Here is a 113,715-nt window from a genome sequence, read left to right on the forward strand (position 1 = left end):
GGTGAAGGAGTCGGGCTATGGGCGCGAGGGATCGACCCATGGGCTGGCGGATTACCTGCACACCCAGTATTTGTGCCAAGGTGGGTTGGACTGAACAACGAAGGAGAAACACCGAATGCCCGCAAACAACCCTTTCAAACAGGCCATCGCTGCATGCCAACCCCAAGTGGGCCTATGGCTTTCAATGGCTGACCCTTACCTGGCAGAGGTGTCGGCGACCGCCGGATTCGACTGGGTGCTCGTCGATGGAGAGCATGCGCCCAACGATCTTCGGACCACGCTGGCCACCCTGCAAACGGTAGCCGCGCATGCTGCACACCCCGTGGTACGTGTCGTGCACGGCGATACCGCTCTCATCAAGCAAATGCTTGACATCGGCGTCAAACCTTGCTGGTGCCGATGGTGGAACGCCCGAGCAGGCTAGGCACATCGTGGCAGCAACGCGGTGTGCCCCGCTGGGCATTCGCGGCGTCGGTAGCGCGGTAGGCAGAGCTTCACGCTGGAGCGCCCGGCAGGACTATCTGGATATCGCTGACGAAGAGGTTTGCGTACTGGTCCAGGCAGAGACTGTGGAGGCGTTAAGCCATCTGCCCGAGATATGCCAAGTGGATGGTGTGCATGGCGTGTTCATCGGCCCGGAGGACTTGGCCGCATCGATGGGTCACCGAGGGCGCCCGGGTCATCCTGCCGTACAGGCCGCCATCGAACAGGCGATGAAGACCATCATCGCCAGCGGCAAGGCCGCGCGGGAGCACTGACCTCGGACCCCGTGCTGGCTCAACGCTATCTGGACCTGGGATGTACCTTTGTCGCGGTAGGGGTGGATGTGCCGCTCTTCGCACATGCCGCGCGACGCCTGCGTTCGCAGTTTCCGGGGGCCAGTGCAGTGGAAGTGTCTGGCAAAGCCGCAGGCGCTGCGTATTGAGCGCCGGGAGATCTACATGCCATTCCGCTGGCGCGAATTCCACGGCCCATAGCCGGCGTCTAAACGGCCAAGGGTTTCAACGCGCTCAGCGAGTGGTTTGTGCACCTACAGGTTGGGCCAGAACCGCCATATCACCACCCGACGTTGCGGTATCGATGCCCGCCAATCCCGCTGGCTGCACCATCTGCTGTATCCACGCCGGTGCATTGCCAAACAAAGTGGTTCGAACATCCTGACCGTTCAACTTGAATGCCACTACCGCGACGACCGCCAGTACCGCGACCGCCGCCGCGATCCAAAATACCCGGACATCGCCCATCCCTTCACCATCGCCGCTGGCGCCGACGCCGGCGGAATAATCTGAACTCAAAGCTGCAGCGATATGTTGCATGGTGGCCTCCTGATACATCTGTGTCTTGATGTGGAGTAAGTTACCCGGCACATCTTCCGGAGCCTGTCAGACACCGCCCCATCACTTCGACACCGCGATACGGGTTTAGCGCCAGCCTCTGGCGAAATGAGGGGGAAATGACGGGGTATTGCGCAGTTGTCCTACGCCGCCGTCACATTTGAGACCTAGAAACTTCATCTCGTCGATACCCCTCGACACCTCCCTCTCTTGCGAATCAGCAAGTTGACCCGTCCTCCGCGACGGGTTTCTTTTTTTGTGGTTCGCAGGGTCGCGGCGCCTCTGAAAAAGCGCGTTAGAGGCGTGGAAACGGGTGGAAGGGGTTCGGCACGCCCACCGTCCCTCCGTTGCCCCACTAGCAGAAAGGCCTCCCATGCGTCCACCCGTCGCCGTCCGTTTGTATTGCGCTGCCGCAGTTCTGATGCTGGTGGGCTGTGGCGACAGAAATACGACCAGTGCAGTGCAAGCGCCGGGCAAAGCACCCAGTCCGGGCACCCAGGTTCTGGAGGCTGGAGCGGCAGCTCTGCAAGGCAAGCCGCCGATAGACGCCATCAACGCCTACCTGGACGGATTTCACTTCTACAGCGGCCGTCCGGACGCGCAGATGGAAGCGCATCACTACTGCACGATCCTCAACGAGGAGGTCATCCAATGCGTGATCTACGACGGCAACTTGAAGGACGCGAAGTTGATGGGGGTCGAATACATCATCAGCGGCGCGCTGTTCGAGACCCTGCCGGAATCAGAAAAGGCGCTGTGGCACAGCCATGTGCATGAAGTGAAATCAGGCCAGTTGGTCGCCCCGGGCATTCCCGAGATAGCGGAACATGCTCTGATGAAAAAATTGGTTGGGACGTACGGAAAGACTTGGCACACATGGCACACCGACCAGAACAAACCGCTGCCGCTGGGCGTGCCGCAGTTGATGATGGGGTTCACGGCTGAGGGCCAGAGCCGAGCTGACATGGTGGCACAGCGGGATCAACGAATGGGCATCGATAGCGCAGCCAAACGCCGCAGCCGCGAAGACATTCCTGCCCCACCCATTGCGCGAGGAGCCGATGCCTGGCAACACGGCCCCGCCTACCAGATTGCGGACCCTACGGAAGCGCATGCAGACCACGGTGCCAGCAAGCGACAAGAGTGAACTCCACATTGGAAACATCGCACCCCACTCAACCGCCGCACTCAGGCGTTCATCCTCGCAAAGCCATTGCTGTTTCCGCTCGCAACTGCGCCTGGATCAACATTGCGAAGGCGATATGGCCTCCTTCATTGGCCCACGTGGAAAAGCGGCGGGAAGCGCTTTTCAGCACCTCCTACACCGCTGCACAGCGATCACAAGCGTGAGGGGCCACGCCGCCCACGGGAGCGGTACCGACCTATCGACCCAGCCTGCTCCTATCGGCTACCCGCTCCGCCCGCGCCGGAGCTCCCGGAACCGCTGCTACCACCATTGCCGGTGTTGCTTCCGTTCGTGTTGCTGCCGGTGCCGCCGCCGCTGCTGCTGGTCCCGCTTCCGCTGCTGCCTGCACCGCTCGACTGTGGGCGCTTGCCACCGTGGGATCCACTGGCTTTATCACGGTTGGAGCCGCTCCCGGTGGACGAGCTTGGCGCTGTCCCCATCGACCCGCCTTGCGACGAGCCCGAGCCGGAAGCGTCGCTAGCACCACTGGAAGTGCCAGAGCCGCTCGTTCCAGAACTGCCTCCCTGGCCCGACATTGAGTCACCGGTTCGGGTCGATGAGCCGCCCGAGCCGGTCATCCCGCCCGAACTGCCTCCTGATCCGCTACCTGAACTGCCGCCGGTGGCACTGCTGCCCGACCCGCCGGCAGCGCCTGTACCTCCGCCGGTCTGCCCGATGGCTGGAACACACAACAAAGCGCTAGACGCGCACAACGCTACTACCAAACGACGATCGATCATGTGAAATCTCCTTGGGTTGAGAACTCAATAGTTATGACCCTCGACGGCCTGCTTATGTGGGTCCGCCTGTCCGGGATGTGTAGGAATGCTCCTGTCGAGCACACCCCTGATCGAAGCGGGAGGCCGGGCGCATGAACAACGCGTGCCCCATTTGGTCGTGCAACTTACAGGCGTTAGTTTGCCCGGTCACCTGGGGCAGGAGGCACTGGAATGGCGGGCGCCTGTGCACCGGTCGCCGCGCGGCTCTCTGGCACATATGGGTCCTCATCCGCCGTGAACACACCCATCACCCCTCCCATCAAGACGGCTGCGGCGACAACGGCAACGATGATCCATGCGGCTCTGCGACGATCCTGGCCTGGCGGTGCACGGCGCGTATAGGCCGGCATGTCAGGACGGCCTGTTTCTCGATCTTTGGTGGTATCCACAGCGCATCTCCTTGAAAGTTGGGTCAGACAAACCTCCAGCCCGGCATTCCATGCCGGCGTAAGACAGCGGGGGCTTCCACTGCAGGCCAAATACCGATTGATTCGCCGCCTATCACCGCAGGAGCGGCACTGGCGTCTCTGCTGGGGTTTGTGACGGCGCGGTCTCGATCGTTTGCGCGGGGGTCTGCGCTTCGAGCAGCGAACGGGTCTGTGCGGGCGTTTGCGATGCACCAGCCGGCCGGGTTTGTGCCGGGGTCTGCGCGCTCAGGGTCCGCGTCTGCGCAGGCGTCGCGGCAGAAGGGCCTGGCGCTGTCTGAGATGGGCTGAGCGCTGGCGCTGGCGTGGGGGTTTGGGCAGGTGTCTTCACGGCAGCAGACTCGCCGGGCCCATCGGCAGAGCTTGGCCACACCGCTGGTTGCGAAGGACGAAGGCCCTGCACCTGCGCCGGCGTGTTGACACCTTGCGCCAGGGCGGGTGCAGCGGTCACGACCACCACCCAAGCCACCGCACTCATCACGATTTTGGACTCCATGCCCTGCTCCTTAAAAAAAACGTCAAGTATGGGACACGTCCGGAACCCGCGAAGTCGGGCACTGCCGCAACGCCGGGTCAGCACCTTGCAGCGCACAAGACTGCATCACCGGGGGTGTAGGAATCGCCTCTCACACCTCTGGAGATCAGTCTCACAGCGGCACTGAGACTCGGGACCGACGCTGCAGTTTTCACTTTGGAGAATCTCATGAAGACATCCCACTTCATCGCAGCGGCATTGATAGGTCTAGCCGTCGTAGCGCATGCCGACGTTTCCAAGAAAGACCAGGAATTCGTCACCAAGGCGGCGGCTGGCGGCATGTATGAGGTCGAGGCCGGCAAGCTTGCACAGTCCAAAGGCACTTCCGAAGCCATCAAGTCGTACGGAGAGATGCTGGTGAAAGACCACAGCGCCGCAAACGAGGAACTGAAGGCCATCGCCACCCGCAAGGGCGCAACCCTGCCTACCGGGCTGCCTGCCGACAAGCAAAAGAAATTAGAGAAGGTTTCAACCGCCAAGGATTTCGACAAGAACTTCATCGATCAAGTGGGCCAGGACGACCACAAAGCCGATATCGCGCTTTTCGAGAAGGCCAGCAAGAACGCGGATGACGCCGAACTGAAAGCATTCGCCGCCAAGACGCTTCCCACACTCAAGGCCCACAAGGAACACGCAGATGGCCTGAAAAAATCCCAGAAGCAGCAGCGTTGAGAAAGGACGCCGGCTATGACCGGCGAACGGCCGGGCAACAACCGAACGGTAATGCGCTGCCGGCGTCACTGTTCCGACACTTTGAAAGACTACGATGATCGACCAAAAATCCAGTCCTACCCATGGCCCCGCTGGAGTCGCTATGCCCGATACCGCAACAGAATCGGCCAACCCAACTGCGTGGCCAGACGGACCGAACGTGGGCCCCAGCCCACAAGAGCACTTGGCAGCGATAGGCAAAATCACTTCACCAGATCGCTCGACGCCGCAGCATGCAAGCACGGAGGACAAAGTGACCGTTCAGAAGCGGTGAGACGTAGGCACAGCAGGCGCGCTCAAGTGCCCGGACATTGCATGCATAGGAAGCGTAGTTGCGAGAACACGCGGTCTGCAAATTCGCATCTTGCAGAAGCCCCAACGAGAAAGCCGCTCTGCAAGAGCGGCTTTGTCTGAAAAAAAGAACTTCTAAGTTCCCCAAGATTTCCCGTAAAACTCTGAAGCCTGGTTGACTTCAGAAGGAAACTTGGTAGGCGCGATTGGACTCGAACCAACGACCCCCACCATGTCAAGGTGGTGCTCTAACCAGCTGAGCTACGCGCCTGTGTTTATTCGAGACCGCAATTGTAGCAGTAAAAAACTGCCCTGCTGTCAAACCACATCATGGCAAATCTGAGCAGAAGTGCCTCATCGCCGACGGGCCGCTCGCACGCCCTGCACCATGGCGACGATGCCCAGTACCTTGCTCAGCCGACCCGAATCCGACACCTCCACGGTGAACGTCATCCAGGCCGTGCCCTTGACCGACTGGGTCTGCACGCCAATCACATTGGTTTTCTCGCGTGCAAAAACTTCCGAGATGTCACGTAACAGGCCCTGGCGATCAGACGCCTCCACCGCGACGTCCACGGGGTATACCGCCGCTGTGGCCGCAGTCGCGGCCGACTTCGGGGCACCCCACTCGACCTCGATCACGCGCTCTGCAGTGCGTGCAGCCAGTTCGCGAAAGTTGCTGCAGTCGGCCCGGTGCACGCTGACGCCTTTGCCACGGGTCACAAAGCCTCGAATGGCGTCAGGCGGCGCAGGTTTGCAGCATTTAGCCAGTTGGGTCATCAGCGAGTCGATACCCACGACCAGCACACCGCCCTTGCCACTGGCATCTGGCGCTCTAGCCTTCCTGATCGGCAAATGATCGTCGGGTTGTGCCACGGGCGCCGGCGGGCGCAACAGGATTTCGATGGTGCGCAGCGAAAACTCGTCCTTGCCCACCACTTCGAACAACGCATCAGCCGTCTTGAAACCCAGTTGCACGGCCAGGTCGTCCAGCTTCATGGCCGTGCGGCCTTCGCGCTGCAGCAGCTTTTCGACCGCTTCCCGCCCACGCGCCACCGTTTCATGGGTGGCCTGTGCGTTGAACCACGCACGCACTTTCGCCTTCGCGCGATGGCTGGTGAGATAGCCCAGCTCTGAATTCAGCCAGTCGCGCGAGGGGCGCCCCTCTTTGACGGTCGTGATCTCCACCGTTTGGCCATTCTGCAGCGGCGTGTTCAACGGCACCATGGCACCGTCCACGCGAGCACCCCGGCACCTGTGGCCCACGCTCGTATGCACCGTGTAGGCGAAGTCGACGGGCGTGGCCCCTTGCGGCAACTCGACCACGGCTGCGTCGGGCGTGAGCACATAAATGCGGTCTTCGAACAGCCCGCTGTGCCGGGCCGAGCCCGCCAGATCGCGCTCCCACGCCAGCAGCTGCCGCAGCACGGCGATCTTGGCGTCGTATTCGCCGCTGGCTGACACCCCCACGTAGCCCTTCGTCCCTGCTTCCTTGTAGGCCCAGTGGGCTGCCACGCCGTGCTCAGCATGGTCGTGCATCGCCTGGGTGCGGATTTGAATCTCGATCGGCTTGCCGGCGTCGTCGCGTACCACCGTGTGGAGCGACTGGTAGCCATTGGGCTTGGGGCGCGCGATGTAGTCGTCGAATTCAGCCTCAATGGGCCGGAACTGCTGGTGCACCCATGACAAGGCGGCGTAGCAGTCCTTTACCGACGGCACCACCACGCGCAACGCACGAATGTCGAATACATGATCAAAGTCGAGCGCCTTGCCACGCATCTTCTTGACGATGCTGTAGATGTGCTTGGGGCGCCCCTGCACGCTGGCGCTGATGCTGCGCGCGCGCAGTTCGGACTCGACCCGGCCTCGCAACTGCTCCATATACAGCTCGCGTTCGGCCCGCTTTTCGTCCAGCAGCTTCGCGACCTGCTTGTAGGTTTCGGGCTCCAGAAATCGGAACGAGAGGTCTTCCAGTTCCCACTTCATCTGCCAGATGCCCAGCCGGTTGGCGAGCGGCGCGAACACCTGCAGCGCTTCGCGCGCGATCCCGGGCGACACCGGCCGCTTCGATGCAGCGTAGAAACGCAAGGTCTGCAGGCGCGACGCCAGCCTCAGCATCACCACGCGCAGATCGCGTGAGAACGCGAGCAGCATCTTGCGCACGTTCTCGGTCTGCGTGGCGGGGTCGTCCACCTGCACGCCCGACAGCTGCGCCTCGCGGGCATGTTGCTGCACGCGCATGAGCTTAGTGGTCTCCACTGCCAAAGCAGCGAAATGTTCGCCGAACGCTTTGCTGATGACTTCTTCCGGCTTGTTCAGATGCGATGAGGCGTGCACCAGATAGCTTGCCGCCTGCATGGCCTCCGAGCCCCCGATGCCTTTCAAGATGGCGGCTACGGCATCCGCGTGTGCCAGGGTGTTCTCGCCGGTTTCCAGCGTTTCGCCCGTCAGCAGCGGCTCGGCAAAAATGCGCGCACGGGCGAGCGCGTCCGCTTGTTCGGGTAACGCCTGCGCGGTCGCGGCGATCAGTTGCGGCATCCCTTCCGCCCGATAGCCTGCGTGCAACGTGCCCGGCAGTGCCTGCCCCACGGCGCTGCTCTTCATTCGCGCGCTCCGTGCGTTGGCAAGCCCAGGAATCGCGCGACGGCGTCCACCTGATGTTCGGCCACCAGCGTCGGCGCATGGCCCACGCCAGCAAATTCGACCAGCTCAGAGCGCGGGCCGCGCTGGGCCATGGCGGCGGCCGTAGCGCGCGACAACAAATCGGACTCGGCGCCCCGCAAAAGCAGGACCTGCGCGGTGATCTGGTCATAAAGCTGCCATAGCTGCGCCTGTCCTGCGTGCGCGCCCTCCTCGGTCACCGCCCGAAACGGCAATGCGATCGCCGGGTCATAGTGCAGGGTGAAACCGCCCTGTCCGGCGGGCCGCAGCATGGCGCGCGTCAGCGCCAGCCACTGCTGGGGCGTGTGGGGGCCAAAGCTGCTCGAAATCGACCAGAGCGCGTCCGCCGCTTGCTGTTCCGAATCGAAGCGCACCGGCTGGCCGAGGTAGGCACCGATACGGCGAAGGGCATCCCACTCGATCACCGGTCCGACGTCGTTGAGCACGAGGCGTCGAACGGCGGCGGGCAGCGGCAACCCGGGTTGCCCACACACGGCCATGCCGATGAGTCCGCCCATGCTGGTGCCTACCCAATCCAGCGTGCTGATGGGGCCCTGGGCATGGACATGCGCCAGCAGCGCCAGCATGTCACTCGCGTACACGGGCACCTGGTAGCCGGCGGGGTCGGCCAGCCAGTCACTGTGGCCGCGGCCCACCACATCGGGACAGACCACTCGGGCGTGTTGACTCAACCGTTGGGCCAGCACATCGAAATCACGCCCCTGCCTGGACAGGCCATGCACGCAGACCACCACATGCGGATGCTGCGCATCTCCCGTGCCGTTCCACTCCCAGTACGCCATCCGGTGACCTGCGTTCGGGACAGTGGGCTGGGAGTCGGCAACCACGGCAGACAACCCGGGGCAATGGACGTGGTTCAGCGAAGGTTCGGTCATGAAAACAGCGGAGGTCGCAGGTGCTTGATATGCTGGCGGCCATCGTAATTCATCCGAAAGAGACGCACATGCTCCAAGGCAAGACCGCCCTTGTTACCGGCTCCACCAGCGGCATCGGGCTGGGTGTCGCCAAAGCTCTGGCGCGGCAAGGCGCCAACGTGGTGCTGAACGGATTTGGCGATGTGGACGGGCCTCGCGCCGAGGTGCTGGCTGCCGCAGAGGCCGCAGGCGCGCGCGTGGCCTACCACGGTGCCGACATGGGCCGGGCCGCAGACATCGAGGACATGATGAAGTACAGCGCGAGCCAGTTCGGCCGCGTCGACATCCTGGTGAACAACGCCGGCATCCAGCATGTCGCCAGCGTGCAGGACTTCCCAGTGGACAAATGGGACGCCATCATCGCCATCAACCTGACAAGCGCTTTCCACACATCGCGGCTGGCCCTGCCGGCGATGCGCGCCGCTCAGTGGGGCCGGATCATCAACGTTGCATCGGTACACGGCCTGGTGGGCTCGGCGCAGAAGTCGGCGTATGTGGCGGCCAAGCACGGGCTGGTGGGACTGACGAAAGTGACGGCCCTGGAAAACGCCACCACGGGCGTGACCTGCAATGCGATCTGCCCGGGCTGGGTGCTGACGCCGCTGGTTCAAAAGCAGGTCGACGCCAAAGCGGCCGAACATGGCATATCGAACGAGGAGGCGAAAAAGCTTCTTCTGGGCGAGAAAGAGCCCTCGATGCAGTTCACCACGCCGGACGAGTTGGGAGAACTTGCCGTGTTCTTTTGCTCACCTGCAGCGGGCAACGTACGCGGCGTGGCCTGGAACATGGACGGGGGCTGGGCTGCACAGTAAAGCGCCGCAAGTGTCGGCGGTTTTGCTTCTATTTCGATAGCGCATCACGCTTATCCATCAAGCGCTAGAGCCCAAAAACACCTCGAATCCGCATATTCGATGGCCAGGGGCCGCAGCCCCGGCTTGCTCCATCAGCGTAGTTGCACGGACCCCGATACGTTCACCACCACTTGCGCCTTGCCGGCTTCCACCGGCACGGGCGCATCGGCGCTCATCGACGCGGCCTTGGCTTCCATTGCCATCATGCGCGGACGAGGCCCGGGCATCATTTCATTGCTGTTCACAGCGACTTCCCGCAGGGTGTAGCCGCTGAAACCGAAGCCTCGCGCCAGCTCGGTCGCGCGATTCTTGAACTCGTCGATCGCGCGGGTTTGCGCCTCGCCTTCCACCTTGGCACGCGCCTCGCGCGACAGGTCGAAGGCCACCTGCGTGATGGCCAGCGTCTGAATACGCCCGGCCGTGGTGGTGATACGCGTGAAATCACGCCCTTCCAGCACCAGCTCCGCACGGCCCTGCCACGCCGTGATCTTGCCGTCCTTGCCATAGCGGGGAAACAGGCCAAAGCTACCGGTGCGCACATCCAGCTGCTGGGGCTGAGCGTTGCGCTTGGCTTCTGTCAATGCCGAATCAATAGCCTGCTTGAGCTGTGTCTGCACGGTGGCCGCGTCCGCGCCCTCCTTGGTGGTGCCCAAAGTCACGACCAGCACATCCTGCTGCACCTCTACGGTGCCTGTGGCCGACAGCTGCAGCACATTCTGTGGCACCGGTCCCGCGTTTTGCGCAAACGCGACGCCAGCACAAGCCAGCAAAGCGCTGGCAGCTATCCATTTGGGAGTATTTCTCATGGCTCTTCTTTCGCTTTCTTGAAGTTTCCTGGGCTCCACCCGAACCCGTGCAGAACACCTTAACGGTGTTTGCACCTCACCTCCGTGAACGTTCTGCGGTGCCGATGCACGATAGGGCAAGACTTGTAACAGTTGGTCAAACCGTGGGCAAAAAGCCGAACTTACGGCCGCAACGTGGTCAGAATCGGCTCTGTTACAAATAGGACGTGGGAAAGAAATGGCCTCAACAACCAACCGTACCGACAAAGTTCTCGTGGTGGACGACGATGCCCGCATCCGCGACCTGCTGCGACGCTACCTGACGCAGGAGGGCTTCGAGGTAATGGTGGCCGAAGACGGCAAGGCGCTGAACCGCATCTTGCTGCGTGAAACGGTAGACCTGATCGTGCTCGACTTGATGATGCCGGGCGAAGATGGCTTGTCCATTTGCCGCCGCCTGCGTGCCGCAAACGACCGCACGCCCATCATCATGCTGACCGCCAAGGGCGAAGACGTCGACCGCATCGTCGGCCTCGAAGTGGGTGCCGACGACTACCTGGGCAAGCCGTTCAACCCCCGCGAATTGCTGGCGCGCATCCACGCCGTGCTGCGCCGCCGGCCACCGCAAGAAGCGCCAGGCGCCCCGTCGGGCGAAAACGAGATGGTCACCTTCGGGCCCTTCACGTTCGACTTGGGCACGCGGGCGCTGCAACGCAACGGCGAAGAGCTGCCGCTGACCACGGGCGAATTCGCCATGCTCAAAGCACTGGTGCGCCACCCACGGCAGCCGCTGTCGCGTGAAAAGCTGGCCCTGCTGGCGCGTGGCCGTGAGTTCGAGCCGTTCGACCGCAGCCTGGATGTCCAGGTGTCCCGCCTTCGCAAGCTGGTGGAAGTCGATGCAGCGGCGCCACGCTATATCCAGACCGTGTGGGGCGTGGGATACGTGTTCGTGCCGGACGGAACCAACTAAAAACCAAGGTGTGCGAAGCGCGCATGTGCTCACCGCTGGCCATGACAGCGGAGCGCGCAGCACCCGCCCCTTCATCTGCATGACATGAGCGCCCCCTACGAAGCATCTCCCGATGCCACCAGCCCCGCACCGCTGGAGAGTCCCTCCATCCAGCGGGCGCCCCGCGGTCGCGTGGGCTTGAATCTTTTCTGGCGCACCTTCTTTCTGCTTGCGTTGCTGTTGGTCGGCAGCATCCTGGCGTGGTTGCAGACATTGCGCGCGCTCGAATTCGAGCCGCGTACCCTGCAGACGGCCCAGCAGATTGCATCGCTCGTCAACCTGAGCCGTGCCGCGCTGGTGCATGCGGACGCCATTGCCCGCGTCTCGCTCATCAAGACCATGGCCGACCAGGAAGGCGTGCGAATCCTCCCTCGCGAGCCTGGAGACAAATTCGAACTGCTGGACCCGACCGCCTTGGGCGCGCGCCTGACCGAAGAGCTGACGCTGCGCTTGGGGCCCGGCACCATCGTGGCCAGCAACGTGAATGGCGAAAGCGGTCTGTGGGTGGGCTTCACCATCAACGGCGACCCCAACTGGCTGCTGATGGATCGATCGCGCCTGAGCGCAGCCGGCGGCAAGACCTGGCTGATCTGGCTCATCACCGCAGGCGCCTTGTCGCTGGCGGGCGCCGCGGCCATTGCACGGCTGATCAACCGGCCGCTCAAGCAGCTGTCGTATGCCGCCAACCGCGTGCGCGACGGCGACTTCGCGGCCAGCCAGCTCGATGAGGAAGTGGTCACCAGCGAGATCCGCGAGGTGAACATCGGCTTCAACCGGATGGCGCAAAAGCTCGCCAAGCTCGAGCAAGACCGCGCTGTGATGCTGGCCGGCATTTCGCACGACCTGCGCACGCCGCTGGCCCGGCTCCGGCTGGAAACCGAGATGAGCGTGAACGACGACGTGGCGCGCGAACACATGGTGGCCGACATCGTTCAGCTCGACGCCACCATCGACAAATTCCTCGATTACGCCCGCCCCGAGCATGTGACCCTGACGCCCGTGAACCTGCACGGCGTGGTGTCGTCCTGCGTGTATGCCGTGCAAGACCATCGCGAGCTGCAGATCACCATGAACGTGCCGGAAGACTTGAACGTGTTGGCAGACGAGGTGGAGCTGGCCCGCGTGATCTCCAACCTGCTGGAAAACGCTCGGCGCTACGGCAAGGCGGCAGACACGGGCACCACCACGGTGGACATCGCGGCCAAGGGCCGCGACAAGTGGGTGCTGATCAAGATGCGCGACCATGGCAGCGGCGTGCCGCCCGAACAGCTGGCCAGCCTGACCAAGCCGTTCTTCCGAGGCGACACCGCGCGCACAGCGGCAGCGGGCGCCGGGCTGGGCCTGTCCATCGTCGACAAGACGGTGCAGCGCATGGGCGGCATCTTCGCGTTGGCCAATTCCGCTTCGGGCGGGCTGGTCGCACACATCCAGCTGCAAAAAGCCGAGGTGCCTGACGGCAAGGACCCCAAGCAACGCTTGCAGCGCCCGCAGATCAAGCGCCACCTGCCACCGCGCGATACCGAGCCAGGTAAGCTGACCTGAAGGCGCAGAGAGCCCGCCTGGGTTCTCTCAGCCTGCAGGCCGGCGCGACAGCAGCGTGGCAGCCCGCGCTTCGATGGCCAGCCCCTGCCCCACCGGGCCCAGCCGCTCGGCCGTCTTGGCCTTCACGTTCACCTGGTCTTCTTCCAGCCCCAGCGCGGCGCTGATGCGCGCGCGCATGCTCGGAATGTGCGGCGCCAGCCGCGGCGCCTGGGCGATCACGGTGCTGTCGATGTTGCCGATCTCGTAGCCACGCGCGCGCACGCGACGGGCGGCCTCCACCAGCAGCGCCACCGAATCGGCTCCCTTGAATTCGGGGTCAGTATCCGGAAAGTGGCTGCCGATGTCGCCCAGCGCCGCAGCGCCCAGCAACGCGTCGGTGATGGCGTGCAGCAGCACGTCGGCGTCGGAATGGCCCAGCAGGCCCATGGTGTGCGGAATCTCCACGCCGCCAATGATGAGCTTGCGCCCGGGCACCAGCGCGTGCACGTCCCAACCTTCTCCAATTCGCAGATTCATGTGCTCTCTAGTCCTGTGTGTGGTCGACGGGATGGTGCGGCCCCAAGCGAGGCCTTGCGCCCGATGCCAATTAGAAAATGGTGCGCGCCGGCGTGGCCGATACCTCGCCGCGATGGCCGCCGAAGCGCTCCAGCGTCGCGCCATGCATGCGCTGGGCCAGCACGGCGGCGGCCAGCGCGAAGTCATCCGGATAGGTCACCTTGAAATTCTGCGCACTGCCGGGCACCAGGCGCGGGTGCAGGCCCATGGCCTCCATGGCGCTGGCTTCGTCGGTGGCCTGCGCGCCCACGTGTTCCAGCGCCTGCAGCAAAGGGCCCAGCCGGAACATCTGCGGCGTCTGCGCCAGCCATTTGTCGCTGCGGTCCACCGTGGAGGCCACGCGCACGCCGCCCAGCCCCTCGGTGGCGGTCTTCAGCGTGTCGGCCAGCTTGTGCGCCAGCAGCCCGCCCACCGCGTCGCCCGCACAGGCGTCGATCAAGGTGTCGATCTGCGCCGTGGTGACCAGGCAGCGGGCGGCGTCGTGCACCAGCACCCAGTCGTCATCACCTGCGCCCCGTTCGCGCAAGGCATGCAGTCCGCCACGCACCGTGTCGGCCCGCGTCGCGCCGCCGCAGGGCAGTACAAAGAAAGTGGACAGCGCTTGGGCATGGCTGTCGAAGAATGTATCGCCCGGCGCCACCGCCACCAGCGTGCCCAAAAGCCGGCTTACGCCAGCGAAGGCCGCCAGGGTGTGCATGACCATCGGGTGACCCGCGACCGGCTGGTATTGCTTGGGAACCGGCCCGCCCGCGGCCTGCAAGGCGGTGGCAATCGCCCGCGCGCCGACCCCTGCACAAGGCACGATCGCCCAAAAGCGCCCCGTAGCGCCCAGAGGAGCGGGTGAAGTCGGGGTGAGCAAGGTGTCGATGGTCATGGGTGGCGGATTTTAAGAGCCGCCGCGCCATTGCAGACCGGTCACATCGCACACATATGCTCCTTCATCTCTGGCCCCCTAGAATCTTGCGATGACCGGCGCCGCCCGCACGCGCACTCTCGCGCTCCGGCGTGGCCCGGCGTCGAGACCCCCGCCCCGCATGGACCTGCCCAAACTCTCCCCCGGAAAAAGATTCACGCTGCCCCGCCCCGTGGGCAGCGCCGACGCCCTGCTGCTGGCCCGACTGGGCGAGCGCGAAAAGGCGCAGCGCCGCACGGTGGCCATCGTCACCGCCGACGCTACCGATGCGCAGCGTCTCATCGACGAGATGGCGTTCTTCGCGCCCGGCCTGCGCTGCGCCGTGTTTCCCGACTGGGAAACCCTGCCCTACGACACCTTCTCGCCGCACCAGGACCTGATCAGCGAACGCCTGGCCACGCTCTGGCGCATCAGCCAGAAAGACAAGGACACCGGTGCCGACGTGGTGCTGGTGCCGGCCACCACCGCGCTCTACCGGCTGGCGCCGCCCTCCTTTCTGGCGGGCTATACCTTCCACTTCAAGGTCAAGCAAAAACTCGACGAGGGCAAGTTCCGCGCGCAGCTCACGCTGGCGGGCTACAGCCATGTGTCGCAGGTCGTCAGCCCTGGCGAATATGCCGTGCGGGGCGGGTTGATCGACCTCTTTCCCATGGGCTCGCCCGTGCCGTACCGGGTGGACCTGTTCGACGACGAGATCGATTCCATCCGCACGTTCGATCCGGACACGCAGCGCAGCCTGTACCCGGTGCCCGAAGTGCGCCTGCTGCCGGGCCGCGAATTTCCCATGGACGACGCCGCTCGTGCCAAATTCCGCAGCCGCTGGCGCGAGTTGCTGGAGGGCGACCCGACCAAGAGCCGCATCTACAAGGACATGGGCAACGGCGTGGCCACCGCCGGCATCGAGTACTACCTGCCGCTTTTCTTCGAAGAAACCGCCACGGTGTTCGACTATCTGGGCGCGGAAGCCACGGTGGTGATGCATGGCGACCTCGAACCCGCCTTCCAGCGGTTCTGGCAAGACACGAAGGATCGCTTTCGGTTGGTGCAGGGCGACCCGGACCGCCCGGCGTTGCCGCCCGAAGCGCTGTTCCTGAGCACTGAACAGTTCTATACCCGCGCCAACGCACACGCCCAGCTGTCGCTGCGCCCGGGCGTGGAAGACATCGCCGACAACCCGCACTTTCAGAAGCTGGGCGAATTGGCCGTCGTGCGCGGCGCCGAGGACCCGCTGGCCAAGCTGCACGCGCACATCCGAAACACCCAGCACCGGGTGCTGCTGCTGGCCGAAAGCGCCGGACGGCGTGAGAGCCTGCTCGATTTTCTGCGCGCCTCGCAGCTGAGCCCACCGGCCTTCGATTCGCTGGCCGAGTTCCAGAGCCAGAGCGAAGAGAAGGTGGGCATTGCCACCGCCGCGCTGCACACGGGTTTTGCGTGGATCGAAGAAGGCATCGACTTCGTCACCGAGACCGAACTCTTCGCGGCCGGCACCACCACGCGACGGCGCAAGAAGCAGGAACAGGTCAGCGACGTCGAAGCGCTGATCAAGGACCTGTCCGAGCTGAACGTGGGCGACCCCGTGGTGCACAGCGCGCACGGCATCGGCCGCTACCGGGGCCTGATCCACATGGACGTGGGCCAAAAAGACGCCGACGGCACGCCTGCGATGCAGGAATTCCTGCACCTGGAATACGCCGACAAGGCCGTGCTGTACGTGCCCGTCAGCCAGCTGCAGCTGATCAGCCGCTACACCGGCGTTTCTGCCGACGAGGCGCCGCTGCACAAGCTGGGCAGCGGCCAGTGGGAGAAGGCCAAGCGCAAGGCCGCCGAGCAGGTGCGCGACTCTGCCGCAGAGCTGCTGAACATCTACGCCCGCCGTGCCGCACGCGAAGGCCATGCCTTCCGCTACAGCCCGCAGGACTACGAGACCTTCGCCAACGACTTCGGTTTTGAAGAAACGGCCGACCAGAACGCCGCCATTCACGCCGTCATCCAGGACATGATCTCGCCCCGCCCCATGGACCGCCTGGTCTGCGGCGACGTGGGCTTCGGCAAGACCGAAGTCGCCCTGCGCGCGGCTTTCGTGGCTGTCACGGGCGGCAAGCAGGTGGCGTTTCTGGCACCCACCACGCTGCTGGCCGAGCAGCACTTTCAAACGCTGGTCGACCGCTTCGGCAAGTGGCCGGTCAAGGTGGCCGAGGTGTCGCGCTTTCGCTCGGGCAAGGAGATCACCTCGGCCATCAAAGGCATCGGCGACGGCACGGTGGATATCGTGGTCGGCACGCACAAGCTGCTCAGCGAATCGACCAAGTTCCACAACCTGGGGCTCCTCATCATCGACGAAGAGCACCGCTTTGGCGTGCGCCACAAGGAGCAGATGAAGGCCCTGCGCGCCGAGGTGGACGTGCTCACGCTCACCGCCACGCCCATCCCGCGCACGCTGGGCATGGCGCTGGAAGGCCTGCGCGACCTCAGCGTGATTGCCACCGCACCCCAACGCCGCCTGGCGATCAAGACCTTTGTGCGTAACGAAGGCACGGGTGTGATCCGCGAGGCCGTGCTGCGTGAATTGAAGCGCGGTGGGCAGTGCTACTTCCTGCACAACGAAGTGGAGACCATTGAGAACCGGCGCCAGAAGCTGGAAGAGATCCTGCCCGAAGCCCGCATCGCCGTGGCCCACGGCCAGATGCCCGAGCGCGAGTTGGAGCGCGTGATGCGCGACTTCGTGGCGCAGCGCTACAACATCCTCTTGTGCTCGACCATCATCGAGACCGGCATCGACGTGCCCACGGCCAACACCATCCTGATGAGCCGCGCCGACAAGTTCGGCCTGGCGCAGCTGCACCAGTTGCGCGGGCGCGTGGGCCGCAGCCACCACCAGGCGTATGCCTATCTGATGGTGCCGGACGTCGATGGCCTGACCAAGCACGCGGCGCAGCGGCTTGATGCCATCCAGCAGATGGAAGAGCTGGGCAGCGGTTTCTACCTGGCCATGCATGACCTGGAGATCCGCGGCGCGGGCGAAGTGCTGGGCGAGAACCAGAGCGGCAACATGCTGGAAGTGGGCTTTCAGCTCTACAACGAGATGCTGTCGGAAGCCGTGCGATCGCTCAAAGCTGGCAAGGAGCCCGATCTGCTCAGCCCCCTGTCGGTCACCACCGATATCAACCTGCACGCCCCCGCCCTGCTGCCCAACGACTATTGCGGTGACGTGCACCTGCGCCTGTCGTTCTACAAGAAGCTGGCCACCGCGAAGCACACCGACCAGATCGACGCGCTGCTCGAAGAGATCGTGGATCGATTCGGCAAGCTGCCGCCCCAGGCGCAGACGCTCATCGACGTGCACCGCCTGCGTGTCTTGAGCCAGCCCTATGGTGTGGTGAAGGTGGACGCGGCACCGGGCGTCATCACCATCACCTTCAAGCCCCAGCCGCCGGTGGACCCGATGGCCATCATCCAACTCATCCAGAAGAACAAGCACATCAAGCTGGCCGGCAACGAGAAACTGCGCATCGAACGCGAGCTGCCCGAAGCGAAAGACCGCGCGCAGCTGGTGCGCGATGTGCTGCGCAGCCTGGGCCAACCGCTGGCGCAGGGCGTGCCGGCCTAGTCGGCCGGATTTCAAGCCAAATCGGGCTCTAGCGCTTGATGGTCAAGCGTGAAGTGCTATTTAATCAATAGCACTTGCTGGGACAGGTGCGAGAATTGCTTTGACGTTGTGATCCGCCTGCGGGCGATTCAAGGAGCCTCCCATGCCTGTTCTGCGCACCCTTTGCGCCTTCACCTGTTGCCTGGGCAGCCTGCTGGGCGCCAACCTGGCGCAGGCCCAGGCCCCCACGTACCCCGACCGGCCCGTGAAAGTGATCGTGGCGCTGCCCGCCGGCGGCAGCGCCGACATGATTGCCCGCCTGGTCAGCACCAAGATGGCCGCCGAGCTGGGCCAGCCCTTCGTGGTGGACAACAAGGCGGGCGCGTCTGGGCAGATCGGCACGCCGCTGGTCGCGCGCGCAGCGCCTGACGGCTACACGCTGATGGTGTCGCCAGCATCGTTCCTCACCACCAACAAAAGCATCTTCAAGACCCTGCCCTACGACCCGCAAGCGGACTTCGTGCCCATCACCAAGCTGGTGAACCAACCCATGGTGCTGGTCGTCAAGGATGGGCAGAAGTTCCCCGACGTCGCTGCCGTGCTGGCCGCAGCCAGGACGGCACCGGGGCAGCTTACGTACGCCTCGTCCGGCGACGGCAGCCCGCAGCATCTGGCGGCGTTGATGTTCGGCACGCGCACCCAATCGACCATGCTGCACGTGCCCTACAAAGGCGGCGCGCCCGCCATCAACGACACGCTGGCCGGCAACGTCGACATGATGTTCGCCGTGCTGCCCGAGGCCCTGCCGCACATCCAGGCGGGCAAGCTGCGCGCACTGGCGTTGATGAGTCCGCAGCGCTCTCCCGTGCTGCCACAGGTGCCCACCATGGCCGAGAGCGGCTTGCAGTCACTGGAGCTGTCGGCCTGGGTCGGCCTGCTGGCCCCCGCCAAGACCCCGCAGCCCGTCATCGACCGGCTGCAGCGCGCCGCCCATGCGGCCCTGGCCGGCGATACGCTGGCCAAGCTGCAGGCGAGCGGCATGGAAGCAGCGCCCGGCACGTCCCAGCAGCTCAGGGACAGCATTGCGCAGGAAATGAAACTGCATGCCGACCTGGTGAAGGCAGCCGGGCTGGTGCCGCAGTAGCGGGGACCGCGGGACCGCGCGTCCCCGGGCGGCGGCAGGGATAATCGGCGGCGTGCCCTCGCCTTACCGCGCAGCGGCTGGAACGCCGATTCTTCCCACCACTTTTCACGCCCCTTTTCCATCATGAGCGCCGCCACCGAATTCGCCCCAGGTCTTCTCGTACAGGGCATCACCGCCCCGCAGCAGCTGTCGCACTACAAGCTCATCGCCTTCGACATGGACTCCACGCTGATCAACATCGAATGCGTGGACGAGATCGCCGACGCCGCAGGCCGCAAGGCCGAAGTGGCAGCCATCACCGAAGCGGCCATGCAGGGCCTGATCACCGACTACAAGGAGAGCCTGCGCCAGCGCGTGGCGCTGCTCAAGGGCGTGACGGTGCAGCACATGGAACAGGTGTTCACCGAGCGCCTGCGCTTCAACCCCGGCGCCAATGAACTGGTCGCCGCCGCCAAGGCTGCGGGCCTGACCACGCTGCTGGTGTCGGGCGGCTTCACCTTTTTCGCCGATCGCGTGCAGGCGGGCCTGGGGATCGACCTGGCCCGATCCAACCAGTTGGAGGTGGAGAACGGCCTGCTCACCGGGCGCATGGTGGACCAGCCGTGGGGCGACATCTGCGACGGCGCCGAAAAGCGCCGCACTCTGCTGGAAGTGACGTCGCTGATGGGCATAGACCCGTCGCAGGCCATTGCCGTGGGCGATGGCGCCAACGACCTGCCCATGATGGGTGCGGCGGGCCTGTCGGTGGCCTTCCACGCCAAGCCGGCCGTGCGTGCGCAAGCCAACGTGGCCATCAACGACGGCGGGCTGGACCGCCTGCTGGAAGTGCTGCGCTGAACACAGCACCAGCCCTGCGGCCGCGCCCGTATGGTGCGCAGAGCTGACAGCTATTAAATTTATAGCTGTCAGCGCTTGTTGTACAAGCGCTGGAGCCCGATTTCACCACCAATCCGAAAGCAGGCGCGGGCCACATAACGACCACACTTTTTATATCGTTATGAAGCTAAAGGAGAGCAGGCACCGTTTTGGGGATTTACACTCACGACCGCTCCGGCACGGCCAACGGCAGGTTCGATCCTCCACCGCCCATGCCGCCCTCCGTCTTCGTGTTCCGCCTCAGAAAGTGATCCGCATGCTCAAGAAAGCGCTCTCCGTCCTCGCAATCGCCACTCTGGCTCTCGGCGCGCACGCCGCCGACGCCGTGCTGAAGGTTGCCGCGTCGGCCGTTCCCCACGCCGAGATCCTGAACTTCGTCAAACCGCAGCTCAAGGCCCAGGGCGTGGATCTGCAAGTGCGCGAATTCAGCGACTACATCCAGCCCAATGCCGCTGTCGAAGACAAGCAGCTCGACGCCAACTTCTTCCAGCACCAGCCGTACCTCGACAGCTACAACAAGGACCGCAAGAGCAGTCTCGTCGCGGTGCCGAACGGCAAGGTGCATGTGGAGCCGTTCGGCGCCTATTCCAGGAAGGTGAAGGCCGTGGCCGAACTGAAGGACGGCGCGGTGATCGCCATTCCGAACGACCCGTCCAACGCCGGCCGCGCGCTGATCCTGCTGCAAAAACAAGGGCTGATCGCGCTGAAAAACCCGGCGAGCATCACGGCCACGCCGCTCGACATCGTCAAGAACCCGAAGAAGCTCAAGTTCCGTGAACTGGAAGCGGCCTTGCTGCCCCGCGCGCTGCAGGACGTCGACCTGGCCCTGATCAACACCAACTACGCCATCGAGGCCAAGCTCAATCCGACGAAGGACGCCCTGTTCATCGAAGGTGCCGACTCGCCGTACGCGAACCTGATCGCCGCCCGTGCGGATCGGGCCAATGACCCGAGCATCCAGAAGCTAATGAAGGCCCTGCACGCGCCCGAAGTGAAGAAGTTCATCCAGGACAAGTACCAGGGCGCCATCGTTCCGGCGTTCTGAAGGCCGCGGCCGGCGCGGGCCGGCCACCTAGACCGTCGGCACCGTCCCGCCGTCGATCACATGCTCGGAGCCCGAGATGGCGCCAGCCCGTGGTGACGCCAGGAACACGATCAGATCGGCCACCTCTTGCGGCGTGGCAGGGCGGCCCAGCGGAATGCCGCCCAGTTGCTGCATGACGATTTGCCGGCCGCCGGCCGGGTCCGTGCCGGCCTGCGCCGCGATTCTTTCGATCAGCGCCTTCGCCGCATCGGTCTACACCCAGCCGGGCGCCACGCTCACCACGCGAATGCCCTGCGGCGTCACCTCCTTCGACAGCGCCTTGCTGTAGGTGGACAACGCCGCCTTGGCCGCCGCGTAGGCGGCGGTGGCTGCGGCAGTGGCAGCCGCCGCTGGATCGAACTGACGTGCACCGCCACGCCCGCTCCCGCAGCCAGCATGGCTGGCAGGAGCGCACGGTCCAGCCGCACCGCCGGCATGAGGTTCAGGTTCAGTTCGTTGAACCAGTGCGCATCGTCCAGCGCGGCGAAGCCTCCGCCGGGTGCGCTGGATCCACCCAGCACGTTGAGCAGAATGTCCACCGGGCCCCACCGGGACGCCACCGAGCCGGCCACCTGCGCTGCGCCCTCGGGCGTCGTCAGGTCGGCCGTCAGGTACACCACCCCGTCGGCCGGGTGCTCGGGCAGCGACCGAGCGGCGGCCATCGCCTCGACCCCCCGCCTGCTGCAGCGCCTGCACCACCGCCGCCCCGACGCCCTGGGTGCCGCCCGTGACCAGCGCACGCCGGCCCGCCAACTGAAGATCGAACGTCATGCGGTGATCTCCAGCGAAGCGATCAGCGCGCCGTCCAGGCAAAAGCGGTAGCGCAGATCGACGGGGCTGCCGGGAAAGTCGCCCGCCACGTGGCTCTCGACGATCTGGCATCCGCTGTCTTCGTGCAGCGCGAAGGGCTCCGTGCGGTAGGTATATCGGGCAACGGCGCCGGCCTTCCAGGCTTCGATGGCCGCGCAACCGGTGTGAGTGCGGCCTTCGACCGTCACGCTGCCATCGGGTGCGAATCAGCAGGCGGCCGCTGCGGGATGGGCCGAATCGGCGGCGAAGTAGGCCGCGATGGGAGGCGGCAGGCTCAATGCAGTCATGGTGACAACTTCAGAAAAAAGGCCCGTCGCCCGCGCTGACCGCTGTCATCGACAGCCTGCTGGATCGCCACCCGAATGCGGAAGGCTCCGCAGCAGCGCCCCTGGCGGGCTGAGACGAAGCGCTGCGGGCCCCTTGAGATGACGGCGGAGTCCGCATGCCTGCGCGCCGGGTTCCGGCCGGGCCATCAATCCACGGCCAGGCCGCGCGCCACCCACCAGGCCAGGGCGAACATCGTGGCGCCCGTCACCGTGTCCAGCACCCGCCAGGCGAGCGGATGGGCGAACACGTTCTGCAACCGCCGTCCCGCAAAGGCCAGCAGCAGGAACCACAGCAGGCTGGCGCAGGCGGCCCCCACCACGAAGACCCACTTCAGGCCGCCGTCCTGCCGGGCACCAATGGAGCCAATCAGCACTACGGTATCCAGGTAGACGTGCGGGTTCAGCAGCGTGATGACCGCCAGTGCCCCGAGCACGCCCAGCACGCCGCGTTCGGCCCGCCCCGTCACGGCCAGTCCGCCCTGCGGCGCAAAGAAAGCCCGGTGCCACGCCAGGCTGCCATAGCCGACGAGGAAGACTACGCCGCCCAGCGTCAGGTAATACGCCAGCGCTGGTGAGCGGCCCAGCAGCTGCGCCATGCCCGCCACACCCACCGCCACCAGCAGAGCGTCGCTCGCCACGCACCAGGCAACACAGGCGCGCACATGGCGGCCCTGAACTGCCTGGCGCAGCACGTAGAGGTTCTGAGCGCCGATGGAGACGATCAGCGTGAGGCACACCGTGAAACCGGCAAGCCACGAAGCCGATGCCGATGCGGCCGAAAAAGGAAATTGGTCAACAGTCCACATGGCGCCATTGTCCAAACGGCGGCGGTTTAAGTAAACTTAAACTCCCTAACCTGTGTGAAGCAAAACTAATGCTGGACTATGCTGGACTGGAGGCCTTGGCCGCCGTGGTGCGCGAAGGCAGTTTCGAGCGCGCTGCTCACAAGCTACACGTCACGCCCTCTGCTATCTCGCAGCGCGTCAAGCAGCTGGAAGAGCGCGTGGGCCAGGTGCTGGTACTGCGCGGCACACCCTGCACCGGCACCGACGCGGGCCGGCGCCTGTGCCTGCATGTGGAACAGGTGGCGCTGCTGGAAAACGAATTGCGCCGCGCCAACCCCGCCCTGATGCCCGACACGCAGGCGCCGGCACCGGCCGTGAAGCTGGCTGTGAACGCCGACTCGCTCTCGACCTGGTTCATGGACGCCATGACCGCCTTCACCGCTGGCGGCAACGAAGTGCTCGACATCCGCATCGACGATCAGGAGCACACCGCGCAACGGCTGCGCGAAGGCGAGGTGCTGGCCGCCGTCACCGCTACTGGCACGCCCATCGCCGGCTGCAACACCTGGCCGCTGGGCACCATGCGCTACGTGGCCGCCGCCAGCCCCGGTTTTGTCGCACGCCATTTCTCGGGCGGCCTTGCGCCTCAGGCCTTGGCCCAGGCGCTGTCGAACGCACCCCTGATGGCCTTCGACCGCAAAGACCGGCTGCAGGACCAATGGATGCAGATGCACGGCCTGACCACATCGCGAAGGCACCCGCCGCGCCACTTCCTGCCGAGCAATTTCGCCTACGTGCGCGCCTGCGAAAACGGCATGGGCTGGGGCATGCACCCCACCGTGCTGATCGAAACGCAACTGGCCCACGGCGTTCTGGTGGATTTCGCTCCCGGTATGACGATGGACGTGCCCATGTACTGGGCACACCCTCGCAGTGCGCAGGCGGGTCTGGAACGGCTCACTGGCTGCGTCGTGGCTGCGGCGCGCCGCTGGCTGCAGGGCGACACCTGACGCCGCCCTTTGCTATCTCTTATATAGCTGCCATCGCTTATCCAACAAGCGCTAGAGGCCATTTTCATCATGAACTGGCGGCATCTGGCAGACCGGGATGCCATCGCACGGGCTGCTCAGCGCCGCCTGCAGTGCGCACTGCGACCGGCGCCACCAGGTCAGCCAGCGTCACCGCGTCCAGCGCGGCAAGGTAGCGCTGCGTCGCCTCGGCCAACACGCCCTGCAGGCGGCAATGGCGCGTCAGGCGGCACTGGTTCACGGCAGGGTCGAAGCACTCCACCATGTCGAAATCGGTTTCCGTGGCGCGCACCACGGCGCCCAGATAGATGTCGCTGGCCGGCTTCATCAGGCGCATGCCGCCACCGCGCCCGCGTGTGGTCTCCAGCAGGCCGCTGGCAGCTAGCTCCTGCACGATCTTGGTCAGGTGGCTGCGCGAGATGCCGTGCTGCTCGGCTACTTCGCTGATGGTTACCGGCAAGGCCCGGCCTTGCGTGGCAGCGCAATACATCAGCACGCGCAGGGTGTAGTCGGTCCACTGGGTCAGGCGCATGGTTTGTCTTGGATCAAAGGAACGGTTGCCCGCGTTTAAAGATTCATTCTTAGTGAATCTTAAAGAATAGACTGCTCACGTCACCACAGAATCTTTCAGGAGCCATGCCATGAACGCTCGCTTGCCCGCTGCCGCCAACTCCACCCTCCTTGCCATCGACGCAGAGCAGCAAATTGGCCAGATCGCCGTTCAACTGCCCGGCTCCACCGCCGTCTTTCGCCGCCTGAAGCTGGACTTTTGCTGTGGCGGTCAGATCAGCCTGCGCCAAGCCACTGCCGACAAGGGGCTGGATCTGCAGGCGGTGCTGGACGAACTGGCCGCGCTGCAACGCCCATCGACGCTGCCGGACGCCGGCACGCCCACCGAGTTGATCGACCACATCCTCACCCGCTATCACGACGTGCATCGCGCGCAGTTGCCCGAGCTGATCCGCATGGCGCGCCGCGTGGAGGCCGTGCACCGCGACCACCCCGACGTGCCCGCAGGGCTGGCCGATGCGCTGGACGCGATGCACGCAGAACTGCTATCACACATGCGCAAGGAAGAGTTGATGCTGTTTCCACTGCTCAAGGCCGGGGGCCACCCCCTGGCGGGCCAGCCCATCGGCGTGATGCGCGAAGAGCACACCGACCACGGCGAAGCCCTGGACCGCCTGGCCGCACTGACCCACGACGCCACGCCTCCGCAGGGCGCCTGCAACACCTGGCGCGCGCTGTATGCCGGCATTGCCCAGCTGAGCGACGACCTTATCAACCACATCCACCTGGAAAACAACGTGCTGTTCCCACAGTTCGAGACGGCGGCAGACGCCGCCCAGGGTTGCGGCTCTAGCGGCTGCGCCTGCGGTTGACGCGCCGGCGTTCTCAGCGGCGCTTCGCAGCGCCCGCCGAGGGCTGCGTGCGGCCCGCGCTGTGCGCCGCGCGCAGCGGCACCAGCAGATCCGACAGCCCGTTGTGGTCGATCTCTTGCATCAGCGCCAGCAGGCGGCCGATGTCGCCGGGCGGAAAGCCCTCGCGCGCAAACCAGTTCAGGTAGTTGCCCGGCAGGTCGGCAATCGCCGTGCCCTTGTGCTTGCCGAACGGCATGACGACGGTGACCAGGCGTTCGAGCTGTTCCGTGTTCATCAGCGGGCCACCTGCCGTCAGCCGCCCGACCGCTTGACCGTGTGGCCCAGCGACTTCAGCGACTGCATTACGCGCTCCACATGGTCGCCCTGCACCTCGATCACGCCGTCCTTGACGGTGCCGCCCGTGCCGCAAGCGGCCTTCAGCTGCTTGCCCAGCTGAGCCAGTTCTGCCGCCGGCAGCGCCGCGCCCTTGACCAGCGTCACCGCCTTGCCGCCCCGGCCCTTGGTTTCACGCGACACCCGCACGATGCCGTCGCCGGCCAGCAGCGCCGCCGCCGCGCGGTCTGCGGCGCAGCTGCACTGGGCAGCCGGCTTGCGGCAGTCGGGGCACATGCGCCCGGCGTCGGTGGAATAGACCAGCCTGCCCAGATCGCTCAAAGGCATGGCGGGCTCCGGTGGAAGATGGCGGCAAGGGTCTGCATGGGGCGCGGTGACGGGGTTGCGGGAATGGCTCGATTATCCCGGCGCCCGGTGCGTGCCGCACAATCGCGCCTTTGCTTTTGCCACCGCGCCGCGCGCGCCAACCGCTTTCCGCCATGCCCTTTGCCGCCCTCGGCCTCTCGCCCGCCCTCGTTCACGCCGCCAACGCCCTGGGCTTCACCACGCCCACGCCGATCCAGACCGCGGCCATTCCAGCCGTGCTGGAGGGCCGCGACTTGCTGGGTTGCGCGCAGACGGGCTCCGGCAAGACGGCGGCCTTCGGCCTGCCGCTGCTGCAGCAGATCCTGCCCCACGCGCAGGTGGCCGGCCCCGGCGATGGCCCCCGCCGCGCTCGCGCCCTGGTGCTGGTGCCCACGCGCGAATTGGCCGTGCAGGTGGGTGAGGTGCTGCGCGACCTGGCCCGCCATCTGCAGGCCGAACGGCTGAAAGTGGCCGTCGCCTTCGGCGGTGTATCGATCAACCCGCAGATGATGGCGCTGCGTGGCGGTGCCGACGTCATCGTCGCCACGCCCGGGCGGCTGCTGGATCTGGTGGACCACAACGCACTCTCGCTGGCGCAGGTGCAGACGCTGGTGCTGGACGAAGCCGACCGGCTGCTGGACCTAGGCTTCGCGGAAGAACTGGCCCGCGTGCTGGCCCTGCTGCCTACCAAACGCCAGAACCTGCTTTTCTCCGCCACCTTCCCCCAGGAGGTGGAGCACCTGGCCGAAGGCCTGCTGCAAGACCCACTGCGCGTCGAAGTGCCGCACGAGGCCGGCACCACGCCCGACATCGCCCAGCGCGCCATTGCGGTCGAAGACAAGCGCCGCACGCAGTTGCTCAAGCATCTGGTGAAAGAAGCCGGCTGGAGCCGGGTGCTGGTGTTCGTGGCCACGCAGTACGCAGCCGAACATGTGGCCGAAAAGCTCTACAAGGCCGGCGTTTTCGCTTCGCCCTTCCACGGCGGCCTGAGCCAGGGCGCGCGCCGCCAGGTGCTGCAGGAGTTCAAGGACGAGCGCTGGCAAGTGGTGGTGACCACCGATCTGGCCTCGCGCGGTATCGACATCGCCGACTTGCCTGCCGTGGTGAACTACGACCTGCCCCGCGCCGCAGCCGACTACGTGCACCGCATCGGCCGCACCGGCCGGGCCGGCGCCAGCGGGGCGGCGGTGACCTTCATCACGCCCGAGGCGCACGCGCACTGGCAACTGATCGCGCGGCGGCAAGGCTTGTCGTTGCCCATCGAGCAGATCGCCGGTTTTGAAACCGTGCTGCCTGCATTGCAGGCGGCTGCTCCGGTTGCGTCGGCTGATGGAGAAACCCCACCGGACACCGCAGCCGTGGTGCCGCAGCGGCCTGGCAAGAACCCACCTGGCACTGGCGGCATCAAGGGATCGCGGCCGAGCAAGAAGGACAAGCTGCGGGCGGCTGCTGCCGCGGCGCAGGCGCGAGCCGAAGACGGCCCGGCTGATGGATCAGGAAGCTGACAGCTGACGGCGGAGAGCGCAGCTCAGTCGCCGTCGCCACTGTCGCCACCCTCACCCCCCGCGGCTCCGTCACCATCGCTGTCGTCTTCTTCGTGTTGCGCGCCGCCTGAAGACGCGCGCTTGCGGGGCTCGCCTTCACCCGGTTTGGCGACGATCTCGACATAGAACTGCGCAGCGCCCGATTCAGCAACGCCGTCGATCAAGCCCTTGATGTCTTCTTCGTACACGCTGGTGGCGTCGTCTTGCGTGGTGCCGAAGCGGCAGTCGAAGTCCCAGAAACGGGCGCCTTCGGGCAGGCTGCGGCGGCGTTCGCGGCGCAGGTAGCGGTGGATGTCATGGCGTGCCGCGTCCAGAAGCCGGTCGCGGTTCTTGCCTTCGATGTGGAGCTGAAAAGTCTTTCGCATGCCGGATCGTAACCCGGCACGCACCACTCGATACTATTATTTTTATAGCATTTAGCGCTTGATCAGCGGGCGCTGGAGGGCATTTTCATGCCCAAAACCGGTCTGACCGCTGCCCCACGCACCGCTACACGCGTGCCGGCGCCGGGTAGGCCGGGTCGGTGTAGCCCGGGGTGGACGGGTGGCCGGGCGCCACCAGCGAATCCACCAGTGCCTCGTCTTCCGGCGTGACGGTGTAGCCCAGCGCGGGGGCGTAGTCCTGCCACTGCTGCAGCGTGCGCGGGCCGGCGATGACCGAGCTGACCGCACGGTGCGCCAGCACCCAGGCGGTGGCGAATTGCGCCAGCGTCACGCCGCGTGCTTCGGCATGCTGCTTGAGCTGCTGGGCCAGCACCAGTGATTCATTGCGGAATTCCGTTTCCGCCATGCGCTTGTCGCCGCGTCCGGCGCGCGTGCCTTCCTGCGGCGCCTGGCCCGGCAGGTACTTGCCGGTGAGCACGCCGCGCGCAACGGGGCTGTATGGCGTCACGCCAATGCCGTAGTGCTGGCAGGCGGGGAGGATCTCGACCTCGGGCATGCGGTTGAGCAGGTTGTAGTACGGCTGGCACACCACCGGGCCGGGCATGCCCAGCTGGCGTGCGCCGTGCACCAGCTCGGCGATGCGCCAGGCGCGAAAGTTGGACACGCCCCAGTAGCGGATCTTGCCGGCGCGTAGCAGCGCCTCGAGCGCGAACAGCGCCTCCTGCAGGTCCATGCCGGGGTAGTCCCGGTGCAGATACAGCACGTCGACATGATCTGTGCGCAGGCGCTCCAGGCTGCAGTCCACCTCGCGCAGCATCCAGCTGCGCGAGTAATGGCCTTCATTCACCGCGTCGGACATGCGGTTGCCCAACTTGGTGGCCAGCACCCATTCGTGGCGCTGGCCCTGCAGCAGCTGGCCCACCATGGTCTCCGACGCGCCCTTGGTGTACACGTCGGCCGTGTCGATGTAGTTGATGCCCCGGTGCCGCGCGTCGGACACGATGGCTGTGGCATCTGCACGGCTGGTCTGGTCACCGAACATCATGGTGCCCAAGCACAGGGCCGACACCTTCAAGTTGCTTTTGCCCAAATGGCGGTACTGCATGGAATCCAAGCCTTTCAACGCGCGCTGAAGCGCCAAGTTCAGTTCAGTTCAGTTCAGTAGTGCGGGGGCAACTCGTCGCGCAGGTTGCGCGCGTCAGCGCCGCCGCCCGCTTCGGGCATCTGCTGGCGCAGCAGCGCCACGGTGCGCGCCAGCGCATCGATCTCCTGCTGCTGGCGGTAGATGGTGAGATTGAGTTGGTCGAGCAGATCTTCGGTGTAGCTGGCCTTGATCTCCAGATCATCCAGGCGCTGCTCGGTGGGGTGAGGTGCGGACATGGGCGTATTGGAACGCATCCGGGCGCCCCTGCTCCAGGGCGGGAGGAAAGCAAAAGCAAAAGGGCGCCCGTGGCGCCCTTGAATTGCTCACCCCAACGGGTGGGGGGCCGTCAGCCCACGACTGCCTGGCCCAGCCGCGCCACGCCGTCGCGGATTTTCTGCACGTCGGCCGTGGCAAACGACAGGCGCAGCGTGGCGTGGTCGGGCTGCGCGCAGAAGAACGGTGTGCCGGGCACGAAGGCCACGCCCTTGTCGATGGCTCGCTTTGCCAGCACGTTGCCGTCGGCAACCTTGCCGCCGGCACCCGTCAGCCGCGCCCAGAAGAACAGGCCGCCGCGTGGCTGCACGAAGGTGATGGCGTCGCCCAGTTCGGTGCGCAGCGCATCGCCCATAGCCTGCGCGCGCTCGGCATACACACCGCGCACCTGTTCCAGCGTGGCCGGCATGCGGCCGGCCTTCAGGTACTGCGCGGCGGTGGCCTGCGCAAAGGTGCTGGTGTGCGCGTCGCTGAACTGCTTGCACATGGTGGCCTTGGCCAGCAGTTCGGGCGGCGCAATCATCCAGCCCACCCGCAGGCCGGGCGACAGCACCTTGCTCAAAGACCCGCAGTGCACCAACAGGTCGCGGCTGCCCGGCACGCTGGCCGACAGGTTCAGCAGGCTGGCAGGCGGCGCTTCGCCAAAGTACAGGTCGCCGTACGGGTCGTCTTCCACCACCAGCGTCTGGTGGCGCACGGCCATCTCCAGCACCTGGCGGCGGCGCTCCAGGCTCAGCGTGGCACCGCTGGGGTTGCCGAAGGTGGGAATGAGGTAGACGAACTTCGGCTGGTGCTCGGCAATCAGCCGCTCCAGCTCGTCCGTCTTCACGCCATCGGCATCGATGGGCGCGCTGATGAGCTCGGCGCCGTACAGGCGAAAGCACTGGATGGTGGCGAGGAAGGTGGGCCCTTCCACGATCACCTTGTCGCCGGGGCTGATGAGCGTCTTGCCCAGCAGATCCAGCGCCTGCTGGCTGCCGGTGGTGACGATGAGGTTTTCGGGCGCCACATCCGTCGCGCCCTTGGCGGCCATCAGCGCGGCCAGTTGTTCGCGCAGCGGGTTGTAGCCTTCGGTGGCGCCGTACTGCAGGGCCGCTCCAGGCTCCTCGTCCAACGCCTTGGCGCTGGCGGCGCGCAGGCCTTCCACGTCGAACATGGCGCTGTCTGGAAAGCCGCCCGCAAAGCTGATGATGCCGGGCTTGCCCAGCAGCTTGAAGAGTTCGCGGATGGCGGAGGTTTCTACGTTGTTGAGGCGGTCGGCGAATTGCATGACAAGGAACGCGCAGCGGTCAGTGGAAAGCGCCATTGTCGCGCCATCCGGGAGCATTGCCGTCCGAGCACCGGGCGCTCAAAACCTGCGGGGCGCCGACTGCGTAACGGCGCAGGAAGTCCATCAAGTGGCCGTTGAACTCGTCGGCCTTCTCGAAATACGCGGAATGGCCGGCCTGGTCGATCACGCGCACCTCGCTGTGCGCAATGTGCCGGGCGAATTCATGCACCACGTCCACGGGCACCAGCGGGTCCTCGCTGCCGACGATCAGCAGCGTGGGGCAGGCCACGTCGCGCAGCCGGTCCATGGGCAGCAGGTTGTGCGGTGCCATCAGGCCTGACACGGCAGCGCCCCAGCCCTCGCTGGTGAAGGCGTAGGCACTGGGGTTGAAGTGGTTGATCTGCGCGTAGAGCGCCGCGCGTTCGGGGTGGTTCTGCAGAAACCAGCGGCCCAGCGACCGCTCCTCCACCGTCAGCGCCTGCGCGGCTACCGCACGCCGTGCCATCGCGTCGATCAGCGCGGGATGGTCCACCGCCAGCGACGTGTCGCAGGCCACGAAGGTCGACACGCGCCCGGGGTGCTGCAGCGCCATGCGCAGGCCGATCATGCCGCCCAGCGACTGCCCCACCAGCGCCACGCGGTCGATGCGTTCGGCGTCCAGAACGGCCAGTACATCGTCCACGAACAGCGCCAGGTCGAACTCTTCCAGCGGTGCGACGGATCGCCCGAAGCAGCGCGTGTCGATGGTGATGCAGGTGAATTCGCGGGAGACGGTTGGCAGCTGCTGCCACCAGGTCGCTGCATTGGAGCCGGCGCCATGGCAGAACAGCACGGCCGGGCCCTGTCCGTGGCGTTCGTAGTAGATGTCGCGGCCGTGCGATGGAGCGAAGGGCATGACTTGTTCAGAAAAAAGTGGGGAAGAAGAAAGAACCTTCAGTTCGCCTTCAGCTTGAGGCTGCGGGTGAGCTGGCCCCACCGGTCCACGTCCTGGCGCACCAGATCGCTGAACTGCACCGGTGTCATGGTCATCGGCGTCATGCCGTCGGATTCGAGCCGATTGCGCAGCGCGGCGTTCGACAGGCTGGTGCTCAAGGCGGCATTGAGCTTTTGCACGATGGCGTCGGGTGTGCCCCGCGGAGCCGACAGGCCCACCCACGAGCTGACGGTCATTTGCGGGTAGCCCAGCTCCTCGAACGTGGGCACGTCGGGGTAGCTGGCGTTGCGGCTGCGGGTAGAGATGGCCAGCAGCTTCAGCTTGCCGGCCTTCACATGCGGAATGGCCGTGTTGGGCGGCACCACGATGACCGAGACCACGCCGCTCAGCACGTCCTGCAGCGCGGGTGCGCCGCCCTTGTACGGCACGTGGGTCAGGGTGATGTTGGCGCTGCGCTGCAAAAGCTCGACCAGCAGGTGCCCGGTGCTGCCGGCGCCCGAGCTGGCGTAATCGATGCGGCCGGGCTCGCGCCGGGCCTTGGCGATGAGGTCGGGCACGGACGCGATACCCGAATCGCTGCGCACCACCAGCCACTGCGCGGCCGCGCCGATGGTGCCGATGTGGGCGAAGTCCGTGGCGATGTCGACGGGAACGTTGTCGAACAGGCCGGCCGAAATGGTGTTGACCATGCCGGTCATCGTGAGCGTGTAGCCATCCGGCGCGGCCTTGGCGCCCGCCTGCGCGCCGACGATGTTGCCGGCGCTGGGCTTGTTCTCGATCACCACGGGCTGCTTGAGCACCAGGGACAGCTCCTGCGCCAGCGGGCGCATCGTCGCGTCATAGGCGCCGCCCGGTGGCGCGGGCACGATCACGCGGATGGGCCTGTCGGGCCAGTCCGCAGGCTGCGCAGCCACAGGCCCGGCCATGGCGGCCCATGCGGCCAGCGCCGTGCAGGCAATCGCCCGGCTGGCCGTGCGTCGGTCAAGGAATGTCATGGCTTGTCTCCGTTCAGATTTTTATGGTGCCGCTGCGTTGGGCAAGCGGTCGGCGCCCAGGGGTCAGCCGGTGCGCTGAGTGCATCTTCGTTGCTGCACCGGCAGGTCAGGAAATTACATTTGAGGGCACGTCATTAGAAGGACTAATAGCATGACCCTCACCGCCACTACGCTGCTCAATCGCCTGCTGGCCCGGGGCAAGTTCCGGCACCTGCAGATCCTGCTGCGGCTGGCCGAAGTGGGCAGCGTGCAGCGCACGGCCGACGCCATCGGCGTGACGCAGTCATCCGTCACCCAGACGCTGGCCTATCTGGAGGCACTGCTGGAAACGCCGCTGTTCCATCGCCATGCCAAGGGCGTGCACCCCACCGATGCCTGCCGCGACCTGCTGCCGCTGGCGCGGCAGGTGCTGCTGGGCATTCAGGACACGGCCCAGGCTGTGGAGGCGCGCCATCGCCAGGGCGAAGGCCAGGTGCGGCTGCTGGCGTCAATCTCTGCCACCCACGGGCTGCTGATCGACCACCTGGCGGAGTTTCATCAGCGCTGGCCCGGCATTCAGGTGCACTTGCGCGAAGCCGAGGGTGACGAGCAGCTGCTGGCGCTGGCGCGTGGCGAGGTCGATCTGATCGCCTGCCGGCAACCGGCGGTGACACCCGAGCGATGGACTTTCCACCCGCTGCTGGCCGATCGCTTTGCCATCGTCTGCCGTCGGCAGCACCCGCTGGCGCCCGCCGGCAGTGCCAACGCCGCAGACCTGCAGGGCGCGCAATGGATGGCGTTGCCCACGGGGTCCGCGGCCCGCGAGCGGCTGGACGACATCGCCGCGCGATGCACCGCACCGCTGAAGCTGCACCCGCTCATCACCCGCACGCCCACCATGATGTGGTGGCTGCTGCTGGAACACGACCTGCTGGCCGTGCTGCCGCTGACCCTGGTGTCGCCGTTGATGAAGACGGGGCAGGTGGTGGAGCTGCGCGTGGCGGGCGAATACCCCATGCAGCCGCTGGGCCTGCTGCAGCCCGCATCGCACGCGGCGCCTGCGGCCCAGCAGCTCAGCGACTTCCTGCGCGGGCAGTTCGCACCGCTGGCTTGAGCGCCTTCGCCAGCGTGCGGGACAATGCCGCACCCGGGCCCCACGACACCCGCCGTTGACTGCAGCCGAATCACTTTTCCCCGATGAAAACCGCGCACATCGAACCCTTTTTCGCCGCCCTGAAGGCCGCCAACCCGATGCCCAACACCGAGCTGGAATACACCACCGTGTTCGAGCTGCTGGCCGCCGTGCTGCTGTCGGCCCAGGCCACCGACGTGGGCGTGAACAAGGCCACGCGGCGGCTGTTTCCGGTGGCGAACACGCCGCAGGCGATCCTGGACTTGGGGCTGGAAGGGTTGGAGGGCTACATCAAGACGATTGGCCTCTTTCGCAGCAAGGCGCGCCATCTGATGGAAGCCTGCCGCCTGCTGGTGGAGCACCACGGCGGCGTGGTGCCGCGCACGCGTGAAGAACTGGAGGCGCTACCCGGCGTGGGCCGCAAGACGGCCAACGTGGTGCTGAACGTGGCCTTCGGGCAGCCCACCATGGCGGTGGACACGCACATCTTTCGCGTCAGCAACCGCACGGGCCTGGCGCCCGGCAAGACGCCGTTGGCGGTTGAATTGCAATTGCTCAAACGCGTGCCGGCTGCCTATGCAGTGGACTCGCACCACTGGCTGATCTTGCTGGGCCGCTACGTCTGCCAGGCGCGCAAGCCGCGCTGCTGGGAATGCGTGGTGGCGCCCTGGTGCGACTACCGGCCCAAGACGCCTGCGCCCTGACAGCGCTGTGCAGGGCCGGCCTGCAAGGTGAACTTCAAGCCTTTTAGGCCTCTAGCGCTTGATGGATAAGCGCAAGCAGCTATTAAAATAATAGCAACTAGCGCAATGACTGCCTCAGGCCCGCAGCTCGCGCATCAGCTTGCCCAGATCCAGGCCCTTGGCCTTGTCCTGGATCTGCGGCGCATAGCGTTGCTGCAGGCCCTTGGCTTCGTCCACCGTGCGCGAGAACGACGACTTCAGCGCATCGCCGCTCAGCGTACGCCCGCCCGCGTAGTACCGCTGCGCCACCTTACCCAGCGCATACGTGCTGGCGAACGAAAACGCCGAGCCCGTGGCAGCGCTGCCCACCGCACGGCCCATGCCACCCATCACCTTGCCCAGCAGCCCGCCGACGAGCTTGCGGCCGAACTGCTCGACGTACTGCGACGTCAGGCCCACGCCGACCGTGGCCAGAAAGTCGGTGATGTGGCGCTTGTCTAGCTCGTAGCCGTAGACCTTGCCGACGCGGTAGACCAGCCGCGTCTGCAGCGGAATGATGGCCATGGAGGCCAGCGATTGCGGCAGCAGCTCCAGCGCCCCGTTGAGGATGGACGCGTTGAGGATCATCGAATCGATCTCGGCGTCGCTGACCGATGCGGCGTTGATGGTCGGCGCGCCCGCGGCAGCTGGGGCGGCGGCGACCGCTGTCACTGCGGCCGCGGCCCCAGCGGCGGCTGCGGCAGGCGCCCTGCCCCACGCCTCGGCCTCGACCGGCTCGGCGCGCAGCGGCGCACTGGCCAGCGCATCGGCCTGGCTGACCACCTCGCGCGCCTGGTCGGCAGGCACCTGCAAGGCCGTTGCCAGCTTCTGCAAGAACGCCTTTTCCGTGTCGTTACACACGCCGTCGGCATCGCACACGCCCACGGCCATCTCGTAGGCCAGCTGACGCAGCTCGGCGGTGTCCAGCGCGGCGGTGGCGTCCTCCAGGCGCACGCGCTTGAGCAGCACGTCCTGGTAGAGCTTCATCAGATCCAGGCCGCTGCCGGCGCTGAGCGACTCGGCCATCTCGCGCAGGTGGTCGCGCTCGCGCTCGTCCTTGTGTTCGTCGGCAAAGGCGGCCATCAGGCTGATGGCCATGACGGCGCGGGTATGTTCTGGCTGCATGTGCAAAGGCTCTCGTAGTAGGAAGGGAGGCCGCAGGACGCGAATGCGCCCACGGCAGAACCCTGCGCTTTAAGCGTTGTTATGCAGGGGCGACGAACCCGGCCGACCGCGCTGGAGCCACAGGTAATGGACGCGCGCGGCAGCCGTGAAGGCTTGCAGATGAGCGCTGGTCGCGGTTTTTCAACCGGCTGCGCGCTGGCCGGACGATTTCAAGAGATACGACAACCGGCAGCCCGAATGCGGGCCGCTTGCGAATCAGGCCTTGGGCGGGGCAAGCGTCGGTGCGGCGGGCGACACGGGTGGCAATTCGTCAGGCAGCAGGCAGGCCTCGGCCACCTGCAGATTGTTGTCCCGCGCAAAGTTGATGACGAAGTCCCAGGCCATGGGTTCGTGGCCCTGCAGGTCGCGGTGCACGACCACGCACTTGACGCCGTCGAGGGTGGTGGGCACGCACCAGGGCGAATAGCTGAGGTGGCTGCCAGGCCGCGCGCCGCCGGGGCGGAACTGGCTCATGACCCCTGCCAGACGCTCCGCCCAATCGCTGGGACGAAAGGTCTTCCCGTCTTGGGTGACGCCTTGTATGAAGACTTCTTTGGAGGAGGGAGAAACCATCGGGGTCGGAGTCGTTGGGGGCTCACGGCATAGGGTTGCCGACAATCCGGCATTCTAACTCTTATATAAGAGCTAACCCTTAAAAGCCCCTCATCGTTCACGCTTGGCACGCGGCCAGCGCGCATGGCAGTGATGCGCAATCGTCAACATCCTGCCATGTGTCACACCCTAGAATCGTGATTCGTTTTTTGCATTTGTCTGGAGATTTCCGCATGACCGCTCTTGTCCCGGCCGCCTCGCCCCACGTGATGAACACTTATGGCCGCCTGCCCATTGCCCTGGAGCGCGGCGACGGCGTGCGTGTGTGGGACGTGAACGGCAAGCAGTACATCGACGCGCTGGGCGGCATCGCGGTAAACACGGTAGGCCACAACCACCCCAAGCTGGTGCCTGCACTGCAAGACCAGATCGCCAAGCTGATCCACAGCTCCAATTACTACCACGTGCCGCTGCAGGAAGAGCTGGCGTCGATGCTGGTCGAGCGCTCGGGCCTGACCAACGTGTTCTTCTGCAATTCGGGCCTGGAAGCCAACGAAGCCGCATTGAAGCTGGCGCGCAAGTTCGGCCACGACAAGGGCATCGACATGCCAGTGGTGGTGGTCTATGAGAAGGCCTTCCACGGCCGCTCGATCGCCACGCTGTCGGCCACGGGCAACCCCAAGGTGCAGGCCGGGTTCGGCCCGCTGGTCGAAGGCTTCATCCGCGTGCCGATGAACGACATCGAGGCCATCAAGCAGGCCACTGAAGGCAACCCCAATGTGGTGGCGGTGTTCTTCGAGACCATCCAGGGCGAAGGCGGCGTGAACCCGATGCGCATCGATTACCTGCAGCAGCTGCGCAAGCTGTGCGACGAGCGCGACTGGCTGATGATGATCGACGAAGTGCAGTGCGGCATGGGCCGCACCGGCAAGTGGTTTGCGCACCAGTGGGCGGGCATCCTGCCGGACGTGATGCCGCTGGCCAAGGGCCTGGCCTCGGGCGTACCCGTCGGCGCGGTGGTGGCCGGCCCCAAGGCCGCGCACATCTTTGGCCCCGGCAACCACGGCACCACCTTCGGCGGCAACCCGCTGGCCATGCGGGCCGGCGTGGAAACCATCCGCATCATGGAAGAAGACGGCCTGCTGCAGAACGCGGCCGACGTGGGCGCCTACCTGAAGGCCGCGCTGGAGCGCGAACTCGGCGGCCTGCCCGGCGTGAAAGAGATTCGCGGCCAGGGCCTGATGATCGGCGTGGAGCTGACCCAACCTTGCGGCGCGCTGGTGGGCCAGGCGGCCGAAGCGGGCCTGCTGCTCAGCGTGACGGCAGACACCGTCATCCGCATGGTGCCCTCGCTCATCCTCACGCGGGCAGAGGCCGACGAAATCGTGAGCCTGCTGGCCCCCCTGGTCAAGACGCTGCTGGCCGAATGAACCTTTCGGAATGAACCCTCCGTTATGAAGCACTACCTGCAATTCAACGATCTTTCCGCTGACGAATACGCCTACCTGTTCGGCCGTGCCGCGCTCATCAAGGGCAAGTTCAAGAGCTACGAAAAGTACCACCCGCTGGCCGACCGCACGATGGCCATGATCTTTGAAAAAGCCAGCACCCGCACCCGCGTGAGCTTCGAGGCCGGCATGTACCAACTGGGCGGCAGCGTGGTGCACCTGACCACGGGCGACAGCCAGTTGGGCCGCGCCGAGCCCATCGAAGACAGCGCCCGCGTCATCAGCCGCATGACCGACCTGGTGATGATCCGCACCTACGAGCAGGCAAAAATCGCCCGCTTTGCCGAGCACTCGCGCGTGCCGGTCATCAACGGGCTGACGAACGAATTCCACCCGTGCCAGATCCTGGCGGACATCTTCACCTTCATCGAACACCGGGGCTCCATTCAGGGCAAGGTGGTGGCCTGGGTGGGCGATGGCAACAACATGGCCAACACCTGGCTGCAGGCGGCCGACCTGCTGGGCTTCACCGTGCACGTCAGCACGCCCGGCGGCTACGAGATCGACGAGAAGCTCGCCTTTGGCGACCGCACGCCGCGCACCGGCTGCTACAAAGTCTTCAAGGACCCGATGGATGCCTGCCGCGGCGCCGACCTGGTCACCACCGACGTGTGGACCAGCATGGGCTACGAGGCCGAGAACGAAGCGCGCAAGCAGGCGTTTGCCGACTGGTGCGTGGACACCGAGATGATGGGCGTCGCCCAGCCGAACGCCCTCTTCATGCACTGCCTGCCAGCCCACCGGGGCGAAGAGGTGGAAGCCGACGTGATCGACGGCCCGCAGTCGGTGGTGTGGGATGAGGCGGAAAACAGAATGCACGCGCAAAAGGCACTCATGGAGTACTTGTTGCTTGGTCGCATCGACTGAACTTACTGCTGGTCGTTCCCTTGCCCCTGATTGACCAGCATCTACCAACGCATGACTTCGCCGAGCGGCACACGCTGCGGGTGCGGGCACGGCCAGGTGCGTTGCTGGACTGCGCGGCAGACCCGGCGATAGGCGACGACCCCTTCATCGAACGCTGCATTGCGCTGCGCGAGGCGCCGGCCCGCCTGCTGGCACGCCTGGGCCGCCCCACGGCGCTGCCGGCGCGGGTGTTTGGATTGGCGGACTTCACGCCGCTGGGGCGCGATGGCGACCGTGAACTGGCTTTCGGCCTGGCGGGCCGCTTCTGGCAAGCGGACTACGGCCTGGTGCCCTGGCATGCGCCCGCATCGGCAGATGCGCCCGGGTTCGCCCGGCTGGTGATGAACGTCACCGCCACCCCGCTGCCCGATGGCGCCACGCTGCTGGCCACGGAAACACGGGTGCACTGCCCCGATGCGCTGAGCCGGCGGCGCTTTGCGCCCTACTGGTGGTTGATTCGGCCCGTGGGCGGGCTGATCCGCAGGCGGCTGCTGCAACGCATCGCCAAGGCAGCCAGCACGGCAGCGGTGGCGCCGGCCACCTGAAATTCAAGCCAAAACAGCCTCTAGCGCTTGATACACAAGCGCGAGCAGCTATATTTTTAATAGCGATCAGACATCAATCGCCAGCGCCGTGCCGGTGCGAAGGCGGCATCGCCACCGGCTTTTCCACAGGCGCCTTGGCTCCCTGATCGCCTGCCGCAGCGCCCGCGCTGCCGCACGACCCGCAAGTGGCGCAGCCTCCGCCGTCGCTGCTGCTGCCGCAGCCCGGCGCCTGGCCCAGGCTGGAATGCACCCGCCCCAGCCGGCCGCGCCAGCGCTGGGGCATGTAGCGCCACAGCACATACAGCGCAGCCAACGCCACGATCAGTCCAACGACCAGGTTCTGCGCCATGCTGCTCATCACCCGGCTCCCATCGCCACGGCGATGCGGTAGGTGATGAAGCTGGCGATGTAGGCCAGCGCGAACAGGTAGCCCGCCATCACCAGCGGCCAGCGCCAGCTGTTGGTTTCGCGGCGCACGGCGGCGATGGTGGAGATGCATTGCGGCGCGAAGATGAACCACACCAGCAGCGACAGCGCGGTGGCCAGCGACCAGCTCTGCGCGATCAGCGGCCCCAGTTGCGCAGCGGTTTCGTCGCCGGTGGCGGACAGCGCATACACGGTGCCCAGCGCGCCCACCGCCACCTCGCGCGCGGCCATGCCGGGCACCAGGGCGATGGAGATCTGCCAGTTGAAGCCGATGGGCGCGAAGATCACCTCCAGCATGCTGCCGATGCGCCCGGCGAAGCTGTATTCGATGGCCGGGCCGGTGGCGCCCGCGGGCGCGCCCGGGAACGACGACAGGAACCACAGCAGCACGGTGACGGCCAGGATGATGCCGCCCACGCGGCGCAGGAAGATCAGCGCCCGTTCCCACAGGCCGATGGCCAGCCCGCGCAGGCTGGGCCAGCGGTAGGTGGGCAGCTCCATCAGCAGCGGGGTGGCTGCGGCGCCGCTGCGCAGCAGCTTGGCGACCCAGGCCACGGCCATGGCGCTGACGATGCCGCCCACGTACAGCGCGAACAGCACCAGGCCCTGCAGGTTGAAGAGCCCGGCCACGGTGCGCTCCGGAATGAACGCGGCGATCAGCAGCGCATACACCGGCAGGCGGGCCGAGCAGGTCATCAGCGGCGCGATCATGATGGTGACCAGCCGGTCGCGCCAGTGCGGAATCGAGCGCGTGGCCATGATGCCGGGAATGGCGCAGGCAAAGCTCGACAGCAGCGGAATGAACGAGCGGCCCGACAGCCCCACCGTGCCCATGACGCGGTCGAGCAGGAAGGCTGCGCGCGGCAGGTAGCCGGAATCTTCCAGCACCAGGATGAAGAAGAACAGGATCAGGATCTGCGGCAGAAACACGATGACGCCGCCCGCGCCCGCAATGATGCCGTCGGTCAGCAGGCTGCGCAGCGCGCCCTCGCCCATGTGCGCATTCACCCCGGCGCCTGCGGCGGCCGTGGTGGCCTCGATCCAGCCCATGGGCGCTTCGGCCCAGCTGAAGACGGCCTGGAACATCAGAAACAGCGTGGCCGCCAGCAGCAGCAGGCCCCACACGGGGTGCAGCACCACGGCGTCGATGCGGTCGTCGCGGCGCAGGCTCACCAGCGGCTCGCGCACGGCCACCTCCATCACGCGGCGCACTTCCTGGTGCAGTTGCAGCACCTGCTGCTGCGGGTCAGCCATGGCCGCCGGCGCAGCAGCGGCATGGGCCGCCAGGGCGCCCAGCGCCGCCGGCTGCACTGCGTCGAGCCAGCGCACCAGGTCCTGCGCGCCGCCGCTGCGCACGCCCACGGTGGCGATCACCGGCATGCCCAGCTCGCGCTCAAGCGCCTCACGGTCAATCACGATGCCCTGGCGCTCGGCCATGTCGCTCATGTTCAGCACCAGCACCATGGGCAGGCCCAGAGCGCGCGCCTCCAGCACCAGGCGCAGGTTCAGCCGCAGATGGGTGGCGTCGGTCACGCACACCAACACGTCGGGCGCAGGCTCGCCCGCGCGCTTGCCCGTCACGATGTCGCGCGTGACGGCTTCGTCCATGCTCTGCGCATGCAGGCTGTAGGCGCCGGGCAAGTCCAGCACGCGCACGCGCCGGCCACTGGCGGTGACCAGCGAGCCTTCCTTGCGCTCGACGGTCACGCCGGCGTAGTTGGCGACCTTCTGGCGCGCGCCGGTCAGCAGGTTGAAGAGCGCGGTCTTGCCGCAGTTGGGGTTGCCCAGCAGGGCGATGCGCAGCGGCTGGCCGGCCGTCGACGGGATGGATGCCGTGGTGGTGGTGCTCATGCGGCGGCACCTTCGGTGTGGACCTGTACCTGCACCAGAGCGGCTTCATGGCGGCGCAGCGCGAAGGTGGCTTGCCCCACGCGCACGGCGATGGGGTCTCCGCCCGGCAGTCCGCTGGCCACCACGCGCACAGGTTCGCCCGGCAGAAAGCCGATTTCCATCAGCCGCAGCACCACGTCGCGCTGTGCGGCGTCGCTGGCGGGCAGCAGGCCGGTGACGGTGGCGGGAACATGGCGCGCCAGCGTGTCGAGTCCGACGGACGGCGCGCATGCGGCAGCTGGCGCCAGGGGGGCCGTGGAGCCGTCCTGGAAGGATTTCATGGGAACCTGTTTGAAATGATATTAATTCTCATTTTACGAGCCGGCAGTAGTGCAGCGTTGACGTGGGTCATAACCACCCGGCCGCTGGCTTATGCTGCACGCCCCCAATGACCGTCGCCTGCCACCGTGCGCGCAGGCGGTTTCAGCTGCCGCCGCTGGAAGACGGCGCGGCCTGAACCCAGGCCGGCTGCCATGGGGTCAGGCCACCGGCAAACCGCCCACCTGGCCCTTGAATTCCTGCAGCGAAAAATAGGTATGCGCATGCCGCACGCCCGGCAGGCGGTGCAGCTTGCTTTGCAGCAGATCGGAATACGCATCCAGGTCGCGCGCCACCACCACCAGCAAAAAGTCTGCGGGGCCGGAGATGCCGTGGAACATCACCACCTCCGGAATGGCGCAGACCGCTTCTTCGAATGCGCGTGAGGCGATCTCGTTCTGGTGGTCGATGCCCACCATGACGAACGCCATCACGCCCCAGCCCAGCGCGCGGCGGTTCAGTGCGGCGTGGTAACCGCTGATGACGCCGTCGTCTTCCAGCTTTTTCACGCGCCGCCAGCAGGGCGACTGCGACAGGTGAGCCATCTGGGCGAGCTCGCCCGATGTGAGGCGGGCGTTGGCCTGCAGTGCGCCGAGCAGCTGAAGGTCGATGCGATCGATCTGGTTTTGCATAAACATTCCGGAGCAGCGACTTAGAAGGTTGAATTATCCAATTTTTAACAGCAAACCAAATAGACCAGTGACTTTTACCCTCTTGTGCGACTAGCATTACCCGAAACGCACCGGCAACCACCCATGCCGGTTGGTGAGACCCGCTCGCCCTGAGCCTGTCGAAGGGCTTTCGCGTATGCGACCTGGCTTCGACAGGCTCAGCCCGAACGGATTTTTCTTCACTGATTGGCAGTGCCCATGACCACCGCTTTTTCAACACCCGCCATGCCCACACCTTTGCGACTCTGGGACATCTCAGCCCCTGTGCATGCCGCCAGCCCGGTCTTTCCCGGCGACACGGCCTATACGCAGCAGTGGTGCGCCACCATCGGCCCGGGCTGCCCGGTGAACGTCAGCGCCATCACCCTGTCGCCGCACGTGGGCACGCACGCCGACGCGCCGCTGCATTACGACGCGGCGGGCGACAGCATCGGCCACGTCGCGCTCGATGCGTTCATCGGCCCGTGCCGCGTGATCCACGCCATCGGCTGCGGCCCGCTCATCACCTGGGATCACATCGCCCATGCGGTGGGCACGCAGAGCGGGACGGATGCCGCCCTGCCCGCCCGCGTGCTGGTGCGCACCTACCAACGCATGCCGGTGGACTGCTGGGATGGGCAGCTGACCGCCTATGCGCCGGACACCATCGAGCGCCTGGCCGACCGCGGCGTGGTGCTGGTGGGTATCGACACCGCCAGCATCGACCCGGCCGACAGCAAGGCGCTGGACAGCCACCAGGTGATCCGCCGACGTGGCCTGCGCGTGCTGGAGAACCTGGTGCTCGACGAAGTACCGGAAGGCGACTACGAACTCATCGCCCTGCCCTTGAAGCTGACCACCGCCGACGCGTCGCCGGTGCGCGCCGTACTGCGCGCGCTGGGCTGACGGAACTGCCCATCGCCCGAATCTTCAAGCCTTTTTGGCCTGCGACGCTTGATACATAAGCGCTACCAGCTACAAAAATAATAGCTAACTGCATCATGACCCCCACCACCACCCTGCAAGACTGCCTGGCGCGCGACGCCGCCGACCCGCTGAAACCGCTGCGCGAGCACTTCGCGCTGCCGCCCGGCGTCATCTACCTGGACGGCAATTCGCTGGGCGTGGCGCCGCGCGCCACGGCCGCGCGCGTGGCCGACGTGGTGGCGCGCGAATGGGGCACCGACCTCATCAAGTCTTGGAACAGCGCCGGCTGGTTCGACCTGCCGCAGCGCCTGGGCGACCAGCTGGCACCGCTGATCGGCGCCGCCGCCGGCGAAGTGGTGTGTACCGACAGCACGTCCATCAACCTCTACAAGGTGCTGAGCGCGGCGCTGAACATCGCCCGTGAAGACAGCCCGGCGCGCCGCCGCATCGTCAGCGAGCGCAGCAACTTCCCCACCGACCTCTACATCGCCGAAGGCCTGTGCCGTGAACGCGGGCTCGAACTGGTGCTGGTGGAGCCCGGCGACATCGCGGCCGCGCTGACGCCCGACGTCGCCGTGCTGATGCTCACCCACGTCAACTACCGCACCGGCGCCATGCACGACATGGCGGGCATCACCGCCGCAGCGCATGCCGCGGGCATCCTCACCGTGTGGGACCTGGCGCACAGCGCGGGCGCGGTGCCGGTCGATCTGAACGGAGCGGGCGCCGACTTTTCGGTGGGCTGCGGCTACAAATACCTCAACGGCGGCCCCGGCGCGCCGGCCTTCGTCTGGGTGCACCCGCGCCATGCCGATCGCTTCTGGCAACCGCTGTCGGGCTGGTGGAGCCACGCCGCGCCATTCCAGTTCACGCCCGGCTACCAGCCGGCCGCCGGCATCACCCGCTACCTGTGCGGCACGCAGCCCATCATCAGCCTGTCGGCCCTGCAATGCGGGCTGGACGTGTTCACGGCAGCAGATGCGCTGGGCGGCATGGCGGCGCTGCGTGCCAAGTCGCTCGCGCTGACCGATCTGTTCATCGCGCTGGTGGAAGAGCGCTGCGCCGGCCACGGCCTGGAGCTGGCCACGCCGCGCGAGCACGCACGCCGTGGATCGCAGGTGTGCCTGGCCAAGGACACGGGCGCCTACGCCATCGTGCAGGCGCTCATCGCGCGCAACGTGATTGGAGACTTCCGAAAAGGGGATGGCGGTGAAGGTCCGCACAAGGACATCCTGCGCTTCGGCTTCACGCCGCTCTACATCGGCTTCGAGGACGTTTGGAACGCGGTGGAGCACCTGCGCCAGGTGCTGGAGACGGCCGAATGGCAGCGCCCCGAATTCAATCGCCAGCACGCGGTGACCTGAGCATGTGCCCCCACGCTTCCACCCCTGATGAGCACGCCGCGGCCGGCTCACCCGAATCCGTCGTGCACCAAGAGCGCGCGCAACTCGACTTCAGCCGCAGCATGAGCTATGGCGACTATCTGCAGCTCGACGCCATCCTTACCGCGCAAAAACCGTTGTCACCCGCGCATGACGAGATGCTGTTCATCGTGCAGCACCAGACCAGCGAGCTGTGGATGAAGCTGATGCTGCACGAGCTGCGCGCGGCCATTGCCCACGTGGCCAGCGACGAGCTGCAGCCCGCGTTCAAGATGCTGGCGCGCGTATCGAAAATCATGGAGCAACTGGTGCATGCCTGGGACGTGCTGGCCACCATGACGCCGCCCGAATACAGCGCCATGCGGCCGTACCTGGGCCAGTCGAGCGGCTTTCAAAGCTACCAGTACCGCAGCATCGAATTCGCGCTGGGCAACAAGAACCGCGCGATGCTCAAACCGCACGAACACCGCGCCGAACTGCTGGCGCAGGTGCAAGCGGCGTATGAAGCCCCGTCGCTGTACGACGAGGCCCTGCGCCTGCTGGCGCGCCGCGGCATCGCCGTGCCCGCCAGCCACACCGAGCGCGACTGGACCCAGCCCTACCCCGAAAGCGATGCGGTCGAACAGGCTTGGCTGACGGTGTACCGAGACCCGAAAACGCACTGGGACCTGTACCAGCTGGGCGAAGAACTGACCGATCTGGAAGACGCCTTCCGGCTCTGGCGCTTTCGCCATGTGACCACGGTGGAGCGCGTGATCGGCTTCAAGCGCGGCACGGGCGGAACGGGCGGCGTGAGCTACCTGCGCAAGATGCTGGACGTGGTGCTGTTCCCTGAGATCTGGCGGCTGCGCACGTCGCTGTAAGCCTTCTTCCGCCCCCCAAAAAGAAGCGCCCTGCATCCGTTCGATGCAGGGCGTTGTTACTTCAAGCGTCGTCTCAAGGAGCCTGGACGTTCAGCGTCTCGCTGATGCTCACCGTGCGGTAGTCGGCATTGCCGGTGATCTCCGACTCGGCGAACGGCACGCGCAGCCACTGCTTGGCGCCATATGCGCGGGTGTAGTCACCATAGTGTGCCGAGGCCGGGTCGTCAGACAGCGAGAACGTCAGGAAGGTGTGCGCCTGCACGCCGCCGGCGGGGAAGCTCACCACCTGCATGTAGCTGTTGCCGTGCGGCTGGCCGTCCATGGTGCAACCGCCGCGCTCGATGGGGTTTTCCGAGCAGGTGATGGTGAAGTAGCCCACGTCGCCGCAGCCGCCATACAGCGCAATGCGCTGGCCGCCGCGCGTGGCGAACAGCAATTCGCCGCGCGCGGCATTCATGGCGAAGCCGCTCTGCGCCACCTGGGTGACGGCGGCGGCGAAGGCGGTGCGCAACGCGGGCGCGGCGGAGGCCGACAGATCGCGCGGGGTGTTGACCGGGTCGGCCGCATCGAAGGGCACGGCATACAGCTGCGCGGCGGGCACGATGGCCTGTGCGCGGCGCCAGAAGGCGTCCCATACATGCGAGCCGCGCGCGTCGGCATTGCCGGTGTTGTCCCAGGCGCGCAGCGCGGCGCAGGCCGCTGCCGCGTCGGCGGTGGCGGTGGTGGCACACACCACATCCAGCGCCTGGTCCTTCAAGCGCTCGGCGCTGTAGACGCGGCTGCCCAGCACCATCTGCCGCACGATGGCGCTGGAGGCCTGCGTGCCCGCGTAGCCGTCGGTGCCCGCCAGCCGCTGCAGCGCCATGGTGTGGCCCAGTCGCGTGCGCAGGCTCTGCGGCGTGCCGGTGGTGCCGAAGATGGCCGGGAAGCCGGTGAGCGGAGCGCGCGGGTTGGCCAGCCAGTAGCTGTCGTTCATGTTGCCCACGTAGTCCGCGCGCAGCAGGCTGGGCATGCGCGCCGGGCCCACGGCGCCCTTTTGCGCTGAATCGGTGTCGCTCTGCCAGTCGCATTCGCTGCGTGAGCCGTCGAGGAACGGCACGTTTTTGGGCAGCGCAGCGGCCACGGCGCGGCCGAAAGCGGTGGTGCAAGACGCCACCTGCGCGGGCGGCACATTGGGCACGGCGCCGATGTCGGCATACCAGGCGCGGCTGTCGCCACGGCCCACCGCCACGGTGTTGACCCACGGAATGGCCGACTCTTCCCGCTGGATGGCCATGAATTCGTCCAGCGACTTCGCCTGGTTCCAGCGCATCCAGTTGCGGAAGGTGCGCAGGTTCTCGCCGTTGATGTCGCGGATGGCGAAGGCGGTGGTCTGGTTCCAGCCCAGCGCCGGGTTCAGCGTCGCCAGGTTGACCATCGGGCCGTATTCCGAGCGGTAGAGCGTGCGCGTCACATCGGCCGTGCCGCCTGCCGCGGTGCGGCTGGGCACGGTGATGGTGGTGGCGGTCATCTTCACCGCGCGTCCGTCGCGCAGGTAGCTGGTGGCATTGCCGGCGGCCAGCGTCAGCTGGTAGAAGCCGAAGCGGCGCGCGGTGGAGACGGTGTGGCTCCACGCCACGTTGTCGTTGAAGCCGATCAGCATGACCGGAATGCCGAGGCAGGACACGCCGCTCACGTTCAGCTCGCCGGGGATGGTCAGCTGCGCCTGGTAGAACCGGTCGGGCCCCTTCCAGTACCAGTGCGGGTTGCCGAACAGCACCGGGCTGCCCTCGCCGGTGACCGCCGAGCCGAAGCCGTACATGTTGCTGCCGATGCCCAGCGTGCCGCCCACCTGCAGGTCGGGCGTGCGCGTGCTGGCGGGGTCGATGGCAGCGAGCTGGTGCGGCTACGCGCCGGTGTCCTTGGCTGCAGCCGCTTGCGGTGCGGCGGTGCTGGCAGCCGGCGGCGTCGCATTGGCAATGGCTGCCGCAAAGTTGCTGTAGCCGCCGGCCAGGTTGGCCGCGATCATGCGGCGCCAGAGGTCCTGCTCGGTCACCGTGGCCACCCAGGCTTCGCTGCGGCACGCCGCGTGGCCGCTGGCGCCGCCCTTCACGTCGCGCACATAGCGGTTGTAGCCGGCCGTGAAGCCCCGCACACCATCTGGCGCAGTTTGTCGGGTTGCGCGGCGATCATGCGGTCCACCACGTCGTTGGAAATGACGTGGCGGTGGAAGAAGTCGGAATCGATATTGCGCCCCGCATGTTTGTCCTGGCTGCGACAAGGCCGCGGGACGCTTCAGGACTGGTGCAGGCACCTGCCCGGGTTCCGCCCCTGCGCCGACACGGGGTCGCCCCTGCCGTATTCTTGGCAAGCTGCCCACCTCCCCATCTACCTGCACCGCCTCTTGCCAACTACCCGCACTTCATCCCCTCCCCCCCTGCCCACCAAGGAGCAGATCGCACTGCTGCCGCTGTTCGAAGGCCTGGACATCGGCCGCATCTGGCTGATCGACAACGATGCCGATGCGGCCACCGCGCTGCAGGCGCTGATTGACTTGCCCGTCGTCGGCTTCGACACCGAATCGAAACCCACCTTCGTGCGCGGCGACGTATCGACCGGCCCGCACCTGGTGCAGTTCGCCACGCTGGAGCGCGGCTGGCTGTTCCAGCTGACCTCGCCCGGCTGCCGCCGCGCAGTGCAGGCCTTGCTGGCGTCGCGCAGCCTGGTCAAGGCAGGCTTTGGCCTGGACAACGACCGCAGCCAATTGGCGCGGTCGCTGGGCGGGCCAGTACACGCGCTGCTCGACCTGGACTCCGTAGTGCGCGGCCTCGGCTACCCCAAGTCGGTGGGGGTGAAAACCGCTGTCGCCCTGCTGTTCGGCCAGCGCTTCGTCAAGTCCAAGAAAATCGGCACGTCGAATTGGGCGCAGCCCCAGCTGACGGAATCGCAGCAGCGCTACGCCGCCAACGATGCCTATGCCGCGCTGCGGGTGTACGAAGCGCTGCAAGCGGCCAACCCGCCTCGGCCGCTGCTGGGCACCCGCGAAGATCTCCTTGACGCTGAAGAGCCCACACCTGCCGCCCCGCCTCGCCGGCCTCGGCCCGAACCCGCTGCGGCTGCCCCGTCCAACGACGCGCTTCGGGTGCACCAGACCATGCCGCTGCTGCGCATCGAGGGAGTCGACCGTGCCCTGCGCTTCTACGCAGGGCTGCTGGGCTTTGCGGTGGATTGGGAGCAGCGTGTCGACGGTGATGCGCCCCGCTCTCTGCAGGTGTCACGCGCCGGCTGCGTGCTGATGCTGTCGGAGCACGAGGCGGACGGCACGGCCGGCGCGACGGTATTTTTGAATTGCACCGGGCTGGTGGCTTTCCATGCAGAACTCATCGCGCGCGGCTATGCGGTCATGCGGCCGGGTGTGGAGAAAGCACCTTGGGGCGGCGACCAGATGACGGTCACCGACCCGTTCGGCAACCGGCTGCGGTTCGTGCAGGACTGAGAGCGGGTCACACAACGCTTCTGTGACCCGCTCTGAAAGCACGACGACGCCCAAGGACGCGCCGAGGCAGGCCATAGCCCACAGCCTCAAACGCTATTAATTTTATAGCTAGAAGCGCTTGATAGATAAGCGCTATAGCCCAATTTGGCTATAAAAATCAACCCTGGTGTTCGGCAAACCGCTCAAAGCACGCCTTCAGCTGATGCTGCCAGGCGTGCTTGTCGGGCTGCGGCACGAAGCTGGCTTCGAAGCTGTTGAACGCCAGGTGATAGGCGTCCTTGGCGGTCAGTGCCGGCACGGCGTCAAAGAGCTGTACGAAGTTGTCGTTGATGTAGCCGCCAAAGTAGGCCGGGTCGTCCGAGTTCACCGTCACCGCCAGGCCGGCGTCCAGCATCTGTTTGAGGTTGTGGTCGGCCAGGTCGGGGAACACGCGCAGCTTCTGGTTCGACAGCGGGCACACGGTGAGTGCAATGCGCTCGTCGGCCAGGCGCTGCATCAGCGCAGCGTCGTGCACCGCCTGCACGCCGTGGTCGATGCGCTCGACCTTCAGCACGTCCAGCGCGCTCCAGATATAGGCGGGCGGGCCCTCTTCGCCCGCATGGGCCACCAGGCGCAGGCCCAGTTCGCGGCTGCGGGCGAACACGCGCGCAAACTTTTCCGGCGGGTGGCCTACTTCGCTGCTGTCCAGCCCAACGCCGACCAGCTTGTCACGCAGCGGCAGGGCCGACTCCAGCGTCTGCAGCGCGTCTTCTTCGCTCAGGTGGCGCAAGAAGCACAAGATGAGCGCGCTGGAGATGCCCAGCTCGGCCCGCGCGTCGGTGCAGGCGCGGTGCAGGCCGGCCACCACCACGTCGATGGGCACGCCGCGTGCCGTGTGCGTCTGCGGGTCGAAGAAGATTTCGGCATGCACCACGTTGTCGGCGGCGGCGCGGGCCAGGTAGGCGCGCGTCATGTCATAGAAGTCCTGCTCGTGCAGCAGCACGCTGGCGCCGGCGTAGTAGATGTCCAGAAAGCTCTGCAGGTCGCTGAACGCATAGGCGCCGCGCAGCGCCTCGACGTCGGCATAGGGCAGCTGCACGCCGTTGCGCTCGGCCAGCGCGAAGATCAGCTCGGGCTCGAGCGAGCCTTCGATGTGGATGTGCAGCTCGGCCTTGGGCATGGCGCGCAGCAGTTCGGGCAGGCGCTGGTGGGCAATGACGGGAACCTTCATCGTGGAACTCCTTGGGGTGCAGCGGTGGATGGAATGATGCCTTCTTCCTCCGCGCACGAAACGAAAAATGAAAAAGGGCCGCACAAGGCGGCCCTGGTGGCTGAAGGCGAGTCGGCGCAGGCTTACTTCTTGTCGCCGCCGGGCACGCTGCCTTCCACGCCCTTGACGTAGAAGTTCAGGCCGCCCAGGAACTTGTCGTCGGCCACCGCACCTTGCGCCAGCACTTCCTTGCCGTCCTGGCCGGCGATGGGGCCCTTCCAGATGACGAAGCTGCCGTCGGCCAGGCCCTTCTTGACCTCATCGACCTTGGCGCGGGTTGCGGCCGGCACGTCTTCGGCGATGGAGACGATGTCGATCGCGCCTTCCTTCACGCCCCACCAGCTCTGGCCGGTGGTCCACTTGCCGTCCAGCGCATCGCGCGTTGCCTTGATGTAGTACGGGCCCCAGTTGATCACGGCCGATGCCAGGTGGGCCTTGGGGCCGTAGGCGGTCATGTCGCTGTCCCAGCCGAAGGCGCGCTTGCCTTTTTCCTGCGCCGTCTTCAGCACGGCGGGCGAGTCGGTGTTCTGGAACAGCACGTCGGCACCGCCGTTGATCAGCGACGTGGCGGCTTCGGTTTCCTTGGGCGGGCTGAACCATTCGTTGACCCACACCACCTTGGTCTTGATGTTCGGGTTGACCGACTGCGCACCCAGCGTGAAGCTGTTGATGTTGCGGATCACCTCGGGAATCGGCACCGAGCCCACCACGCCCAGCGTGTTGGTCTTGGTCATGGCGCCGGCGATCACGCCAGCCATGTAAGCGCCTTCATAGGTGCGGCTGTCGTAGGTGCGCACGTTATCGGCCGTCTTGTAGCCGGTGGCGTGTTCAAACTTCACGTCCTTGAAGTCAGGGGCGATCTTCTGGATCGACTCCATGTAGCCGAACGTGGTGCCGAAGATCAGCTTGTTGCCCTGGCCCGCCATGTCGCGCAGCACGCGCTCGGCGTCGGCCGATTCGGGCACGCTCTCGACGAAGCTGGTGACGACCTTGTCGCCGAATTCCTTCTCGATGGCCTTGCGGCCGTTGTCGTGCGCAAAAGACCAGCCGCCGTCACCCACCGGGCCGACGTAAGCGAACGCGATCTTCAGCGGCGTGTTGGCGGCTGCGGGGGCCGCGGCAGGCGCCGGCGTGGCGGCGGGCGCAGCGGCCGGCTCTTCCTTCTTGCCACAGCCAGCCAGGGCGGCGGCGGCCACGGCGGACAGGGCGGCGGTGTGCAGGAAAGAGCGTTTGGTCAGGTCGGTCATGGCTTCTCTTTTCTAGGAAGTACGTGAGAGGAAAAACAGCGGAATCGAAAGCAGAAAGCAGAAAGCAAAAAAACGGTCGGCGGAATTTAGGAACTGGCCTGGAACGGCTTGCCCAGCGACGCGGGCATGTTCACGCGGATCCAGGCCGGGTTGCGCGAGATCAGCGCCAGCACCACGATGGTGGCCACATACGGCAGCATGCTGAGCAACTGGCTTGCCATCTGTACGCCAGAGGCTTGCAGGTGGAATTGCAGCATCGTCACGCCGCCGAACAGGTAGGCACCAAGCAACACCCGTGCCGGGCGCCAGGTGGCGAAGGTGGTGAGCGCCAGCGCGATCCAGCCGCGCCCGGCCACCATGCCTTCGACCCAGAGCGGCGTGTAGACGGTGGAGATGTACGCCCCCGACAGGCCGCACAGCGCGCCACCGGCCACCACCGCCATCAGGCGAATGCGGCGAACGGGATAGCCCAGCGCGTGGGCCGATTCGGGCGATTCGCCCACCGAACGCAATACCAGCCCGGCGCGCGTGCGGTACAGGAACCAGATCAGCCCGGCCACCAGCAGCATGGTCAGGTAGACCAGCGGGTGCTGGCGAAAGAACGCCGGCCCCGCCAGCGGAATGTCGCCCAGCACCGGAATGGCATAGCGCGGCAGCTCGGGCAGCTTGGCCTGCACATAGCTGATGCCCACGAACGCCGAAAAGCCGACGCCGAACAGGCTCAGCGCCAGGCCGGTCGCGTACTGGTTGGTGTTCAGCCAGATCACCAGCACGCCGAAGATGGCCGCCAGCAGCGCCCCCGCCGCCATGCCGGCCGCAAAACCCAGCCAGGTGTTGCCCGTGTGAACCACGGTGGCAAAGCCGGCAATCGCGGCGCAGAGCATCAAGCCCTCGGCCCCGAGGTTGACGATGCCGGCCTTTTCGTTGATGAGCAGGCCCAGGGCGGCAATCGCCAGCACCGTTCCGGCGCTGAGCGTGGAGCCCAGCAGCAATGCGTAAGACTCCATCAGCGGGCTCCTGCGGAAGACGAGACGGGACGGGCACCCACCCAGCGCACGCGGTAGGCGATCAGGGTGTCGCAGGCCAGCAGCGTGAACAGCAGCAGCCCCTGGAATACGCCGGTCAGCGATTTGGGCAGCCCCAGGCGCGACTGCGCAAGCTCACCGCCGATGTAGAACATGCTCATCAGCACGGCCGAGAACACCATGCCCACCGGGTGCAGCCGCCCCACGAAGGCCACGATGATGGCCGCGAAGCCGTAGCCGGCGGGCACGTACGGCGTCAGCTGGCCCAGCGGCCCGGCCACTTCCAGCGCACCGGCCAGGCCGGCCGCGCCGCCAGAGATCAACAGCGCCGTCCATAGCGCCCGGCGCGAAGAAAACCCTGCATAGCGCGCCGCTGCCGGCGCCAGCCCGCCCACCTGCTGGGCAAAGCCCGCGCGGGTGCGGAACAGAAACACCCACAGCGCAGCCGCCGCCGCCAGCGCGATCGGCAGGCCGATGGTCATGCGCGAGCCCTGCATGAGCTTGGGGATCTGCGTCACGCGCTCGAAGGTTTTGGTCTGCGGAAAGTTGTAGCCCATCGGGTCTTTCCACGGCCCGTAGACCAGGTAGCCCAGCAGCAGCGTGGCGACATACACCAGCATCAGGCTGACCAGGATTTCATTGGCATTGAAGCGGTCGCGCAGCAGCGCGGTGATGCCTGCCCAGCACATGCCGCCCAGCACCCCGGCCAGCAAGATGACGGGCACGATCCACGGGCCGGTGGTCTTGTCGGCCAGCAGCGCCATGCCGCCCGCCGCCACCGCACCGATGACGAACTGCCCTTCCGCCCCGATGTTCCACACGTTGGAGCGAAAGCACACCGCCAGCCCCAGCGCGATCAGCAACAGCGGCGTGGCCTTGACCATCAGCTCGCCGATGGCGTACTGCGATTTGACCGGCTCCCAGAAGAACACCTGCAGGCCGCGCACCGGGTCTTTGCCCAGGGCGGCAAAGAGCGCCACACCGATCAGCACCGTGAAGGCCAGCGCCAGCAGCGGTGAGCCATAGGTCCACCAGCGCGAGGCCTGGGGACGGGGTTCCAACTTAAACATGCGCGGTCTCTCCTGCTTCGGCCCGGCCCAGGCGCGATTGCACATCGGTATGCCACAGGCCGCTCATCCATTCGCCGATGCGCTCCACGGTGGCCTCCTGCCGGTCCACCGAGGGCGACAGATGGCCCTTGGCCACCACGTGCAGGCGGTCGCTGATTTCAAACAATTCGTCCAGCTCCTCGCTCAGCACCAGCACCGCACAACCCGCGTCGCGCAGCGCCAGAATTTCGCCGCGGATCTGCGCGGCCGCGCCCACGTCCACGCCCCAGGTGGGCTGCGAGACGATCAACAGCTTGGGGCGTGCGTCGATCTCGCGGCCCACGATGAACTTCTGCAGGTTGCCGCCCGACAGCGACTTCGCCGCCGCCTGCGGCCCGCCCGCCTTGACGTGAAAGCGGTCGATGATGGAACGCGCATGGGCGGCCAGCGCCCCGGTGCGGATCCAGCCACCGGCGCCCACCGAATCACTGCGCGTGAGCAGCAGGTTGTGCGCCAGGCCCATGCTGGGCACGGCGCCCCGGCCCAGGCGCTCTTCGGGCACGAAGTGCAGGCCCAGGGCGCGGCGCTGGCGCGGGTTCAGGCGACCTGCCGGGCGCCCGCCCACCTGCACCATGGCCGGCTGGGCGCGCTGGTCTTCGCCAGACAGCGCATACAGCAGCTCCTTCTGGCCGTTGCCCGACACACCGGCAATGCCCACCACCTCGCCCGCTCGCACTTCGAAGTCCAGATCGACCAGGTCGACGCCGAACGGGTCGGTGCGCGGCAGGCTGAGCGCCTGGACCCGCAGCACCGTATCGCCCCGCTGCGCCGGCCGGTGATTCAGCGCCGGCGGCTCCGCGCCGATCATCAGGCGCGACAGCGACGCGTTCGACTCTTCGGACGGATTGCACACGCCCGTCACCTTGCCGCCGCGCAGCACCGTGCAGGCCGTGCACAGCGCGCGAATCTCGTGCAGCTTGTGGCTGATGTAGAGAATGCTGCAGCCTTCGCTGGCCAGCTGGCGCAGCACCACGAAGAGCTTGTCGACGGCCTGCGGCGTGAGCACCGAGGTGGGTTCGTCCAAGATCAGCAATTGAGGCTGCGTGAGCAGCGCGCGGATGATTTCCACGCGCTGCATCTCCCCCACGCTCAGCGTGTGCACGGGGCGCAGGGGGTCGATGTCCAGCCCGTATTCGGCCGCCGTGGCGGTGATGCGCGCCGTTACGTCGGCCAGCTTCAGGTGCTTGTCCAGGCCCAGCCACACGTTCTCGGCCACCGTCAGCGTGTCGAACAGGCTGAAGTGCTGGAACACCATGGCGATGCCGAGCGCACGCGCCTCCTGCGGGTTGCGCACCGCCACCGGCTGGCCGTTGAATTCGATGGCGCCTTCGTCCGGCTTGGCGGCGCCGTAGATGATCTTCATCAGCGTCGACTTGCCAGCGCCGTTCTCGCCCAGCACCGCGTGCACCTCGCCGGGCTGCACGGTCAGCGACACACCGTCATTCGCCACCACCGCCGGATAGCGCTTGGTGATGCCCGCAAGCCGCAGCCGCGGGGGAGCGGCGCCGGATGCGGCAGTGGAAGGGGAAGGATTCATCCGGTCGATTGTGTATCAGGTTGCAGGGGTCGGCCGGCCCGCGCGGCGGGTCTTCGCGGGCTTTTCGGGCTGATTCCCCACGCCAGCGGCTGCCCTGGCGGGTATCTTGCTGTGCATGCGCCAGCGCGCACATCAGGCGCGGGACCGGATACGCTTGGAACCTCGACGAAAAGAATATCCCCCACCCATGACTATCTCCAATCGCCCTCTCCGCTTCTTCCGCCGTGGCCAGCCCCAGGTGCTGCACGGCGTGCCACCCGACCGCACCTTGCTGGAAGTGCTGCGCGAAGACCTGGGCGCCACGGGCACCAAGGAAGGCTGCGGCGAGGGCGATTGCGGCGCCTGCACCGTGGTGCTGGGCGAAGCGCGTGGCGGCCGCGTGCATTACCACGCCATCAACAGCTGCATTCGGCTGGCGCATTCCATCGACGGCATGGCGCTGTGGACGGTGGAGGACCTGGCGGCCGACCCGCTGATCCAGCCCACCGCGTCGCCGGGCGGTGCAACGGCCATCGGCGACGCATCGCTGGAACCCGGCCCGGCGGCGCAGCAACCCGACGGCACGCTGCACCCCGCCCAGGAAGCCATGGTGCAGTGCCACGGCTCTCAATGCGGCTTCTGCACGCCCGGCTTCGTGATGAGCCTGTTCGGCATGTACCAGAACCATGTCTGCCAGGGCCGCACCATCACCCGCACTTTGGCGGCCGAGGAGCTGTCGGGCAACCTGTGCCGCTGCACCGGCTACCGCCCCATTCTGGATGCCGCACAACAGATGCACACCCTGCCGCCCGTGCAGGTGGACGAACCTCTTTTGCTACAAGAATTAGAGCTACTAGCGCTTGATGGACAAGCGCTGGAGGCCGATTTGGCTTATATATCGCCCACCACGCTGGACGCCCTGCTGGCCGCCCGCGCCGCCCACCCGGGCGCACAGGTGGTGGCCGGGGCTACCGACGTGGGCCTGTGGGTCACCAAGCAGCACCGCCGCTTTGCCCAGGTGCTGGACGTGACGCGCGCCGCGCCGCTGCGCCGCATTGACGGCCCGGACGGCTGGTTGCGCATCGGCGCGGCCGTGTCCCTGGCCGACGCCTTCGCCGCACTGTGCGAGCCCTGGCCGCAGCTGCACAGCTTCGCCGCGCGCTTCGCCGGCTTGCCGGTGCGCAATTCGGGCACGCTGGGCGGCAACGTCGCCAATGGCTCGCCGATTGGTGATTCGATGCCGCTGTTGATCGCGCTGGGCGCCCAGGTGGTGCTGGCCAGCGTGCGCGGCGAACGCGCCCTGCCGCTGGAAGACCTGTACACCGGCTACCGGCAGAACGTGATGGCGGCCGACGAGCTGCTGGTGCGCATCGACGTTCCCCTGCCCGCGCCGGGCGAGCGGCTGGCGGCGTACAAGGTGTCCAAGCGGTTCGACGACGATATTTCTGCGGTGTGCCTGGTGGTCAACCTGCGCATCGAGGGCGCTACCGTGCAGGCCGCCCGCATCGGCGCAGGCGGCGTGGCCGCCACGCCGGCCCGGGCACGCCAGACCGAGGCGGCGCTTGCCGGCCAGCCCTGGAACACCGCCACCGTGCGGCAGGCCGCCGCCGCGCTGCAGGCCGAGTTCAACCCCATCTCCGACATGCGCGCCAGCGGCGACTATCGCCGCGAGGTGCTGGGCGCGCTGATGCAGCGCTATTGGCTGGAAAGCCAGGGTGACGGCACGCAGGCTGTGTCGCTGCAGCAGTTGCAGGCCACCCAGCCGAGCGAGGTGACGGCATGACCGCCCACCACGGCACCTCCATCAGCCGCGACGCCGTGGACGACCCCGTCGTCGCCCAGGCCGACGCCACCGGTGCAGCCGGCCCCATGGCGGCGGAACCGGCCCCGCCCGCCAGCGCGCCGGCGCACCAAAGCGCCATGGGCCGATCGCACCCGCATGAAAGCGCCCGCGCGCAGGTGGCAGGTACGGCCCACTACATCGACGACCTGCCGGAACTCAAGGGCACGCTTTATGCCGCGCCCATTCTCTCGACCGTAGCGCACGGCCGCCTGAACGCGGTGCGCGCAGATGCCGCCCTGGCGCTGCCCGGCGTGCGCGGCGTGGTGCTGGCCGCCGACGTGCCGGGTGACAAGCTGCTGGCCGCCTTTGCGCACGACGAGCCCGTCTTCGCCTTCGACACGGTGCAGCACGTGGGCCAGGTGGTGGGCCTGGTGGTGGCCGATTCGGTGATGGCGGCGCGCCGCGCGGCCCGGCTGGTCACGCTGGACATCACGCCCCTGCCGGCGGTGCTGACCGTGCAGGCCGCCTTGGCTGCAGAAAGCTTCGTGCTGCCGCCCGTCTTCGTGCGGCGCGGCGACGCCGAAGCGGCGCTGTCGCACGCCGCGCATCGCCTGCAGGGCGCGTTCGAGGTCGGCGGGCAGGAGCACTTCTATCTGGAAGGCCAGATCGCCTACGCCCTGCCGCTGGAGCAGCGCCAGTGGTGTATCTACTCCAGCACCCAGCACCCCGGCGAGGTGCAGCACTGGGTGGCCCACGCGCTGGGGCTGGAGAACCACGCCGTGCGGGTGGAATGCCGCCGCATGGGCGGGGGCTTCGGCGGCAAGGAGACGCAGGCCGGCCACCTGGCCGTGTGGGCCGCCGTGGCCGCGAACAAGCTGGGCCGCCCGGTCAAGCTGCGACTGGACCGCGACGACGACTTCATGGTCACCGGAAAGCGCCACCCCTTCGCGTACGAGTACGACGTGGGCTATGACGACGCGGGCTGCATCACCGGGCTGAAGCTGCAGATGGCGGCCAACTGCGGCTTCTCGGCGGACCTGTCCGGCCCCGTGGCCGACCGCGCGGTCTTTCACAGCGACAACGCTTACTTCCTCGAAGACGTGGAAATCGCCTCGTACCGCTGCAAGACGAACACGCAGAGCCACACCGCCTTTCGCGGCTTCGGCGGGCCGCAGGGCGTGATCGCCATCGAGGCGATTCTGGGCGACATCGCCCGCGCCCTGGGCCGCGACGCGCTGGACGTGCGCTTGGCCAACCTGTACGGCACCACTGAACGAAACGTCACCCACTACCAGATGCCGGTGGAAGACAACATCCTGCATGACTTGCTACCAAAACTGGAGCAGTCAGCGCAATACAGGCAAAGGCAAGCAGCTATTTTCTCTTGGAATGCGCAAAACCCGGTGCTCAAGCGCGGCCTGGCAATCACCCCGGTGAAGTTCGGCATCAGCTTCACGGCCACGCTGTTCAACCAGGCGGGTGCGCTGGTGCATGTGTACACCGACGGCAGCGTGCAGGTGAACCACGGCGGCACCGAAATGGGCCAGGGCTTGCACACCAAGGTGGCGCAGATCGTGGCCGACGAATTGGGTGTGCCGTTGGCGCGCGTGCTGGTCACCGCCAGCGATACGAGCAAGGTGCCCAACGCCAGCGCCACGGCCGCCTCCAGCGGCACCGACCTGAATGGCCGCGCCGCGCAGTTCGCCGCCCGGCATGTGCGCGACAACCTGGCCGCGTTCGTGTGCGGGCTGGACGGCTGCGGCGCCGGCTCCATCCGCTTCGAAGGCGGGCGGGTGATATCGCCCAAGGCCGAGCGGCCATGGGACGAGGTGGTGCATGCCGCCTACGCCAACCGCATCCAGCTGTGGAGCGACGGTTTTTACCGCACGCCCAAGATCCACTACGACAAGGCCACGCTCACCGGCCGGCCGTTCTACTACTTCGCCTATGGGGCCGCCTGCAGCGAGGTCGCCATCGACACGCTGACGGGCGAGTCGCGCGTGCTGGCGGTGGACATCCTCCACGACGTGGGCCGCAGCATCAACCCGGCCATCGACATCGGGCAGATCGAGGGCGGCTTCGTGCAGGGCATGGGCTGGCTCACCACCGAGCAACTGGTGTGGAACGACCAGGGATTGCTGACCACCCACGCACCCAGCACCTACAAGATTCCCGCCACGGGCGACGTGCCGGAGCACTTCAAGGTGGACCTGTGGCCCGAGGCCAACCGCGAAGACAACGTGGGCGGCAGCAAGGCCGTGGGCGAGCCGCCTTTCATGCTGGCGATCAGCGTGTACGAGGCGCTGCGCAACGCGGTCGCGGCTGCCCGCAGCGAAGGCAACGTTGCAGCGCCCGTCCGGCTGGAAGCACCGGCCACCGCCGAGAACGTGCTGCGGGCGCTGGGCCGGCTGGGCGGCCGCTAGGCCTCCGTAGCGCCGCTGCCCGGCCGCCTTGATGGGGCGCTGATGGCCGCGAACAGCGCACCGCCCAGTGCGCTGCCCAGCGCCATCGCCAGCAGGCCGCCCCAGTTGCGCGTGGCGTAGATCAGCACGGGCATGGGCGCCACCGCATCCACCACACGCACGGCCACCACCAGCCCCACACCCGCCGCCAGCGCATACAGGCCCGTGCGCCACGCCGGCTGGCGCCGCGCCAGCCAGGCGGCGACCGCAAAGGCCGGCAGCCACGCCGCCAGCACGATGCCGGCATGGACCGGCCCGAAACCCGCCAGGTCCTGCAGCGACGTGAGCGCGCGCGCCTGCAACGGGATGGCCAGCCCCAGCTCCGCCAAAGCCGCCAGATTGAACTGCGTTTGCACCAGCGTACCCCACACCGCCGCGAACATCAGGGCGATGCCAAAAGCCGCAAGGCGCCGCCGCCAAAGAGCGGCCGTGGAGAGGGATCCGGCAGAGAAAAGGGGCATGGGGACAACGCCAGTCAGTGAAAAAACACCCGTTCGGGCTGAGCCCGTCGAAGCCGGGGCACGTTTGACCCAAAGCCCTTCGACAGGCTCAGGGCGAACGGGGTGGAGTGACTGGCATTGGACATGGAAATGGGGATTTCCTGGTCGATACTGCCGCCATGATGCACATTCCGCGACCCGCCATGGAACGCCCCCGGCAGCGCAGGGCCACTGCCTGGTGCCTGGGCTTGTGTCTGGCGCTGGCCGGCCTGGCCGCCTTGCCCGTGCACGCTGCCGGCTACCGCACCGAAACCGTGGCCAGCGGCCTGGAATTTCCGTGGTCCGCCGCTTTTCTGCCCGATGGCCGCATGCTGGTGACCGAGCGCGCCGGCCGCCTGCGGGTGATCCAGCGCGACGCGAGCGGCAGGCAGGCGCTGCTCCCGCAGCCGGTGCAAGGCCTGCCGCCCATGCTCGTCGCGGGCCAGGCGGGCCTTTTCGATGTGTTGCCCGACCCGGATTTCGCCCGCAACGGCTGGATCTACCTGTCGTTCGCGCATGGCAGCCGCGAAGCGAACCACCTGCGCGTGGTGCGCGCCCGGCTCGACGGCGCGCGGCTGCATGACGTGCAGCCGATCTTCACGTCGCAGCCCGCAAAGCGGCACGATCAGCACTTCGGTGCCCGCATGGCGCTGCTGGGCGACGGCACGCTGGCCATTGCCATGGGCGACGGCAACGTGGAGCGCACCGACGCGCAGCGCCTGACCACGCACCTGGGCAAGATCATGCGCATCGGCCGCGACGGCAGCGTGCCAGCAGGCAACCCCTTCGTCGGCCGTGCCGGCGCGCTGCCAGAGATCTACAGCCTGGGCCACCGCAACCCGCAGGGACTCGTCTTCGTGGCGGCGACGGGCGCGCTGTACGAGCACGAACACGGCTCCAAAGGCGGCGACGAACTCAACCGCATCGAACCCGGCGCCAACTACGGCTGGCCGATGACCACTGGCGGCGTCGACTACACCGGCGCGCGTATCACGCCCTACCGCACGCTGGCGGGCGTGCAGCCGCCGTTGCTGGAATGGACGCCCTCCATCGCCCCGGCGGGCATGACGTACTACGAAGGCGCGCTGTTTCCGGCTTGGCGCGGCAGCCTGTTCGTGGCGGCGCTGAAGGAAAAGTCGGTGCGCCGCGTGCCCATGGCAGCAGGCGTGCCAGGCCCGCAGGAGACGCTGTTTCAGGAACTGGGCGAGCGCCTGCGAGACGTGCGCGCCGCACCGGACGGAGCGCTCTACCTGCTGACCGATAGCGCGCAGGGCCGCGTGGTGCGGGTCGTGCCGCAATAGCAGGGGCTAACCAAACGCTTTCTGTGCCGGCCGGCCAGATCTATCAGGGCGCCAGCGGCAAGGCGTAGACCTGGTTGCGGCCGCGCCGCTTGGCCTCGTAGCAGGCCATGTCGGCCGCGCGCAGCAGCTGGGTGACATGGTCTTCATCGGCAGCGCCGCCCTCCAGCGCCACCAGTCCCACGCTGGCGCTGACCAGAAAGCTGCGCCCGCCGTAAGCCGGCTCCCACGCGGCGATGGCGATGCGGATCAGCTCGGCGATCTCGTGCCCGCGCGAGCGTGAACACGCCGGCAGCACCACCGCAAATTCATCGCCGCCCAGCCGGGCCGCCCAGCCGACATGGCGCACCTGCTCTTCGATGAGCCGCGCCACGTGCCGCAGCACGTCGTCGCCCGCGTCGTGCCCGGCCACGTCGTTGACCACGGTGAAATGGTCCAGGTCCATGAACAGCACCACCAGCGTGTCCAGCTCTGCCCCAGACAGGGGCGCAGACACCGTCGCGGCGCCCTGCGCGCGCACGCACATCAGCTCGCCCAGGCGCTCGATGAAGGCGCCCCGGTTGAGCAGCCGCGTGAGCGGATCGTGCCCCGCCACCCAGCCGCGCAACTGGCGCGAGCCGCGCTCGGCCGTGATGTCCTCCAGCAGCCAGACGGTGCCGGCCGCCTCTGCCGCCGCGGTGCGGGCGCCCGCGCGGTGCGCCAGCACGCGGGCCCACACGGGGCTGCCGTCCTTGCGCTGAAAACGCACATCGCCGTCGAAGCCGCCATGCGCCGCGAAAGCCTGCCGCACGCGGTTGCGCCACTGGTCGTAGTCGGCCTGGGTGGCGTGCATGGCCCGGGCCGGCAGGCCGCGCAGCTCGGAGGGCGAATAGCCCAGCATGCGCGCCGCCTGCACGCCCGCCACTTCCATCACGTCGCCCCGCGTGATGACGATGCCGACCGGCGCATGCGCCAGCAGGGAGTCGAGCCGCGCTGCCGTGATGCCCGCCTCGCGCTGCTCTCGTGTGCGCTGCGACGCCAGATGGGTGCACACGCGCACCAGCGTGTCCACCTCGCCGCGCGAGCGGGGCCAACCCGTGGCTGCGCCGGCGTCAGAGACGTGCGCCCACAACATGCGTTTGGCACGCAGCGTCAACTGCGCCAGCGGCCTGGCCAGCCACAGCATGGCCACGCAGGCCAGCGCGGCAATGGCCAGCACACCGCCACCGGCCAGCCCCCAGGCCGCGCGATGCGCGCCTTCGGACGGCGCCATCAGCGCCTGCGAATCGCTGACCCGTGCAACCATCCAGCGCGGCAGCGGCACGCCCGCCACGCTGACCACATGACCCGCAACGCGTTCGGTGGCGCCCTGGCCCATCAGCGGCTTGTCTTGCTGCTGCCAGCGGGCGTAGACCTGCGCCAGGCCGGGCTCATCGCGCACGTGGCCCAGCACGCGCTCGCGCTGCGGGTGCGACAGGATCACGCCCTCGCGGGTGAAGACGATCAGGCGCGACTCGTCGCGCGCCGGCATGGCCATCGATTGGGGCAGCAGCCCCTGCGACTGCAGCCGCAGCACGCCGGCCACGGCGCCGGTCACCGGGCCGTCGCTGCGCCGCAGCGGCATGGTGAACATCACCCGCGCATCGCCCGGCGCGGCGCCGATCAGATCGGACACCAGGGGCTTGCCGTCCACGATGGTGCGCAGCAGATAGTCACGCTCGATCGGGTCCAGCGTGGCGGCCTGCTGCAGCTTGCCGTACTGCAGGTTGACGCTCAGCTGGCCGTCCTTGCGCGCCACCTGCATGGCGTCGAAGAACCGCACGGCGGGCAGGCCCTGCTGCACCAGCCATTCCAGCGACGAAGGATATTCGAGCATGCCCGGCGCGATGCCTTCGGCCACGGTGCTCAGTACCCGCTGGCTCTGCTCGATCTTGCTGGCCAGCAGGCGCGCAACCATTTCCACTTCGTCGTTCTGCTGGCTGACCAGCCGGCGCATGGCTGCCTGCGTGGAGGCATAGGACACCAGCCATGCGGACGCACTGCCCGCCAGCAGCACTGCAGCCAAGGCCACGGCGACCAGCTTGACCACCATTGCACCGGGTAACAGCCAGCCGGGCGCGTCGTCTGGCGCCGAGTCAAAAACCGAATCGAAGGAAGAGTCGGGAAAGGAGAGCGCCGGGTCGTGCGGGCTCGGTGACGTGGCCGCTGGCGGCGTCATGCCGGCCTCGCGTAGGAGGCACCTCGGACAAACGGCTGAGACGAAGCGCAATGCATGGATGGCGTACGGCGGACAGTGGTCGTGCACCAATATAAGCAGCGCATTCAGCGCGCCGGGTTCGGGGCAACCCTCGATGCGCGGCAGGAAAACCCTGCCTTGCGCCCCCAACGGCGCGCGGCCTTCAACCGCCCGCCACCACCTGCAAGGCGCGGGGTTGCGGCAGGCTCAGCACATTGCCGGTGCCGGCGATCAGCCCGTGCTCGCGCAGGTGCCGCAGCACGCGCGACAGGGTTTCCGGGGCGATGCCGAGCTGCGCGGCAATCAGCCGCTTGCGCTGGTTTAGCGTGACGCGCATGGCGCCGTCATCGCCCTGCTGCGCATGCTGAAGCAGCCACTGCGCGCATCGGGATTCGGCGTCTTGCGCCAGGCGGCTCACGGCCAACTCGGTCTGCCGGCAGTAGCCGCTGGCCAGACTGCGCACCAGTCCCTGAACCGAAGGCGGCAGCGCTTCCACGCCCTGCTTGAAATTTTCGATGGGCATGCGCCGCAGGTGCACCGGGGTGTCGGCCACCATGTCGACAACGCAGGGCTGCCCCAGCAACGCGGAGGCGGCGTCCAGCCAGAAAGGGCCTTCCACCACACCCAGTTGGTGGCGCATCTGGCCGTCTTCGCGCACGCCCAGCAGCACGCGGCCGCTGTCCAGGTGCAGCACCGACGCGGACTGCTGATGGCGTTGGCGCAGCACCTCACCGGCGGCGGCGACCTCGGTTTCGGCAAGCGGATCAAAGGAGGGGTTCGGGAACATGGCTGCACTGTGCAGGCCGCACCAGTCTGGCGTGTTGAGCAAAGTCAAAAAGGGATGCAGCAGAGCATCTGGCCCGTAGCCCGACGCCGGAGATATGCCGCCTGCTGCCTGGCAAGGGGCACGGTCTTTGCTTTATGGATTGCAGTTGGATACGTTTGCCGCGTGTCCCGCATCTTCATGCCGAGAACTTCGGCATTTATTCCACTCACCCCCTGCAGGAAGACCATGAAAAAAACCCTGATCGCCCTTGGAGCCGCCATGCTGTGCGGCGCTTCGGCCCACGCACAGAGCTCCGTCACGCTCACCGGCCTGACCGACGCGTTCGTCGGCTCCATGAAGATGGCGGGCGACGCCAATCGCCGCTCAGTGGTGGACAGCGGCGGCATGACCACGTCGTGGTTCGGATTCAAGGGCACCGAAGACCTGGGCGGCGGCTTGAAAGCCAACTTCCAGCTGACGTCGTTCATCAAGGTCGACACCGGCACGCAGGGCCGCTTCGCCAACGATTCGTTCTTCTCGCGCGATGCCAACGTCAGCCTGTCGGGCGACTTCGGCTCCGTGATGCTGGGCCGCTGGATGGCGCCCAACTTCCTGCCGTCCGTGGTGGGCAACCCTTTCGGCGATTCGTTCGTCTTGTCGCCGCTGATGCTGCACAAGGATGTGCCGCTGTTCAACGGCAGCGGCTGGCGCGCGATGACGCCGTCCGACACCGGCTGGTCTAACCAGGTGGTCTACAGCACCCCTAAGTTCGGCGGCCTGTCGGCCAACATCCAGTACCAATTTGGCGAACAGCCTGGCCAAGGAGGCAAGAACAACGTCGGTGCCAACTTCTTTTACTTCGGCGGCCCACTGACGCTGACCGGCTTCTACGAAAACGCCGACATCGCCAACCCGGTCAACGCGCTGCTGCCCAACAACCATAAGTACTGGATGCTGCTGGGCGCGTATGACTTCGGCATGGTCAAGCCCTTCCTGAGCTATGGCGAGAAGAAGATCAGCGACGCGGCCGACACCAAGGGCAAGACGATGCAGGTGGGCGCGTCGGCTCCCATCGGCAACGGCAAGCTGCTGGCCGAATGGGTCAAGACGGAATGGTCCACGCCCGACGTGAACCGCAAGACCTTCTCCATCGGCTATGACTACTTCCTGTCCAAGCGCACCGACGTCTATGCCGTGTTGATGAACGACAAGATCACCAACCAGCGCAGCGGCAACAGCGCGGGTGTGGGCGTGCGCCACCGCTTCTGAACCCATTGACAATCGCCGCGCGCTCAGGTGGCGCGGCGGCACCCATCGAGGCACGGCGGAGCAATCTGCCGTGCCTTTTTTGCTGCGCGCAGAAAAATATGATTCAAATTGGCCTCTAGCGCTTATCCATCAAGCGCAAGCAGCTATAAAAACAATAGCAAACCTTGTTGCCACAGCGACAACGGCACTCCGGGTACCAGCGCACCGTCACGGAAACGTCACCCGGCGGCCGTATGGTCTGCCCAATCCGTTTCATTTTGTAAGCCATGGAGTCCACCCTCGACCCAACGCAGCACGCCGCCATCGACCTGTTGTCGCCCGCCGCCCGTCATGGCACCGGGCCGTTGGCCAGGCTGATGCGGGAAGGCGGCCTGTATTGCGTCTTTCAGCCGCTGGCCGATCTGCGTGAGGGCGGCATCTATGCGCATGAGGCACTGATTCGCGGCCCGGTGGATTCGCCTCTGCACCGGCCCGATGCGCTGCTGGAGATGGCCCGGCGCGAGCGCATCCTGCAGGACTTCGAGTTGCTGTGCGTGGTGATCGCGCTGCGCCAGTGGGGCGAAGAGGGCCGCGCCGGCCGCATCTTCGTGAACATCAGCGCGGACGCGCTGGTGTGCGGCGTGGCCATGTGCGGTGCGGGCCTGCTGGGCAGCACCGTGCGCGAGCTGGGCGTGTCCGCCCGCATGGTGGTGCTGGAGATCACCGAGCATGAACGCGTGTCGGACATGGCGTCGCTGCGCAGCGCGCTGCGCGAAGTGCATGCCTGCGGCGCCCGGTTGGCACTGGACGATTTCGGCGATGGCCATTCCAGCCTGCGGCTGTGGTCCGAGGTCAAGCCCGACTTCGTGAAGATCGACAAGTACTTCATCCGCGACATTGCCGACCACCCCGAGAAGCTGCAGATGCTGCAGGCCATCAAGGGCATTGCCGAAGTGTTCGGCACCACGCTGGTGGCCGAGGGCATCGAGACGCGCGAAGAGCTGCGTGCGCTGCGGGACATGGACATCCCCTACGGCCAGGGCTACCTGCTGGGCCGCCCCGATATCGAACCGCGCGAGGTGATCGACGCGCCCGCGCTGGAAGCCTTGCTCGACCGCCGCGTGGCCGTGCTGCCGCACCAGGGCCAGAACGTGCGCCCCGGCATCCTGCGCAACCTGCTGGTGGTGCAGGCGCCCACCGTGTCGCCCGACACGCACAACGACGAAGTGGCCCGCCTGTTCAAAACGCATGCCGAGCTGCATGCGCTGGCCGTGCTGGAGGCCGCGCGGCCAGTGGCGCTGATCAACCGCCAGCAGTTCATGAACCACTACGCCACGCTCTACTTTCGCGAAGTGCACGGCCGCAAGCCCTGCAGCGGCTTTGCCAACCATGCGCCGCGCGTGGTCGAGCTGGACTGCGACGTGGACCAGCTGGTGGGCATCCTCACCTCGCAGGACCAGCGCTACCTGAACGACGGCTTCATCGTGACCGACAACGGCCGCTACGTGGGCCTGGGCACGGGCGACCAGCTGGTGCGCGGCGTGACCGAGGCGCGCATCGAGGCCGCGCGCCATGCCAACCCGCTCACCTTCTTGCCCGGCAACATTCCGATCAGCCTGCACATGCAGCGCCTGCTGGACAGCGGCACCGAGTTCGTCGCCTGCTATGCCGACCTGAACCACTTCAAGCCGTTCAACGACTACTACGGCTACTGGCGCGGCGACCAGATGATTCGGCTGCTGGCGCGCCTGTCGGTGTCGCACTGCGACGCACAGCGCGACTTTGTCGGCCACGTGGGCGGCGACGACTTCATGCTGCTGTTTCAAAGCGGCAACTGGCTGCAGCGCTGCCGGGACCTGGTGGCCGACTTTGCCACCGAGGCACGCAACCTGTTCGACGACGAGGCGCGCCGCGCGGGCGGCATCTGGGCGGAGGATCGGCATGGCGTCAAACGCTTCTTCAACTGCACCACGTTGTCCATTGGCGCCGTGCGCATCGCGCCGGGCCGCATCCAGCGCGCGGAAGACGTCGCCAACCTGGCGGCACTGGCCAAGCACGATGCCAAGCTGTCGGCCAGCGGCATCGCCTGCCTGGCGGCGGCGCTGCCCGCCGCGCACACCTCGGCGGCCGCTCCGGCATGTGCACCGCAGACGCACGCCGTCAGCGGGCCGGTTGCCGCGTAGTGGCCCGCCTAAAATCCCCCGTGTGAATGCCCCCCTTCCAACGCCCCGCCGCCCCATCCGTGACCTACCCGACGAGCTGATCAGCCAGATCGCCGCCGGCGAAGTGGTCGAACGCCCCGCCTCGGCGGTGCGCGAACTCGTCGACAACGCGCTGGACTCCGGCGCCACGCAGGTCACCGTGCGGCTGCTGTCCGGGGGTGTGCGCCTGATTGCGGTGGAAGACGATGGCAGCGGCATTCCGCAGGAAGAGCTGCCCATCGCGCTGCGCCGCCACGCCACCAGCAAGATCACCAACCTGCACGACCTGGAGTCGGTCGCCACCATGGGCTTTCGCGGCGAGGCGCTGGCCGCCATTGCGTCGGTGTCTGAAATGGCGCTGCTGTCGCGCCCCGCGCACCAGGCCAGCGCTTTTCTGTTGGACGCGCGCAGTGGCGAGCTGCGTCCTGCGGCGCGCAGCTCGGGCACCACCGTGGAAGTGAAAGAGCTGTTCTTTTCCACGCCGGCTCGGCGCAAGTTCCTCAAGACCGACGCCACCGAGCTGGCGCACTGCGTGGAAGCCGTGCGCCGCCACGCGCTGGCGCGGCCCGACGTGGGCTTTGCCATCTGGCACGAGGGCAAGCTGGTCGAGCAGTGGCGCGCCACGCTGTCGCCGCAAGAAGCCTCGCACGATGAAGACACGCTGCAGCAAGCGCTGGCACGCCGCCTGGCCGACGTGCTGGGCGAAGACTTCCTCGCCGAATCGGTCGCGGTGCGGCACCGCTCAGGCGCGGTCACCGTCACCGGCCGCGCCGGGCTGCCCGATGCGGCCCGCTCGCGCGCCGACCAGCAGTTTTGCTACGTCAACGGCCGCTTCGTGCGCGACAAGGTGCTGACCCACGCGGCGCGCAGCGCGTATGAAGACGTGCTGCACGGCCACAAGCAGCCGGTGTATGCGCTGTATGTGGAGATCGACCCGCTGCGGGTGGACGTGAACGTGCACCCGACCAAGATCGAGGTGCGCTTTCGCGACAGCCGCGAGGTGCACCAGGCCGTGCGCCATGCGGTGGAAAACGCGCTGGCTGCACCGCGTGCGCAGGCGCTGGCCCAAGCAGCCGCCGCACAGTTGCAAGAACAGCCGCCCGTGGGCGATGGCGAATACCGCGCCGCAGCGCAGGCCATCGCAACGAATTTTGGGTCAAATCGGCCTCTAGCGCCCTATACACAAGCGCAAGCTGCTATCAAATTTGATGAACGCGTGGGGCACAAGGTGTCTGACCTGCAGGCGCTGTGGGGCACACCCGACAACGCGCAGGCAACGGCGGCGCCAGCTGACGGCACGCCATTGCAGTGGGCGGCCAGCTCGCCGGTAGCGTCACTTGAGCCGTCGTGGAACCCCGCCCCATCCCCCACGCAACCTGCCGCCGAGCCCGGCACCTGGCCGCTGGGGCGCGCCGTGGCGCAGATCCACGGCGTGTACATCCTGGCCGAAAGCGCGCTGGGCCTGATCGTGGTGGACATGCATGCCGCGCACGAACGCATCGTGTACGAACGGCTCAAGGCCCAGGTGGATGGCGCGGCGCGCATCGCCAGCCAGCCGCTGCTGATTCCGGCCACCTTCGCCGCCACGCCCGAAGAAGTGGCCACGGCCGAGGCGCAGGCGGACACGCTGGAGATGCTGGGGCTGGAAGTGGCCCCGTTCTCGCCCCGCACGCTGGCCGTGCGCGCCGTGCCCACCACGCTGGCGCATGGCAACCCGGTCGAGCTGGCCCGCAGCGTGCTGGCCGAGCTGGCCGCGCACGACGCCAGCACCGTGGTGCAGCGCGCGCGCAATGAGATCCTGGGCACCATGGCCTGCCACGGCGCCGTGCGCGCCAACCGCAAGCTCACCATCGACGAGATGAACGCGCTGTTGCGGCAGATGGAAACGACCGACCGGTCCGACCAGTGCAACCACGGCCGGCCCACCTGGCGGCAGCTGTCGATGAAAGAGCTGGACGCGCTGTTTCTGCGCGGCCGCTGATTCGCATTGCGGCCCCCGTGCCGCCATTCCACCCAACTTGCGCGCCCGCCACACGATGAAAACCTTTTCCCTGCGCCCCATCGCGTCTTCCTTGCGAGCCAAAGCACGTTCGTTGACGGCGGCGTGCCCGCCGTCGCGCCCACTGCGGCCCGCCATTGCGCGCTGGAATGCCGCCACCGCCACGGCCTTTGCCGCTGCGTCGGTGGTGCTGCTGCCGCCTGCGGCCCATGCCGGCGGACGGCCGCTGACGGTGGACGATGCAGGCATCAACGCGCCAGGCGAGGGCGAGGTGGAAGCATGGTGGGAAGGCACACGGCGCAGCCGTGGCATGTTCGTTATCGCACCTTCCTACACCGCAGCGGCGCTGCCGGGCCTGGAGCTGGATGCGGCGCTAGCACGCGATCGCGACGGCCGCTCCACGATGCAGGGTGCATCGGTCAAATGGCTGTGGACGCTGCAGCCCGAAGGCGAAGGCTGCAATGCCGCCAGCAGCGCCGGTGTGACGCGGCTGCGCCACGACGGGAGCGCCCGCACCGGCGTGCTGAACCTTATCGGCACCTGCATGGCCAGCTGGGGGGCTGCGCACGGCAATCTGGGCATGGCTCGGGCGCCGCATGACAAGTGGCAACCCACCTGGGGCCTGGCCCTGGAAGGTGCGGCGGGCTTGCTGGGCGAAAGCCAGGTGACACCGATGATCGAGACGTTCGGCATGCGGCATGGGCCCACCACGGTCCAGACAGGCCTGCGGTGGGCCTGGTCTGCTCACTGGCACGTGGATGGCACCATCGGCCGGCGCCGGGGCGACACCGTGCTGAGCGTGGGCCTGCGCCGAGGGTTTTGAGGCGCAGTGCTGGCGGGGCACCGGCGGGCGCCGGAGCGGCCGGCAGGGCCTGTTCTGTGCGAACAAGGCCCGCCGCATCCTGCAGGTCAGTCGTCGCGAGCGGCCTTGGCCTGGTCAGGAAAGTCCGAGAACACCCCGTCCACGCCCAGGCGGAAGAAGCGGCGGTACTCTTCCTTGGCGTCGCCCTTGTAGTCGGACGTAAGCCGCTTGGCTTCGCTGCGGAACGTGTACGGGTGCACGAAAAGGCCGGCGTCGTGCGCGTTGGCCAGCACGCGGGTCGGCTCCATCAGCACACGGTCGCGTTCGTCGATCAGGCCGTCGCCGTTCAGGTCGTCGGGCTTGCCGTCGCGGTTGTCGTCCAGCTGGCGTGACGGGATCAGGTACGGCTTCCAGGGGCCGATGCCGTCCGCATAGGTCTTCACTTCCTTCAGGCCATCTGCCGTGAGCAGACTGGCAAAGGTGCGCCGGTCGCCCGCCACCGCGAAGTCGTAGGGCTTGTCGTAGGGCGCGGTCAGGTCGATGCTGCCATCGGCGTTGACGTCGTTCGCATCCACCAGTTGCACCAGCCGCACCTGGCTCTTGGTGCGCAGGTACTTCAGATTGGCGACCTCGAACGACTGCACGATGACCGGCGAGGTCTTGGCTGTGTAGCCGTACTGCGAGAGCGTGGTGAGCAGGCGGTCTTCCAGCGGCAGACCGAGGTTTACGTGGTAAGTAGGGTGCTTGGTTTCGATGTACACGCCCACGCTGCGGTTCAGGCGCTGGCCTTCGGTGCGGGCCAGATCAAGCACCTCGACCAGGGTAGGAATCTGAAAGCGGCCGTTGAACGACTGATCGCGCTCGGGCAGTGGCTGGATGGCGCGCAGCGTCTTGATTTCGGCCAGCGTGAAGTCCGATGCGAACCAGCCTTCCTCGGTGACGCCGTCGACCACCTTCTTGGTCTTGCGGCTAGCGAATTCTGGTCGGGTGGACACATCGGTGGTGCCGGTGATGTTCGGCTCGTGGCGGGCGACGAGCACGCCGTCTTTGGTGGCCACCAAATCGGGCTCGATGAAGTCCACACCCATCTCGATGGCGCGGCGGTAGCCTTCCAGCGTGTGGTCGGGCAAGTAGCCGGCGGCGCCGCGGTGGCCGATCACCAGGGCCTTGCTGCCGTCGAGCGTGGGAGGGTTGTCGTCGCCGCCACAGGCGACCAGCAGCGATCCCGCCATCACCGCTGCCAGGCTGGTCTTTACCATCGTTGGAAACCGCATTGAGTCACCTCTTTCTCTATCAGGAAGGAATGTTGTGTGTGTTGTAGCCCTGTGCACTGTGCTGCGGTTTGATGACAGGCACAAGTCTGGGAAGCACCAAATCAGCGCTAGCAACGCACCAAGAAAGGCCCATCCACTGCGTTTTGATGCAGGAGAAAATCCCTCAATTGGTGCATAACATCATGCCGCTTGCTCATAATGTTGCGGCCAGCGCAGAGCGCCCGCTGCACCAAAAAAGTGCCTCATCCTCTTCCATCCTTTTCTCCAGACAGAAAGCGCTCTCCATGTCACATGAGTCCGTCGGCCAGTTTCTCGAACAGGTTGCGCAACGCAATCCCGGCCAGCCCGAATTCCTGCAGGCCGTCACCGAGGTCATGGAGAGCCTTTGGCCTTTCATCGCGCAGCACCCACGCTATGCGGAACACGGCCTGCTGGAGCGGCTGGTGGAGCCGGAGCGCACGGTGCTCTTTCGCGTCTGCTGGACGGACGACCATGGCCGGGTGCAGGTCAACCGCGGCTATCGCATCCAGCACAGCATGGCGATCGGCCCGTACAAGGGCGGGCTGCGCTTTCACCCGTCGGTGAACCTGTCGGTGCTGAAATTCCTGGCGTTCGAGCAGACCTTCAAGAACGCGTTGACCACGCTGCCCATGGGCGGTGGCAAGGGCGGCGCCGATTTCGACCCCAAGGGCAAGAGCCAGGGCGAGGTGATGCGCTTTTGCCAGGCCTTCGCGTCGGAGCTGTACCGCCACGTGGGCGCGGACACCGATGTGCCCGCGGGCGACATGGGCGTGGGCGGCCGCGAGGTGGGCTTCATCGCGGGCATGGTCAAGAAGCTGACCAACCGTGCCGACTGCGTGTTCACCGGCAAGGGCCTGTCGTTCGGCGGCTCGCTGGTGCGGCCGGAAGCGACCGGCTATGGCACGGTGTATTTCGCCGAGGAAATGCTGAAGACGCGCGGGCGCTCCATCGACGGACTGCGCGTGTCGGTTTCTGGCTCGGGCAACGTGGCGCAGTACGCGGTCGAGAAGGCCATGCAGCTGGGCGCCAAGGTGGTCACGGTGTCGGACTCCAGCGGCACGGTGATCGACGAAGACGGCTTCACTCCTGAAAAATTGGCCATCTTGATGGACGTGAAGAACCACCGCTATGGACGCGTCAACGACTACGCCCAGCAGACCGGCGCGCGCTTCGAAGCCGGCGTGAGCCCCTGGCATGTGCCGGTGGACGTCGCCCTGCCCTGCGCCACGCAGAACGAGCTGGCTTTGGAAGACGCCCGCACGCTCATCCAGAACGGCGTGGTCTGCGTGGCCGAAGGCGCCAACATGCCATCGACCATCGAGGCCGCCAAGGCCTTTGAGTCGGCAGGCGTGCTGTACGCGCCGGGCAAGGCCAGCAATGCGGGCGGCGTGGCCACATCGGGCCTGGAGATGAGCCAGAACGCGGCCCGCCTGTCGTGGCCCCGTGAAGAAGTGGACGCGCGCCTGCTGCAGATCATGCAGGGCATTCACGCGGCCTGCCTGCAGTACGGCAAGCAAGCCGACGGCAGCGTGAGCTATGTGGATGGCGCCAACATTGCGGGCTTTGTGAAGGTGGCGGACGCCATGCTGGCGCAAGGCGTAATTTAAGTAAAATCGGCCTCTAGCGCTTATCCATTAAGCGCTAGTAGCTACAAAAATAGGAGCATCTTTTATATTGAAGGGATCTCCGTCCCCTGCGACGTTTGCAGAGCCGGCAAGCCAGCAGCCGCCCAACAATCAGGTACTTTGACCATGCAATGCCCCTGGTGCTCCAGAAAAATCGGTTACCTGCAACTGGGGCGATACAGCTTCAAGTGCCCTTACTGTCACGGCAGGGCCTCTTATGCATTTGAGTTTGGCAAGGTGCTGCCCGGCTGGGTGATCGGCAGTGTGGCGACATGGCTGGCTCCAACACCCAGCGGGCCCATCGTGCTGGCCCTCGGGTTCGCCATACCGCTGTATATCGGCATGTATTTGAAGAAGTCGCACTGAATTGAACGGCGAACGTTGAACGGCGAACGGTTTGCCCGCGCCTGCGCGTGGCCTGCCGCTGATGTGCCTGTCAGTCCGGCAGCACCCACGTGTCGCGCCAGGGCACACCCGGCAATGGCTCGTAATGCGCCACGACGAACGCACGGCGCGGCTGCATCGCCTGGTGCGCCAGCGCTTGCTGCAGGTAGAGGATGGACGGTTTGTCCAGGCCCGCGATGGGCTCGTCGAACAGGGTCAGCTCGGCCCCGCTCGCCAGTCCTGCCGCCAGCAGCACCTTGCGCTGCGTGCCGGTGGACAGCTGGAACATGGGCTTGTGCAGATGGGGCGTCAAACCGAAGCCCTGCACCTGCTGCTGCAGTGCGTCTGCATCCCATTGCGGATAGCGCTGCAGCAACTGCTCAAACCACTGCGCCGGGCTGAGCGCATCCAGGCCGGCAGAGCGCGGCTCCATCCAATACACGCGGGAAGAGCGGGCCGCATCCGACGCCTGCAATGGCTGGCCCATCAGCAGCGCCGAGCCCGACTGGGCCGGCAACGCGCCGGCCAACAGGCGCAGCAGCGTGGTCTTACCCGCGCCATCACCACCGAGCACCAAAGACATGCCCGGCTTGATGCGCGCGCTCCAGCCCTGCAGCAGCGGGCGCCCCGGGTAGGCAAAGGTCCAGCCATCCACCTGCAAGATGGTGGGTTCGGTCTGCTTCATCAGTCTCTCCGGTCGGTTCATTCACAAGCTCCAGGCCATGGCAGTGCCGCAGAATGGCGGCATCGTGTCACATCACTGTCTTACCACTGCCTCATGCCTGCCCTGCACTACCTCGAATTTGACTACAGCGAAGACGCGGAAGGCACCGGCACGTGGGATGCCATTGCCAGCGTGACCGCTGCGCGCCTGCCGCCTTTGCAGGACGAGATCTTGCAGGTGCTGGCATGGGCCACGGCAGAGTTTCCCGAACAGCGCGGGCCCATCGAAGACGGTGGCACCTGGGACTACGACCTGCATAGCGAACCCGATAACGCGCCATTGCAGACGCTGCACTATGACGCTGCGATGCGCCAGTTGCTGCCCGCTGTGACGGCCCGAGAAGGCTCTCGCCACACGCTCACGCTGTCGCTCAGCGGGACTGCAGAGTTTGGCGAGGCGCTGAGCGTCGCGTTCGGCCTGGAATGAACGTGGCGCGCGAAAACACCAGCTCAGCACCGGCGCGAGGCGCGCCACGCTCCTTGATGGGGCTGCTCCCGTTTCTCAAGCCCTACACGGGACGCATCGCTTTGGCCGGCTTCTTCCTGGTGATGGCGGCGCTGGCCACTCTGGCCTTTCCGTGGGCGCTGCGCGAGTTGATCGATGGCGGCCTGATCGGCGCAGACAAGGCCACGCAGGCCATGGCGTTGCGTGGGCACTTCGGCGTGCTATTTGCCGTGGCGACCGCGCTGGGCATTTTTTCCGCAGCGCGCTTTTACATGGTCAGCTGGCTGGGCGAACGCGTGACGGCGGACTTGCGCAATGCGGTGTATGCCCACGTGCTGCAGCAAAGCCCTGAATTCTTCGAGACCACCCAAACGGGCGAGGTGCTTTCGCGGCTGACGGTGGACACCACGCTGGTGCAGACCGTCGTCGGCTCGTCGCTGTCGATGGGCTTGCGCAACGCGGTGCTGGGGCTGGGCGCACTCGGCATGCTCGTGTGGACCAATCCCTATGTGATGGTGCTGGTTTTTGTGGCCATTGCCGTCGTGGTGCTGCCAACGCTCTGGATCGGCCGCAAGGTGCGCAGGCTCTCACGCGCCAGCCAGGACCGGGTCGCAGATGCCAGCGCCATCGCTGCCGAGGTGCTAAACGCCATTCCGGTGGTGCAGAGCTTCACCGCCGAGCCGCGCGAGGCAAGGCGGTTCGAGGCTGCCACCGAAACGGCGTTTCGGGCCGCGGCCCGGCGCAGCAGCGCACGTGCTGCGCTGGTCGCATTCATCATCATTGCCAACGCGGCACTGCTGCTATGGGGCTTGCACCAAGGCACGCAGGCGGTCATCGCGGGCACCATGTCCGCCGGCCACCTGGGCCAGACAGTCGTCTACGTGATGTTTCTGGCCGGAGCTGTGGCGGTGCTGGGCGAGGTGTACGGCGATCTGCTGCGTGCCGCGGGCGCCACCGAGCGGCTGATGGAACTGCTTGCCACCACCTCGTCGATCACGTCTCCGCAGGTCGAGGCGCATGGTGCCGCCATGCCGGGCGGATGGGCAACGGGCGCGGGCCCGGGCCCGGGCCCGGGCTCGGGCTCGAACGCTGGCTCGCAGGATGAGGTGGCGCTGGCGTTCGAGAACGTCCACTTCTCGTACCCGTCCCGGCCGGGCGTGGCAGCGCTGCAGTCGTTCAGTCTGTCGCTGAAGGTTGGCGAGACGGTCGCGCTGGTGGGAGCGAGCGGGGCCGGCAAAAGCACCGTATTCCATCTGTTGCAACGCTTCTTCGATGTAGGCGGCAGCACGGGCGATAACGGGCGCGTCACGCTGCGCGGGGTGGATGTGCGCAAATTGCCGCTGGACACCTTACGCACCCACATCGGCATCGTTCCGCAGGACGCTGTCATCTTCTCCAACTCGGCGCGCGAGAACATCCGCTATGGCCGGCCGCAAGCCAGCGATGCCGAAGTGGAGGACGCCGCCCGCGCAGCCTTCGCCCACGGGTTTATCGAAGCTTTGCCCGAAGGCTATGACACTTTTCTGGGCGAGCGTGGGGTGCGCCTTTCCGGCGGTCAGCGGCAACGCATGGCGATTGCCCGCGCACTGTTGAAAGACGCGCCGGTGTTGCTGCTGGACGAAGCCACCAGCGCGCTGGACGCCGAGAGCGAGCGCGTGGTGCAAGCCGCGCTGGACGCAGCCATGCACCGGCATGCCGGGCGTCGCACCACACTGGTCATCGCGCATCGATTGGCGACGGTGCAGAACGTGGATCGCATCGTCGTGCTCGACCATGGCCGTATCGTCGAGGAGGGCCGGCACGAGGAGTTGGTTCGCCACGGCGGTGTTTACGCGCGGCTGGCTGCACTGCAGTTTGCAGGCGACTGGACGAAGACCGATTGACGCGCGCCAGAGCACGGGTCTGTTGAATTACTGCAGGGTTTCTTTGGCCGCGACCGGCAGGGCCAATGGGATGACTGGAACGCCCTCTTCCAGCAATTGCAACGCTTCTTCCCGTGTGGCTTTGTCACGTATCGGGCGCTCGGCAGTCTCGCCGTGGTGCATCCGCAGGGCTTCGTCAGCAAAACGCGCACCCACGTCTTCGGTGCGTGCAACGATCTCGCGCGACATCTGCAGCCAAGCGGCCTGCATGGCATGGGGAATTACGGGAGCGCGAGACGTTGACGGGCTTTGAGCAGGTGCCAACGCAGCGGCATCCGAACGCGTGGACGTATCAGCTGCTGGTTGCGCGCCGAGATTGAGCCGTGGCGCGCTCAAGCCCTTGCGCACCTGGCTGCTGCCGCAAAGCGGGCACTGCACCAAGCCGCGCTGCAGCTGGGATTGGTAGTCGTCCTCCGACCCGAACCAGCCCTCAAAACCATGCTCGTGTTCGCAGAAAAGATCGAGAACCTTCATGGCCGGCCGCTGAGCTCAAGACTGTGCATCGATTTCGAGGACCAGGAGCCGCGGCAGCGCCGACAACTCAGCCACGCCGCCGCAGCAGATAGCGATAGACAAAGCCAGGGAATGCCAGGGTCACGAAAAGCGTGGCCGTGATGGCGTAGAACTCCCAGCCCTGTGGCGCGATCTGGCCTGCCCGCCGCTCCAGCAGCAGAGCCAGCCCCCCCACCACGAAGTACAGGACCGCCATTTCAGCCAGCCTGCCACCCAGCGGCTTGCCAGCTGAAGAACGCGGTCCTACGACTAACCACCGTTGGCTCAAGAACGGCAGGTTAGCGGCAACCAACGCTGCGACGATCACCAACCAGACAGCACCTGTTTGAGACATGAGACCTGCTTTAGCGGGCAGCGAGGATGGGCTGCGCCTGCTTCGGGACTCAGGTCGCCAAGGCGCGCACGACGGCGTCTGCACACAGCGCCATCAGGCCGCCAGGCAGCAGGCCCAGCACGACGATGAGCGCACCATTGAGCGTCAACACCACACGTACATCCAGCGGTGCCGACACACGCGTCACCGTCAAAGGCGCATCGAAGTACATCACCTTGACTACACGCAGGTAGTAGAAGGCGCCGATCAACGACATCATCACGGCGAACACCGCCAGCGCGATGTAGAGCGTCTGGCCGGAAGCCACCAGCGCCTGAAGCACGGCGAGCTTGGCGTAGAAACCCACCAATGGAGGCAGGCCAGCGAAGGAAAACAGGCAGACGGCCATGATGCCGGCATAGAGCGGGCTGCGCTGGTTCAAACCCGACAGATCGGACACTTCTTCACTCTCGAAGCCTTCACGTGCCAGCAGCAAAATCACGCCAAATGCCGCCAACGTGGTCAGCACATAGGTCACCACGTAGAACATGGCAGAGCTGTAGGCGTTCTCGACGGCCGTTGCATCCACATTGCCGTTGATCACGCCGGACAACAAGCCCAGCAACACGAAGCCCATCTGCGAAATGGTCGAGTAAGCCAGCATGCGCTTGAGGTTGGTCTGCATGATGGCAGCGAGGTTACCGACCAGCAGCGATCCAATGGCCAGCACCGCGAGCATCTGCTGCCAGTCGATGGCCAGGGGCAGCAAACCGTCCACCAGCAGGCGGATGGTGATGGCGAAGGCAGCCAGCTTAGGCGCGCCGCCGATCATCAGCGTCACGGCAGTAGGTGCACCTTGATAAACGTCTGGCACCCACATGTGGAACGGAACGGCTCCGAGCTTGAACCCCAGGCCCGCGACGATGAACACCAGGCCAAACACCAGCACCTGGTGACGGATCTGCCCCGAGTTCACAGCTTTGAACACCTGGCCGATATCGAGCGAACCGGTCGCGCCGTAGAGCATCGACATACCGTAGAGCAGGAAACCGCTGGCCATCGCGCCCAGCACGAAGTACTTCATCGCGGCTTCGGTCGCGGTGGTGTGATCACGGCGCAGCGCCACCAGCGCATAGCTGGACAGCGTGAGCAACTCGAGCCCCAGGTAGATCACCAGGAAGTTGTTGCCCGAGATCATGACGAAGATGCCCAGCAGCATGAACATCGACAGCGTGAACAGTTCGCCGCCGCGCAGCATGTCGCGGTCGGCGGCATAGGGGCGCCCGTACACCAGGGTGATCATCATGGCGATGGTGGCGAAGCACTTCAGCCAGTTGCCCATGGCGTCGCTGACCACCATGTTGCCGAAGCCGTAGAACGTATTGCCACCTGTGGCATACAGCGCTTGCAGCGCAGCAACTACCGCCAGGGTAAGCAAGGTGAGCACATAAGTACCCGTGCGGCGCGCACTGGAGACGCTCAGGTCGACCAGCGCGATCACGCAGGCCATGACCAGAAGCACGATCTCAGGGTAGATCGCCAGCCAGCTGATGTTGTCAATCATCTCGTCTCTCTCGGTTCAGTCTGGTGGTTCAGTTGAGCTTGGACAGGGCCACGTGCTTGAGCAGCTGCGCCACGGAAACGTCCATTACGTCGGTGAAGGGTCGGGGATAGATCCCCATGTAGAGCACCGCAATTGCCAGCACCGCCATCACCAGGAATTCGCGGGCGTCAATGTCCTTGAGGTCACGCACGTGATCGTTGGCGACCGGGCCCAGATACACGCGCTTGTACATCCACAGCGTGTAGGCCGCCCCGAAGATCAGTGCCGTGGCCGATGCCAAACCCACCCAGAAGTTGAACTTGACCGCGCCCAGGATCACCATCCACTCGCCCACGAAACCGGCGGTGCCCGGCAGGCCGCAGTTGGCCATGGCGAACAACAGCGCAAAGGCAGCGAACTTGGGCATGGTGTTGACCACGCCACCGTAGGCCGCGATCTCACGCGAGTGCACCCGGTCGTACAGCACGCCGATGGACAGGAACATCGCGCCCGACACAAAACCGTGGGCAATCATCTGCACGATGCCGCCGGACACGCCGAGGTCGTTGAAGATGAAGAAACCCAGCGTGACGAAACCCATGTGCGCGACCGACGAATAGGCCACCAGCTTCTTCATGTCCTTTTGCACCATGGCCACCAAGCCGACGTAGATCACGGCAATCAGCGACAGCGCGATCATGAGCCAGGCCCACTCGCGCGCAGCGTCGGGAGCGATCGGCATGGAAAAACGCAGGAAGCCATAGGCACCCAGCTTCAGCATGATGGCGGCCAGCACGGCGGAACCACCAGTGGGCGCTTCAACGTGAACGTCGGGCAGCCAGGTGTGCACTGGCCACATCGGAACCTTGACGGCAAACGCTGCGAAGAAGGCAAAGAACAGGAAGGTTTGCGCCGTGCGCGTCAACGGCAGCTGGTGCCACGCGGCGATGTCGAAACTGCCACCCGATTGGTTGTACAGGTAGATCAGCGCGATCAGCATCAACAGCGAGCCGAGCAGCGTGTAGAGGAAGAACTTGAACGCTGCATAGATCTTGTTCGGGCCACCCCAGATACCGATGATCAGATACATCGGAATGAGCGTGGCCTCGAAGAACACGTAGAACAGCATGCCGTCCAGCGCGCTGAACACACCGATCATCAGGCCCGACAGAATCAGGAACGCGCCCATGTACTGGTTCACGCGCTCGGTGATGGACTCCCACGACGCGATGATGACGATCACGGTGATGAACGCCGTCAGCGGCACGAACCAGAATGAAATGCCGTCCACGCCCAAGTGGTACTGCACATTGAAGCGCTCGATCCACATGGCCTTTTCGACGAACTGTGCAGCAGCACTGGCGTTGTCGAAGCCGCCATACAGCGGCACGGTGACCGCGAGGCCGATCAGCGAGCCAATGAGGGCCAGCCAGCGCACAGCGCGCGCCTGTTCGTCACGCCCGAAGGCCAGCAGGAGGATACCGAAGGCAATCGGTGTCCAGATCGCAAGACTCAACCAACCCATTTGTTGTTTTCCTTATTTGATGAGCTGCAGGAACGCATCGCCCCAGACGAACCAGGTCATGAGCGCGAAGACGCCCAGGATCATCACAAGCGCGTAATGGAAGATGAAACCTGACTGGAACCAGCGAACCACCGAAGCAATACGACCCACGGCTTTCCACGATCCATTGACCAGCAAGCCATCGATAACGGCCTGGTCGCCGCCCTTCCACAGCCCCGTGCCCAGCGCACGCGCGCCACGGGCGATGACGTTCTCGTTGAACCAGTCCAGGTAGTACTTGTTTTCGAAAAGTACGTAGATAGGCATGAAGATGCGCTTGATCGCAGTCGGCAGCGCAGGGTTGACCATATACATGTAGTACGACGCAGCCACGCCCGCAACAGCCAGCCAGAACGGAGCAGTCTGCAGGCCATGCAGTGCCATGGCCACCGGGCCGTGGAAGATCTCTGCCACTTCAGCCATGGCAGGATGCTTGGCCGCATCTACAAAGATCACGCCCTTGAAGAATTCGCCAAACAGCATGGGCTGGATAGTCAGGAACCCGATGACCACGGAAGGAATGGCCAGCAACACCAGGGGCACCGTCACCACCCAGGGCGACTCGTGCGGCTTGGCATCGTGGTGACCGTGACCGTGGTGATCGTCATGCGCATGGTGGTCATCGTGGTGCGCATCCGGATTCTGGTCGTAGCGTTCCTTGCCATGAAAGACAAGGAAGTACATGCGGAACGAGTAGAACGCCGTGACGAATACACCCGCCAGCACGGCGAAGTGCGCAAAACCGGCCGCTGGCAAGGTGCTGGCGTGCACGGCTTCGATGATGCTGTCCTTGGAGTAGAAACCCGAGAACAGCGGCGTGCCGATCAGCGCGAGCGAGCCCAGCAGCGAGGTGATCCAGGTGATGGGCATGTACTTGCGCACCGCGCCCATCCAGCGGATGTCCTGGTTGTGGTGCATACCCATGATCACAGAGCCGGCACCAAGGAACAGCAGCGCCTTGAAGAATGCGTGCGTCATCAGGTGGAACACGGCCACTGAGTAGGCCGACGCGCCAAGCGCCACGGTCATGTAGCCTAGCTGGGACAGCGTGGAATACGCTACCACGCGCTTGATGTCGTTCTGGATGATGCCGAGGAACCCCATGAACAGCGCCGTGATGGCACCGATGATCAGGATGAAGTTCAAGGCCGTATCGGACAGCTCGAACAAGGGCGACATGCGCGACACCATGAAGATGCCAGCCGTCACCATGGTGGCGGCGTGGATCAGCGCGGAAATGGGCGTCGGGCCTTCCATCGAATCAGGCAGCCAGACGTGCAGAGGAAACTGCGCGGACTTGCCCATGGCGCCGATGAACAGGCAGATGCAGATGACCGTGATCAGCATCCAGTCGGTGCCGGGGAAAGACAGGCCGCCGAGCTCACCCGACTTGGCGAAGATCTCGCCGTAATTGAGCGTGCCGCTGTACGCGGCAATGAGCCCAATGCCCAGAATGAAGCCGAAGTCGCCCACGCGGTTCACCAGGAAGGCCTTCATGTTGGCGAAGATGGCCGTTGGCTTGTTGTACCAGAAGCCGATCAGCAGATACGACACCAGACCCACGGCTTCCCAACCGAAGAACAGCTGCAGCAGGTTGTTGCTCATCACCAGCATGAGCATGGAGAACGTGAACAGCGAGATGTACGAGAAGAAGCGGTTGTAGCCCTCATCTTCTTCCATGTAGCCCATGGTGTAGATGTGCACCATCAGCGACACGAAGGTCACCACTACCATCATCATGGCGGTGAGGCTATCCACCAGGAAGCCGACTTCCATCTTCAGGCCGCCCACCACCATCCAGGTGTAGAGCGTTTCATTGAACCGCGCACCGTCCAGAGCGACGCTCTTGAGCGTCATCGCCGAGAGAATGAACGCAACGAGCACGCCCACGATGGTGAGGGTGTGCGAGAGGCGGCGGCCCATGCGGTTACCGCCGAACGCTGTGCCCAGAATACCGGCCAGCGCGGAGCCCACCAGCGGGGCCATGGGCACCGCCAACAGGGTCGAAGCAGAAAGGGTTTGACTCATTCTTGAGAACCTTGCAATGTCCGGCGACCGTCAACCCTTGAGGGTGTTCAGGTCTTCCGCGTTGATGCTGGACTTGTTGCGGAACAGCAGCACCAGGATGGCCAGCCCAATGGCGGACTCAGCGGCGGCCACGGTCAGGATGAAAAACACAAACACCTGTCCGTGCATGTCGCCCAGGTAATGCGAGAAAGCGACGAAATTCATGTTGACCGCCAACAGCATCAGTTCGATGGCCATCAGCAGCACGATGAGGTTGCGGCGATTCAGGAAGATGCCGATCACAGCCAGCGCAAACAGCATGGCTCCGAGCGTCAGGAAATGACCCAGGGTCAACGTCATGGCTTCTTCTCCTCGACAACAGGCGCCACGGGCGCCGGCTCTGCCGCCTTCTGCGTGGCGGCCACCTTCACCATGGACACGCGGTCACTGGCGCGCACTCGGATCTGCTCAGACGCGCTGATGGCCTTGTTGTCCTTGCGTTGACGCAGCGTGAGCGCGATGGCGGCAATCATGGCCACCAACAAAATCACGGCAGCGATCTCGACCGGATACAGGTATTCGGTGTAAAGCAGTTTGCCCAGGGCTCTGGTGTTTGAATAAGGGATCACCTGTCCGGCAGCGTCCACCATGGCCGCGACAGCCTTGGGTTCATCCATACCCCGGAAACCGGTCATCAACACGGCCGCCATCTCCAGTGCGATCAATGCGCCAACGAAGGCGGCGAGCGGGAAGTTACGCCAGAAGCCTCGTCGTACCGTGTCGATATGGATATCCAGCATCATCACGACGAACAGAAACAGCACCATCACCGCACCCAGGTAGACGAGTACCAGGGCAATGGCGAGAAACTCGGCCTTGAGCAACAGCCAGATAGCCGCAGCTTGTGAAAAGGCGAGGATCAGGTGCAGCACAGCGTGCACAGGATTGCGCGCTGTGATGACTCGGAAGGCTGCATACAGCAGCACGACCGAGAACAGATAGAAGAAACCAGTCTTGGCGTCCATGAATCAGGTCTTTGGTAAAGGTCAGGCGAGAGCAGTGCCGCTCAGCGGTACTTGGCGTCCGCGGCCTTCGCTGCGGCAATCTCGGGCTCGTAACGGTCGCCCACGGCCAGCAGCATTTCCTTTGTGAAATACAGATCGCCTCGCTTTTCACCGTGATATTCAAGAATCTGGGTTTCCACGATGGAATCGACCGGGCAGCTTTCTTCGCAGAAGCCGCAGAAGATGCACTTGGTCAGGTCGATGTCATAGCGTGTGGTGCGTCTGGAACCATCGGCACGCACGTCGGACTCGATGGTGATAGCCAGGGCAGGACACACAGCCTCGCACAGCTTGCAGGCAATGCAGCGCTCTTCGCCGTTTTCATAGCGGCGCAGCGCATGCAGCCCGCGAAAGCGCGGCGACAAGGGCGTCTTTTCTTCAGGGAACTGCACTGTCACCTTGCGGCGAAAAGCGTAGCGTCCGGTCAGTGCCATGCCCTTGACCAGCTCCACGAGCATGAAGCTCTTGAAGAAATCCTTGACCGAAAAAGGTGATGCAGAAGCAACAGCAGTCATAGTTGTCCCCGCTTAGTTCCAGATGTTCCAAGGCGAATGCAACCATGCGCCCACGATAAGCAGCCACACGAGAGTGACCGGGATGAAGATCTTCCAGCCCAGACGCATGATCTGGTCATAACGGAATCGCGGGAAGGTGGCGCGGATCCAGATGAACATGGAAACCACCACAAACGTCTTGATGCCCAGCCAGATCCAGCCCGGGATGAAGCTCAGCGCTTCAATCGGTGGCAGCCACCCACCCAGGAACATCAGCACGCCCAGAATGGAGACCAGCCACATGCTGGCGTATTCGGCAAGGAAAAAGACTGCGAAACCCATGCCCGAGTACTCGACCATGTGGCCTGCAACGATTTCCGCTTCGCCTTCCACGACGTCGAACGGATGGCGGTTGGTTTCAGCCACGCCAGAGATCAGGTAGACGATGAAGATGGGCAGCAGCGGCAGCCAGTTCCACGACAGGAACGTCAGGCCCATGCCTGCCATCATGCCTTCGCCCTGCCCTGCCACCACATCGATCAGATTCATGCTGCCCGACACCATGATGACGACCAGGAAACAGAATCCCATGGCAATTTCGTAGCTCACCATCTGAGCGGAAGCCCGCAGTGCACCCAGAAATGCGTACTTCGAGTTCGATGCCCAGCCAGCGATGATCACGCCGTACACCTCGATGGAAGTGATGGCCATGATGAGCAGCAGGCCGGCATTCACGTTGGCCAGCACCACGTCGGGACCAAACGGAATGGCCACCCATGCGGCCAGGGCCGGCATGATCGCCATCAATGGGCCCAACACGAACAGACCCTTGCTGGCAGCCGTGGGCTGAATGATTTCCTTCGTCAGCAACTTCAGACCGTCGGCCAATGGTTGCAGCAAGCCGAATGGCCCCACGCGGTTGGGGCCGTGACGCACCTGCATGAAGCCGAGCAGCTTGCGCTCCCACAGCGTCAGATAGGCGACGGCTCCCATCAATGGGGCGACGATGGCCACGATCTTGAGCAAAATCCACAACACGGGCCAGGCAGCCCCGGTCCACCAGGCGTAAGGCAGCAGGTGAAGCCCGCCGTTGTACAGCGCGTCGATCATGCTGCGACTCCTTCAGCGGCGCGGCGCGCATCGGCCGTCAGTTGCAGGGAAGTCGCACGGCGCACCAGCCCATCCAGTTGATAGATGCTGGCCACCACCGGCTCGGCAACATCGCTGGATGCAGCAGCCACGGGTGCGTTCGTACTGTTGTTCAAACTTTGCGCTGGCAGCGATTCGAGCGCGGTAGCACCCGGCGCGACGCCAGTTGCCTGCGCCAATACCTGTTGAGAGGTTTCGTAGTCGAGCCCTTGCACGCCCAGCAGATTGCCCAGTACGCGAAGCACCTTCCATGCAGGACGTGCGTCGCCTTGGGGCTTGACCACCGCATGGAAGCTCTGCAGACGACCCTCTGCGTTGACGAAGGTGCCAGACGTTTCGGAAAACGGTGCGATCGGCAATAGCACGTCGCTGAATTCCATGTTGGCCTTGAAAGGGCTCAGCGTCACGACCATTTCTGCCTGCGCCAGCGCCCTTGCAGCATCCACGCCCCAAGCAGAATCGTGCTCAGGTTCGGTGTTCAGCAACAGGGCCGCCTTCAATCCACCGGAAAGCATCTGTCCTGCATTCAAACCGTTGCCTTGCGGCTGTGCGCCAACGAATTGCGCACCCACCGTGTTGGCCGCTTCGGTCAGATAACCGACGGTGGCATCGGTGTGCGAACCAATCCATTGCGCCAGTGCCAGCAGACTGGAAGCCTGTGCGTGATGCGCGGCAGCGTTGCCCAGCAAGATGGCGCGACGCTCGCCAGACAGCAGCGTCCGGGCAACGCCTTGGGCCAGGTCACTCACCTGGTCTACCACCTGCGGAGGAGCCACGTTCTTTTCTTGGGCCACGGCAGCAGCCACTTCTGCCAGCGTGTTCAACCAGGCCGAAGCCGGCGCCACCAAGGTCTGCGCGACAGGCATGGTCCAGTCGTAGGCAGCGGCGTTGATCGCCGTCACTGCACAACCGCGGCGAGCCGCTTGGCGAATGCGCTGCGCGAACAATGGATGGTCCTTGCGCAGGTTGGAGCCGACGACCAACACAGATTGCAATGACGACAGCGAAGCAATCGACGTTCCCAGCCAGCGCACACCTTCGGCAGCGCCGAACTCGGCGTGACGCAGGCGGTGGTCGATGTTGTCGCTACCGAGGCCGCGCACCAGTACACCGGCCAGATACAGCTCTTCCAGCGTACTGTGCGGGCTTACCAAAGCGCCGATACGGCTCGCTCCATGGTCATTACGCACGCTCTGCAGCCCGTTGGCCACATACTCCAGCGCAGTCTGCCAGTCCACTTCCTGCCACTGGCCACCCTGCTTGAGCATGGGGCGCGTCAGCCGGTCTTCGCTGTTGAGCGACTCATACGAGAAGCGATCACGGTCGGCGATCCAGCATTCGTTGACGTCTTCGTTCTCGAGCGGCACCACGCGCATGACGCGGTGATTCTTGACTTGCACGATGAGGTTGGCGCCCGTGGAATCATGCGGACTGACGGACTTGCGACGCGAAAGCTCCCAGGTGCGGGCGCTGTAGCGGAAGGGCTTGCTGGTCAACGCACCGACCGGGCAGATGTCGATCATGTTGCCCGACAGCTCGGAGTCAATGGTGTCGCCCACCACCGTGGTGATCTCGGAGTGTTCGCCCCGATGGATCATTCCGAGCTCCATCACGCCGGCCACTTCCTGGCCGAAACGAACGCAGCGGGTGCAATGGATGCAGCGGCTCATCTCCTCCATCGAGATCAGCGGGCCGACGTCCTTGTGGAACACCACGCGCTTCTCTTCTTCGTAGCGCGAGGAAGAGCCGCCGTAGCCGACTGCCAGATCCTGCAATTGGCATTCACCGCCCTGATCGCAGATGGGGCAATCCAGCGGGTGATTGATGAGCAGAAACTCCATTACCGACTGCTGGGCCTTGATGGCCTTGTCGCTCTTGGTGCGCACGATCATGCCTTGCGTCACCGGCGTGGCGCAGGCAGGCATGGGCTTGGGCGCCTTCTCCACGTCAACCAGGCACATGCGGCAATTGGCGGCAATGGAAAGCTTCTTGTGATAGCAAAAATGGGGAATGTAGGTGCCCGCCTTCTCGGCTGCATGCATCACCATGCAGCCTTCGGCGACTTCTACTTTCTGCCCGTCCAGTTCGATTTCAACCATATGCGTTCTCGAGGTCAGGCAGAGGCTGGCGCCTGGGGAGTCTGTTGCCGGATCAGCGCTTCGAATTCAGGACGGAAGTGCTTGATCATGGCGCGCACCGGCATAGCCGCTGCGTCGCCGAGAGCGCAGATCGTGCGCCCCTGAATGTTGTCCGCCACCGAATTCAGCAGGTCCAGATCGCCAGCGCGGCCTTGGTTGTGCTGAATACGGTCGATCACGCGCCACATCCAGCCCGTACCTTCACGGCAAGGCGTGCACTGGCCGCAGGATTCATGCGAATAGAAATAAGACAGGCGCAACAGGCTTTCCACCATGCTGCGGGAGTCGTCCATCACGATCACGGCGCCCGAGCCCAGCATGGAACCGGCTTTGGCGATGGAGTCGTAGTCCATCGTGCATTCCATGATGACCGAAGCCGGCAAAACCGGTGACGACGATCCACCAGGGATCACCGCCTTCAGCTGGCGCCCTTTGCGCACGCCACCGGCAAGCTCCAGCAGCTTGGCAAACGGCGTTCCCATCGGCACTTCGTAGTTTCCGGGCTTTTCCACGTCGCCGGACACCGAGAAGATCTTGGTGCCACCATTGTTGGGCTTGCCGCAGGCCAGGTAAGCCGCTCCGCCGTTGCGGATGATCCATGGGACAGCCGCGAAGGTCTCGGTGTTGTTAATCGTGGTCGGCTTGCCATAGAGACCGAAGCTCGCGGGAAATGGTGGCTTGAAGCGCGGCTGGCCCTTCTTGCCTTCGAGCGATTCCAGCAATGCGGTTTCTTCGCCGCAAATGTAGGCACCGAAACCGTGAGCGGCGTGAAGCTGGAAGCTGAATTTGCTGTCCAGAATGCTGTCGCCCAGATAACCGGCGGCACGGGCTTCTTCCAGCGCTTCTTCAAACCGATCGTAGGTCTGGAAGATCTCGCCGTGGATATAGTTGTAGCCCACGGAAATGCCCATCGCATAGGCCGCGATAATCATGCCTTCAATGACGATGTGCGGATTGAACTGCAGGATGTCCCGGTCCTTGCAGGTTCCCGGCTCTCCCTCGTCCGAATTGCAGACTAAATACTTTTGCCCAGGAAACGAGCGGGGCATGAAGCTCCACTTCAGACCGGTAGGAAAGCCTGCACCGCCGCGGCCACGCAGACCAGATTCCTTCACCGTCGCGATGACCTGATCCTGCGTAAGGCCTGCGCCTTCGCCTTGAGCCAGGATCTTGCGCAGCGCTTCGTAGCCGCCACGCGCTTCATAGTCCTTGAGACGCCAGTTCGTACCGTCCAGACCGTCGCAGATCTGAGGCTCGATATGCCGGCCATGAAAACAGGTTTGCACGCCGGTAGCGCCGAACTGCGACAGGATTTGTGCCGGGGTCGTCATGCTTGCCCTTCCGCGCGCACAGCCGTGGCGCCTTCAGCCTGGCGAAGACCATCGACCAATTGGTCGAGCTTATCGTTGTCCATGAAGCTGCACATGGTGCGGTCATTGACGAGCATCACCGGTGCGTCGGCGCAAGCACCCAGGCACTCGCACTGCTGCAGCGTGAACAGGCCATCCGCCGTGGTTTCGCCCATGATGACGCCGAGTTTCTTTTCAAGGTGGTGCAAGGCTTTCTGGCCGTCACGCAGCTGGCAAGGAAGATTGGTACAGACATTGAGCTTGTATTTGCCCGTTGGCTGCTGGTTGTACATGTTGTAGAAGGTCGTGACTTCATGCACGGCGATCTGTGGCATGCCCAGGTATTCGGCGATGACGGCTTCGCTGTCAACGCTGACCCAGCCTTGCTCCTGCTGGACGATGGACAAACACGCCATCACAGCAGACTGCTTCTGCTCGGGCGGATACTTCGCCACTTCGCGCGCAAAGCGCGCCTTGGTCGATTCGGTAATCATCGATCAATCTCCCCGAACACGATATCCATGGTGCCGATGATGGCGACCGCATCGGCAATCATGTGACCACGCGCCATCTCATCGAGCGTTGCCAGATGGGCAAATCCCGGGGCGCGGATCTTCAGACGATATGGCTTGTTTGCACCATCACTCACGAGATAGATGCCGAACTCACCCTTCGGATGCTCCACAGCAGCATAGGCCTCGCCCTCGGGCACGCGGAAGCCTTCGGTGAAGAGCTTGAAATGGTGGATGAGCTCTTCCATGTTTGACTTCATGGATTCCCGCGAAGGAGGCGCCACCTTGTGGTTGTCGGTGATCACCGGACCCGGGTTGACGCGCAGCCAATCCACGCACTGCTTGATGATGCGATTGGATTCGCGCATTTCGCGCATGCGCACCAGATAGCGGTCGTAGCAATCGCCGGTCTTACCGACCGGAACGTCGAAGTCCATGCGGTCGTAGGCGTCATAAGGCTGCTTCTTGCGCAGGTCCCACGCAACGCCTGAGCCTCGGAGCATGGGCCCCGTCATGCCCAGATTCAAGGCACGCTCAGGCGTCACCACACCGATACCCACCGTGCGCTGCTTCCAGATGCGGTTATCGGTCAACAGGGTTTCGTACTCATCCACGCACTTGGGAAAGCGCTGCGTGAAATCGTCGATGAAGTCGAGCATCGAACCCTGGCGGTTCTGGTTCAGGGCGTCGATGGCCTTCGCATTGCGGATCTTGTTGACCTTGTATTGCGGCATCGAATCCGGCAGGTCGCGGTAAACGCCACCCGGCCGGAAATAAGCCGCGTGCATGCGGGCCCCCGACACTGCTTCGTAGATGTCGAACAGGTCTTCCCGTTCGCGGAACGTGTAGATCAAGATCGTGGAGCTGCCGCAATCGTTACCGTGCGAGCCCAGCCACATCAGATGGTTAAGCAGACGCGTGATTTCCGAAAACATCACGCGGATGTACTGCGCGCGCAGGGGCACGTCCAGGCCCATCAGCTTCTCGATGGCGAGGCAATAGGCGTGCTCATTGCACATCATCGACACGTAGTCCAGCCGATCCATGTAAGGAAGCGACTGGATAAAGGTCTTGTGCTCGGCCAGCTTTTCGGTGGCGCGATGCAGCAAACCAATGTGCGGGTCGGCACGCTGCACGACTTCGCCGTCCAGCTCAAGCACCAAGCGCAGCACGCCGTGCGCGGCCGGATGCTGCGGCCCAAAATTGAGGGAATAGTTCTTGATTTCAGCCATGTTGGATCACCGGACGCCGAAGCGACTCAATGCAGGCCTCCGTAATTTTCTTCGCGAATGATGCGCGGCGTTACCTCACGCGGCTCGATGGTCACCGGCTCGTACACCACGCGGCGCTGTTCTGCGTCGTAGCGCATCTCGACGTGGCCCGAGAGAGGAAAGTCCTTGCGGAAGGGGTGTCCGATGAATCCGTAGTCGGTCAGGATGCGGCGCAGGTCGTTGTGACCATCGAACACGATGCCGAACAGGTCGAACGCTTCGCGCTCATACCAGTTGGCGGAGTTCCACAGATCGGCCACGGAAGCCACCACAGGCAGATCGTCGTCAGGACAGAACACCTTGACGCGCACCCGCTGGTTCAGACTGACCGACAGCAGATGCGACACAACGCAGTAGCGCGCACCTTCGACACCGACTTCGCGGTAAGCCGAGTAGTCCACGCCGCACAGGTCGACCAGCTGCTCGAACTGGCAACCTGGCGCGTCGCGCAGGATTTGCATGGAAGCCAGGTAGTCGGCCGACGACACCGCGACAGTCACCTCCTCCAGTTCCAGCGTGATCGAACGCAGCTTGTCACCCAGCGCAGAAGCAATCACATCCCGCAGCACGTCGGGGCGAATGGCAATAGCAGTCATCATCAACCCTTCAGACGCGCGCGATGGTGTTGGTGCGGCGGATTTTCTGCTGCAGCTGGATGATTCCGTAGATCAGCGCTTCAGCGGTGGGCGGACAGCCCGGCACGTAGACGTCGACCGGCACGATGCGGTCACAGCCCCGCACCACCGAATAGCTGTAGTGGTAGTAGCCGCCGCCATTGGCGCACGACCCCATCGACAGCACCCAGCGCGGCTCGGACATCTGGTCGTAGACCTTGCGTAAAGCGGGAGCCATCTTGTTGCAGAGCGTGCCGGCCACGATCATCAGATCGGACTGACGCGGACTGGCCCGAAACACCTCTGCGCCGAAGCGGCCGATGTCATAACGCGCAGCCGCAGCATGCATCATCTCGACCGCGCAGCACGCCAGACCAAAGGTCATGGGCCACAGCGAACCGGTCTTGGCCCAGTTCACCACGGAGTCGTAACTCGTGGTGATGAAGCCTTCTTTCATCACGCCTTCAATCATCGTGTCATCCTCTTTTCTGCCCGTTCATTCCCAATCCAGCGCACCCTTTTTCCACTCGTAGGCAAAACCCACGACAAGGATGGCCAGAAAGATCACCACGGCAATGAATCCCGTCAAACCCACATCGTGCAGCGCTACCGCCCACGGGAAGAGGAATGCGATTTCCAGATCAAAAAGAATGAAAAGAATGGCGACGAGGTAGTACCGCACGTCGAACTTCATGCGTGCATCTTCGAAAGCTTCGAAGCCGCACTCGTAGGGAGAATTCTTTGCAGCGTCGGGACGATTGGGGCCAAGCACGTAGCCCAACACCAACGGGACCACGCCGACGCCGATGCCGACCAAAATGAACAGAAGAACGGGGAGGTACTGATCGAGGTTCATCTGGAGGATTTGCTCACCGCTAAGGCCGACCTACCCACGCTCCGTTGCAGAGCATGTGAAGGGGCCTTTTTTGTATTGGTGCCGTCGGCGAGACTCGAACTCGCACAGCTTTCGCCACTACCCCCTCAAGATAGCGTGTCTACCAATTTCACCACGACGGCTGATTTATGTACCCGGATGGCATGAGGAACCTTGCGGTTTTGGCTTTCCAGGCAATCCGCAATTCTACTCCGGAATTACGGCTACCCCACTAACATGGGGTAACAGGATCACATTATTTGGTCGGGATCTGACCTGCGCCGGATGCCGGCACTATTGGTGCAGTCGGCACAGCGGCTGGAGCGGAAGCCGCCGGGTTTGCACCCACCGGTACCGTTGCCGCAGGACCGCCTTCCAGCACGCTGCCGGTGGTGGTTGGACGGGCATTGCTGAAGTACGCCAAAGCCAGCGTAGCGACAAAAAAGACGGCCGCGAGCACAGAAGTTGTGCGAGACAGGAAGTTTGCGCTGCCGCTGGCACCAAACAGACTGCCCGAGCCCCCGCTGCCAAAGGCTGCACCCATGTCGGCACCCTTGCCGTGCTGGATCAGGATCAGGCCGATCATGCCCAGTGCGGTCAGCATCTGGATGGCGAGGATTACGTTGACCATTACGTTCATTCTTGAATACTCCTGATTTGATAGCTACAAGCGCTTGTATTTAAAGCGCTGCAGCAATGATTTGTAGAAAATCGTTGGCCTTGAGCGATGCGCCGCCCACCAGTCCACCGTCGATGTCGGTTTCAGCCAGCAGCTGCGACGCGTTCGCCGCGTTCATGCTGCCGCCATACAGCAGTGGAATGCGATCAGCTTTCTCCGTCGCCGCAGCCAGTTGCGCCCGTAGCACGGCATGTACCTCTTGCGCCTGCGCAGGGGTGGCGGTGCGGCCGGTGCCGATGGCCCAGACCGGCTCGTAGGCCACGACGATCTCGCTGATGCAGTGGCCATTCACGTGGATCACCGCAGCCAGCTGGCGCCTGACGACCGCCTCGGTCTGCCCCGCCTCGCGCTCAGCCAGCGTTTCGCCCACACAGACGATGGGCGTGATGCCCGCCGCCAAAGCACGCTGCGCCTTCTCCGCTACCGCCGCATCGGTCTCGCCGTGGTACTGGCGCCGCTCCGAATGGCCGACCAGCACGTACCGCACGCCGAAGTCGTGCAGCATCGGTGCCGAGATTTCGCCAGTGAAGGCACCCGATTCGTGCTGCGACACATCCTGCGCCGCCAACGAAATGGCAGAACCCGCCAGCAGACCTTGCACCTGTGCCAGATAAGCGGCCGGAACCGCCACTGCCACGTCGCACGCGGTCTGCGCCTTCAGGCCACCCAGCAGCGCCGTTAGCAATGCCTCGTTCGCAGCAAGCCCGCCATTCATCTTCCAATTACCGGCAATCAGTTTCTTTTTCATGCGTTCCACGTCAAAACAATCTTGCCGATGTGTTGATTCGATTCCATCAAGGCATGGGCCTGCGCAGCATCGGCAGCGTCCAAGGTGCTATGGATCACCGGACGCACGGCGCCGGATTCCAGCAACGGCCAGACTTCCTTGCGCAGCGCACGGGCAATCGCACCCTTGAACTCCACCGAACGGGGGCGCAGGGTCGAGCCGGTCAAGGTGAGCCGCTTGCGCAGCACCAGGCCGGCATTGAACTCTGCCTTCACACCACCCTGCACCGCAATGATGACCAAGCGCCCGTCCTCGGCAAGACAGTCCACCTCGCGCGCGACGTACTCGCCAGCCACCATGTCCAGAATCACGTCGACGCCCCGCCCTTGCGTGATGCGTTGCACTTCGGCCACGAAATCGTGCGTCTTGTAGTTGATGGCATGGTGCGCACCCAGCGACAGGCAGGCGGCGCATTTCTCGTCGCTGCCCGCTGTCACCACCACGGTAGCGCCACGTGCGCGTGCCAGCTGGATCGCCGTCACGCCGATGCCGCTGCTACCACCCTGAATCAGCAGCACTTCACCCGACTGCAGGCGGCCGCGATCAAACACATTGCTCCACACCGTGAAGAACGTCTCAGGTAGCGAAGCCGCTTCGATGTCGCTCAGGTTGGCAGGCGCCGGCAGGCATTGCACGACCGGTGCGACGCACCACTGCGCATAACCGCCACCCGCCACCAAGGCGCAGACACGGTCGCCGATGCGAAAGCCCGCCTGGGCCAGCACCTCGGCGTTGCCGGCTTCGATCACGCCTGCAACTTCCAGACCGGGAAGGTCGGAGCTGCCAGGCGGTGGAGCGTAGTGGCCTTTGCGTTGCAGAACGTCCGGGCGGTTGATGCCGCTGGCCGCCACGCGGATGAGCAGTTCATCTGCGCCCGGCGTGGGCACGGGCCGCTCACCCAGCTGCAAACCCTCGGGAGGCCCGAAGGCCGCGATTTCCACGGCACGCATGACTTGGTTCATCGTGATGACCTTGGATTCCATTGAAAAATGGCTCTAGCGCCCGTACTACAAGCGCTAGACGCTACTACTTCAATAGCAATCAGCCGTTGAACTGGCCCGAATCGTTACCGGGCGCGGCAGGCTGTTGCTGCTGCGACTCAAAACGACCGCCATCACGGCGTTCGCCACGCTCTGGACGCTCGCCGCGTTCTGGGCGGCCACCTTGGTCGCCGGCAGGACGATCCAGCAGCGCCTTCATGGACAGCTTGACTCGGCCCTTTTCGTCCGTCTCCAGAACCTTGACCTTGACGATCTGGCCTTCGGTCAGGTAGTCAGTGACCTTTTCCACGCGCTCGTGGGCGATCTGGCTGATGTGCAGCAGGCCGTCCTTGCCGGGCAGCAGGTTGATCAGTGCGCCGAAGTCCAGGATCTTGACGATCGGGCCTTCGTAGATCTTGCCGATTTCGACTTCGGCCGTGATCTGCTCGATGCGCTTCTTGGCTTCGTCAGCCTTGGCGTTGTCGGTCGCGGCGATGGTGATGGTGCCGTCTTCCTCGATGTTGATCTGGCAGCCGGTCTCTTCGGTCAGCGCACGGATCACGGAACCGCCCTTGCCGATCACGTCACGGATCTTCTCGGGATTGATCTTCATTGTGTACAGCTTGGGCGCGAAGTTGGACACCTCGGTCTTGGCTTCGCCCATGGCGTTCTGCATTTCACCCAGGATGTGCATGCGCGCTTCCTTGGCCTGGGCCAGGGCGACCTGCATGATTTCCTTGGTGATGCCCTGGATCTTGATGTCCATCTGCAGCGCGGTGATGCCGTTGGTCGTGCCGGCCACCTTGAAGTCCATGTCACCCAGGTGATCTTCATCGCCCAGGATGTCGGTCAGCACGGCGAAGCGGTTGTCTTCCTTGATCAGACCCATCGCGATGCCGGCCACGTGAGCCTTCATCGGCACGCCGGCGTCCATCATCGCCAGGCAGCCGCCGCAAACGGAAGCCATCGACGAGGAGCCGTTGGATTCGGTGATTTCCGACACGACACGGATGGTGTACGGGAATTCTTCCTTGGTGGGCAGCACAGCGACGAGCGCGCGCTTGGCCAGGCGGCCGTGGCCGATTTCGCGGCGCTTGGTGGAACCCATGCGGCCCACTTCGCCGGTGGCAAAGGGAGGCATGTTGTAGTGGAACATGAAGCGGTCTTCGAACTCGCCAGCCAGCGCATCGATGCGCTGCGCGTCGCGTTCGGTGCCCAGCGTGGAGATCACCAGCGCCTGCGTTTCGCCACGCGTGAACAGCGCGGAGCCGTGCGTGCGGGGCAATACGGAATTGCGGATCTCGATGGGGCGCACGGTGCGCGTGTCACGGCCGTCGATGCGGGGCTCGCCGGCCAGGATCTGGCCGCGCACGATCTTCGATTCGATAGCGAACAGCAGATCGCTGACCTTGCCGGAATCGAAGGGCTCGCCGCTTTCCTTCAGCGATGCCAGCACGCTGGCGTTGGCTTCACGCAGGGCTTGCGTGCGGGCTTGCTTGCTGCGGATCTGGTAGACGGCGCGCAGCTTCTCTTCTGCCAGGCCCTTGACCTTGGCGACGAAAGCTTCGTCTTCTGCGGGTGCTTGCCAATCCCACACGGGCTTGCCGGCGTCGCGCACCAGTTCATGGATCGCATTGATGGCGATGTTGGCTTGCTCATGACCGAACACCACGCCACCCAGCATGATTTCTTCGCTGAGTTGCTGGGCTTCGGACTCGACCATCAGCACGGCAGCTTGCGTGCCGGCGACGACCAGGTCCATCTGCGAATCCTTGCGGGCGGTCTGGCCTGGATTGAGCACGTACTGGCCGTTGATGTAGCCCACGCGCGCGGCACCGATGGGGCCGCTGAATGGAATGCCGGAGATCGACAGGGCAGCGCTCACGCCGATCATGGCGGCGATGTCGGCGTCGACTTCAGGGTTGAGCGACACGGTGTGGATGACCACGTGCACTTCGTTCAGGAAGCCTTCTGGGAACAGCGGGCGGATCGGGCGGTCGATCAGGCGGCTGGTCAGCGTTTCGTGTTCGCTGGGCTTGGCTTCGCGCTTGAAGAAGCTGCCGGGGATCTTGCCGGCGGCGTAGGTCTTCTCGATGTAGTCGACGGTGAGCGGGAAGAAGTCCTGGCCGGGCTTGGCCGACTTGGAGGCCACCACGGTCGCGAGGATGACGGTGCCGTCGATCTCGACCAGCACGGCGCCGTTGGCTTGGCGGGCGATTTCACCGGTTTCCATGACGACGGTCTTGTCGCCCCATTGGAAGGACTTGGTGACTTTGTTGAAGATGGTCATGATGACTCCTTTTGCTTCGGTTTTGATAGCTGGCTACGCTGAGCCAGCAAGGGCCGGAGGCAATTCAGAACACGATGCCATTCCAGCGATGCTGCAGCCTGGACGGCGGCTTCAACATCGGTGGAATGACACAGCTTCGCTCTGTTTTTGCACCCCGAAAAGGATTCGCGAAGTAAAAAACGCCTGAGCTAGCGTGCTAACCCAGGCGTTTTTGCATGCGAATGCGCTTACTTGCGCAGACCCAGCTTGGCGATCAGCGCGGTGTAACGCTCGGCGTCCTTGGCCTTCAGGTAGTCCAGCAGCTTGCGGCGGCGGCTCACCATGCGCAGCAGGCCGCGGCGACCGTGATGGTCTTTGGCGTGTTGCTTGAAGTGGGGCGTCAGCTCGTTGATACGGGCCGTGAGCAGGGCGACTTGGACTTCTGGGCTACCGGTGTCGTTGGCAGCGCGGGCATTGGCCTTGACGACCTCGGCCTTGATGGAAGATGCGATCATTGGATTTCCTTGTATGGGAGCGGGCGGGCCGGATCGCCTTGAAGGCAATCGTGGCGGGCTCATACCCCCGGTTTACTTGCGCCGGTAGCTGGAATGGCCACTGGCGTGCGTCTTGCACCATGCAAAACCGGGCGATTATAACCCGAGCCATTCTTTCAGACGCACTACCCCTTCCACCAGCCGGCCCGTGTCTTGCGACGCGAAGCACCAGCGCAGCCAGCCTTCCGCCTCATCGCCGAACGCCACCCCGGGCGCCAGCCCCAGTCCGGCCTCGGCAACCAGCCGCTGGGCCAGTGCCAGCGAATCGGGCTGGCCTTGCAGGCGAAAGAACGCATATATGCCGCCCTTGGCCGGGGCGACGGTAACGCCGGGCAGCGCTTGCAGCAACGGCACCAGCGTGTCGCGACAGGTGCGCAGGTGGCCGGCCACGCGCGGCGTGATCTCGGCCTCGTGCTGAAGCGCGGCCAGGCCGGCCCCCTGGGTGAACACGCTGACGCAGGAGGTGTTGAACTCCACCAGCTTGCCCATGTGGTGCGTGAGCGACGGCGGCATCACCAGCCAGCCCAGTCGCCAGCCGGTCATCAGAAAGCTCTTGGAAAAGCTCTGCACCACCACCAGCCGGTCCTGCGGCTCGGCGATGTCGAGAAAGCTGGGCGCGCAGCCGTGCGGCGTGGGCTCGTAATAGAGCCGCTCGTAGACCTCATCGGCCAGGATCCAGGTGCCCGTGGTGCGACAGTGCGCCAGATGCGCCGCTGCTCCTCGGCCGACAGCGTCCAGCCGGTCGGGTTGTTGGGCGCGTTGACCACCAGCATGCGTGTGCCCCGGGGTGATCGCCTCCAGCAACGCATCCATATCCAGCGCCCAGGCGCCGTCCGGCTGCGGGCGCAGCGGCACGCAGCGCAGGCGCGCTCCCAGCACCAGGGGCTGAGCCGTGAGGTGGGGCCACACCGGCGTGACCGCCACGACCTCGTCGCCGGCATCCAGCAACGCCTGCATGGCCAGCATCAGCGCGTTCACGCCGCCGGAGGTGATGGCGATGCGATCCACCGCCACCGTGCCGCGCAGCCGGCTCGCGTACGCCGCCACTTGCTCTCGCAGCTCTGGCAGCTCTGGCAGCTCTGGCAGGCCCAGGTTGTGGGAATAAAAGGTTTCACCGCGCTGAAGCGAGGTGATCGCCGCGTCGCGTATGGACTGTGGCGTGGGCTCGTCGCTTTCGCCGAACCAGAACGGCAGCACGTCGCTGCGGCCCATGGCTGCATTGGCGACTTCCCGGATGCGGGATTCCTGCAGGGCGGCGAGAGTGGCGCGCATGGCTTGAATGAATGAGGAGTGAATGAAGCGAAGCAGCAGAGGGACTGTGCCGGAACGTCGAGACGCGCCAGCAGTCCATGCCGAAGCATGTGGCTTGGCCTATATTGCAGTCACGGAGGGACGATCATGATTGAAAACGCCAAAGCGAGCGCTTCGATGTCAACGAAGCGGCGCATCGGAAACGCTGCGACGCTGGCCACGCCTTGGGCGCTGGCAGTGCTGTTGGTGATGGCACCCACAGCGCAGGCGCGCACTGCAACGCAGGAGCGCACGGCTGAAGCACCGAAGGCTGCCAAGAAAGGCAGCGTGCGCATCAAGAATCAGCAGAACAATTCGCAGGAAACACCGGCCCAGCGCGACCGGCGCCTGCTGCGCGAATGCAAGGGACTGCCCAATGCAGGCGCGTGCCGGGGCTTCACCGGGCGGTAGGCGTCACACCTTCGACACCGCGCCCTGGCCAGAGAAATGTCCTTCGATATTGGCCAGGAATCGATCCACGCTGGACTGCACCGCCTCAGGCGACCAGCCGCCGACATGCGGGGTAAGCAGTACGTTGTCCAGCGCAATCAGCGATTCAGGCGGAGCCGGCTCGCTCTCGTACACGTCCAGGCCAGCACCTGCGATGCGGTACTCGCGCAGCGCGGCGGCCAGCGCTTCGGTGTCCACCACGCTGCCGCGCGAGATGTTGACCAGGTAGCCCTGCGGCCCAAGCGCCTGCAGCACCTGCGCGTTCACCCGGTGGTGGGTGGCGGCACCGCCCGGCGTGGCGCAGACCAGCACGTCACACCAGGTGGCCAGCGCCTCCAGGCTGTCGAAATACGAGTGATCGACGCCGGGGCGCGGCTGTCGGTTGTGATAGCCCACCGGCATGTCGAAGGCCGCGGCACGCCGCGCTATCTTCTGCCCGATGGCGCCCAGCCCGAAGATGCCCAGCCGCTTACCCGACACGTTCGTGGGCAGCCCGATGGCTGTGCGCCAGACGCCTTCGCGGCACAGCCGGTCCAGCGGACGCAGGCCGCGCACGATGCCAATCAACAGCCCGAAAGCATGGTCGGCCACGCAATCGTCGTTGGTGCCGGCGCCCGTCGCGACCACGATGCCGCGCGCCCGGGCAGCGTCCACCGCGATGTTTTCATAGCCGGCGCCCAAAGCGCAGATCAGCTCCAGCGACGGCATGGCATCGATCTCCTGCGCCGACAGTCCGGTCGCCCCCACCGTAAGGACGGCGCGAAAGCGTTCGCCCTGGGTGGCGATGGCCGACGTGCGCTCTGACGCGGTAGGCGCGTAGTGCAGGTCGTACTGCGCGCCGATCTGGGCCTGATGTCCCGGGGTCAGCGTGTGGATGACGAGCAGAGGAATCTTGGAAACGGTCACGGCAGCACTCCAGAAGTTTTGCTTCGTTTTTGATAGCTATGAGCGCTTGCTGTTCAAGCGCTACAAGCCGAAAAGATCTAAATTTTCAGACCAGGAGCGGTACAACTCCCATTGCCGCAGATGGTAACCACGCACGAAACTTGCTCGGGCCTCGTAGTTACCGGCGGGATACCGCCGCGCTGTCATCCAGACAAGCCCGCAGACCGTTACCAGAACTTTCCACCACTTTCGCCACTCAGCTCCTTCCATGAAACGCTGGCTTGCCTTTTCCTCCGTCGTCCTGGCCATGGCTGTCACCGCTGGCTGTGCCACGCTCGACGCCAAGCAGCGTGAATGGATCTTCCAGCCCAGCGACCGCGCCTGGGGCGGCATGCAGATGACCGATGGCATGCAGGACGTGTGGATCGACTTCCGGTCCGCTGCCACATCGCGCACTGAAAAGCTGCACGGCCTGTGGATGCCATCAGGCCAGGCCGACGCTCCCGTGCTGCTGTACCTGCATGGCGCCCGCTGGAACGTCACCGGCTCCGCTCCGCGCATCCGCCGCATGAACGAGATGGGTTTTTCGGTGCTGGCCGTGGACTACCGGGGCTTTGGCCGCAGCAGCGCGGGCCTGCCTTCCGAAGCCACGGCGCTGGAAGACGCGCATGCCGCCTGGAAGTGGCTGGCCGCGCAGCACCCCAAAAGCGAGCGTTACATCTTCGGCCATTCGCTGGGCGGCGCCATCGCCATCGACCTGGCCGCGCAGGTGCCAGACGAGCGCGGCACCATCGTCGAGGGCACCTTCACCAACATCGCTGAAGTAGTCAGCACCTTCAAGTGGGGCTGGCTGCCCATCTCGGGTTTGATCACCCAACGCTTTGAGTCGGTGCAGAAGGTGGCGCACATCGGCTCACCGCTGCTGGTGGTGCACGGCAGCGAAGACCGGCTCATCCTGCCCTCGCTGGGCCGCAAGCTGTATGAGGCCGCGCAGGAGCCCAAGCGCTTCGTGATGGTGGAAGGCGGAACGCACCACAACACCAATGATCTGGGGCAGGACCAATACCGCGAAGCATTGAACGAGCTGTTCCAGCTGCCGCTGCCCGGCGGCGCGCAGCAGGCGGCCGCGGCCGCAGCTTCGCAACGCAGCTGATCGTCAACCCAGCGGGCTTTTTCGCGTTGGCGGACGGCCCACGGCGTCGACCCGTGGCGCGCAATGACTCTGTTACGCTCGCCCGCACATGTCCGTCCCGCCTGCCTTGCCTGCCGCCTCCAGGCCGGAGCTGTTGCCCAGCACCGCGTTGCCCCCTGGCCTTGCCATCGTCATGTTGGCCCTGCTGCTGAGCATTCAGCCCGTCACCACCGACCTTTACCTTCCCGCCCTGCCCGCGCTCACCCGCAGCCTGGGTGCCAGCGTGGCGTCTGCACACCTCACGCTGAGCGCTCTGCTGCTGGCCTTCGGCCTGTCGCAACTGGTGTGGGGGCCGCTGTCCGACCGATTCGGCCGCCGTCCCATCCTGCTGACGGGTTTGGGTGTGTACACCGCCGCATCGGTGGGCAGCGTGCTGGCGCCGTCGATGGATCAACTGATTGCGTGGCGAGTGGCCCAGGGCGTTGCGATGGGCGCGGTGGTGATGTGCGCCCGCGCCATCGTGCGCGACCTCTACACACCATTGACCGGTGCGCGCGCCATGTCGAAGGCGCTGACCGGGCTGGGCATCGTCGCCTGCATCTGCGCGCCACTGGGCGGGCTGCTGACCGAATGGCTGGGCTGGCGCGCGGCGCTGCTGGCACTGACGGTGTACGCCGCCGGCACGCTCACCCTGGTCGCGCTGCGCCTTCCTGAAACCCTGCTGCAGCGCAACCCGCGCGCGCTGCAGCCCGCCACCCTGGTGCGCACCTGGGCACTGGTGCTGCGCACCCCCACGTTCTGGGCGTTTTCGCTACTGACCACGGCAAGCTATGGCGGCCTCTTCACCTTTCTAGCCGCCTCGCCGTTCGTCTTCATCGACGTGCTGGGCCTGTCGCGCACGGCCTATGGCCTGGCGATGCTGTCCGCCAGCCTGGCATACCTGTTGGGCACCTTCCTGTGCCGGTGGCTGCTGGCGCGCACGGGCGTGGTGCGCACCGTGGCGCTGGCGGGCGGCCTCAGTGCGGCCGCAGGCGCCAGCATGCTGCTGGCGGCGCTGGGCGGTTGGCACACGCCGTGGGCGCTGCTGCTGCCGTTCTATCTGTTCGCGCTGGGGCATGGCATGCACCAGCCCTGCGGGCAGAGCGGCGCAGTGGGCCCGTTTCCGCAGGCCGCAGGCGTGGCCTCTGCATTGAACGGTTTCATGATGATGCTGGCCGCCTTCGCCACCGGCGCCTGGCTGAGCACACAAGCCGGCGGCACCGTCTGGCCTCTGGTACACGGCCTCGCCTTCTGGTCGGTGCTGCTGGCCACCATCGCCTGGACGCTGGTGCGTCGCTTCGGAGAACCCCTGCATGCCGCCCGCTGACCGGCCATCACGGCCCGCCTACATTGCCCTGGCCGGCCCCACCGCATCGGGCAAGACCGCTGGCGCGCTGGCCATTGCCGAGGCGCTGTCGCCGCACCTGCCGGTAGAGATCATCAGCGTCGATTCGGCCCTGGTCTACCGCGGCATGAACATCGGCACCGCCAAGCCCACGGCCGAAGAGCAGGCCCGCGCGCCGCACCACCTCATCGATATCCGCGACCCGCTGCAGGCTTACAGCGCGGCCGAATTCGTGGCCGACGCCCAGCGCCTCATCACCGAGATCAACGCCCGCGGCGCGCTGCCGCTGCTGGTGGGTGGCACCATGCTGTACTTCAAGGCGCTCATCGACGGCATCGACGACATGCCCGCCGCCGACCCTGCCGTGCGTGCGGAGCTGGAAGCGCGCGCCGCCGCCATCGGCTGGCCCGCCATGCATGCCGAGCTGGCGCGCATCGACCCCGCCACCGCCGCGCGCCTGGCGCCGGCAGACAGCCAGCGCATCCAGCGCGCGCTGGAGGTGTGGCACGTGTCCGGCCAGCCCCTGTCGCACTTTCACACTATTAAAAAGATAGCTGCCAGCGCTTATCCATCAAGCGCTGGAGCCCTTTTTTCTTTAGAACCGGCTGATCGGTCCTGGTTGCACGCCCGCATCGCCCAGCGCTTTGACGCCATGCTGCAGGCCGGTTTCATCGACGAGGTGCAAGCCTTGAGAGCACGCGGCGACCTGCACCCCGATCTGCCCTCAATGCGCTGCGTCGGTTACCGCCAGGCTTGGGAGGCGCTGGACACGCAAGCCGCCACCGGCTCCTTCCCGACACACCATCTGCGCGAGCGCGGCATCGTCGCCACGCGGCAACTCGCCAAGCGCCAGATCACCTGGCTGCGCAGCATGCCGCAGCGCCAAACCATCGTGTGCGACGCGCAGGACGCCATCGCCACCTTGGTGCTTTCCGTGCAAAGCCTGCTGGCCGAAAGCACATCCGCATGACCGGCATTACCGACACGGCCGCCGCCCCCGTGCTGCGCGTGACCGGCCTGGCCAAGCACTATGGCGACGCCGCCATCTTCAGCCACGTAGATCTGACCGTGCAGCGCGGCGAATTCGTCGCCATCGTCGGTGATTCGGGCGTGGGCAAATCGACTCTGCTCAATTGCCTGGCCGCGCTGGACACCTGGGACGCCGGCCGCATCGAGCATGACGGCGCAAGCGGCGCGACCGACCTGGGCGCGCTGGACGACACGCAGCGCGCCCTGTGGCGGCGCGAGCACGTGGGCTTCGTCTTCCAGGCCTTCCACGTGCTGCCGCATCTGGACGTGGCTCAGAACGTCGCCCTGCCCCTGATGCTGCTGGGCCGCAGCGACCCGGCGCGCGTCGAACGCATGCTGGACGCCGTGGGCCTGCAGGGCCTGGGCGCGCGGCTGCCGCAGCAGTTGAGCGGCGGGCAGTTGCAGCGCGTGGCCATCGCCCGCGCGCTGGTGCACCGCCCCGCACTGCTGCTGGCCGACGAGCCCACCGGCAACCTCGACCCCACCACCGCCGCGCGGGTGATGGACCTGCTGCTGGCGCAGACGCGCGAGCACGGTGCGTCGCTGGTGCTGGTCACCCACTCGGCTGCAGCTGCGGCGCGGGCCGACCGGGTGCTGCACCTCACGGCGCAGGGCATCGCCGGCGCAAATCAGCCGATGGCGGGATAGTCGCCCAACCCATCGGGCCAGGGCGTCAGCACGTCGAAGCCGGTGGCCGTCACGGCCACCATGTGCTCCCACTGGGCGGATCGCGACTTGTCGCGCGTCACCACCGTCCAGCCGTCGGCTAGCTCTTTTGTTTCGGCCTTGCCAGCGTTGATCATCGGCTCGATGGTGAACACCATGCCTTCTTCCAGCCGCAGGCCGGTGCCGCGCCGGCCCCATTGCAGCACCTGCGGATCGTCGTGGTAGATCTGGCCGATGCCGAGGCCGCAGTATTCGCGCACCACGCTGAAGCACTCGCGGTGCGCCACGGTTTGAATGGCATGGCCCACGTCGCCCAGCGTGGCGCCGGGGCGCACTGCGCGAATGCCGGCGCATAACGCCTCGTACGTGGTGCGCACCAGCCGGCGCGCCAGCGGTGCGGGTTCGCCCACGAAGTACGTTCAGCTGGTGTCGCCGAACCAGCCATCTTTCAGCACAGCCACGTCGATGTTGATGATGTCGCCCGCCTTCAGCACCTCATCGGGCCGGGGAATGCCGTGGCAGATCACGTGGTTGACCGAGGTACACACCGTCTTGGTGTAGCCGCTGTAACCCACGTTGGCGGGAATGGCGCCCTGCACATGCACGATGTGGTCGTGGCACAGGCGGTCGAGCTGCTCGGTGGTGACACCCGGCTGCACGTGCGGGGCAATCATGCGCAGCACGTCGGCCGCCAGCGCCGCTGCGGCGAGGAACATGGCGATGTCGGCGGGCGATCGGATCAGGTCGGGCCGGCTCATCAAGCCGCAGCCTTGCGGGCACGAACCACAGCGGTGACACCCAGCGTTCCCCGTTCCCACGTCGCCGCCACGCCCGCCTGCGCATCGTGCAGCAGCAGCTGGCAGATGTCGCTGTAGGTCAGCGCGGGATACAGCTCGGACAGCATGCCGATGCGCATCCAGTGCTCGGCCTGCGCATTGATCGAGCGGCTCAACGCATCGCTGGCGGTGCGCAGGTTGTCGTGCATCGTGTCGGAAATTCTGACGATGCCCATGATCAGTTGGTTTTTATACGTTTCATATACGAATCGTTTATCAATCTGAAGAGTCGTGGCCAGAACTGGCTTTGCCCAAAACCGACGCAGTCCCGGCAGCGCCGGGCCGCACAATCGACCCATGATCGCGCTGCTCCGCTCCTTTTCCTGGCAGGAACTGCGCCACCACCCGTGGCGCAGCGCCGCCGCCGTCGTTGCGGTGATGCTGGGCGTGGCGCTGGGCTTTGCGGTGCATGTGATCAATGCGTCGGCGCTGGACGAGTTCTCGCAGGCCGTGCGCTCCGTCAACGGCCAGCCCGACCTGGAACTGCGGCCTGCTCAAGGGACGCTGCCCGATGCCTTGTACGGCCAGGTCGCCGCACTGCCGCAGGTGGCGCTGGCCAGCCCGCTGCTGGAACTGACGGCGCAGGCGCGCGGCGCGGATGGCGTGGCACCGACCGCCCTCCGCATTATTGGCGTGGACGCGCTGGTGCTGCCCGCCATCGCCCCGGCCCTGATGCCGCTCGCCTTTGAAGGCAGCGAGCGGCTGGCCCTGTTCGCGCCTGCCACCGTGTTCCTGAACGCCGCCGCGCTCGAAGCGCTGCGCGTGCCGGCTGACCGCACGGCGCCGTCTTCGATCACGCTGCAGGCCGGGCTGCAGAGCCACACCGTGCGCATCTCCGGCACGGTGGCGGCGGGCGGTCCGCCGCTGGCGGTGATGGACATCGGCGCTGCGCAAGACCTGTTCGGCCGCGCCGGCCAGCTCAGCCGCATCGACCTGCAGTTGCGCCCCGGTGCCGATCGCGCCGCGCTGGAGCATGCACTGCAGGCCCTGCCCGGCGCATCGGCCGGCGTGCGCGTGGCCGAGCCGGGCGACGCCGCCCAGCGTGTCAGCAACCTCTCACGCGCCTATCGCGTCAACCTGACCGTGCTGGCGCTGGTCGCCTTGTTCACCGGCGCGTTCCTCGTCTTCTCGGTGCTGGCACTCAGCGTGGCGCAGCGCGCGCCGCAGTTCGCGCTGCTGGCCGTGCTGGGCGCCACGCCGCGCCAGCGCCTGGCATTGGTGCTGATCGAATCGGCCGCCTTGGGCGTACTGGGCAGCGTGGCCGGCATTGCGCTGGGCACGGCGCTGGCCACTCTGGCGCTGCGCGTGCTGGGCGGCGACCTGGGCGGCGGCTACTTTGCCGGCGTGCAGCCCGCGCTGCAATGGAGCGCCCCGGCCGCAGCCTTGTACGGCGCGCTGGGCGTGGCGGCCGCGCTGGCGGGCGGCTGGTGGCCGGCGCGTCAGGCCGAGCGGCTGCCGCCCGCGCAAACCTTGAAAGGCCTGGGCGCCACGGGCGGCGCAGTGCGCGGCGGCGCTGTGGGCCTGGCGCTGATGGCAGCGGGCGGCGCGCTGGCGATGGCGCCGCCGGTGTTCGGCATTCCGCTGGCCGCCTATGTGGCGGTGGGCCTGCTGCTGGTCGGCGGCATCGCCCTGCTGCCGTGGGCCGTGCAATGGCTGCTGCGCTGGCTGCAACCACTGGCCGCGCAGCGCCTGCTGCCGCTGCTGGCGCTGGAGCGCGCGCGCCGCATGCGCGGCACCGCCGCCGTGGCGGTGGGCGGCGTGGTCGCATCGCTGAGCCTGGCCGTGGCGCTGACGGTGATGGTGGCGAGCTTTCGCGGCTCGGTCATCCAGTGGCTGGATGCTGTGCTGCCCGCGCCGCTCTACGTGCGTGTGGCCGGCAGCGGCGCGGGCGACGAGGCGGCGGCATTCCCTGCCAGCCTGGTCGATGCAGTGGCGCGGCTGCCCGGTATCGACCGTGTGCAGACGTTGCGCACCAGCAGCCTGCTGCTGGATTCGGCCCGCCCTGCCCTGGCGCTGCTGGCCCGCCCGCTGGGGAAGGACGCCGCGCAGACGCTGCCCCTGGTCGGCCCCGCCGTGCCGGTACCCGCAGGCCGCGTGGGCGTGTATGTGAGCGAGGCGGTGGTGCAGCTCTATGGTGTGCGCGTGGGCGACGACTGGCCAGTACTTTCAGAGTCTTTTAGGCCTCTAGCGCTTGATGGACAAGCGCAATCAGCTACATTTTTCATAGCAGGCGTATGGCGCGACTATGTACGCCAGTTTGGTGCTGTCACCATGGACAGCGCCGACTTCGTGCGCCTGACTGGCGACACGCGCGTGAGCGACCTGGCGCTGTGGCCCCGCGAAGGCGCCGACGAAAACGACCTGCGGCAACGCATCACCGCTCTGGCCTCCGCTGCCGCAGGTGGCGCCGGCAGCAGAGCCGCCGACACCCTGGAATTCAGCGCCTCCGCCGCCATCCGCGAACGTTCCCTGGGCATCTTCGACCGCAGCTTCGCCGTCACCTACTGGCTGCAGGCCGTCGCCATCGGCATCGGCCTGTTCGGCGTGGCGGCGAGCTTCAGCGCGCAGGTGCTGGCGCGGCGCAAGGAGTTCGGGCTGCTGGCCCACCTGGGCCTCACGCGCCGGCAGGTGCTGGCTGTGGTGGCGGGCGAAGGCGCGGCGTGGACTGCGATTGGCGCGGTGGCGGGCACGCTGCTGGGGCTGGCGGTGTCAGCCGTGCTGGTACATGTGGTGAATCCGCAGAGCTTTCATTGGACGATGGAGTTGCGGGTGCCAGTGGGGCGGTTGGTGGCGCTGGGAGCGGCTGTGGTGGTTGCGGGGACGGTGACAGCGTGGCTGGCTGGGCGGGCTGCGGCGGGGAGGGATGCGGTGATGGCGGTAAAGGAGGATTGGTAGGCATTGCGCAAAAGAGTGGCGCAATCGAGTATTGGCTAATACAAAATCTAAAATTCCTCCCTTTTCAACAATCGACAACAATGCAAATACGCCCACGGATTTTACAAAAAAGAAAAATACCCAGAAAATCAAAACCTCATTAGAGTCACCACTCATTTATAGATTCACGTATATGTCGTAAATTATCCCACCCAACAAATCCCTAAAATGCAGAATTATATCCCACCTCAATTTTCCAAAATAATTCATCATCAGAACAAAAATTCCATTTCACCAATCACCCTAAAAACCCAAGAATAGACATCCAATCAAATTCAAAATGAACATGTCATTTAATCCAATTACACTAGTCGCAACGCTCATAGGCGGACTAATACTAGCAGGGTTACTAGGCTGGATTCGACGCCCTAGACTTATCGTTTTAGTATCCAAGCAGTTTTCATACTCACAGATTTCCGACCGCGGTCATCTGCTTGAGCTATCCTTTTTAAACAGAGGATTCAAAACCGAAGAAAATGTCGAGGCAACTCTAAATCACGCACTTCGGTATGAGCTACTAGGCGCCAACAGTCAAGACGTAGCCGTAAAAAATAACAAAATCGCAATACCCCGCATTGGATCATCGGATGAAATTACCGTATTAATCCTTGTTGAAGGAGGCTCCTTCAACAAGGATGATATTGTTCAATGCTTATCCAAAGAAAGTAAAGGCCAAATAATTACCAAGCTTGAAGAGGTGCCAGCAACAGGCCCTCAGAGGGTAGCCCTTGTAGGCTTAGCGGTATTGATACCCGCCATTTTATACAGCATTACGATCGGCATTGACTATTTCTTCAAGGCCTTAAATTCGACGCCTGCAGCGGAGAAGATTGCGGAAGACAGTGACTCTATTAAGGTTCGTGAATGGGTAGTTCCCAGTTATTACAGGACAACCAACCCGAAAATGTTGGACTCCTTCTCTTCCGGCAAGCTATTGGCGACAGTAGGAAAGTCGACCCGCAAGGGTGATTTCGTCAGCATTCCGGTAGTTCTAACAAACAACACAGATCAAGTCTTGGAGGTCAACATAAGTATGAACAGCGCATATTCAAAGCAAAAATTAAAGTCCTACGATTTAGTGGCTAATGGAATAATAGTTACACCGGGAAAAACATCTGAAAATAGTGTTCGACTTATTATTCCAGAAAATGGAACAGCTGCCGAACGCACGGCCTACATAAATATCAGAGTAGAATCAATGACAGGAGGTAGTCTAAGCTTCAAAACACAAAGCGAAATACAATAATTCTCAATTAATCTAGTCACACTAATACTCCTGCTTAATAGCAGAAAATGGTGGAATAAACGAATCTACACCGCAAAGCATTGCCCACATGACGCCGCCCATCCCTTGGCTCCACGAAGCCATCGCCCGCATCGAAGCCGACTACCACCGCAGCGCCGACACCCACCTGATCTCGCTGCCCCTACCCGCCTTCGCCGCCCAAGGCATCGACCTGTACCTCAAGGACGAATCGACTCATCCCACAGGCAGCCTCAAGCACCGGCTGGCGCGGTCGCTGTTTCTCTATGCGCTGTGCAATGGCTGGGTCAAAGAGGGCTCCACCATCGTGGAAGCCTCCAGCGGTTCCACGGCGGTGAGCGAGGCCTACTTCGCGCGACTGCTGGGCCTGCCGTTCGTGGCGGTGATGCCGCGCAGCACTTCGGCCGAGAAAGTCGCGCTGATCGAATTCCAGGGCGGGCGTTGCCATTTCGTCGAGAGCGCGGGCGAGGTGTACGAGGCCGCGCGCACGGTGGCGGCCGAAACGGGCGGGCATTACATGGACCAGTTCACGTATGCCGAGCGCGCCACCGACTGGCGGGGCAACAACAACATTGCCGAGAGCATGTTCACGCAGATGGCGCGAGAGCGTCACCCTGTCCCGCGCTGGATCGTGGTGGGCGCGGGCACGGGCGGCACCAGCGCGACCATCGGGCGCTACGTGCGGTACCAGCGGTACGCAACGCAGCTGTGCGTGGCCGACCCGGCGGGCTCGGTGTTCAGCGCCTATCACCGCACCGGCGTGGCGACGCTGACCGCACCCGGTTCGCGCATCGAGGGCATCGGCCGCCCGCGCGTGGAGCCCAGCTTCGTGCGCACGCTGGTCGACCGCATGGAGGAAGTTGCCGACGCCGAGTCCATCGCGGCCATGCAGGCGCTGTCGCAGTTGCTGGGGCGGCGTGTGGGGCCGTCGACGGGCACCAACTTCGTGGCGATGCTGCGGCTGGCCAGCCAGATGCGCGCGGCGGGCGAGCATGGCGCCATCCTGTCGCTGCTGTGCGATGCGGGCGAGCGCTACCTGCCCACCTATTACAACGACGAATGGGTGCAGGGTTGTGTGGGCGATTGCAGCGCGCAACGCGCGCACATCGACGCATTGCTGCAGGCGTAAACACCGCCCCGATCCAACGCAATGCATCTCCCCAACCGCCGCCACCTGCTGTGGGCGCTGGGCGCACTGGCGCTGCCGCCCGGCGTGCGCGCACAGGCGCCGCCCACGCCGCGCGCACTGCAGTTTCCGCAGGACCACGGCAGCCATCCGGACTTGCGCACGGAGTGGTGGTACATCACCGGCCATGCTCTGGCGGCCGGGCGGCGCTGGGGTTTTCAGGTCACGTTTTTCCGGTCGCGGGTGGATGCCACGCAGCAGATGCAGTCGGCTTTTGCCGCGCGGCAGCTGGTGTTTGCCCATGCCGCGCTGACCGACGTGGCGGGCCGCAAGCTGCACCACGACCAGCGCATCGCGCGGGCCGGCTTCGGCATTGCCGAGGCGGCCGAGGGCGACACCGATGTGCGGCTGCGCGACTGGTCGCTGGTGCGCGCTGGCGGTGCGGCACCGGGCAGCAGCCGGTACACGGCGCGCGTGCAGGGCGCACGATTTGCGCTGGAACTGCGCTTCGACACAACGCAGCCCCTGCTGTTGCAAGGCGATGCGGGGCTCTCACGCAAGGGGCCCGACCCATCGCAGGCCAGCCATTACTACAGCCAGCCGCAGCTGGCTGTGTCTGGCCACATCACGCTGGACGGCCAGCGCATGGCGGTGGATGAAGGCAGCGCGCCGCAAGACCGCCGCGCCTGGCTGGACCACGAATGGAGCGAAGCGCTGATGCACCCCGACGCGGTGGGCTGGGACTGGGTCGGCATGAACCTGGCGGACGGCTCCGCACTCACCGCCTTCCGGCTGCGGCGAGCCGACGGCAGCGCGCTGTGGGCCGGGGGATCCTGGCGCGCGGCGGGTGCCGATGCAGCGCGGGTGTTCGACGCCAACGAGGTCACGTTCACGCCGCTGCGGCAGTGGCAAAGCGGCGCGACCGCTGCGCGCTACCCGGTCGAATGGCGGGTGGCCACGCCACAGGGCAGCTTTATCGTGCAGGCACTGCTGGACGACCAGGAACTGGACAGCCGGGGCTCGACCGGCGCTGTCTATTGGGAGGGCCTGAGCGTGCTGCGCGACGCAGCTGGCAATGCGGTGGGCCAGGGGTATCTGGAGATGACGGGGTATGCGCAGCGGCTGCGGCTGGGCTGAGGCAGTTGGCGGGGCGACCAAGCCAGTCGGGGCGAACCCCATGGGATTGCTATATTTATTATAGCTGCTTGCGCTTATTGCATAAGCGCTAGAGGCCTATTCCTCCTCAAAATTCACTCATACTGATCAGATCCATGCGTGCCAGGTCCCAGGCCGCAGCAGGCGCTGAGATGGGCAAGTGCGCGCGCCACCAGGCAGAAAGTTGGAAATCTAACTCTCGGGCCCTGCTGCATTTGATAACAATTGGTAAGCAAGCAGTGTGCGAACGCGCAGCCCGATGGGCAGGCATGAAGCACGTGACTCGCGCGAATCGCAACTCATCCGGCGCCCAGCTGATCAGCATGGCGTTTAGGCACCCGAAACCACCATGCGTCGTGAAAACACGCATCACCCACCCCAGGGTTCCGCCATGAAATCCATCGGCAAACATTTGCTCGCGGCCTGCGCGTGCGCTTTCTTGCTTTGCGAGCCAGCCGTCGCGCAGTGGGTCTTTCCGCCGGGCTCGTCGCTTGATGTTCCCGCAGGAGGCCAGACGGATCTGGGTTGCTCCGCGCTGGACATGCAAGGCACCCTGAACCTCAACGGCGGCACGGTGAATGTGGACACCGACGCCACCTTCGGGTCGGGCTCCAACGTCACTGGCAGCAATGGCGTCATCTCGGTGGGCGGCAACCTCATCTCCGGCGGCAGCATCAATACCGGCGGCAGCATCAATACCGGCGGCAACACCGTGGTGCTGCGCGATGGCTGCGACCCTGGCAACACCAGTCAGATCAGCGGCAACTTCGTGTTCCAGAACCTGACGCTTTCCAGCACCACCGGCCGCACCTTCGTGCTGCCCGCTGGCACCAACATCACCGTGCTGGGCACGCTCACCCTGCAGGGCGCGCCAGGGCAGAACGTGCGGCTCGTGTCGTCCGGCGGCACGACCGCCGTGGTCAACCTGGGGCCCAACGCCACCGTGGTGCGCAACTTCGCCACCGTGACGGGCACCGTCCAGATCGGCGGCGCGACGGCTGTGGCCGCCATTCCCACGCTGAGCGAGTACGGCCTGATGCTGCTGTCGCTGCTGATCGGCACAGCCATGTACTGGAAGCGCCGCGAATTCGCGGCGCATTCCCGCCAGGTGGGCTGACCGTCGCTGACGGCCCCTCCGACCACTGGAAAAGACATTCAACACACTGCTAGACAAGAGAAGGTTTTCCCATGTCCAAGAATCGCCTGAATCGCTACTGGGTCGTTCCCGCACTGAGCTCCGTACTGGCTCTGCACGCCGCCGGAGTGATGGCTGCCGATATCACCGTGACGCCGCCCGCAGGCGGTGGCTTCGTAGTCAAAGGCCAGGGCGGCCAGGAGCGCCTGCGCGTGCAAGGCGCGGGCGAGGTTTATGTGCCCGGCCTGCCCACCTCGCCTACCAACAGCAATCTGACTTGCTATGACGCCGGTACGGGCCAGTTGACGCAGTGCGCTGCGGGCGTGGGGAATGGTGCGACGGGAGCCACGGGAGTCACCGGTGCCGCAGGCCCCACTGGCGCAACGGGCCCGACCGGAGTTACAGGAGCCACGGGAGCCACTGGGGCGGGTGCGACAGGCGCCACGGGCACAACGGGGGTGACTGGGGCCACGGGTGCCACCGGGGTGACCGGCGTGACGGGCGCAACCGGAGTTACCGGGGCGACGGGCGTAACCGGCGCCACGGGCATGACCGGAGGCACGGGCCCCCAAGGTATCCAGGGGATTCAGGGCGTGACGGGCAACACCGGCGTCACTGGCGCCACGGGGACCACTGGCGCCACGGGTCCAACCGGCGCGACGGGGGCCACCGGTGCAACAGGGGCAACGGGTAGCGTGGGGACGCTGACACTCACTTCCAATACGGCAATGTGTGGGGTCAACAGCCTCGGCACCGTCACTGCAACCTG

The 113,715-nt window shown here is 65.4% G+C and carries 99 protein-coding genes, 2 tRNA genes and 4 pseudogenes; 43 read left to right on the plus strand and 62 right to left on the minus strand.

Features of this window, described 5'->3' with window-relative positions:
* Positions 1 to 115 precede the first annotated feature (115 nt).
* Positions 116 to 925 (plus strand): annotated as a pseudogene (locus RQI28_RS11060) (aldolase/citrate lyase family protein).
* 85 nt (positions 926 to 1,010) lie between these two features.
* Here RQI28_RS11060 and RQI28_RS11065 read toward each other — a convergent pair.
* The gene (locus RQI28_RS11065; protein ID WP_311222654.1) at positions 1,011 to 1,316 is read right to left on the minus strand and encodes a hypothetical protein; all 306 of its coding nucleotides are present in this window, start codon (positions 1,314 to 1,316) and stop codon (positions 1,011 to 1,013) included.
* A 391-nt stretch (positions 1,317 to 1,707) separates the two neighbouring features.
* Between RQI28_RS11065 and RQI28_RS11070 the strand changes: the two genes are divergently transcribed.
* Positions 1,708 to 2,481 (plus strand): OBAP family protein, encoded by a 774-nt coding sequence (locus tag RQI28_RS11070; RefSeq protein WP_311222655.1) that lies wholly within the window; start codon positions 1,708 to 1,710, stop codon positions 2,479 to 2,481.
* Positions 2,482 to 4,415: 1,934 nt separating this feature from the next.
* The gene (locus RQI28_RS11075) at positions 4,416 to 4,931 is read left to right on the plus strand and encodes a DUF4142 domain-containing protein (protein WP_311222656.1); all 516 of its coding nucleotides are present in this window, start codon (positions 4,416 to 4,418) and stop codon (positions 4,929 to 4,931) included.
* A gap of 524 nt (positions 4,932 to 5,455) precedes the next feature.
* Here RQI28_RS11075 and RQI28_RS11080 read toward each other — a convergent pair.
* The 3 genes from RQI28_RS11080 to RQI28_RS11090 all read right to left on the minus strand — a co-directional run bounded on the left by RQI28_RS11080 (position 5,456) and on the right by RQI28_RS11090 (position 8,818).
* A tRNA-Val gene (locus RQI28_RS11080) sits at positions 5,456 to 5,532 on the minus strand.
* A gap of 83 nt (positions 5,533 to 5,615) precedes the next feature.
* Positions 5,616 to 7,799, minus strand: coding sequence for a bifunctional (p)ppGpp synthetase/guanosine-3',5'-bis(diphosphate) 3'-pyrophosphohydrolase (locus tag RQI28_RS11085; protein ID WP_311222878.1), 2,184 nt, complete (start codon positions 7,797 to 7,799; stop codon positions 5,616 to 5,618).
* Positions 7,800 to 7,861: 62 nt separating this feature from the next.
* Positions 7,862 to 8,818 carry an alpha/beta hydrolase gene (locus tag RQI28_RS11090; RefSeq protein WP_311222657.1) on the minus strand — a complete coding sequence of 319 codons (957 nt, stop codon included), beginning with the start codon at positions 8,816 to 8,818 and terminating at the stop codon, positions 7,862 to 7,864.
* Positions 8,819 to 8,886: 68 nt separating this feature from the next.
* Between RQI28_RS11090 and RQI28_RS11095 the strand changes: the two genes are divergently transcribed.
* The gene (locus tag RQI28_RS11095; protein ID WP_311222658.1) at positions 8,887 to 9,669 is read left to right on the plus strand and encodes a 3-hydroxybutyrate dehydrogenase; all 783 of its coding nucleotides are present in this window, start codon (positions 8,887 to 8,889) and stop codon (positions 9,667 to 9,669) included.
* 131 nt (positions 9,670 to 9,800) lie between these two features.
* Here RQI28_RS11095 and RQI28_RS11100 read toward each other — a convergent pair whose 3' ends face one another.
* Complete coding sequence (locus RQI28_RS11100) at positions 9,801 to 10,514, minus strand: SIMPL domain-containing protein (RefSeq protein ID WP_311222659.1); 714 nt, start codon at positions 10,512 to 10,514, stop codon at positions 9,801 to 9,803.
* Positions 10,515 to 10,731: 217 nt separating this feature from the next.
* Here RQI28_RS11100 and ompR point away from each other — a divergent pair, with 217 nt between their 5' ends.
* Both ompR and RQI28_RS11110 read left to right on the plus strand, forming a co-directional pair.
* On the plus strand, positions 10,732 to 11,463 hold the full coding sequence (gene ompR / locus RQI28_RS11105) for a two-component system response regulator OmpR (RefSeq protein WP_311222660.1): 732 nt from the start codon (positions 10,732 to 10,734) through the stop codon (positions 11,461 to 11,463).
* A gap of 84 nt (positions 11,464 to 11,547) precedes the next feature.
* Positions 11,548 to 13,044 carry an ATP-binding protein gene (locus tag RQI28_RS11110; protein WP_311222661.1) on the plus strand — a complete coding sequence of 499 codons (1,497 nt, stop codon included), beginning with the start codon at positions 11,548 to 11,550 and terminating at the stop codon, positions 13,042 to 13,044.
* A 27-nt stretch (positions 13,045 to 13,071) separates the two neighbouring features.
* Here the strand turns inward: RQI28_RS11110 and ispF are convergent, their stop codons facing one another.
* Positions 13,072 to 13,560 carry a 2-C-methyl-D-erythritol 2,4-cyclodiphosphate synthase gene (gene ispF / locus RQI28_RS11115; protein ID WP_311222662.1) on the minus strand — a complete coding sequence of 163 codons (489 nt, stop codon included), beginning with the start codon at positions 13,558 to 13,560 and terminating at the stop codon, positions 13,072 to 13,074.
* A gap of 70 nt (positions 13,561 to 13,630) precedes the next feature.
* Positions 13,631 to 14,473 (minus strand): 2-C-methyl-D-erythritol 4-phosphate cytidylyltransferase, encoded by an 843-nt coding sequence (gene ispD / locus RQI28_RS11120; RefSeq protein WP_311222663.1) that lies wholly within the window; start codon positions 14,471 to 14,473, stop codon positions 13,631 to 13,633.
* A 160-nt stretch (positions 14,474 to 14,633) separates the two neighbouring features.
* On the opposite strand from ispD, the gene mfd reads away from it, so the two are divergent.
* The 4 genes from mfd (at position 14,634) to RQI28_RS11140 (ending at position 21,163) form a co-directional block, all read left to right on the plus strand.
* On the plus strand, positions 14,634 to 18,119 hold the full coding sequence (gene mfd / locus RQI28_RS11125) for a transcription-repair coupling factor (RefSeq protein WP_311222664.1): 3,486 nt from the start codon (positions 14,634 to 14,636) through the stop codon (positions 18,117 to 18,119).
* Between the two features lie 142 nt (positions 18,120 to 18,261).
* Positions 18,262 to 19,242, plus strand: coding sequence for a tripartite tricarboxylate transporter substrate binding protein (locus RQI28_RS11130; protein WP_311222665.1), 981 nt, complete (start codon positions 18,262 to 18,264; stop codon positions 19,240 to 19,242).
* Between the two features lie 123 nt (positions 19,243 to 19,365).
* Entirely contained in the window at positions 19,366 to 20,079 is a 714-nt protein-coding gene (gene serB / locus RQI28_RS11135; protein WP_311222666.1) for a phosphoserine phosphatase SerB, read from the plus strand.
* Between the two features lie 295 nt (positions 20,080 to 20,374).
* Positions 20,375 to 21,163 (plus strand): MetQ/NlpA family ABC transporter substrate-binding protein, encoded by a 789-nt coding sequence (locus RQI28_RS11140; protein ID WP_311222667.1) that lies wholly within the window; start codon positions 20,375 to 20,377, stop codon positions 21,161 to 21,163.
* Positions 21,164 to 21,190: 27 nt separating this feature from the next.
* On the opposite strand, the pseudogene RQI28_RS11145 reads toward RQI28_RS11140, so the two are convergent.
* From RQI28_RS11145 to RQI28_RS11155, 3 genes and pseudogenes are all read right to left on the minus strand, one after another.
* A pseudogene (locus RQI28_RS11145) lies at positions 21,191 to 21,973 on the minus strand (SDR family oxidoreductase).
* Positions 21,970 to 22,200 (minus strand): nuclear transport factor 2 family protein, encoded by a 231-nt coding sequence (locus RQI28_RS11150; protein WP_311222668.1) that lies wholly within the window; start codon positions 22,198 to 22,200, stop codon positions 21,970 to 21,972. The pseudogene RQI28_RS11145 and the gene RQI28_RS11150 overlap by 4 nt, the downstream one beginning before the upstream one ends.
* A gap of 284 nt (positions 22,201 to 22,484) precedes the next feature.
* Positions 22,485 to 23,144, minus strand: coding sequence for a LysE family transporter (locus RQI28_RS11155; RefSeq protein WP_311222669.1), 660 nt, complete (start codon positions 23,142 to 23,144; stop codon positions 22,485 to 22,487).
* A gap of 68 nt (positions 23,145 to 23,212) precedes the next feature.
* Between RQI28_RS11155 and RQI28_RS11160 the strand changes: the two genes are divergently transcribed.
* Positions 23,213 to 24,133: an HTH-type transcriptional regulator ArgP gene (locus RQI28_RS11160; protein WP_311222670.1), complete on the plus strand. Its 921-nt coding sequence runs from the start codon at positions 23,213 to 23,215 to the stop codon at positions 24,131 to 24,133.
* 67 nt (positions 24,134 to 24,200) lie between these two features.
* Here RQI28_RS11160 and RQI28_RS11165 read toward each other — a convergent pair whose 3' ends face one another.
* A complete protein-coding gene (locus RQI28_RS11165; protein WP_311222671.1) occupies positions 24,201 to 24,683 on the minus strand; it encodes an Rrf2 family transcriptional regulator in 483 nt (160 codons plus the stop codon).
* Positions 24,684 to 24,792: 109 nt separating this feature from the next.
* Between RQI28_RS11165 and ytfE the strand changes: the two genes are divergently transcribed.
* Positions 24,793 to 25,533 (plus strand): iron-sulfur cluster repair protein YtfE, encoded by a 741-nt coding sequence (gene ytfE, locus RQI28_RS11170; RefSeq protein WP_311222672.1) that lies wholly within the window; start codon positions 24,793 to 24,795, stop codon positions 25,531 to 25,533.
* 13 nt (positions 25,534 to 25,546) lie between these two features.
* On the opposite strand, the gene RQI28_RS11175 is transcribed toward ytfE, so the two are convergent.
* Complete coding sequence (locus RQI28_RS11175; protein ID WP_311222673.1) at positions 25,547 to 25,807, minus strand: DUF3820 family protein; 261 nt, start codon at positions 25,805 to 25,807, stop codon at positions 25,547 to 25,549.
* Between the two features lie 17 nt (positions 25,808 to 25,824).
* Positions 25,825 to 26,193: a translation initiation factor Sui1 gene (locus RQI28_RS11180; RefSeq protein ID WP_311222674.1), complete on the minus strand. Its 369-nt coding sequence runs from the start codon at positions 26,191 to 26,193 to the stop codon at positions 25,825 to 25,827.
* Between the two features lie 152 nt (positions 26,194 to 26,345).
* Between RQI28_RS11180 and RQI28_RS11185 the strand changes: the two genes are divergently transcribed.
* Positions 26,346 to 27,716 carry a DEAD/DEAH box helicase gene (locus RQI28_RS11185; RefSeq protein WP_311222675.1) on the plus strand — a complete coding sequence of 457 codons (1,371 nt, stop codon included), beginning with the start codon at positions 26,346 to 26,348 and terminating at the stop codon, positions 27,714 to 27,716.
* Positions 27,717 to 27,739: 23 nt separating this feature from the next.
* Here RQI28_RS11185 and RQI28_RS11190 read toward each other — a convergent pair whose 3' ends face one another.
* The 6 genes from RQI28_RS11190 to RQI28_RS11215 all read right to left on the minus strand — a co-directional run bounded on the left by RQI28_RS11190 (position 27,740) and on the right by RQI28_RS11215 (position 32,754).
* A complete protein-coding gene (locus tag RQI28_RS11190) occupies positions 27,740 to 28,120 on the minus strand; it encodes a DUF6172 family protein (RefSeq protein ID WP_311222676.1) in 381 nt (126 codons plus the stop codon).
* Between the two features lie 124 nt (positions 28,121 to 28,244).
* Complete coding sequence (locus RQI28_RS11195) at positions 28,245 to 29,243, minus strand: aldo/keto reductase (RefSeq protein ID WP_311222677.1); 999 nt, start codon at positions 29,241 to 29,243, stop codon at positions 28,245 to 28,247.
* A gap of 53 nt (positions 29,244 to 29,296) precedes the next feature.
* Entirely contained in the window at positions 29,297 to 29,518 is a 222-nt protein-coding gene (locus tag RQI28_RS11200) for a SlyX family protein (RefSeq protein ID WP_311222678.1), read from the minus strand.
* Between the two features lie 110 nt (positions 29,519 to 29,628).
* The gene (locus tag RQI28_RS11205) at positions 29,629 to 30,825 is read right to left on the minus strand and encodes a PLP-dependent aminotransferase family protein (protein WP_311222679.1); all 1,197 of its coding nucleotides are present in this window, start codon (positions 30,823 to 30,825) and stop codon (positions 29,629 to 29,631) included.
* 19 nt (positions 30,826 to 30,844) lie between these two features.
* Positions 30,845 to 31,720 carry an alpha/beta fold hydrolase gene (locus RQI28_RS11210; protein ID WP_311222680.1) on the minus strand — a complete coding sequence of 292 codons (876 nt, stop codon included), beginning with the start codon at positions 31,718 to 31,720 and terminating at the stop codon, positions 30,845 to 30,847.
* A 38-nt stretch (positions 31,721 to 31,758) separates the two neighbouring features.
* A complete protein-coding gene (locus RQI28_RS11215) occupies positions 31,759 to 32,754 on the minus strand; it encodes a tripartite tricarboxylate transporter substrate binding protein (protein ID WP_311222681.1) in 996 nt (331 codons plus the stop codon).
* Between the two features lie 151 nt (positions 32,755 to 32,905).
* Here RQI28_RS11215 and RQI28_RS11220 point away from each other — a divergent pair, with 151 nt between their 5' ends.
* Entirely contained in the window at positions 32,906 to 33,847 is a 942-nt protein-coding gene (locus RQI28_RS11220; protein WP_311222682.1) for a LysR substrate-binding domain-containing protein, read from the plus strand.
* A gap of 83 nt (positions 33,848 to 33,930) precedes the next feature.
* Positions 33,931 to 34,569 carry an endonuclease III gene (gene nth / locus RQI28_RS11225; RefSeq protein WP_311222683.1) on the plus strand — a complete coding sequence of 213 codons (639 nt, stop codon included), beginning with the start codon at positions 33,931 to 33,933 and terminating at the stop codon, positions 34,567 to 34,569.
* Positions 34,570 to 34,683: 114 nt separating this feature from the next.
* Here nth and RQI28_RS11230 read toward each other — a convergent pair whose 3' ends face one another.
* Positions 34,684 to 35,712 carry a TerB family tellurite resistance protein gene (locus RQI28_RS11230; RefSeq protein ID WP_311222684.1) on the minus strand — a complete coding sequence of 343 codons (1,029 nt, stop codon included), beginning with the start codon at positions 35,710 to 35,712 and terminating at the stop codon, positions 34,684 to 34,686.
* Positions 35,713 to 35,967: 255 nt separating this feature from the next.
* On the minus strand, positions 35,968 to 36,324 hold the full coding sequence (locus RQI28_RS11235) for a DUF3579 domain-containing protein (protein ID WP_311222685.1): 357 nt from the start codon (positions 36,322 to 36,324) through the stop codon (positions 35,968 to 35,970).
* Between the two features lie 212 nt (positions 36,325 to 36,536).
* On the opposite strand from RQI28_RS11235, the gene RQI28_RS11240 reads away from it, so the two are divergent.
* The 3 genes from RQI28_RS11240 to RQI28_RS11250 are packed head-to-tail and all read left to right on the plus strand — an operon-like array spanning position 36,537 to position 39,262.
* Positions 36,537 to 37,733: an aspartate aminotransferase family protein gene (locus RQI28_RS11240; RefSeq protein ID WP_311222686.1), complete on the plus strand. Its 1,197-nt coding sequence runs from the start codon at positions 36,537 to 36,539 to the stop codon at positions 37,731 to 37,733.
* A 24-nt stretch (positions 37,734 to 37,757) separates the two neighbouring features.
* A complete protein-coding gene (gene argF / locus RQI28_RS11245) occupies positions 37,758 to 38,678 on the plus strand; it encodes an ornithine carbamoyltransferase (protein ID WP_311222687.1) in 921 nt (306 codons plus the stop codon).
* Between the two features lie 20 nt (positions 38,679 to 38,698).
* Complete coding sequence (locus tag RQI28_RS11250) at positions 38,699 to 39,262, plus strand: hypothetical protein (RefSeq protein ID WP_311222688.1); 564 nt, start codon at positions 38,699 to 38,701, stop codon at positions 39,260 to 39,262.
* Positions 39,263 to 39,335: 73 nt separating this feature from the next.
* On the opposite strand, the gene RQI28_RS11255 is transcribed toward RQI28_RS11250, so the two are convergent.
* From RQI28_RS11255 to RQI28_RS11270, 4 genes are all read right to left on the minus strand, one after another.
* Positions 39,336 to 39,620, minus strand: coding sequence for a hypothetical protein (locus RQI28_RS11255; protein ID WP_311230892.1), 285 nt, complete (start codon positions 39,618 to 39,620; stop codon positions 39,336 to 39,338).
* Positions 39,620 to 41,539, minus strand: coding sequence for a ferrous iron transporter B (locus RQI28_RS11260; protein ID WP_311222690.1), 1,920 nt, complete (start codon positions 41,537 to 41,539; stop codon positions 39,620 to 39,622). Before RQI28_RS11260 ends, RQI28_RS11255 begins: the two co-directional genes overlap by 1 nt.
* Entirely contained in the window at positions 41,536 to 41,859 is a 324-nt protein-coding gene (locus RQI28_RS11265; protein WP_311222691.1) for a FeoA domain-containing protein, read from the minus strand. Before RQI28_RS11265 ends, RQI28_RS11260 begins: the two co-directional genes overlap by 4 nt.
* A gap of 198 nt (positions 41,860 to 42,057) precedes the next feature.
* Positions 42,058 to 42,528, minus strand: a complete 471-nt coding sequence (locus RQI28_RS11270; RefSeq protein WP_311222692.1) for an Lrp/AsnC family transcriptional regulator — start codon at positions 42,526 to 42,528, stop codon at positions 42,058 to 42,060.
* A gap of 264 nt (positions 42,529 to 42,792) precedes the next feature.
* On the opposite strand from RQI28_RS11270, the gene kynB reads away from it, so the two are divergent.
* The 3 genes from kynB (at position 42,793) to kynA (ending at position 45,718) form a co-directional block, all read left to right on the plus strand.
* Entirely contained in the window at positions 42,793 to 43,452 is a 660-nt protein-coding gene (kynB, locus tag RQI28_RS11275) for an arylformamidase (RefSeq protein ID WP_311222693.1), read from the plus strand.
* A gap of 95 nt (positions 43,453 to 43,547) precedes the next feature.
* Positions 43,548 to 44,837 (plus strand): kynureninase, encoded by a 1,290-nt coding sequence (kynU, locus tag RQI28_RS11280; RefSeq protein ID WP_311222694.1) that lies wholly within the window; start codon positions 43,548 to 43,550, stop codon positions 44,835 to 44,837.
* A 2-nt stretch (positions 44,838 to 44,839) separates the two neighbouring features.
* Complete coding sequence (gene kynA, locus RQI28_RS11285) at positions 44,840 to 45,718, plus strand: tryptophan 2,3-dioxygenase (RefSeq protein ID WP_311222695.1); 879 nt, start codon at positions 44,840 to 44,842, stop codon at positions 45,716 to 45,718.
* Between the two features lie 73 nt (positions 45,719 to 45,791).
* On the opposite strand, the pseudogene RQI28_RS11290 reads toward kynA, so the two are convergent.
* Positions 45,792 to 47,950: pseudogene (locus tag RQI28_RS11290) on the minus strand (penicillin acylase family protein); the annotation flags it as partial.
* A 151-nt stretch (positions 47,951 to 48,101) separates the two neighbouring features.
* On the opposite strand from RQI28_RS11290, the gene RQI28_RS11295 reads away from it, so the two are divergent.
* Positions 48,102 to 49,193 (plus strand): glyoxalase superfamily protein, encoded by a 1,092-nt coding sequence (locus RQI28_RS11295; RefSeq protein WP_311222696.1) that lies wholly within the window; start codon positions 48,102 to 48,104, stop codon positions 49,191 to 49,193.
* Positions 49,194 to 49,350: 157 nt separating this feature from the next.
* Here the strand turns inward: RQI28_RS11295 and RQI28_RS11300 are convergent, their stop codons facing one another.
* The 5 genes from RQI28_RS11300 to RQI28_RS11320 all read right to left on the minus strand — a co-directional run bounded on the left by RQI28_RS11300 (position 49,351) and on the right by RQI28_RS11320 (position 55,360).
* The gene (locus RQI28_RS11300; protein WP_311222697.1) at positions 49,351 to 50,403 is read right to left on the minus strand and encodes an adenosine deaminase; all 1,053 of its coding nucleotides are present in this window, start codon (positions 50,401 to 50,403) and stop codon (positions 49,351 to 49,353) included.
* Between the two features lie 122 nt (positions 50,404 to 50,525).
* Positions 50,526 to 51,689: a BMP family ABC transporter substrate-binding protein gene (locus tag RQI28_RS11305; RefSeq protein ID WP_311222698.1), complete on the minus strand. Its 1,164-nt coding sequence runs from the start codon at positions 51,687 to 51,689 to the stop codon at positions 50,526 to 50,528.
* Between the two features lie 86 nt (positions 51,690 to 51,775).
* Positions 51,776 to 52,696, minus strand: coding sequence for an ABC transporter permease (locus RQI28_RS11310; RefSeq protein WP_311222699.1), 921 nt, complete (start codon positions 52,694 to 52,696; stop codon positions 51,776 to 51,778).
* Complete coding sequence (locus RQI28_RS11315; protein ID WP_311222700.1) at positions 52,696 to 53,784, minus strand: ABC transporter permease; 1,089 nt, start codon at positions 53,782 to 53,784, stop codon at positions 52,696 to 52,698. The genes RQI28_RS11310 and RQI28_RS11315 overlap by 1 nt, the downstream gene beginning before the upstream one ends.
* Positions 53,777 to 55,360 carry an ABC transporter ATP-binding protein gene (locus tag RQI28_RS11320; protein ID WP_311222701.1) on the minus strand — a complete coding sequence of 528 codons (1,584 nt, stop codon included), beginning with the start codon at positions 55,358 to 55,360 and terminating at the stop codon, positions 53,777 to 53,779. Before RQI28_RS11320 ends, RQI28_RS11315 begins: the two co-directional genes overlap by 8 nt.
* A gap of 187 nt (positions 55,361 to 55,547) precedes the next feature.
* Between RQI28_RS11320 and xdhA the strand changes: the two genes are divergently transcribed.
* Together xdhA and xdhB are read left to right on the plus strand one after the other, a co-directional pair.
* Positions 55,548 to 57,122 (plus strand): xanthine dehydrogenase small subunit, encoded by a 1,575-nt coding sequence (gene xdhA / locus RQI28_RS11325; RefSeq protein WP_311222702.1) that lies wholly within the window; start codon positions 55,548 to 55,550, stop codon positions 57,120 to 57,122.
* The gene (gene xdhB, locus RQI28_RS11330) at positions 57,119 to 59,545 is read left to right on the plus strand and encodes a xanthine dehydrogenase molybdopterin binding subunit (RefSeq protein ID WP_311222703.1); all 2,427 of its coding nucleotides are present in this window, start codon (positions 57,119 to 57,121) and stop codon (positions 59,543 to 59,545) included. The genes xdhA and xdhB overlap by 4 nt, the downstream gene beginning before the upstream one ends.
* Here the strand turns inward: xdhB and RQI28_RS11335 are convergent.
* Complete coding sequence (locus RQI28_RS11335) at positions 59,542 to 60,045, minus strand: hypothetical protein (protein WP_311222704.1); 504 nt, start codon at positions 60,043 to 60,045, stop codon at positions 59,542 to 59,544. The two genes, xdhB and RQI28_RS11335, sit on opposite strands and share 4 nt — an antisense overlap.
* Positions 60,046 to 60,227: 182 nt before the next feature.
* Here RQI28_RS11335 and RQI28_RS11340 point away from each other — a divergent pair, with 182 nt between their 5' ends.
* A complete protein-coding gene (locus tag RQI28_RS11340; RefSeq protein WP_311222705.1) occupies positions 60,228 to 61,364 on the plus strand; it encodes a PQQ-dependent sugar dehydrogenase in 1,137 nt (378 codons plus the stop codon).
* A gap of 43 nt (positions 61,365 to 61,407) precedes the next feature.
* Here the strand turns inward: RQI28_RS11340 and RQI28_RS11345 are convergent, their stop codons facing one another.
* On the minus strand, positions 61,408 to 63,558 hold the full coding sequence (locus tag RQI28_RS11345) for a diguanylate cyclase (protein WP_311222706.1): 2,151 nt from the start codon (positions 63,556 to 63,558) through the stop codon (positions 61,408 to 61,410).
* Between the two features lie 181 nt (positions 63,559 to 63,739).
* A complete protein-coding gene (locus RQI28_RS11350; protein ID WP_311222707.1) occupies positions 63,740 to 64,363 on the minus strand; it encodes a Crp/Fnr family transcriptional regulator in 624 nt (207 codons plus the stop codon).
* A 225-nt stretch (positions 64,364 to 64,588) separates the two neighbouring features.
* Between RQI28_RS11350 and RQI28_RS11355 the strand changes: the two genes are divergently transcribed.
* From RQI28_RS11355 to RQI28_RS11370, 4 genes are all read left to right on the plus strand, one after another.
* A complete protein-coding gene (locus RQI28_RS11355; protein WP_311222708.1) occupies positions 64,589 to 65,611 on the plus strand; it encodes a porin in 1,023 nt (340 codons plus the stop codon).
* A gap of 266 nt (positions 65,612 to 65,877) precedes the next feature.
* The gene (locus tag RQI28_RS11360; RefSeq protein ID WP_311222709.1) at positions 65,878 to 67,773 is read left to right on the plus strand and encodes a phosphodiesterase; all 1,896 of its coding nucleotides are present in this window, start codon (positions 65,878 to 65,880) and stop codon (positions 67,771 to 67,773) included.
* A 22-nt stretch (positions 67,774 to 67,795) separates the two neighbouring features.
* Positions 67,796 to 69,772 carry a DNA mismatch repair endonuclease MutL gene (gene mutL / locus RQI28_RS11365; protein WP_311222710.1) on the plus strand — a complete coding sequence of 659 codons (1,977 nt, stop codon included), beginning with the start codon at positions 67,796 to 67,798 and terminating at the stop codon, positions 69,770 to 69,772.
* A 55-nt stretch (positions 69,773 to 69,827) separates the two neighbouring features.
* On the plus strand, positions 69,828 to 70,613 hold the full coding sequence (locus tag RQI28_RS11370) for a hypothetical protein (RefSeq protein ID WP_311222711.1): 786 nt from the start codon (positions 69,828 to 69,830) through the stop codon (positions 70,611 to 70,613).
* A gap of 86 nt (positions 70,614 to 70,699) precedes the next feature.
* Here RQI28_RS11370 and RQI28_RS11375 read toward each other — a convergent pair whose 3' ends face one another.
* The gene (locus tag RQI28_RS11375) at positions 70,700 to 71,851 is read right to left on the minus strand and encodes a glycerophosphodiester phosphodiesterase (RefSeq protein WP_311222879.1); all 1,152 of its coding nucleotides are present in this window, start codon (positions 71,849 to 71,851) and stop codon (positions 70,700 to 70,702) included.
* A gap of 299 nt (positions 71,852 to 72,150) precedes the next feature.
* Between RQI28_RS11375 and gdhA the strand changes: the two genes are divergently transcribed.
* Both gdhA and RQI28_RS11385 read left to right on the plus strand, forming a co-directional pair.
* A complete protein-coding gene (gene gdhA / locus RQI28_RS11380; protein WP_311222712.1) occupies positions 72,151 to 73,494 on the plus strand; it encodes an NADP-specific glutamate dehydrogenase in 1,344 nt (447 codons plus the stop codon).
* A gap of 144 nt (positions 73,495 to 73,638) precedes the next feature.
* Positions 73,639 to 73,878, plus strand: a complete 240-nt coding sequence (locus tag RQI28_RS11385; RefSeq protein WP_311222713.1) for a hypothetical protein — start codon at positions 73,639 to 73,641, stop codon at positions 73,876 to 73,878.
* 70 nt (positions 73,879 to 73,948) lie between these two features.
* On the opposite strand, the gene RQI28_RS11390 is transcribed toward RQI28_RS11385, so the two are convergent.
* Positions 73,949 to 74,581, minus strand: coding sequence for an ATP-binding cassette domain-containing protein (locus RQI28_RS11390; RefSeq protein ID WP_311222714.1), 633 nt, complete (start codon positions 74,579 to 74,581; stop codon positions 73,949 to 73,951).
* A gap of 93 nt (positions 74,582 to 74,674) precedes the next feature.
* Between RQI28_RS11390 and RQI28_RS11395 the strand changes: the two genes are divergently transcribed.
* Both RQI28_RS11395 and RQI28_RS11400 read left to right on the plus strand, forming a co-directional pair.
* Entirely contained in the window at positions 74,675 to 75,046 is a 372-nt protein-coding gene (locus RQI28_RS11395; protein ID WP_311222715.1) for a hypothetical protein, read from the plus strand.
* Positions 75,043 to 76,947, plus strand: coding sequence for an ABC transporter transmembrane domain-containing protein (locus RQI28_RS11400; RefSeq protein ID WP_311222716.1), 1,905 nt, complete (start codon positions 75,043 to 75,045; stop codon positions 76,945 to 76,947). Before RQI28_RS11395 ends, RQI28_RS11400 begins: the two co-directional genes overlap by 4 nt.
* 27 nt (positions 76,948 to 76,974) lie before the next feature.
* On the opposite strand, the gene RQI28_RS11405 is transcribed toward RQI28_RS11400, so the two are convergent.
* The 23 genes from RQI28_RS11405 to RQI28_RS11515 form a co-directional block, all read right to left on the minus strand.
* Positions 76,975 to 77,460 (minus strand): DUF1178 family protein, encoded by a 486-nt coding sequence (locus RQI28_RS11405; RefSeq protein ID WP_311222717.1) that lies wholly within the window; start codon positions 77,458 to 77,460, stop codon positions 76,975 to 76,977.
* Between the two features lie 67 nt (positions 77,461 to 77,527).
* On the minus strand, positions 77,528 to 77,833 hold the full coding sequence (locus tag RQI28_RS11410) for a DUF2818 family protein (RefSeq protein WP_311222718.1): 306 nt from the start codon (positions 77,831 to 77,833) through the stop codon (positions 77,528 to 77,530).
* A gap of 49 nt (positions 77,834 to 77,882) precedes the next feature.
* Positions 77,883 to 79,376, minus strand: a complete 1,494-nt coding sequence (gene nuoN / locus RQI28_RS11415) for an NADH-quinone oxidoreductase subunit NuoN (RefSeq protein WP_311222719.1) — start codon at positions 79,374 to 79,376, stop codon at positions 77,883 to 77,885.
* A 28-nt stretch (positions 79,377 to 79,404) separates the two neighbouring features.
* Complete coding sequence (locus RQI28_RS11420) at positions 79,405 to 80,880, minus strand: NADH-quinone oxidoreductase subunit M (protein WP_311222720.1); 1,476 nt, start codon at positions 80,878 to 80,880, stop codon at positions 79,405 to 79,407.
* 12 nt (positions 80,881 to 80,892) lie between these two features.
* Positions 80,893 to 82,947, minus strand: a complete 2,055-nt coding sequence (gene nuoL / locus RQI28_RS11425) for an NADH-quinone oxidoreductase subunit L (protein ID WP_311222721.1) — start codon at positions 82,945 to 82,947, stop codon at positions 80,893 to 80,895.
* Positions 82,948 to 82,977: 30 nt separating this feature from the next.
* Positions 82,978 to 83,286: an NADH-quinone oxidoreductase subunit NuoK gene (gene nuoK, locus RQI28_RS11430; protein ID WP_311222722.1), complete on the minus strand. Its 309-nt coding sequence runs from the start codon at positions 83,284 to 83,286 to the stop codon at positions 82,978 to 82,980.
* Positions 83,283 to 83,951, minus strand: coding sequence for an NADH-quinone oxidoreductase subunit J (locus RQI28_RS11435; RefSeq protein ID WP_311222723.1), 669 nt, complete (start codon positions 83,949 to 83,951; stop codon positions 83,283 to 83,285). Before RQI28_RS11435 ends, nuoK begins: the two co-directional genes overlap by 4 nt.
* Before the next feature lie 41 nt (positions 83,952 to 83,992).
* On the minus strand, positions 83,993 to 84,505 hold the full coding sequence (gene nuoI / locus RQI28_RS11440; protein WP_311222724.1) for an NADH-quinone oxidoreductase subunit NuoI: 513 nt from the start codon (positions 84,503 to 84,505) through the stop codon (positions 83,993 to 83,995).
* A 12-nt stretch (positions 84,506 to 84,517) separates the two neighbouring features.
* Positions 84,518 to 85,594: an NADH-quinone oxidoreductase subunit NuoH gene (gene nuoH, locus RQI28_RS11445; protein WP_311222725.1), complete on the minus strand. Its 1,077-nt coding sequence runs from the start codon at positions 85,592 to 85,594 to the stop codon at positions 84,518 to 84,520.
* Positions 85,591 to 87,732, minus strand: a complete 2,142-nt coding sequence (nuoG, locus tag RQI28_RS11450) for an NADH-quinone oxidoreductase subunit NuoG (protein WP_311222726.1) — start codon at positions 87,730 to 87,732, stop codon at positions 85,591 to 85,593. Before nuoG ends, nuoH begins: the two co-directional genes overlap by 4 nt.
* A gap of 14 nt (positions 87,733 to 87,746) precedes the next feature.
* Positions 87,747 to 89,102: an NADH-quinone oxidoreductase subunit NuoF gene (gene nuoF, locus RQI28_RS11455; protein WP_311222727.1), complete on the minus strand. Its 1,356-nt coding sequence runs from the start codon at positions 89,100 to 89,102 to the stop codon at positions 87,747 to 87,749.
* Entirely contained in the window at positions 89,099 to 89,614 is a 516-nt protein-coding gene (gene nuoE / locus RQI28_RS11460) for an NADH-quinone oxidoreductase subunit NuoE (protein ID WP_311222728.1), read from the minus strand. Before nuoE ends, nuoF begins: the two co-directional genes overlap by 4 nt.
* On the minus strand, positions 89,611 to 90,864 hold the full coding sequence (locus RQI28_RS11465) for an NADH-quinone oxidoreductase subunit D (protein ID WP_311222729.1): 1,254 nt from the start codon (positions 90,862 to 90,864) through the stop codon (positions 89,611 to 89,613). Before RQI28_RS11465 ends, nuoE begins: the two co-directional genes overlap by 4 nt.
* A gap of 26 nt (positions 90,865 to 90,890) precedes the next feature.
* Complete coding sequence (locus RQI28_RS11470; protein ID WP_311222730.1) at positions 90,891 to 91,499, minus strand: NADH-quinone oxidoreductase subunit C; 609 nt, start codon at positions 91,497 to 91,499, stop codon at positions 90,891 to 90,893.
* Positions 91,500 to 91,509: 10 nt separating this feature from the next.
* Positions 91,510 to 91,989, minus strand: a complete 480-nt coding sequence (locus RQI28_RS11475) for an NADH-quinone oxidoreductase subunit B family protein (protein ID WP_007849129.1) — start codon at positions 91,987 to 91,989, stop codon at positions 91,510 to 91,512.
* Between the two features lie 24 nt (positions 91,990 to 92,013).
* Entirely contained in the window at positions 92,014 to 92,373 is a 360-nt protein-coding gene (locus tag RQI28_RS11480; RefSeq protein ID WP_311222731.1) for an NADH-quinone oxidoreductase subunit A, read from the minus strand.
* Between the two features lie 76 nt (positions 92,374 to 92,449).
* Positions 92,450 to 92,534: transfer RNA gene (locus RQI28_RS11485), tRNA-Leu, on the minus strand.
* A 113-nt stretch (positions 92,535 to 92,647) separates the two neighbouring features.
* Positions 92,648 to 93,031 carry a preprotein translocase subunit SecG gene (gene secG, locus RQI28_RS11490; protein ID WP_311222732.1) on the minus strand — a complete coding sequence of 128 codons (384 nt, stop codon included), beginning with the start codon at positions 93,029 to 93,031 and terminating at the stop codon, positions 92,648 to 92,650.
* 40 nt (positions 93,032 to 93,071) lie between these two features.
* A complete protein-coding gene (gene tpiA, locus RQI28_RS11495) occupies positions 93,072 to 93,818 on the minus strand; it encodes a triose-phosphate isomerase (RefSeq protein WP_311222733.1) in 747 nt (248 codons plus the stop codon).
* Entirely contained in the window at positions 93,815 to 94,819 is a 1,005-nt protein-coding gene (locus RQI28_RS11500; protein ID WP_311222734.1) for an NAD(P)H-quinone oxidoreductase, read from the minus strand. Before RQI28_RS11500 ends, tpiA begins: the two co-directional genes overlap by 4 nt.
* Positions 94,820 to 94,898: 79 nt before the next feature.
* Positions 94,899 to 97,127 (minus strand): polyribonucleotide nucleotidyltransferase, encoded by a 2,229-nt coding sequence (gene pnp / locus RQI28_RS11505; protein ID WP_311222735.1) that lies wholly within the window; start codon positions 97,125 to 97,127, stop codon positions 94,899 to 94,901.
* 227 nt (positions 97,128 to 97,354) lie between these two features.
* On the minus strand, positions 97,355 to 97,621 hold the full coding sequence (gene rpsO, locus RQI28_RS11510) for a 30S ribosomal protein S15 (RefSeq protein WP_136404692.1): 267 nt from the start codon (positions 97,619 to 97,621) through the stop codon (positions 97,355 to 97,357).
* 135 nt (positions 97,622 to 97,756) lie between these two features.
* Positions 97,757 to 98,971 (minus strand): pyridoxal phosphate-dependent aminotransferase, encoded by a 1,215-nt coding sequence (locus RQI28_RS11515; protein WP_311222880.1) that lies wholly within the window; start codon positions 98,969 to 98,971, stop codon positions 97,757 to 97,759.
* An 87-nt stretch (positions 98,972 to 99,058) separates the two neighbouring features.
* On the opposite strand from RQI28_RS11515, the gene RQI28_RS11520 reads away from it, so the two are divergent.
* Positions 99,059 to 99,361 carry a hypothetical protein gene (locus tag RQI28_RS11520; protein ID WP_311230429.1) on the plus strand — a complete coding sequence of 101 codons (303 nt, stop codon included), beginning with the start codon at positions 99,059 to 99,061 and terminating at the stop codon, positions 99,359 to 99,361.
* A gap of 3 nt (positions 99,362 to 99,364) precedes the next feature.
* Here RQI28_RS11520 and RQI28_RS11525 read toward each other — a convergent pair whose 3' ends face one another.
* A complete protein-coding gene (locus RQI28_RS11525) occupies positions 99,365 to 100,306 on the minus strand; it encodes a 2-hydroxyacid dehydrogenase (RefSeq protein WP_311222737.1) in 942 nt (313 codons plus the stop codon).
* Between the two features lie 247 nt (positions 100,307 to 100,553).
* On the opposite strand from RQI28_RS11525, the gene RQI28_RS11530 reads away from it, so the two are divergent.
* The 4 genes from RQI28_RS11530 to RQI28_RS11545 all read left to right on the plus strand — a co-directional run bounded on the left by RQI28_RS11530 (position 100,554) and on the right by RQI28_RS11545 (position 104,478).
* The gene (locus RQI28_RS11530; RefSeq protein WP_311222738.1) at positions 100,554 to 101,438 is read left to right on the plus strand and encodes an alpha/beta fold hydrolase; all 885 of its coding nucleotides are present in this window, start codon (positions 100,554 to 100,556) and stop codon (positions 101,436 to 101,438) included.
* Positions 101,439 to 101,526: 88 nt separating this feature from the next.
* Complete coding sequence (locus RQI28_RS11535; protein ID WP_311222739.1) at positions 101,527 to 102,783, plus strand: multidrug effflux MFS transporter; 1,257 nt, start codon at positions 101,527 to 101,529, stop codon at positions 102,781 to 102,783.
* The gene (gene miaA, locus RQI28_RS11540; protein WP_311222740.1) at positions 102,770 to 103,771 is read left to right on the plus strand and encodes a tRNA (adenosine(37)-N6)-dimethylallyltransferase MiaA; all 1,002 of its coding nucleotides are present in this window, start codon (positions 102,770 to 102,772) and stop codon (positions 103,769 to 103,771) included. Before RQI28_RS11535 ends, miaA begins: the two co-directional genes overlap by 14 nt.
* Entirely contained in the window at positions 103,768 to 104,478 is a 711-nt protein-coding gene (locus RQI28_RS11545) for an ABC transporter ATP-binding protein (protein ID WP_311222741.1), read from the plus strand. The genes miaA and RQI28_RS11545 overlap by 4 nt, the downstream gene beginning before the upstream one ends.
* On the opposite strand, the pseudogene map reads toward RQI28_RS11545, so the two are convergent.
* Positions 104,460 to 105,254 (minus strand): annotated as a pseudogene (gene map, locus RQI28_RS11550) (type I methionyl aminopeptidase). The gene RQI28_RS11545 and the pseudogene map sit on opposite strands and share 19 nt — an antisense overlap.
* Positions 105,254 to 105,508, minus strand: coding sequence for a ParD-like family protein (locus RQI28_RS11555; protein ID WP_311222742.1), 255 nt, complete (start codon positions 105,506 to 105,508; stop codon positions 105,254 to 105,256). Before RQI28_RS11555 ends, map begins: the two are co-directional and overlap by 1 nt.
* Before the next feature lie 121 nt (positions 105,509 to 105,629).
* Between RQI28_RS11555 and RQI28_RS11560 the strand changes: the two genes are divergently transcribed.
* The 5 genes from RQI28_RS11560 (at position 105,630) to RQI28_RS11580 (ending at position 112,928) form a co-directional block, all read left to right on the plus strand.
* Positions 105,630 to 108,227 carry an FtsX-like permease family protein gene (locus tag RQI28_RS11560; protein WP_311222743.1) on the plus strand — a complete coding sequence of 866 codons (2,598 nt, stop codon included), beginning with the start codon at positions 105,630 to 105,632 and terminating at the stop codon, positions 108,225 to 108,227.
* 319 nt (positions 108,228 to 108,546) lie between these two features.
* Positions 108,547 to 109,512: a hypothetical protein gene (locus RQI28_RS11565; protein ID WP_311222744.1), complete on the plus strand. Its 966-nt coding sequence runs from the start codon at positions 108,547 to 108,549 to the stop codon at positions 109,510 to 109,512.
* An 88-nt stretch (positions 109,513 to 109,600) separates the two neighbouring features.
* On the plus strand, positions 109,601 to 110,659 hold the full coding sequence (locus RQI28_RS11570) for a PLP-dependent cysteine synthase family protein (protein ID WP_311222745.1): 1,059 nt from the start codon (positions 109,601 to 109,603) through the stop codon (positions 110,657 to 110,659).
* Positions 110,660 to 110,680: 21 nt separating this feature from the next.
* Positions 110,681 to 111,793: a carotenoid 1,2-hydratase gene (locus tag RQI28_RS11575; RefSeq protein WP_311222746.1), complete on the plus strand. Its 1,113-nt coding sequence runs from the start codon at positions 110,681 to 110,683 to the stop codon at positions 111,791 to 111,793.
* Between the two features lie 409 nt (positions 111,794 to 112,202).
* Positions 112,203 to 112,928, plus strand: coding sequence for an IPTL-CTERM sorting domain-containing protein (locus tag RQI28_RS11580; protein WP_311222747.1), 726 nt, complete (start codon positions 112,203 to 112,205; stop codon positions 112,926 to 112,928).
* Positions 112,929 to 113,715 lie beyond the last annotated feature (787 nt).

The sequence above is a fragment of the Acidovorax sp. WCS2018Noco2-16 genome, assembly GCF_031843945.1.
Classification (GTDB): Bacteria; Pseudomonadota; Gammaproteobacteria; order Burkholderiales; family Burkholderiaceae_C; genus Paracidovorax.

Coding starts and splice junctions, on each gene's coding strand:
- RQI28_RS11355 (WP_311222708.1), top strand. CDS start 64,589: ATGAAAAAAACCCTGATCGCCCTTGGAGCCGCCATGCTGTGCGGCGCT.
- RQI28_RS11395 (WP_311222715.1), top strand. CDS start 74,675: ATGCCTGCCCTGCACTACCTCGAATTTGACTACAGCGAAGACGCGGAA.
- RQI28_RS11360 (WP_311222709.1), top strand. CDS start 65,878: ATGGAGTCCACCCTCGACCCAACGCAGCACGCCGCCATCGACCTGTTG.
- RQI28_RS11180 (WP_311222674.1), bottom strand. CDS start 26,193: ATGCCTTTGAGCGATCTGGGCAGGCTGGTCTATTCCACCGACGCCGGG.
- RQI28_RS11520 (WP_311230429.1), top strand. CDS start 99,059: ATGATTGAAAACGCCAAAGCGAGCGCTTCGATGTCAACGAAGCGGCGC.
- serB (WP_311222666.1), top strand. CDS start 19,366: ATGAGCGCCGCCACCGAATTCGCCCCAGGTCTTCTCGTACAGGGCATC.
- nth (WP_311222683.1), top strand. CDS start 33,931: ATGAAAACCGCGCACATCGAACCCTTTTTCGCCGCCCTGAAGGCCGCC.
- RQI28_RS11065 (WP_311222654.1), bottom strand. CDS start 1,316: ATGCAACATATCGCTGCAGCTTTGAGTTCAGATTATTCCGCCGGCGTC.
- RQI28_RS11205 (WP_311222679.1), bottom strand. CDS start 30,825: ATGCAATTCGCCGACCGCCTCAACAACGTAGAAACCTCCGCCATCCGC.
- RQI28_RS11235 (WP_311222685.1), bottom strand. CDS start 36,324: ATGGTTTCTCCCTCCTCCAAAGAAGTCTTCATACAAGGCGTCACCCAA.
- RQI28_RS11095 (WP_311222658.1), top strand. CDS start 8,887: ATGCTCCAAGGCAAGACCGCCCTTGTTACCGGCTCCACCAGCGGCATC.
- RQI28_RS11195 (WP_311222677.1), bottom strand. CDS start 29,243: ATGCAGTACCGCCATTTGGGCAAAAGCAACTTGAAGGTGTCGGCCCTG.
- RQI28_RS11385 (WP_311222713.1), top strand. CDS start 73,639: ATGCAATGCCCCTGGTGCTCCAGAAAAATCGGTTACCTGCAACTGGGG.
- RQI28_RS11100 (WP_311222659.1), bottom strand. CDS start 10,514: ATGAGAAATACTCCCAAATGGATAGCTGCCAGCGCTTTGCTGGCTTGT.
- RQI28_RS11090 (WP_311222657.1), bottom strand. CDS start 8,818: ATGACCGAACCTTCGCTGAACCACGTCCATTGCCCCGGGTTGTCTGCC.
- RQI28_RS11160 (WP_311222670.1), top strand. CDS start 23,213: ATGCTGGACTATGCTGGACTGGAGGCCTTGGCCGCCGTGGTGCGCGAA.
- RQI28_RS11575 (WP_311222746.1), top strand. CDS start 110,681: ATGCATCTCCCCAACCGCCGCCACCTGCTGTGGGCGCTGGGCGCACTG.
- RQI28_RS11320 (WP_311222701.1), bottom strand. CDS start 55,360: ATGAATCCTTCCCCTTCCACTGCCGCATCCGGCGCCGCTCCCCCGCGG.
- RQI28_RS11300 (WP_311222697.1), bottom strand. CDS start 50,403: ATGAAGGTTCCCGTCATTGCCCACCAGCGCCTGCCCGAACTGCTGCGC.
- nuoG (WP_311222726.1), bottom strand. CDS start 87,732: ATGGTTGAAATCGAACTGGACGGGCAGAAAGTAGAAGTCGCCGAAGGC.
- RQI28_RS11085 (WP_311222878.1), bottom strand. CDS start 7,799: ATGCCGCAACTGATCGCCGCGACCGCGCAGGCGTTACCCGAACAAGCG.
- RQI28_RS11530 (WP_311222738.1), top strand. CDS start 100,554: ATGAAACGCTGGCTTGCCTTTTCCTCCGTCGTCCTGGCCATGGCTGTC.
- argF (WP_311222687.1), top strand. CDS start 37,758: ATGAAGCACTACCTGCAATTCAACGATCTTTCCGCTGACGAATACGCC.
- mfd (WP_311222664.1), top strand. CDS start 14,634: ATGGACCTGCCCAAACTCTCCCCCGGAAAAAGATTCACGCTGCCCCGC.
- RQI28_RS11375 (WP_311222879.1), bottom strand. CDS start 71,851: ATGGTAAAGACCAGCCTGGCAGCGGTGATGGCGGGATCGCTGCTGGTC.
- RQI28_RS11370 (WP_311222711.1), top strand. CDS start 69,828: ATGAAAACCTTTTCCCTGCGCCCCATCGCGTCTTCCTTGCGAGCCAAA.
- RQI28_RS11500 (WP_311222734.1), bottom strand. CDS start 94,819: ATGAACCAAGTCATGCGTGCCGTGGAAATCGCGGCCTTCGGGCCTCCC.
- RQI28_RS11535 (WP_311222739.1), top strand. CDS start 101,527: ATGTCCGTCCCGCCTGCCTTGCCTGCCGCCTCCAGGCCGGAGCTGTTG.
- nuoH (WP_311222725.1), bottom strand. CDS start 85,594: ATGATCGACGCGCTGTACAACGGCGGGCTTCACCTGCTGCCTTACGCC.
- RQI28_RS11475 (WP_007849129.1), bottom strand. CDS start 91,989: ATGATTGAAGGCGTGATGAAAGAAGGCTTCATCACCACGAGTTACGAC.
- RQI28_RS11110 (WP_311222661.1), top strand. CDS start 11,548: ATGAGCGCCCCCTACGAAGCATCTCCCGATGCCACCAGCCCCGCACCG.
- RQI28_RS11350 (WP_311222707.1), bottom strand. CDS start 64,363: ATGTTCCCGAACCCCTCCTTTGATCCGCTTGCCGAAACCGAGGTCGCC.
- RQI28_RS11175 (WP_311222673.1), bottom strand. CDS start 25,807: ATGAACACGGAACAGCTCGAACGCCTGGTCACCGTCGTCATGCCGTTC.
- nuoI (WP_311222724.1), bottom strand. CDS start 84,505: ATGACTGCTGTTGCTTCTGCATCACCTTTTTCGGTCAAGGATTTCTTC.
- tpiA (WP_311222733.1), bottom strand. CDS start 93,818: ATGAAAAAGAAACTGATTGCCGGTAATTGGAAGATGAATGGCGGGCTT.
- RQI28_RS11420 (WP_311222720.1), bottom strand. CDS start 80,880: ATGGGTTGGTTGAGTCTTGCGATCTGGACACCGATTGCCTTCGGTATC.
- ispD (WP_311222663.1), bottom strand. CDS start 14,473: ATGACCATCGACACCTTGCTCACCCCGACTTCACCCGCTCCTCTGGGC.
- miaA (WP_311222740.1), top strand. CDS start 102,770: ATGCCGCCCGCTGACCGGCCATCACGGCCCGCCTACATTGCCCTGGCC.
- kynB (WP_311222693.1), top strand. CDS start 42,793: ATGCCCACACCTTTGCGACTCTGGGACATCTCAGCCCCTGTGCATGCC.
- RQI28_RS11390 (WP_311222714.1), bottom strand. CDS start 74,581: ATGAAGCAGACCGAACCCACCATCTTGCAGGTGGATGGCTGGACCTTT.
- RQI28_RS11220 (WP_311222682.1), top strand. CDS start 32,906: ATGACCCTCACCGCCACTACGCTGCTCAATCGCCTGCTGGCCCGGGGC.
- RQI28_RS11185 (WP_311222675.1), top strand. CDS start 26,346: ATGCCCTTTGCCGCCCTCGGCCTCTCGCCCGCCCTCGTTCACGCCGCC.
- RQI28_RS11265 (WP_311222691.1), bottom strand. CDS start 41,859: ATGAAATCCTTCCAGGACGGCTCCACGGCCCCCCTGGCGCCAGCTGCC.
- RQI28_RS11070 (WP_311222655.1), top strand. CDS start 1,708: ATGCGTCCACCCGTCGCCGTCCGTTTGTATTGCGCTGCCGCAGTTCTG.
- RQI28_RS11405 (WP_311222717.1), bottom strand. CDS start 77,460: ATGAAGGTTCTCGATCTTTTCTGCGAACACGAGCATGGTTTTGAGGGC.
- RQI28_RS11560 (WP_311222743.1), top strand. CDS start 105,630: ATGATCGCGCTGCTCCGCTCCTTTTCCTGGCAGGAACTGCGCCACCAC.
- RQI28_RS11480 (WP_311222731.1), bottom strand. CDS start 92,373: ATGAACCTCGATCAGTACCTCCCCGTTCTTCTGTTCATTTTGGTCGGC.
- RQI28_RS11130 (WP_311222665.1), top strand. CDS start 18,262: ATGCCTGTTCTGCGCACCCTTTGCGCCTTCACCTGTTGCCTGGGCAGC.
- RQI28_RS11410 (WP_311222718.1), bottom strand. CDS start 77,833: ATGTCTCAAACAGGTGCTGTCTGGTTGGTGATCGTCGCAGCGTTGGTT.
- RQI28_RS11465 (WP_311222729.1), bottom strand. CDS start 90,864: ATGGCTGAAATCAAGAACTATTCCCTCAATTTTGGGCCGCAGCATCCG.
- RQI28_RS11555 (WP_311222742.1), bottom strand. CDS start 105,508: ATGGGCATCGTCAGAATTTCCGACACGATGCACGACAACCTGCGCACC.
- rpsO (WP_136404692.1), bottom strand. CDS start 97,621: ATGATCGCATCTTCCATCAAGGCCGAGGTCGTCAAGGCCAATGCCCGC.
- RQI28_RS11470 (WP_311222730.1), bottom strand. CDS start 91,499: ATGACTGCTATTGCCATTCGCCCCGACGTGCTGCGGGATGTGATTGCT.
- RQI28_RS11340 (WP_311222705.1), top strand. CDS start 60,228: ATGGAACGCCCCCGGCAGCGCAGGGCCACTGCCTGGTGCCTGGGCTTG.
- xdhA (WP_311222702.1), top strand. CDS start 55,548: ATGACTATCTCCAATCGCCCTCTCCGCTTCTTCCGCCGTGGCCAGCCC.
- nuoF (WP_311222727.1), bottom strand. CDS start 89,102: ATGACGACCCCGGCACAAATCCTGTCGCAGTTCGGCGCTACCGGCGTG.
- ispF (WP_311222662.1), bottom strand. CDS start 13,560: ATGAATCTGCGAATTGGAGAAGGTTGGGACGTGCACGCGCTGGTGCCC.
- RQI28_RS11345 (WP_311222706.1), bottom strand. CDS start 63,558: ATGACGCCGCCAGCGGCCACGTCACCGAGCCCGCACGACCCGGCGCTC.
- RQI28_RS11305 (WP_311222698.1), bottom strand. CDS start 51,689: ATGACCGACCTGACCAAACGCTCTTTCCTGCACACCGCCGCCCTGTCC.
- RQI28_RS11255 (WP_311230892.1), bottom strand. CDS start 39,620: ATGAGCAGCATGGCGCAGAACCTGGTCGTTGGACTGATCGTGGCGTTG.
- nuoE (WP_311222728.1), bottom strand. CDS start 89,614: ATGATTACCGAATCGACCAAGGCGCGCTTTGCGCGCGAAGTGGCGAAG.
- RQI28_RS11140 (WP_311222667.1), top strand. CDS start 20,375: ATGCTCAAGAAAGCGCTCTCCGTCCTCGCAATCGCCACTCTGGCTCTC.
- kynU (WP_311222694.1), top strand. CDS start 43,548: ATGACCCCCACCACCACCCTGCAAGACTGCCTGGCGCGCGACGCCGCC.
- RQI28_RS11210 (WP_311222680.1), bottom strand. CDS start 31,720: ATGCCCTTCGCTCCATCGCACGGCCGCGACATCTACTACGAACGCCAC.
- RQI28_RS11400 (WP_311222716.1), top strand. CDS start 75,043: ATGAACGTGGCGCGCGAAAACACCAGCTCAGCACCGGCGCGAGGCGCG.
- RQI28_RS11545 (WP_311222741.1), top strand. CDS start 103,768: ATGACCGGCATTACCGACACGGCCGCCGCCCCCGTGCTGCGCGTGACC.
- nuoK (WP_311222722.1), bottom strand. CDS start 83,286: ATGACGTTGACCCTGGGTCATTTCCTGACGCTCGGAGCCATGCTGTTT.
- RQI28_RS11240 (WP_311222686.1), top strand. CDS start 36,537: ATGACCGCTCTTGTCCCGGCCGCCTCGCCCCACGTGATGAACACTTAT.
- RQI28_RS11435 (WP_311222723.1), bottom strand. CDS start 83,951: ATGGACGCCAAGACTGGTTTCTTCTATCTGTTCTCGGTCGTGCTGCTG.
- secG (WP_311222732.1), bottom strand. CDS start 93,031: ATGAACGTAATGGTCAACGTAATCCTCGCCATCCAGATGCTGACCGCA.
- RQI28_RS11260 (WP_311222690.1), bottom strand. CDS start 41,539: ATGAGCACCACCACCACGGCATCCATCCCGTCGACGGCCGGCCAGCCG.
- ompR (WP_311222660.1), top strand. CDS start 10,732: ATGGCCTCAACAACCAACCGTACCGACAAAGTTCTCGTGGTGGACGAC.
- RQI28_RS11570 (WP_311222745.1), top strand. CDS start 109,601: ATGACGCCGCCCATCCCTTGGCTCCACGAAGCCATCGCCCGCATCGAA.
- RQI28_RS11310 (WP_311222699.1), bottom strand. CDS start 52,696: ATGGAGTCTTACGCATTGCTGCTGGGCTCCACGCTCAGCGCCGGAACG.
- RQI28_RS11200 (WP_311222678.1), bottom strand. CDS start 29,518: ATGTCCGCACCTCACCCCACCGAGCAGCGCCTGGATGATCTGGAGATC.
- RQI28_RS11270 (WP_311222692.1), bottom strand. CDS start 42,528: ATGCAAAACCAGATCGATCGCATCGACCTTCAGCTGCTCGGCGCACTG.
- nuoN (WP_311222719.1), bottom strand. CDS start 79,376: ATGATTGACAACATCAGCTGGCTGGCGATCTACCCTGAGATCGTGCTT.
- RQI28_RS11335 (WP_311222704.1), bottom strand. CDS start 60,045: ATGCCCCTTTTCTCTGCCGGATCCCTCTCCACGGCCGCTCTTTGGCGG.
- pnp (WP_311222735.1), bottom strand. CDS start 97,127: ATGACCATCTTCAACAAAGTCACCAAGTCCTTCCAATGGGGCGACAAG.
- RQI28_RS11230 (WP_311222684.1), bottom strand. CDS start 35,712: ATGCAGCCAGAACATACCCGCGCCGTCATGGCCATCAGCCTGATGGCC.
- nuoL (WP_311222721.1), bottom strand. CDS start 82,947: ATGAGTCAAACCCTTTCTGCTTCGACCCTGTTGGCGGTGCCCATGGCC.
- gdhA (WP_311222712.1), top strand. CDS start 72,151: ATGTCACATGAGTCCGTCGGCCAGTTTCTCGAACAGGTTGCGCAACGC.
- kynA (WP_311222695.1), top strand. CDS start 44,840: ATGTGCCCCCACGCTTCCACCCCTGATGAGCACGCCGCGGCCGGCTCA.
- xdhB (WP_311222703.1), top strand. CDS start 57,119: ATGACCGCCCACCACGGCACCTCCATCAGCCGCGACGCCGTGGACGAC.
- RQI28_RS11315 (WP_311222700.1), bottom strand. CDS start 53,784: ATGTTTAAGTTGGAACCCCGTCCCCAGGCCTCGCGCTGGTGGACCTAT.
- RQI28_RS11190 (WP_311222676.1), bottom strand. CDS start 28,120: ATGCGAAAGACTTTTCAGCTCCACATCGAAGGCAAGAACCGCGACCGG.
- RQI28_RS11155 (WP_311222669.1), bottom strand. CDS start 23,144: ATGTGGACTGTTGACCAATTTCCTTTTTCGGCCGCATCGGCATCGGCT.
- RQI28_RS11165 (WP_311222671.1), bottom strand. CDS start 24,683: ATGCGCCTGACCCAGTGGACCGACTACACCCTGCGCGTGCTGATGTAT.
- RQI28_RS11580 (WP_311222747.1), top strand. CDS start 112,203: ATGAAATCCATCGGCAAACATTTGCTCGCGGCCTGCGCGTGCGCTTTC.
- RQI28_RS11565 (WP_311222744.1), top strand. CDS start 108,547: ATGAACATGTCATTTAATCCAATTACACTAGTCGCAACGCTCATAGGC.
- RQI28_RS11215 (WP_311222681.1), bottom strand. CDS start 32,754: ATGACATTCCTTGACCGACGCACGGCCAGCCGGGCGATTGCCTGCACG.
- ytfE (WP_311222672.1), top strand. CDS start 24,793: ATGAACGCTCGCTTGCCCGCTGCCGCCAACTCCACCCTCCTTGCCATC.